Genomic DNA, 115,343 nt, shown 5'->3' with positions numbered 1-115,343 from the left:
ATTCCAGAAACTTGTGAAGAAAATGGGACTAGGGCAATCTATGTCACGCCGAGGAAACTGTTGGGATAACGCCCCTCAAGAATCCTTCTTCGGTCATTTTAAAGATGAAACCAATCTGAAAGCGTGTGAAACATTAGAAGAAGTAAAACGAGAAGTAAAAAGTTATATGATGTATTACAACCATTATCGAGGGCAATGGAACTTGAAAAAGCTGCCGCCTGCAAAATACAGACGGCAGCTTCAAAAGGTTGCCTAGCTTTTTTTCAAAATGTCCTTTACAAAGGGTACACTTTATTTTTTTAGACAGGCTCCTTCTTACTTAAGCAATCAACTCATATTATAGTAAACCTTGTTCACGTAGTTTACGTTTCATTTTAAAGGCTGTCATGAAGATGACACAAGTAGCCACAATGCCTGCTATTATACCTAATACACTGCTGATTGCTACTGAATACCCGATAGAACACATTGCTAAAACAGCAGCTAATGCGTAAATAGCCATTACGAATTTTGCACGATTCATAGCCGAGCCTCCTATATTAAAAATTTGTAAATTAAATATATTTTTTAGAATGAGGAAAATTCTAATAAGGACATTTCTATCCTTCTTGTGCTATAATATCACAGTTAAACATTCGAAAAAAGAATATGGAGTGGAATAATGACAAACTTACGTCAAGATCTTCGCAATATCGCAATTATCGCACACGTTGACCATGGTAAAACTACTTTAGTCGACCAATTACTAAAACAATCAGGTACATTCCGTTCAAACGAACGTGTTGAAGAACGTGCAATGGACTCTAACGATATTGAACGCGAACGTGGTATTACGATTTTAGCTAAAAATACAGCAGTAAACTATGAAGGAACTCGTATCAACATCCTTGATACGCCTGGACACGCTGACTTCGGTGGTGAGGTAGAACGTATTTTAAAAATGGTAGATGGCGTTGTACTAGTTGTCGATGCGTATGAGGGTTGTATGCCACAAACACGTTTTGTGTTGAAAAAAGCATTAGAACAACGTTTAACACCAATCGTTGTTGTTAATAAAGTGGACAAAGATTCAGCTCGTCCACTAGAAGTAGTAGATGAAGTACTTGAATTATTCATTGAACTAGGTGCAGATGAAGATCAATTAGACTTCCCTGTTGTCTATGCTTCAGGTGTAAATGGTACAGCTTCTTTAGACGCTGATCCATCTAAGCAAGAAGCGGATATGAAATGTCTATTTGAGAAAATTATCGAAGCTATTCCAGCACCAATTGATAACTCAGAAGAGCCATTACAATTCCAAGTAGCTTTACTTGACTATAATGACTTCGTTGGACGTATCGGTATTGGTCGCGTATTCCGCGGAACAATTTCTGTAGGTCAACAAGTATCTCTTATGAAGTTAGACGGAACAGTGAAAAACTTCCGTGTAACGAAAATCTTTGGTTTCTTCGGCTTAAAACGTGAAGAAGTTGAGACAGCAAAAGCTGGTGACTTAATCGCCGTTTCAGGTATGGAAGACATCAACGTTGGTGAAACAGTTTGCCCTGTTGAGCATCCAGACGCGCTAACGCCATTACGTATTGATGAGCCAACTTTACAAATGACTTTCTTAGTAAACAATTCTCCATTCGCAGGTCGTGAAGGGAAATGGGTTACTTCTCGTAAAGTAGAAGAGCGTTTACGTGCTCAATTACAAACAGACGTATCTTTACGTGTTGAAGATACTGATTCTCCAGATGCTTGGACAGTTTCAGGTCGTGGGGAGCTTCACTTATCTATCCTTATCGAAAACATGCGTCGTGAAGGCTTCGAATTACAAGTGTCAAAACCACAAGTAATCGTGCGTGAAATCGACGGCGTGAAATGTGAACCTTTCGAACGCGTTCAAATCGATGTGCCTGAAGAAAATGTTGGTTCAATTATCGAATCAATTGGTACACGTAAAGGTGAAATGCTTGATATGGTGAACAACGGCAGTGGTCAAGTTCGTTTAACGTTCTTAGTACCAGCTCGTGGATTAATCGGTTATACAACTGAATTCATGTCGATGACAAAAGGTTTCGGTATTATCAACCATACGTTCGATTGCTATCAACCATTAATACCAGGAAAAATCGGTGGCCGTCACCAAGGTGTACTAGTTTCAATGGAAACTGGTAAATCAACAACTTATGGTATGATGCAAATTGAAGACCGTGGTACACTGTTCTTGGAGCCAGGTACAGATATTTACGAAGGTATGATCGTTGGAGAAAATACTCGTGACGCTGATATCACTGTAAACATCACAAAAATGAAACAAAAAACAAACATCCGTTCAGCAAACAAAGACCAAACGAATGTTATTAAAAAGCCACGTATTTTATCACTAGAAGAAGCGCTTGAATACTTAGGTGATGACGAGTATTTAGAAATCACACCAGAATCTATTCGCCTTCGTAAACAAATTCTAGATAAAAACGAACGTGAGAAAGCAGCGAAAAAATTACGTAACGCAGAACAATAATTTTCCGCTGACATGAAAGGAAGAGGAGTCTTGGATATAAAGTCCGCTTTATTGGGTGAACTAAATGTTATTCAAGTTGCTGCATCAACAAATTCAGAGGAAACAACAAAGGTTTATGAGAGAATGGCAGGTATAACAAGATTTTTATATGAAAATTTACCGAGCTATGACATTGCAGGCTTCGTTGTATTTCTTCTTGTATTTGTACTTTCTGCAATTGTCTATAAATTAGGCTTTGCAAAGAAGTTAAAGCTATCTCAAACTATTGTCATTTATGTGTTCCTATTCCTAGGATGTATTATGTTGACATTTTTCGCGTTATTCCTACCTATGATTGAGGGTCTCATCGTAGCGGCGTTAATTTTGATTGTATATAAAACACGTATGTGGCGTGAAAAAAGAGAAGAGCAACAAGCTGCCAACCAATGAGAGTAGCTTGGCTCCTATACCGTGAAACTTGTATTGAGTTTTTAAGTAATAAAACAGCCTTAGCATTAATTTGCTAAGGCTGTTTTATTTGGTATAGTAAAAAAAATTATCGTTTTAAGCAATCTACATATAAACGATTGGCTACGAAACCCATTTTCAATCGATTGTTCTCTCAAATCTAAATTGATTGGCACCGAAATCTTCTAGTGTGAATAAGTTAATGTCGATAGGCTTATTTCATCAATTAAGGAGGAAATGGAATGCGTAGGCTTAAAAAAAGTTTACTATTTAGTGTTATTACTTTATTACTCCTTTCTTTAACAGCGTGTAATAAAACGGAGCTAGAAAAAGTCAAAGTTGGAGAAGTGACGCGCTCAATTTTCTATGCGCCGCAGTATGTAGCCCTTGAAAAAGGGTTCTTCAAGGATGAAGGGCTTTCCGTTGAGCTACAAACAATTGCGGGCGGGGATAAGACAATGACGGCGTTACTATCTGATGGAATTGATATCGCTTTAGTTGGATCGGAAACTTCTATATATGTAACGCTCCAAGGCTCTAATGACCCGATTCAAAATTTTGCGCAGTTAACACAAACAGATGGAACATTTTTAGTGGCACGCGAAAAGGTGGATAATTTTTCATGGGATCAGTTGAAAGGTTCCACATTTTTAGGGCAGCGTAAAGGTGGAATGCCACAAATGGCAGGTGAGTTCGTACTGAAAAAGCATGGCATTGACCCTGCCAATGATTTAAAACTTATTCAAAACATTGATTTTGCTAATATTTCTACAGCCTTTGCATCTGGAACGGGGGATTATGTACAGCTATTTGAGCCAACAGCAAGTATGTTTGAGAAAGAAGGTAAAGGCTATATTGTCGCTTCGTTTGGTACAGAATCTGGGCAATTGCCGTATACATCGTTTATGGCGAAAAGCAGCTATTTAAAGGACGAAGAGAAAACAGTTCAAGGCTTTACAAATGCATTGAAGCGAGCACAGGATTTTGTGCAAAAATCGAGTGCGGCAGAAATAGCGAAAATTATTCAGCCATACTTTGAAAATGTAGATATTGAATTAATCGAAACAGTGGTAGAGCGTTATAAATCACAGGGTTCCTATGCTACAGATCCTATTTTGGATAAGGGGGAATGGGATAACTTGCAAACGATTATGGGAGAAGCGGGTGAACTTCCTCAACGGGTGGATTATGAAAAGCTTGTAAATACAACCTTTGCTAAAAAGGCAGCTGAGTAAGATGGAATTTTTAAAAGTAGAAAATATTCACCATAGTTATTTTTCGAAAACGCAGGCAAAGGAAGTTTTACGTGATATTAATTTAGATATTCGAAAAGGTGAGTTTGTTTCTTTTATAGGACCGAGTGGATGTGGGAAAACAACGTTATTATCAATTATTGCGGGCTTATTTTCGTCTACAGAGGGCAAAGTATACATCGATGGTGAGGAAATTTCAACACACAATCAATCTCTCATTGGCTACATGCTTCAGCAAGATTATTTGTTTCCTTGGAAAACCATCGAAGAAAATGTCACGATCGGTTTGAAAATCATGGAGCGAAGCAATAAAACGCATAAAGTAACTGCAAATGCACTTTTGCAAGAAATTGGTTTACCGCATGTAGGGAACAATTATCCGAGAGAGTTATCGGGTGGCATGCGTCAACGAGTAGCACTTGCAAGAACGTTAGCGGTGGATCCTAAAATTTTATTGCTAGATGAACCGTTTTCAGCACTTGATTATCAGTCTAAATTAAAACTGGAGGATTTGGTTGTTGAAACGTTAAAGGCCTATCAAAAAACGGCAATTCTGGTGACACATGATATTGGTGAAGCCATTGCGATGAGTGAACGCGTATTTCTATTTTCTGCAAATCCAGGTACATTGCATAAAGTATTTGATATACCTTCAGAGTTGCAAGAGCTTTCACCTTTTGATGTTCGACAGCATCCAGCATATTCAGATATATTCCAAATTATTTGGAAGGAGCTGGAGAGTCTTGGATAATACAATGTTTAAACAGTATCAGCAAATGCTAAAAAAAGAAAAGCGCTATGTTCGTTTATATCAGCTTATCATCTTACTTGTATTTTTCGGTGGATGGGAGCTTCTTTCAAGATTTGGATGGATTGACCGTTTAATTTTTAGTTCGCCGACGCATGTATGGCGTACATTAGTAGAAAAAGTGAGTGATGGTACGTTAACACTTCACGTTGGCGTTACTTTAATGGAAACGATTATTGGTTTTATTGTCGGAACACTACTGGGTACATTAATAGCAACCGTATTGTGGTGGTCATCGATGCTATCAAAGGTACTTGATCCATATTTAGTTATTTTAAACGCTATGCCTAAAGTTGCTTTAGGCCCTATTTTAATAGTCGCCCTTGGTCCAGGTTATTTTTCGATTATTGCAATGGGTGCGTTGATTTCAATCATTATTACAACCATCGTAGTTTATACGGCTTTTAAAGGGGTTGATCCTAACTACAGCAAAGTGTTACAAACTTTTGGGGCGACCCGGTGGCAAATATTTAAAGAAGTTATTTTACCTGCTTCCTTCCCAACGATTATTTCTACTTTGAAAGTAAATGTAGGACTGTCTTGGGTAGGTGTTATAGTTGGTGAATTTTTAGTTGCCTCAAAAGGGCTTGGTTATTTAATTATTTATGGCTTCCAAGTGTTTAATTTTAATCTTGTGCTTATGTCACTTCTCATCATCGCCTTTTTTGCGACGATTATGTATCAGGTTGTCGAGTTGATTGAGAAGGCGATTATAAAAAATAATGGATAGATGGTTAAAGGAGGTGTCTCAATAATGAGTCACCTCCTTCATGTTGATAATATTCCGATAAAAACTGAAATTGTTCCGATAAAACGAGATATTATTCCGATAAAAGCTAAAATTGTTCCGATAAAATGAGATTTTGTTCCGATAAATCTTGGTGAGTAGCCTGAACGATAAAGGAGGTGTCTCAAATAATGAGTCACCTCCTTCGGCTGACCAGTTAAAACTCTTTATCCATCTGTGGTGAAGTACGATAAAAACGGAAATTTCCGGTTTCAATGCGTGCGACGGTATTATCTTCAATACGGTCATGACATGTTTCACACATATACGTATTAATTGGTCGATTGCGTAATTTTTTTGCTAACGGTAAATTATCATCTAAATTGTTAATTGTATCGCAAATAACGCACTTTACGCGCATTGCATTCCCTCCTACTTAGCACGAATAGCTAATACATTTTTGATAGGGTTGTCTACATTTGAACCGTCTCTAAATAGCACATGAACAGGACCATCTTCCATTAATGGCTTCCCATCTTGGCTATATTTTAAAATTAATGTATAAGCTTCTTCGATTGTAAATGGATATTCTTTGCTATCTTCACATTCAATGACGATTGTTGTTGCTTCAGGTTTAATATCAGCATTTTTCAAGAAGTGACTTAATTCGATTCCGAAAGTGCCTGTTTCCATCCCTTTGCGGTCGAATTTTCGTTCTGATTTCAATGTTGGTGGGAAAGTAGCTCCTTCCATAATCTCACGTGACCAGTGAGCACCTACCTCACGCATATATTTAATATCCGAATCTTCTTCAACTTCTTTTGTGTCGAAGTACGTTTTTAAATCTAATTTACGATCATCGAAAATCCAAACAGTGGGATCTAATGTTAATTGGAATGTAACTGCGCCCTTAATAGGAATTATTGTCTCCATTATAGAAATCCTCCTTAAATCTTGTATATCCATGAAATAGTATAACGCTAATGACTAGAGATAATAAAGAAATATAATTCGATTTCTCTATTTTCCAATGTAGACACTTGCATTTTTTACGACTAAAAGATAAACTTTATTAAGATAGAATCGAAGAAATATCAGATAATGGGGGCGTCCTCATGGATACTAAATCACAAACTTCCTTTCAAGAGAAGGCTTTGGAGCTTTTAGTTGCTGATGCAGATAAAATTGCTCGCCTCATTCGAGTACAAATGGATCATTTAACAATGCCACAATGCCCTCTATATGAAGAAGTATTAGATACACAAATGTTCGGCCTTTCACGTGAAATTGAATTTGCTGTGAAGCTTGGACTCATTGAACGCGAAAAAGGCAAAGAAATTCTCGATTCACTCGAGAAAGAACTTTCTGTACTACATGACGCGTATACAGACAAATAAAAAGAAAAAACTCAAACGCATTTGCGATTTGAGTTTTTTTTCTAGAATGAGGTTTTCCGATGAAACAATACTTAAAACGTTATGCACAAAATTTTGATTATCCGTTGTTTTTTACTGTTCTATTATTAAGCTTATTTGGTTTAGTAATGATTTATAGCTCCAGTATGATGGTGGCGATTGCACAAAAAGGAGAAGCTCCAGATTTCTATTATCACAAGCAAGTAATCAATTTAATTGTAGCTTTTCTTGGATTTTTAGTAGCTGCATTTTTCCCGTATAAACATTATGCGAATAAAAATGTTATGTTGTTACTTACGGCTGTGCTAGTTGTTCTATTTACTTGGGTAAAAGTTGCTGGTAACGGTGATACGGAAGGGATAGGTTCTAAAAGTTGGATACATGTCCCGGGTTTTGGTAATTTTCAACCTTCTGAATATGCGAAGCTATTTATAATTTTATATTTTGCAGCAGCTTTTTATCGGAAAGGACAAAAATATACGCTTGAGAAGCTACAACCAACTGAAATATTTTATCCTATATTCCTCTGGATTCTTGTTGTTGCTGGTGTAGCATTTGAAACCGACTTGGGAGCAAGTATTATTCTATGTGGAATTGCTGTTTGTGTTGTAGCAGCGAGTGGTATTCCATTTAAAACATTTTGGAAGTTTTTTGGAGTGTTGGGCGCGTTTGGAGGAGTCATCTTTGGTATACTAATGCTGTTTAAAGGAAATATGTTAACGACAAACCGTTTGGGACGTCTTAAATCCTTCGTTAACCCGTTTGAGTATGAGACTGGTAGTGGTCATCAAGTTGTCAATAGTTATTATGCCATTGGCGGAGGCGGTTTAGAAGGAAGAGGTCTCGGTCAATCGATTCAAAAATTGGGGTATTTGCCTGAACCACAAACCGATTTTATTATGGCAATTATTATGGAGGAACTAGGAATTTGGGGAGTTCTTATCGTTTTAGGTGGTTTAGGGTTTATTGTATATAAAGGATTTTCGATTGCGTTGCGCACGAAAGATCCGCTAGCACGTATGATTACGGCTGGTATTGCGAGCTGGATTGGCTGGCAAACGTTTATCAATCTCGGGGGTGTAACTGGGTTAATCCCGTTAACCGGTGTCACGCTACCTTTTATTAGCTATGGTGGGACATCTATAATTATTCTATCTTTAGCGATGGGAATATTAATCAATATTTCTATGTTTGAAAAGGTAGAAAGGAGAAAGACACAATCATAAAGGGGGATATCAATGGAATCAATCAACAAAATTCTCGTAGCCAATCGAGGAGAAATTGCAATTCGTATTTTCCGTGCATGTACAGAGTTGAATATCCAAACTGTAGCCATTTATTCGCGGGAGGACAGTGGGGCATTCCATCGTTTTAAAGCAGATGAAGCCTATTTAGTAGGAGCTGGCAAGAAACCAATTGATGCTTATTTAGATATTGAAGGCATTATTACGATCGCGAAAGATGCTAATGTTGATGCGATTCATCCAGGTTATGGCTTTTTATCAGAAAACGTAGAATTTGCACGTCGATGTGAAGAAGAGGGGATTGTTTTCATTGGACCGACTTCCCAGCATTTAGATATGTTTGGGGATAAGGTGAAGGCGCGTGAACAAGCAATTGCTGCAGGAATTCCTGTTATTCCAGGTACAGATGGTCCAGTAGCTAATTTAGCAGAGGTAGAATCTTTTGCTAGCGCATATGACTATCCAATTATGATTAAGGCAGCACTAGGCGGCGGTGGTCGTGGAATGCGCCTTGTTCATACAGCAGAGGAGTTAGCGTCCTCCTATGAACGTGCAAAATCAGAGGCGAAAGCAGCATTTGGCTCTGATGAGGTGTATGTAGAAAAGGCTATTATTAAGCCAAAGCATATTGAAGTCCAAATTATTGGCGATCAACAGGGCAATATCATTCATTTATATGAACGTGATTGCTCGATTCAACGTCGACATCAAAAGGTTGTTGAGATCGCACCATCTAATTCAATTTCGGAAGATTTAAGAAACCGAATTTGCGATGCTGCGGTTCAATTAATGAAAAATGTCTCATACATAAATGCAGGGACAGTAGAATTTTTAGTTGCAGGCGATGAGTTTTATTTCATCGAGGTCAACCCTCGTATTCAAGTAGAGCATACGATTACTGAAATGATTACGGGTGTCGATATTGTGCACGCCCAAATTAAAGTGGCAGCAGGGTACGGTCTGCATAGTGAGGAAATCCATATTCCACAACAGGCAGATATTCCAATGATCGGCTATGCGATTCAAGCGCGTGTCACAACGGAAGATCCAGCTAATGATTTTATGCCTGATACAGGGAAGCTTATGGTGTATCGTTCAAGCGGTGGTTTTGGCGTCCGATTAGATGCCGGCAATGGCTTCCAAGGAGCAGTAGTAACGCCGTACTATGATTCGCTACTAGTTAAAATTTCAACGACAGGGATGACATTTAAAGAAGCGGCAGCAAAAATGGACCGAAACTTAAAAGAGTTCCGTATTCGTGGGGTTAAAACGAATATTCCATTTTTAAATAATGTCGTAACGCACGAGAAATTTTTAACGGGTGCATTTGATACAAGCTTTATCGATTCAACACCTGAACTATTTAATTTCCCTGAGCGTAAGGACCGTGGGACAAAGCTCTTAAGCTATATTGGCAATGTAACGCTAAATGGCTTCCCTAGTGTAGAAAAGAAATCGAAGCCAATTTTTGTACAGCCGAGCATCCCAAAAGTCGATAAATTAATCGTTCCTCCGGCAGGGACAAAGCAAATTTTAGATGCCCAAGGAGCAGACGGGCTTGTGAAATGGATTTTGGAGCAAGAGGATGTGCTATTAACGGATACAACTTTCCGAGATGCACACCAATCACTTCTTGCAACACGTGTGCGTTCACAGGATATGTTCGAAGTTGCAGATGCAACAGCGCGCATGATGCATGATTTCTTCTCACTTGAAATGTGGGGTGGCGCAACGTTTGATGTGGCGTACCGTTTCTTAAAAGAAGATCCGTGGGAGCGACTTGCTAAGCTACGTGAACAAGTACCGAATGTACTATTCCAAATGTTATTGCGTGGTGCGAATGCAGTTGGCTACACAAATTACCCAGACAATTTAATTCGTGAGTTTATCGCTGAATCAGCGGCATCAGGCATTGATGTATTCCGCATTTTCGATAGCTTGAACTGGATTAAAGGAATGGAAGTAGCCATTGATGCAGCACGTCAATCAGGTAAAATTGCTGAAGCTGCGATTTGTTACACAGGAGATATTTTTGATGAATCAAGAGCGAAATATTCAGTTCAATACTACAAGGAAATGGCAAAAGAGTTAGAGGCAGCAGGTGCCCATATTTTAGCGATAAAAGATATGGCTGGATTATTGAAGCCAGAAGCAGCCTATCGTTTAATTTCAGAGTTGAAAGAGACAACAAGTCTGCCAATCCATCTGCATACGCATGATACAAGTGGCAATGGTATTTATTTATATGCCAAGGCGATCGAAGCGGGGGTAGATATCATTGATACGGCACTCGGTTCAATGGCAGGTTTAACATCACAGCCAAGTGCAAACTCCTTGTATTATGCAATGAAGGGCGGTAAGCGCGAGGTTCGTGCTGATATCGATGCGCTTGAAAAATTATCGTACTACTGGGAAGATGTGCGTAAATATTATAAGGATTTTGAAAGCGGCATGATTAGCCCGCATTCTGAAATTTATGTCCATGAAATGCCAGGTGGTCAGTACAGTAACTTGCAACAGCAAGCCAAAGCAGTAGGCCTTGGAGATCGATGGGAAGAAGTGAAGCGTATGTATTCCCGCGTAAACCTTCTTTTTGGCGATATTGTCAAAGTAACCCCATCTTCGAAAGTAGTCGGTGATATGGCGTTATTTATGGTGCAAAATGATTTAGATGAAAACTCTGTCCTGACAAGAGGGCAAACAATCGATTTCCCGGATTCTGTGATTGAATTCTTCCAAGGTTATTTAGGACAACCACATGGTGGCTTCCCAGAGGCACTTCAAAAGGTTGTGTTAAAGGATCGTGAAGCAATTACGGTACGTCCTGGCGAGCTATTAGAGCCTGTGAATTTTGAGCAATTAGAAGCGATACTAGAGGGAAAATTAAATCGTCCCGTGACAAAGCAGGATGTGCTAGCATTTGCTTTGTATCCTAAAGTGTTTGAAGAGTATGCAAAAACAGTGAACTCCTTCGGGAATATTTCGGTATTAGATACGCCAACATTCCTTTACGGGTTAAAACTAGGCGAAGAAATCGAAGTCGAGATTGAAAAAGGAAAAACACTAATCATTAAACTTGTTTCTATTGGAGAACCGCAGCACGATGGTACGCGTGTTATATACTTTGAGCTGAACGGTCAATCTCGTGAACTAGTGATTCAAGATATGACTGTCGAAGTAGATGGCAGTCTGGCATTAAAAGCAGACCCAAGCAATCCAAATCAAATTGGCGCAACGATGCCTGGAACGGTCTTAAAAGTAGTCGTATCGAAAGGAAGCCATGTAAAACGTGGGGATCACTTATTAATTACCGAAGCGATGAAAATGGAAACAACCGTCCAAGCGCCGAAAGACGGTATCGTGAAAGAAGTGCACGCTCATGCGGGCGATGCTATTTCAACAGGTGATTTGTTAATTGAAATTGAATAATTGATAATAAAGAAGGTTATTAGATGGCTTTTACAGCATACTAATAACCTTTTTATCTTTATTCAGCAAATGTTTGTTTTGTGTAGCGAAAGCAAAGCGTCAGCTACAAATGTTTTTGTAGAGATAATACGCCAAAATTTGCTATATTGTAATAATAAACTTATTGATTTTTTTACACATAAATGGTAGAAGTGATTGCCGAAATAAAAAAGATTCACTACTGAAAAATGTAGCGAATCTTTTTCTACTATTATTTGCTTTTTTCATTATAATTGCTACGTGCAACTAGCATTATCATGTAACAAAGTAGACCAAATAGAATTGAAATGAATAATGAATGAAGTAATGCGACTGTTAAATTCAATTTAGTTAGGACTACTAACATACCTGCGATCATTTGTAAAATTACTATAGTAAAGGCAATAATCCAGCCATAGTAAATAACGCGTTGATTTTTATATTCTTTTACAACGTGCCAAGTTATGTATGCAATCCAAATGAAAAAGGTAAGAACTGCTAGGCGATGCCCCATTTGCACCCATTCGTACATATTATTAAAAGGTGCGAATGGTGTTTCGTTATAGCAAAATGGCCAGTCAGGACATATTAAGCTAGAATCTGTATGGCGAACAAGCGCCCCTGTATAAACGACTAAATAAGAATAAATTGTGACAGCAATTGTATGCCAACGTAACTTTTTACCAATAAATACGTTATCGGCATCAAATTTCCGATCGACTTCAAATACAATCATAGAAAGAAGGAGCACAGCAGCAAAGGAAATAAGAGATATCCCAAAGTGGAGCGCTAATATGAAATCGCCTTGTCCCCACAACACTTGAGCTGCTCCAATAAGAGCTTGTGCGATTAAGAAAAACATCGCTAAGAAACCTAATAATTTTACTTCTCGAATATGACCGAGTTTACGCCATGTCCAAACTGTTAACGCAAGAATCGAAATAGATACAACGCCAGTTACAAGACGATGAGAAAATTCAATTAAGACTTCTGGTGTTATATCTTTTGGAATAAGAGAACCATTACAATCAGGCCAATTTCGACCACAGCCTAAGCCACTATCTGTTTTGGTAACAAGTGCTCCACCTAATAAAATAAGGAGCATTCCAACTGTAGCGGCAACAGCAAACCATTTCATATACTTGTTGTGTTGCATAAAATGAGTCACCTACTTTATCTATGAACATTACATGAAAGTAATGTTTCTGCTAATAGATGATATCGAAAATACAGGTAAAAAACAACTTGTAAAGAGTAGGGAGTATTAGATGTCGATTCCATTTCACAAATTGTTCATAATTTCGTGCTCTATCCTTCACAATTCATTTTGGAAAATGATTTACTATAGATATGTTGTTTTTATTATATTTCTAGACAAAGCTAATTTTTACAACTTCATCTAAATTTCACTTAATGTCTAGAAATCAATCGCAAATTTCGCTATAGTAATTGGTAGCGGAATATGCTTACAAAAATGAAAGGAGAGGTATCATGTCAAACGGTCGTGCACTGACGGCTACTAGAAATGGTGGACCAGCATCAACATCTGTTGTGAAAGATTTCTTAGCACTGATAAAAATTGGAATTGTTAACTCGAATCTTGTCACAACGTTTACAGGGATGTGGCTGGCATTTCAATTTACTAGTAGACACTTCTTGCAAGAGCTTGATGTCATATTGTTCACCATGCTGGGTGCAGCATTGATTATAGGTGGCTCGGGCGCAATGAATAACTTTATTGATCAGGATATTGACCCAATCATGAAAAGAACGAAGGCAAGACCGACAGTAACGGGTAGATTTAAGCCGAATTTTGTACTGACCATTGCCCTCTCATTTTTAATTGTAGGTGAAATTTTGTTATTTGCGGCATCGTTTGCGGCCGGCATGTGGGGACTTGTAGGAATATTTGCTTATGTTGTTCTGTACTCAATGTGGTCAAAGAGGAAGCATGTTAGTAACACGGTTGTAGGAAGTATTTCGGGGGCAATCCCACCAGTTATTGGGTTTGCAGCTGTTGAGCCTACATTAGGTGCTGGAGCTCTTGCCTTATTCCTGATTATGTTTGCATGGCAACCACCGCATTTTTATGCACTTGCTATGAAACGTACTGAGGAATATCGTGCAGCTAATATACCAATGCTACCAGTAGTAAAGGGATTTAAACGAACTAAGTACTCAATGTTATTCTGGATTCTTTTATTATTACCGTTACCTTTCCTTTTACCGGAGCTTGGGATTGGCTTCTTAATTCTTGCGACTGCATTGAACTTGGGCTGGTTGATTCTAGCTTTTAAAGGCTTTACGACAAAAGATGATATGAAATGGGCAAATAAAATGTTTATCTATTCTTTGAATCATATGACCATACTATTTGTATCCATCATAATTTTTGCGTTGTTTAGCTAAATGTAGGAATTCTTTCTTTTCTTAAAGAATTCATATAGACAGAACTGATGTCCTAGGTACACATGAAAATACAACAAAGAAAGAGGGGTTTAATTAAGCTATGATGAAAGGCCTTAAAAAGTGGCGTCTTTTTTCACTACTAGCAGTGATGATGGTTTTCCTTTCTGGTTGTGGTGAAGATTATATTTCTGCACTGAAACCGTCTGGCCAAGTAGGTAAAGAACAATTCAATCTATTAATGCTAGCTACTGGAATTATGACGTTAGTTGTAGTAGTAGTATCCGTTGTCTATTTACTTGCATTCTTAAAATTCCGCCGCGCAAAAGTTGGCGAAAATGTTATTCCTAAGCAAGTAGAAGGAAGTCACACACTTGAAGTGATTTGGACAGTTATACCAATTATTTTATTATTAATCTTAGCTGTACCAGTTGTTACGGCTACTTACAAATTTGCAGATGTTGCTGCGATGGACGAAGTAGATGAAAACGGTGACAAAACAGCACTTACAGTAAATGTAACTGCGAAATTATATTGGTGGGAGTTTGAATACCCTAACCAAGGTATTGTAACGGCACAAGAATTAGTAGTACCAACAGGTCAAAAAGTTTACTTTAACTTAAAAGCTGCCGATGTTAAGCACTCATTCTGGATTCCTGCTGTAGGCGGTAAAATGGATACGAACGTAGATAACTTGAACAAGTTCTATCTAGAATTCGATAAAGAATCAAAAGACCTTAAAGACGGCGTATTCTATGGTAAATGTGCTGAGTTATGTGGTCCTTCACATGCATTAATGGACTTCAAAGTTAAAGCATTAAGCCCAGATGCATTCGATACATGGGTAGCTTCAATGAAAGCAACAGATGGGAAAAAGGCTGACAAAGCTTCAACAGATCTAGGGGAAGCAACATTTGCTCAGAGCTGTATGGGTTGTCATGCTGTATCAGGTACAAGTGGTGCAGGCACACCAGGTCCTAACTTAACTACTTTTGGTGACCGTAACCGTGTTGCTGGTTTCTTAGAACACAATGAAGAAAACTTAAAAGATTGGATTCAAGATCCTGGCAAATTCAAACCAGGTAACTTAATGATGAATCCAGAAGGTACTGCGCCAATTTATGGCGACTTAACTGATGAAGAAATTCAAGCTCTTGCAACGTATATCATGGGCTTATCTGTAGAGAAATAATTTTAGTTTTATGTAACAAACTTGAGGGAGGTAAAAGTTGTGAGCTCATACACACAGAAAAAGGGCTTTGGAGCAACTGTCTGGGACTACATTACAACTGTTGACCATAAAAAGTTAGCAGTAATGTATTTATTAGCCGGTACACTGTTCTTTGCTATCGCTGGTTTTGAAGCGTTATTAATGCGTATTCAATTAATGAAACCAAATAACGACTTCGTATCAGCTGGTTTTTTCAATGAATTATTAACAATGCACGGAACAACAATGTTATTCCTAGCTGCGACTCCATTACTATTCGCATTTATGAACATGCTTGTACCATTACAAATTGGTGCACGTGACGTAGCATTCCCGTTCCTTAACTCTTTAGGGTTCTGGTTATTCTTCCTAGGTGCAGTATTCCTTCACCTATCATTCTTTATGGGTGGCGCTCCTGATGCGGGTTGGACGTCTTATGCATCATTATCTTTATATTCTCCTGGACATGGTATTGACTTCTATGTTCTTGGTTTACAAATATCAGGTGCAGGTACGTTAATTTCAGGTCTTAACTTTATCGTTACGATTATTACAATGCGTGCTCCAGGTATGACATTTATGCGTATGCCATTATTCACTTGGACTTCTCTAGTATCAAGTGCATTAATCCTATTCGCATTCCCTCCATTAACAATTGGTTTATTAATGATGTTATTTGACCGTATGTTCGGTGGTAACTTCTTTGACCATTTAATGGGTGGTAACACAATTATTTGGGAACACTTATTCTGGATCTTCGGACACCCAGAAGTTTATATCTTAGTTTTACCAGCGTTCGGTTTATTCTCTGAGATTATTCCAGCGTTCTCTCGTAAGCGTTTGTTCGGGTACTCTTCAATGGTATTCGCAACAATTTTAATCGGTTTCTTAGGGTTCATGGTTTGGGCTCACCACATGTTTACAGTTGGTCTTGGGCCAACAGCTAACGCAATCTTTGCTGTTGCAACAATGGCGATTGCGGTTCCAACAGGTATGAAAGTATTCAACTGGATCTTAACTATTTGGGGCGGATCTATTAAAGTTACAACACCAATGCTTTATGCACTTGGTTTCATCCCGTCATTCGTTGCGGGTGGTGTTACAGGGGTAATGCAAGCATCTGCACCTCTTGACTACCAATTACACGATTCTTACTTTATCGTTGCTCACTTCCACTACGTAATCGTTGGTGGTATCGTAACAGCGTTATTTGGTTCAGCGCACTTCTACTGGCCAATTTTCTTCAACCGTATGTTAAACGAAACACTTGGTAAAATTACTTTCTGGGTATTCTTTATCGGATTCCATTTAACGTTCTTCGTTCAACACTTCTTAGGTTTAATGGGTATGCCACGTCGCGTATTCACTTACATGGAAGGTCAAGGTTGGGATCAGTTCAACTATATCTCTACAATCGGTGCATTAATGATGGGTGTAGGGGTTATCTTAATGGTAATCAACTGCTTAATGTCAATCAAAGGCAAACCAGCAGGTCGCGATCCATGGGGCGATGGACGTACTTTAGAATGGTCAATTCCACAACCAATCCCATTCTATAACTTCCGTCAAACACCTCTTGTTCGTGGTTTAGATCCTTGGTGGATTGAAAAGCAAGAAGGTAATAAAGAAGTTACATTTGCTGAGCCAATCGGTGATATTCATATGCCAAACAACTCAGCTATCCCATTTGTTATTTCGATGGGTATGTTTATCGCAGCATTCGGTGCTCTTTACAATCCAGATGCAGATAAACCATGGTCAATTTATATTTTAATTGCTGGTCTTGCAATTACATTTGGTGCTATGATTTTCCGTTCTGTTAAGGACGATCACGGCTTCCACTTACACAAAGAAGAAATTCTTGAAATTGAAGAACATCTTTACGGCAAAGGAGGAAATAAATAATGGATTTCAATACTAAATTTACTCCTCATACTTGGCCAGATCATCCTGAACAAGCTACGATGGAAGGGAAAAATAAAGTTGTTGGTTTCTGGATTTTCCTTGCCTGTGAAGTTGTACTTTTCGCAAGTTTATTCGCTACTTACTTAGCGCTTAAGAACAAAGGGCCAGCTGGCATGGAGTTCACAACACAAAGTTTATTTGAATTACCTTTAGCTTTCGCTATGACGATGTTATTATTAACATCTTCACTAACGTCTGTTTATGCCATTTACCATATGCGTAACTTTAACTTTAAGGCAATGCAAACTTGGCTTGGTATAACATTACTTTTAGGTCTTGGATTCTTAGGTCTTGAAATTTATGAATTCAATCATTATGTAGGTCTTGGTTTTACATTTGACCAATCTGCATTCTCAACTGCGTTTTATTCATTAGTTGGTACACATGGTTTCCACGTAACATTAGGTCTTGTGTGGATTGCTACGTTAATGCTTCGTAATGCTAAGCGTGGTCTTAACTTATACAATGCACCTAAATTCTTCGTGGCTGCATTATACTGGCACTTTATCGACGTAGTTTGGGTATTCATCTTTACAGTAGTTTACTTGATGGGAGTGATCGGATAATATGTCATCACACGATACACCTATAGTTGCTAAGTCACAGGCACAATACGAGTATGATCGTCATCATAATGCCGTTCATATGCGTAAACAAGTAATCAACTTTGCGATTATGATCTTCTTTACGTTTATCGCATTCGCAGTAGTTGCAGCTGATTTTTCTAAATACTTAATATTACCGCTTATTTTATTGCTTGCTGGAGTTCAAGTTGTTCTTCAACTTTACTCTTTCATGCACTTAGAAGACAAAAAAACACACTTCGGTGGTGTAATTGGCTTCTTCATGTGGATGGGTATTTTAATCGCATTTACATTCTTCTTAGCATTTTTAACAATTATTTGGTGGTAATCACCAAAAAAGCACGTTCTCTACTTACTGTAGGAACGTGCTTTTCTTTTTGTCCCTTTTTAAAGTTCTATTGGTGAAGACTAATAATTAGCGGTGGATAGAGAAACCTACACTACTTGCGAATGAGCTTTTTGGCTATATTCGAGTAAAGGCTCTACGCCAAATTGTTCTGCCAATATAATGAAAAAGAGAAACAAATAAAATGTATTTTTGTGCGGGTATTTATACATTGATTAAAGTTTTCGCTTTATACAAGTTGATTGGAGTGGAGGCTGGGCGACTCCTCGGGGATCAGCGTCACAGATGAGACCCTGCAGCGAAGCGAAGCGGCTCATCGGACGCCCCCAGGAAGCTCTGCTCTGTGCGAAAGCGAAGCGACAGCAACAAAGCGCCCAGTCGGAACGGAAATCAACCCCACGCTATGGCTGATGAGCCACGAGAAATAAGATACTCTTCATGTGGTGATTTATAGTTTTTAACATTTTTTCAATAGATGCTCTAGCTTGTTCGAGTAATTAATTGTGGATAGTTATTTGTTCACCTTTCGTTCATTGCAGAATAAGTGTAAGCGTTCTATAATAGGGATACTGAAGTTAAAGGAGTGCGTTTTGTATGCCACTTAGTATATTTGGTTTCCAAGCTTTATGGAGCCCATACTTAATAGGGGTTCTTGTTTTTATAACAGTCATCTATTTTCTAGTCACAACAAAGTGGCGCAAGGATTTTAAAGTAAGTGAGCCTTTGAAAAAAGGAGAGGCTATTTATTTTGTACTGGCGATGGTAACGATATATATTATTAAAGGATCTCCAATAGATTTAATGGCGCATATTATGTTTACAATGCATATGGTGCAAATGGCTATTTTATTGTTACTTGTACCGATTTTCTTAATTAAGGGGATTCCTTGGTGGGTATGGAAAGTTGCGATTGAAGCACCAGTTGTTAGATCTTTATTTAAAGTACTTACATTTCCCGTCGCTGCAGTATTTGTGTTTATTGGTCTATTTTCTTTCTATCACTTACCTGCAGTGCTAGACTACATTAAATTAAACGAAACTCTACATGGTACATATACATTTGTATTATTTGTTTCTGCTGTCTTAATGTACTGGCCTTTGATTCAAAAGATGCCAAATCAATCACAAATGAAGCCTTTGCATAAATTAGCCTATATCATTGCTAATGCGGTATTAATTACACCTGCGTGTGCGTTAATTATTTTTGCACCAAACGCTATGTATGAAACATATACAAATGGTGAAGCATGGCTAAAAGCAATGGAACTTTGTGTGCCAGTTGCCACACTATCTAGTTTATCTCTTTCAGGACCAGAGCTCTTTACAAATATGACATCTGTTGCTGATCAGCAATTAGGCGGCGTTTTAATGAAGATTTTACAAGAGATTATTTTTGGTGTATTACTAGGGGCGATTTTCCTTAATTGGTATCGTGCAGAACAAAAGGATCCGGATAAAATTACTGCAGATGCTTTAAAAGAGCATCAAAAGAAATGGGAAAGCCAGCAGCAACATTAATTGTAAAAAAAGAATTTTTAACTTCTTTCAACAGGTGTCCAAATACCTGTCGCTACGCTTTCGGTATAAAAGAGGAACTCAGTCTAAGAGCGCCACGTCCTGTGGTAACGACTGAGTGACCAACATCGTGTTGGCCTAGAGCCTCCGGCGGATGTCACGGAATCGGAAAGGAGTTCTTAGGGGATATTAGCCTAAAAAACATCGCGTCCATGCGATAACGGCTAACTGACCTACATCGGTAAAAACGCCACCTCCTGTGGCATTACCGAAATGACCGACATCGTGTCGGCCCTTGTGCAGGCCTAAGCACAAAGCCGATTCGGGACGCAATTATGCCGAGGCAGAATTGATTTTAAAGTATAAGGGGTTTTGTCAATGGAATTACAAATTTTGCCTACTATAAGTACATCATTCATTGTTATTAGTGCTGTACTTGTAGCTATTGGTTGGGGCTTAATTATAAAAAGAAAAGTGGAGGCACATAAAAAAGTAATGCTTGCAGCAGGTGTCGCAGCACTTATCTTCTTTATTATTTATGCTTCACGTACAATCTTTATTGGTAACACAGCGTTTGGTGGCGGAGAAGATTTAAAACCATATTATACGTTCTTCTTAATTTTCCATATTACGCTTGCAACAACTGGAGCTGTATTTGGTATTGTTAGTATCATCTCTGGTTTGAAAACGAATCTTAAGCTTCACCGTCGTATTGGACCGATTACGAGTATTATTTGGTTCTTCGTAGCTATTACCGGAGTTCTTGTTTACTTGTTACTTTATGTTTTATTTGAGCCAGGTGAAACAACATCTGTCATTAAAGCAATTTTAGGCTTTTAACTTCTTTCAGCTGGTGTCATTGTGCAGAAGCATAATTGATCAAAAAGATCTCCCTCCTTTTATTTTTGAGAAGGAGGGAGATTTTTTATAGATGTTTGATTAAATAGGGACAGGACAACAACAAAGAGTAAAGGACCGATTAAAATACCAACAAATCCAAACACTTCAAAACCGATAAACATTGCAATAAAGGTTGTGAGTGAGGAGAGTCCAACTTTATTTCCAATTACTCTAGGTTCAATCATACGTCGAACTAAAAATAGTGCGATTGTTAATGCGACTAGCATAACAGCAAAAATATAATCACCTGTAAAGGCTTTGTATAGTGCCCAAGGAAGAAGCAAAATGAATGAGTCTAAAAAAGGAACGAAGTCTAAAATGACTAGCAAGAGTGATAAAACAAGTGGGAATGGAGTTTTAAGAAAATAAAAAGTCCCAAAAGATATAGCTAAAATACAAATACCAACAAAAAATTGTGCTTTCATAAAACCAAATAAAGCAAGTTTCACACGCTGTCCAATAAATAGTATTTTTTGTTGATAGTGAAACGAAATAGGTGCTAACATTTTACGGTTAATATTCGGTAGTTCTAAAAGAAACATATATAACACAATCCAATAAACAAAAATATCAAACAAACGAGAAGTAATATACGTAAGTAAAGATGACCAAACATTCACATTTGTTAAAGAAAGAGCATATTTCTCAATTGAAGAAAGAGCTTGTGCTATCATAAGTTGAATTTGTATAACAAGATCTAAGGGCAAACGATGCGTGTAGTTGGAGAGCTTGGATTGCATTTGAATCCATATTGCTGAGAGTTGATTGAGGTACTCTGGAATATCAATGATAAATATTGAAAATTGTTTCCAGCTTATAAATATGATGAGAATACATAATAATAATGTCACAATTGAAAAGATCATAAAAAAAATGGATGCGACTATTTTTCGTTTTTTTCGGAACCGTTTACTAATTCGTATGATGACAGGTTCCAATAATAATGCAGTTACGTAGGCAAGCAGTATCGGTAATGACAGGGATATAAACCAAAGAATTGCAATTCCAATCGCTATAACGATTATCGGATGGCGAAAAAAAGGACTTTTTAAAAATTGTAACATTTATCTCACCTACATCATGTAAAAGATATAGTTAGTATGAGAAGAAATAAAATTTTTACTCAAAATAAAAAAGACTGGACCACCAGTCTTTTCAGTTTAGCTATTGCACTGCATGCTATTGCCGTTACTGTTACCTGATAAAAAAATAAAAATGATTTCGATGTTTAATCGACATATATGCACCGTGAAATAACTATCTAAAATTAAGCGCGAATTTCAAAATCTTGTAAGTCTAATTTAACCTTTTTTAAGATTTCTTCACATTTTTTTACAAGATGAGCTGGATAAACTTCATCATCACCATACTCAACACCGTGTGGATAGTAGTACTTACCAAGTGCTGGTTTCATTAATGTTAGGATTGCATCGTGTGCACCAACATCACCTGATTTAGCATATGAGAATACACGCAGGTAATAACGTCCCTCACGAGTATCGAAACGCTTATCAAATGTCATACGTTCGTAGTCCCAGCCGCCATCACATTCTAAACCGTTTTTTTTCATGACGCTTACAATAAGTTCTTGATCAGCTGTTAAATTTTCAAGGTTAGTATTTTCAAAATACATCTCTAATCCTCCTTTAGGTTCTCGTACAAAGTATACGCTCATTTTTATAATAGAGCATATTCGACATTGTTGCAATGACAACATTGTGTCAACCCAACTACAATTGATATAATAGTTTTAGAATAATCGTGATAAGAAGGAGTCATATATGAAAGCTTTATTTCGCATTTTTATGGCATGTGCTGCAATTGCGTTGATTGGCTTTATGTTTTTTAATACACCACGTGAAAATGAGCCGCTAAAAGGCCCGAATGCCAATTCAAATATCATTCCCAAAACCGAGTTAACGCAACCTGAAATGGGGGCAATGCCACGTCCGAAAAGCGGGATGTCGACATTAATCGGTAAAGAAATAAAGGTAGTTTCAGATAAATATGGTGAACCAGTGCGAAAGGAACCATCGTCCTTTGGCTATGATTGGTGGATCTACAATGCAAGTCCTTCCAAATTTTTTATGGTAGGCGTTGAAAATAATGTGGTGACACAAGTTTATCTAGCTGGTGAAGATTTAGATGCTTCTCCTTTTAAGGTTGGTCAGAAGCGTGATGATATATACCGAATGACTATCATTGATTACGAAGTAACGGCGAATGTTGGTAAAAATATTTTCTCTTTCTCGATGAGTGAAGAAGATATGCAGACACGGTTGCTTGTAAAATTCGAAGGGCTGTTTGCACAACTCTATCTCGATAGAGAAACGAGTGAGCTACAAGGCATACGCTTTACTAATAGTAAAACGCTTGTTCTTCATCAACCTTATGAAATGACTTATCAAGGCGAGTTAGTTATACCAACACCACCTTCTTCCTTTTTACAGAAGGAAATTAATGAAGCAAGTGCTGCGCAACTTGACGATTTAATCAATGTAGCAAGAGTTCAACATGATTTATCTCCATTAACTATTGATGAATCAATAGAAAAAGTTGCAAATATGCATAGTGAAGATATGAAGGTTCAAAATTTCGTTGGTCATGAATCACCAACAAATGGAGATTTGAAAAAGAGATTAGAAACACAGGAAATCGAATATAGTGAGGCGAATGAAAATCTTGCGACTGATTATTTTGATGCTATCGAAGCAATGCATGGTTGGCTAAATTCATCTGAGCATCGAAAAATCATATTAAATGATTTATATACTACAGTGGGATCTGGAGTCTTTTTAAACTATTATACGCAAATATTGTTAGAATCTTCTTCACAGGAGCTGGATAGTGAGAATAAAGACTCTGAGGAACCAGTAGAAAATATTGATGAATCATCACCTTAAAGAGAAACTTAATCTAAGGAGTTCTTCATCACCTCACTGATTATTAGTTTTCAATAATCAAGCGTTTACGAGACAGTGAATCTCGTTCCGCTTTCGGTACATCTAAAATGCTGGAATATATAGAAATCAAAGACTGAAGATATACTTGGTAAAATCAAGTGTATCTTCAGTCTTTTCAGTTAGACGAAAAAGAAATGCACAATGACCAACTACAATTTTCGTCACACCATTATATACGCCGTCATATGCTAGAGAACCGAAAGGGGGAATGAAGCTTGCAATTAGCTGAGCTATTAAAAGACTGGCCGTGTAGTGTAACTGGAGGATCTATTCGTACAAATATTACAGGCGTTGAGGATTATGCTCAGGCAGTAAAACCTGGGGATATTTTCATTGTACGTAAAGGTAAGAAAACATCGGGAAGTCGTTTTGTAAAAGAAGCATTAGCTCGTGGAGCTGCCGCTATAGTATCAGAGGAAAGTATTTCAATACCTATTACTGATCAAAGTATTCCTTTTGTTTGGGTTCCGAATACATCCTTATTTTTATCGTATGCGAGTGCAAAGCTTTCAGCCTTTCCAGCGGAAGCATTAACAGTCATAGCGGTTACGGGTACAAATGGTAAAACAACAGTGAGTCATTTTGTGAGCCAATTGCTAAGAGCTCTACATAAAAACGTCGCGGTTATTGGAACTGTAGGATTTTTCATCAATGAACAGAAACAGCAAACAGTGCATGAGCAATTAACTACATTACAGGCAAAAGAGTTGCATCCTATTTTAAAGCAATGTGTACGAAATGGTGTTACACATGTTGTTTTAGAAGCTTCGTCAATGGGGTTACAGCAACATAGGCTGGATCATTGTGATATCGATTGTGGTGTTTTTTTAAATTTAACGGAGGACCATTTAGAAGATCATGGAGGACTTGAAGCTTATAAGCGTGCGAAAAAAAGGTTGGCAGATTTGTCAAAAAAGCTTGTGCTAAATGGGGATGATAATTTTTGCCGTTCCGTTGGTATTTATGATAAGAAAAAATCCTGCTCATTCGGCTTTGATAATCATAATGATTTACATATCCAAATTGTTAGTGAATCAATTGGAAAAACGGTGCTTTGTTTACAAACGTCCTCGAGTGAACATATCGTAGAAATTCCTTTTAACGGAAAATATCATGTGCAAAATGCTGTAGCTGCGTTAATGACTTTATGGCGACTAGGTTTTTCAATTGAAGATCTAGCGGAGCATATGTGGTTGTTAAGGCTACCAGAAGGAAGGCTTGAGAAAATAGACAATCCATTTGGGGTTGACGTGTATGTAGATTATGCTCATACGGCCGAGGCATTACAGGCTGTTTTGCAAACTTTGGATTGTTCTAAAAACCTTTACCTTGTATTTAGCTGTGGGGGGAATCGAGATAAGGCGAAACGTTTTGCGATGGGAGCGGTAGCTAGTAAGCATGCGGATGTCATCTTTTTAACAACGGATAATCCACGTGATGAGGATCCTATTTTAATTAATGAAAGTATTATTGCTGGTTTTACTGAGCAGCAATATTATGAAATCTATTTAGATCGAAAAGTTGCTATTCATCAAGCGCTAGCAAAGGCAGAAAAAGGCGATATTGTACTTGTTGCCGGAAAAGGGCATGAACAAACCCAACAAATAAAAAATCAAAAATTCCCTTTTTCCGATCAACAATGTATTCGAGATTACTTTTTAAATCTTATGTCTAAGGACGGCGTTGAATAACAAAGAAAGATCCAGTCGCAATAGCAAGTCTTCGTCCAGTCTCATCCTCGATATCACATTCCATCACAAGTGTCTGGCGCCCTTTATGGACGAAACGCCCACGAGCGATTAGTTCCTTGTTCGTTGTTGTAGCAATATAAGAGATATTCATATTTGTTGTGACAACATTAAAGCTTTCTGGCACTGAACGCGAAGCAAGTCCGCCCATTGCTGCATCTGCAATTGTTGCAATAATCCCACCGTGTGGTACCTTAATAGTATTATGGATAACAGGTGTAATGGGAATGCGAACTTCACTAACTTCGGGTTCAAATTTGCCTACCATATGTAAGGCAGCATTAATATAACGTCGATGAATACCTTGTTGTTTATCGCGAAGTCCAGACAATAAATGTAGTAAGACTTCCTCATCTTCAGCTGTGCTATGTTGTAAAATCTCTGCAAGTAATTGTTCTATTTGTTCTTTAGATGATGGTACCAATTTAAAAACTCCTTCATTTAAAAGTATCAATAATGTAAAATTACCATAAAATCTGTTATGATGGAAAAGAGATTGGGGGAATTAAAAATGATGATGACCTCTGACTGGGCAATCATTTTGGATGAGGCCGATGAGCTTTGTGAGATGATTCTTTCCTCTGAGCCTGCGAAAGCGCTGCAACAAGCTTATGATGATGTGTATAGCGACGTCCAAATAGTGGAAGCTATTTACGCTTTCAATCGCATGAAAGAGCAGTACGAAGATGTACAACGTTTCGGAAAATATCATCCGGACTATCATACAATTATGAAATCGATTCGTCAGCAAAAGCGCGCACTCGATTTAAATGAAAAGGTTTCGGCATTGAAACTTGCTGAGAACGATTTTCAAGATTTGCTTGACCAAATAAGCTTACTTATAGGGAAAACTGTTTCTGAAGCGGTAAAAGTTCCTGTAAGTAATCCGTTCTTTGCATCAGGTTCTTCATGTGGTGGAGGATGTGGCTCAGGTGGTTCTTGCTCATGCTCTGCTTAACACAAGGTAATGCTTTTTAATAGACTATATACAAAACTCGATTGAGTTTGTATATAGTTTTTTTTATTACTATATTATGTTGTAGCGACAGCAACATACATCAGGATGAAATTGCTGAATAAAAATAAAAATTGTATAGTAATTGAATAGGCTATATAGAAATTAAAGGAGGATAAATAGATGAAGACTTATCGAATTGCCGTTATACCAGGAGATGGGATTGGTAAAGAGGTAGTACCCGCGGCGATAGAAGTGCTTAATAAAGCTGCTCAACTAGATGGCAGCTTTCAATTTGAATGGACAACATTTCCATGGGGCTGTGATTATTATTTAGAGACAGGTAAAATGATGCCTGATAATGGTATTGAAATTTTAAAAGGTTATGATCAAATCTTTTTAGGTGCTGTAGGTATGCCCGAATTAGTACCAGATCACATTTCGTTATGGGGACTACTGATTAAAATACGCCGTGAGATGAAACAATCTATTAATGTGCGTCCAGCAAAGCTACTTCAAGGTTTGCCTTCACCTTTACGTAACCCAAATGGCTTTGATTTTGTAGTTGTACGTGAAAACTCAGAAGGAGAGTATGCTGAGAGTGGTGGCAGAATACATAGTGGACAAGATGAAGTTGCTATCCAAAATGCTATTTTCACGAGGAAGGGAACAGAGCGGGCAATGCGATATGCATTTGAAATGGCGAAAAATCGACGTCAGCATGTTACAAGTGCCACAAAATCTAACGGAATTACGTATAGTATGCCTTTTTGGGATGAGGTGTTTGCTCAGGTTGGTAAAGATTATGAGGATATAGGACAAGTATCTAATCATATTGATGCTTTAGCTGCTTTTTTGGTGATGAAGCCAGAAAACTTTGATGTAATAGTTGCATCAAATTTATTTGGGGATATTTTAACTGACTTAGGTGGTGCAATTATGGGCAGCATCGGTATTGCGCCAGCTGCGAATTTAAATATAGAACGACAATATCCATCCATGTTTGAACCAGTTCATGGCTCTGCTCCTGATATTGCGGGACAAGGAATCGCAAATCCACTTGGACAAATTTGGACAGGGAAAATGATGCTTGATTTCTTAGGCTATCATGAGGTTGGTACCAAAGTGCTGAATGCGATGGAAGCAACATTAGCGCAAGGTATTAAAACAGGTGATTTAGGAGGAAAAGCAACATTACGTGATGTAACGGATGCGGTATTGCATCATTTACAATAAAGAAAAATATAAAAATTTATCATCAAAAGTTGTGCAAATCATTTGTTAAAATGTATGCATATAAGTTGATCTTCGTTACGACTGGGTGACTCCTTGGAGATCAGCGTTATGGTAATGATAGAATTTTAAACAGTGGGGTTTTCATCAGCTCGACTGTTTATTGGTTTTTGCTAAAACTTACTAAAAAATCTAAGGGGTGAAGGGTCACATGATCAAGTTTTTTCAGTATAACTGGCAAGTAAGAGACGAATGGTTCGAGTGGTGTAATCAGCTAAGTATAGAGGAATTGTTGCAGAAAAGAATTGGTGGAGTAGGTAGTATTCTATATACACTATTTCATATTATTGAAGTTGAATATAGCTGGATTCGTGGCATTATGGGAGAAAAAGACAGAATGTTCGATTTTGATGAATATAGAACGCTTGAAAAAGTAAAAAATCTTTCAATTGAATTACAAGACGAAATTATCGAATTTTTGAAGCATAACGAGAATTTAAATGATGAAATCGTAAAGGTCTCTTGGGATATAAATACTTATACAAAAAATGATATTTTACACCATACTATTACACATGAAATTCATCATATAGGGCAGCTTTCTGTATGGGCGAGAGAATTAAATCTATCCCCGGTACCTGCAAATTTTATAAGAAGAAAATATTAAAATAAAAGGTAAGGGCTATAAAAAGCAGCCCTTACCCATCAATGCGTTAACCTAATGGAAGTTAAGTTCCGTTCCGTTAATCTTGTTTTTGCAGTATTCCTACTGCAATATCAGGTCGATCTGTAACAATACCTTTTGCACCATTGTGAATTAATTTATTCATTGTTGGGACGTCATTGATTGTCCAATAATGAACAGGGATATTTAAATTGCTTAAAAACTGGATAAACTTCGGAGAATCTAAGTTAATTACTCCTGATTTAGGTGGTATTTGGAATACATCTACCTTTGGATGATATAAATGTCCGAACTGGCTTGAGAAAGAAGCGAATGCTTTACGAACATCTGACTCGCCTGCACCTAGTGCTACTTGATTTTGAGCATATAAATTAAAGCGATCAATCTGTTCGCCGTAGAAGCTTGTGACAACTACTCGATTCTCAGCACCAAGCTCTTCAATTAAACGCCATAGTTTAGACGGCATTAAACTTCCTTCATACGTATCTGGCGCATCTTTAATATCAATATTGACTAACATGTTTGGATAAGATTGTAGAAGTTCGCGTAAAGTTACAACGTCTATTTTTTCATCTCGATAAGGAAATTCTCCATCCAAATCTTCAAATTGATAACCGTGGTTTAATGCATTTATTTCTGCTATAGTCATATCTGCAACAAGTCCATAGCCATCTGTCGTACGATCAACAGTATCATCGTGGAAAACGATAATTTCCTCATCTTTAGTTAAGCGAATATCTATTTCAAAGCCCTGAACACCTAACTCCATGGCTTTTTCAAAAGCAGGCATTGTATGCTCAGGTGCTAAATGAGCACCGCCACGATGTGCAAGAATAATTGGGTGATCAAATTGTAATGCTTGTTTACCTTCTCGTTGTTGAGGTTTAGAAATAGCTTTACTACCTGCCCAAGCCGCTGCACTTGCTGCTGCGATTGCAAGCGCAATCTTTGTTTTCTTACCCATATTCGTCCTCCTTAACAATTAAAATAATATAAATAGTACTGACAATTTCACTTTTAAATTTTCAGTGAGCAAACAAAAAATTATAACTTAAACTAGTGCTCTATTAACTTGCATAAGTGAATGTAAAAATCTTAGTCAACGTTGTATGCTTTTCCATTATAACGGAAAATCAAGCGTTCTGTCAGCTAAACTCTGTTGCTATCATTTTCCGGTCTATGGTATTCTTTTATGTAAGAAATGAGGGGAATACTATGAACGAACGCCAAGGACTAATCGTTTACGTCCATCAATTAAAACATGCGAAGTCTCTTCGAAAATATGGTCATGTTCTTTATATTTCTCGGAGGCAAAAATATGTAGTTCTTTATTGCGAGCGAGAGGAAATTGAATCAATGACAACAAAACTACAACGCCTTCCATTTGTGAAAGACGTTGTAAAGTCTTATCGTCCATTTGTTAAAACTGAATTTGAAAATGCGAAACCAGATAAAGCGAAAGAATATGACTATAAAGCAGGTCTATAATACTATGTTAAAGATGGTATATAGTGATGAAGTCTCATTATTCCGATTAAGTATTGATAAAATAGTTTTGATTCCGAAAATATAGAAGAGTGCTTTATTTCTACAACAACCGCTTTTCTATCTAGTCGTTTAATACTTTCTTCAAACATTTTTTGTCGCTGTGAAGGCTGCTCTTCATTATAAGGGATGCCTTCTCGACAAATATAAATCGGCATGAATTTACTTTCACCGACTGGTTTTAAAGCGATTGCTAAAGAGGCAAACTTTTTTTCTTCTTTAGTGGATGTTAGTATAAAAGCTTGGTGGAAGCGATCTTGATTGGTTTTCACTATTTCAAGTAGCTCATAAACATCACCATAGCCTTCACCTAATTCTATAAATTGTTGTGGCATAAAAATTGCACATCCTTTCCAATACACATAGTATCATGCTGCGGGAGGTCAAGCACATGAAATTTGCAATGAGTTTTTTTTCCATTCTAGTACTAATCATTTCCGGAACATTATTTTTTCAGTACCATGCCTATTCATCTGATTTAGAAGCAGGCAATGGCGAATTCCGTTATTCACAGGAGATAGAAATTGTCTATCGAGAAAATAGCTTGGATATTCGTCAACATTTTAAAAACTTACCAAACCAAAAAGTGAAAATAAAGTGGCCGGAAAATGCAGTGAACCCTAGTTGCTTTATCGATAACGAAAAAAGCTGTGAGCGTTTATCAGAAGAAGTCTCTTATTTTAAAAAAGGAGAGACTAAATCACAATCTGTTTCATACATAATTCCGATTGAGGGTGGCTTAAAAGATAAAATGCTCATCCAAAATGCTTTCGCCACATTAACGAATGGTGAAGCATCTTATTCCGTAGTACATATTTCAACCGATAGTAAAATTGTTGGTCAGTGGATCACGGGATTGCCTTTAGTAGGGCAGCAAAAACTATCACTTGTTAACTATACAATGTTTAGTGGAGATGGTACAGTTCGCGATATTTATTGGCAAAAGGGTAATTTAAAAGCGCAAGAGCAAACTCCTGTGTTATCTATTTATGCACGAGGAGCTATTTCGAAGGATTTATTGAAGTCATTGGAAAACATCAAATTTTTGAATGATCAACACATTGCTATTATTCAAGAAAAGAATCCGGTGAAAGAACATGATGACCGACTTTTATTTATGCCTGAGCTAACTGAACAAGCAGTTGCACAGGAAGTTATACTGTCACAAATAAAGTCACAATATAAGTTTAAAGATTCGCCAACATGGTTGCCGGAAGTTGTGGCATCCTATTTAGTGAAGGATACGATTGGTTCCGATAAAGCAAAGAAAATTGTGAAGACGTTAAAAGAATATATGACAGCAGATCAAGAGTCAGCATGGCAAGAATCTTTGGATAAGCTTGGGGAAGAGCCGATTTCCCCTGCATTAATGGACGATCTTTTATCAAAGGTATTAAATGCAAAAACGTCTTATTTTAAGTTGAATGCGGCCCAAGTAAACGGGACATATCCACTTTTATTTGAGGATGATCGAAATGTTTATGTGAATGATGTTTTGAGAAAAGATGTTCATGTGATCCTTTCTGAAGGACAAGTATTGTATACTGCTGATGCATTGTTGCCGTATCTAGGATATACGGTTGGTGAAGGGAAAAATGGATATTATATCAATAGTGATAATCGCACCTTCCGATTCCCGAAAGAGCCTGGGTTTTATGTATTTAATCAACGTAGATATTCTACAATTTCAGAACCAATTATAAAAATTGCCAATCATTATTATGTTGAAGAAGCTTGGCTACAACGATTATTTTTAGTAGAATTACAAAAAAGTGATGGTCGTATCAATATTAAGATGTTAACACAAGAGGAAGAATAAATTTTTGCAGCGGAGGTTCGTCTTTCGCTGCAAAAATACTTTTAACTTCTTTAAAGTGAGTGCTAAACACCCGCTGAAATAGAGGGACTCAGTCTAAGAACGCCATGTCATGTGGCGATTTGACTGTGCAAAAGCGAAGCGACAACACAATAAATAATAACAATTACGCCAAGGTGAAATTGTTATATGGAATAAGAAAGTACGGTGATTTGCCTATGAGAGTTGTAGCAGGAGAACGTAAAGGGATGCCGTTAAAGGCGATTGTAGGGAACACGACGAGACCTACAACTGATAAAGTTAAGGAATCCATCTTTAATATTATTGGTCCATTCTTTGATGGAGGTATAGCGCTTGATTTATTTGCAGGGAGCGGTGGCTTAGGGATTGAATCTTTAAGTAGAGGAGTTGAGCACGCCGTTTTTATTGAAAAGGATGCAAAGGCGTTCCAAGTACTTCAGGAAAACATAAAGAAATGTCGTTACGAGGATTGTTCTGAGCTATTTCGTATAGATGCGAAGCGTGCTGTGAAAGCGCTATTAAAACGTGATATTTCGTTTAAATTAGCATTTTTAGACCCTCCATATCACCACAAAGAATATTATGACTTAGTGCAGATTCTTGTCGACAATGATAAAATTCAACATGATGGCGTAATTTTATGTGAGCATGCAAAAGAAGTAGAATTACCACAGAGGTTTGGGGACTTTGAATTAAAAAGACAAGAAGCATATGGCGGAACGATTATATCCGTTTATCTTCATTCGTAGGGTATCCTAATACCCACTGAATAGAGGAACTCAGGCTAAGAACTTCACATCCTGTGAAAAAAGCAAGAGTGGCCACGTATGCAGCCATGATGAAATGGATCGTTATGCAAAGAAAGAGGGGAATAGATTGTCAGAGAAAATTGCTGTAGTTCCTGGGAGTTTTGATCCGGTGACATATGGTCACTTAGATATTATTAAACGAGCGGCAGATGTATTTGACACAGTTTATGTTGCTGTATTAAATAATTCATCCAAGCAGCCATTATTTTCTGTAGAAGAGCGTATGGCATTAATGGCTGAAGTGACTAAAACATTGCCTAATGTACGTATTGAAAGTTCATCTGGACTATTAATAGACTATGCCAAGGAAAAAAAAGCAAAAGCGATTGTCCGTGGTTTACGTGCTGTTTCGGATTTTGAATACGAAATGCAAATTACTTCGATGAACCGTTTTCTTGATAAAAACATTGAAACATTTTTCATCATGACAAAAAATCAATATTCATTCTTAAGCTCAAGCATTGTCAAAGAGGTTGCGAAATACGGTAGTGATGTTAGCGAGCTTGTTCCTGCTTGTGTCGTAGAAGCTTTGAAAGAAAAGTATAGTTTAAATAAATAAAAGAAACTAAGAGGATGTCTTATTTTTAAGACATCCTTATTTTAGTTTGAGGAGCAATTTGTTTCCTGCGTATAATGCTGAACCATGTAGATGATTATTTATTTTAAGAAAAAAAGAGCATAAATAGTAGGTACAATGATTATGCTAAGTAGGCGGAATTTTATATAGGGTCGAACAGACAGCTTGGCTGATTTTGCAATGACGAAAATTTGTAAGTGAATGCTTATACTTTGCATGGTCAACAACATAACAACTAGTAATGGCAAATACGAAAGATTTGGAAAAGCTGAGACGGTCATTTTAAGACCATTTGTAACTTCAAGAATTGCGGCTATGGAAAGTTCAGCTGCGTAGGGAAGATTAGGTAGCAGTGAATCTAAGCCTTGTTGGACAATCGTCTGGATGGTAGTGAAAAAAATTATTGTCGTTCCAACTAATAGTATTGTCGGAGCTGTTTCTTTTATGCTTTCAGAGAATGGTGCTGTATTCAAAGATGTATTGTGTATTGAGATGTTAGGAGGGTCTGTTTTACGAAATAAAAAGTAACCAGTTAGTAAGCAGCAAATATTAAAACTATGTAGTAAACATAAAAACAACCATCCGAACGTATTACTGTGTAATAAATCAAGGCTTACGAAGCCTAGCACGAAAAGAGGGCTTGGTGCATGACATACGGCTAATAAAAAATTTGCTTCTTTAGCGTGTAATTGCCCGCTGTTTTTTAAGTAAACAATGGTTGTTGCTCCAGACGGATACCCTCCGAGTGCGCTAATAATATAGGCTTGTACGTATAAAGAAGCTCTTTTTGTTTTCGTGCGCATAGGAGCCGTTAAACGGAGAAGCCATTGCGTTAAAATAAGATAAGGTAATAAATACGGGAATAGAGCATCCATAAAAAGGTTTAAACCTAAATCAGTACCTGTATGAGCTGTTTGTGGGAATAACAAGAGTAATAGAATAAGAACTATGCAAATCGCTATTTGAATTGTCGCGTACATGTTATCATCTCGTTTCAACTTTTTGTCATTCACATAGGCAAATGCTAAAATCAATATATGTAAAAAAGGCAAAAAAATGAACGTAAGGTTTTGCAAGCGTCCTAGGAGGTTTTTTCTTATGAAGAAAAAAATTAGTATTTATGCAATGGTATTAGTCGTGATTTGTTTTTTAATGTTATACCGATTAGACGCTTATATTATGAAGCCTGGAAGTGCTTATGATGTCAGTGAATTTGTTAACGTTGAAAATAGCCACACGAATGATAAAGGTTCCTTGAGCTTAATGACGGTGGCCATGCAGCAAGCTACGCCTTTTTCATATCTTTGGGCAAAAACTCAAAAATACCAAAAATTAATGGATATTACCCAAGTTCGAAATCCGTTAGAGGATGAAGAGGAATATAATGTTCGACAGCTTAAATTAATGACTGATTCTCAATTTAATGCAAAATATGTAGCTTTTCAGAGAGCTGGCCTTCAAACGAAAATTCTTTTTAACGGTGTTTTTGTATTAAATGTTCTTGAGGGCGGTGCTTCGGAAAATTTTTTAAAAGCTGGTGATGAGATTATTGAAGTTGATGGACAAAAAATTAGAAATCAACAAATGCTTGTAGATCTTTTAAAGCCGAAGCAGCTTGGCGAGAAAGTGACAATTGAATTTATACGTAATAAAAAAGAACAAGAGGTAACGATAACATTAAAGGAAATCCCTAGATCAGAAGAAACAAGGGCTGGTTTAGGTATTACTTATGCTGAAAGTAAATCTATTGAAACAAATCCAAATGTGTCAATGAAAACTGAGGATATTGGAGGTCCGTCTGCTGGACTAATGTTTACTTTAGAAATTTTAGACCAACTTCTCGAAGAAGATTTAACGAAGGGCTATGCTATCGCTGGGACAGGAGAGATGCTGGTTGACGGCACTGTTGGAAGAATTGGTGGAATAGACTATAAAGTCATTGCTGCTGATCGTGATGGTATGGAAATCTTTTTCGCGCCAGATGATGAAATTACTCCAGAAATGAAAGCTAAATATCCTGAGCTAGAATCAAATTATGCAACAGCAGTAAAGGTAGCGAAAGAAATTAAAACAAAAATGAAAATAGTTCCGGTTAAAACTGTGGATGATGCAATCGAATATTTAAAACAGATACAGCCGAAATAAGAAACAAAAAAGATGCTTGAAGAATTTCTGGCATCTTTTTATTGTGTTGAAAATCTTTGTATTATTGGGATTTACATAAAAGAAAACCGCTGCTCGCAGATAAAATATATTTTATGGCTCTTGGACCATTTTGTTTTTCTACAACATAAAAGGATGCTAGAAAAATTTCTGGCATCCTTTTATTGAGATCTTCTATTACTTAAAAACGAATGGGTGGTGTTTGATAATCTTTAGGCAAACTTTGCCCTTTTGATCTTTGCTCTATACTTAAATTGTATACCTCTGCTGCATGAATATCTACAGCAAGCATAGCATCATCCATAGCTGCAACACGACTGATTAAAGGTAAAGGTATGTCTTTTTTGTGCATACCCAAATACGCTTGTCCCTGCTTACTCATACCAAGTAAACGTATACTAGAAGGCGCATCAAAGCTTTGCAATTGTTCCTTTGTAAATCCAGTATAAATGTGCGTGAGCATACGTTGAAGTCGTGTCCAAGTATAGCGTTTAGATTTAATTTTCTCCATAAAGCTACCGAAAGAATGACTCGTTTTCGCTGCTTTAATAAGTGCATTCTCAATGCCTTCTGTTACCTCAGCATAGCGCGTCAGTTCACTAGGTGTGTGCCGAATAAGTGTAAACTGTAATAATGGCCAAAAAGTTTCCCAATTTGCAAATTTACCATATTTTCCATGCCAATCCGCTAAATGAACGAATGATGCTTTAGGTAGAAACTCTTGCACATTTTGTAGAGCACTTGTTGTTGCTAGTGCTTTGCGTATTCCTGTGGCGCTAGCAATGGATGCACCTTCTTGAATAGCGTCATGATAACCTGCAACGATGCGAGGGATCGTTAAAGGTTTAATGTTACTACCTAAAGTTTTGGCAGCTTCAATGTAGTGAAAACCAAGTATGTTGTTCGGTTGACCTAAATCAATGTATGCAGCAGGGAACTTTTGAGAAAGCTGTTCATAGGCGTAATGTAGACTTTTAGGATAGCTTGCACCCGTTTTAAGGCTTTCTTTAATAAGAGCGTTATATTCAGTGCGGTGATTATTAATGAGCTGAAACGTATTCATAAAGGGTTGTATGGAGCCATCTTCGCTTCCGAAAGCAAAAGAATCGCAACCAATTCCAGAAAGTAAGGAAATGGCTCCTTTTGCGAAATCAGTTGCAGGTGCCGTACTATATACGTAAGGTAGTTCAATGACAATATCGACACCACCTGCGAGAGCCATTTTTGTGCGTGTCCATTTATCGACCATGGCTGGTTCACCACGTTGCAAAAAATCCCCGCTCATGACAGCGATGACAATATCTGCTTGTGCTACTTTCTTCGCCTGTTCCAAATGATAGGCATGTCCATTGTGAAAAGGATTGTATTCAACAACTATTCCGACTGCTTGCAAATGTAAGCCCCCTTTATCTATATCATTTGCTTCTCGTTCTAAGGAGCATTTTTGCTTATATAGAACGGTTTGGAGCAAATACACATTTAATAATATATAATTATAGGTGGGTTTTATTGTGGTGACAAGAAATTATCTTGACATCTATTTTTACACATTATATAATCAACAGTGTTGTCTCGAGGTGATTAAACGAATGAAATGGTCAATTCATCAATTATCTAAATACCGCCAAAACGGGATGCCAATCGATGCCTATGTCCGGTTGGACGAGGTGATGGAGCGAAACCAGGATATTCGAGCAATTTCGCCCGTTCATGTAAAAGGGCTATGTACTTTCGGTGCATCGCAAATGACATGTCAGCTAACAGTGACAGCGACGTTAACACTTCCATGTGCACGCATGTGGGAAGATGTTGAGTTTCCTATCGAAGTTGAAACAGTTGAAATTTTTAGCTGGATTGACGAAGAAAAACGTGGGGAAGATGGCGGAGATATTCACTACATAGTTGGTGAAGTAATCGACATGAAGCCGGTTCTTGAGGAGTTAGTGCTTCTCGAAGTACCTATGCAAGTGTTCAAGGATAATACCGAAGGGCAAGTGCATGGTGGTAAAAACTGGACTTACGCAACAGATGAAGACGTTCAGCTACACAAAAAAGCTGACGAACAAAAAGTGGATCCAAGACTGGCTGATTTAGCTAAGTATTTTGATCAAACAGACGAATAGACGATCTGTAAGGAGGTGCCATCAATGGCTGTACCATTTAGAAGAACTTCTAAAACTGCAAAAAGAAAGCGTCGTACGCATTTCAAACTATCTGTACCTGGTATGGTAGCTTGCCCAAACTGTGGTGAAGCAAAATTATCACACCGTGTTTGCAAAGCTTGCGGACAATACAAAGGTAAAGAAGTAGTAAGCAAATAATTCAGTGTTTGCTCACGTCAAAGGCTAGTAAAGAGACCATGGCTCTTTACTAGCCTTTTTGTTGACTAGAAAAGACGGAATCTTTCGGCAATAACGGAAAGATATATAGTACTATAATAATTGTATGATACAATTTATCCATCGGGACAAAGGGGGAAATAGTATGGCTTATATAATTGATAACAAAGATGGTATTATGACGTTTACGATTGATCGGGAAGAAAAAAGGAATGCGGTTAATGATGAGGTTATGGACGGGCTTCAAGAAGTTATTACATATATTCGACATCATGATGATGTCCGTTTTTTAGTCGTGACGGGCGCGGGAGATAAGTCATTTTGCTCAGGGGGCGATTTATCTGAATTTCATTCGCTTGAAACGGAGGATGAGGCGTTCGGGATGTTGAGTAAGATGGGCAAAATATTATACGACCTTGCGACTTTGCCTGTGCCGACGATTGCGTTAATTAATGGAACAGCGGTTGGTGGAGGCTGTGAGATTGCAACAGCTTGCGATTTTCGTCTAGTGGCAAGTTATGCGAAATGTGGTTTTATACAGGGGACATTAGCAATTACGAGCGGCTGGGGAGGCGGTACATACTTATTCGAACGTGGGTTACGCCATGATCGTGCAATGAAGATGCTAGTCGATGCGAAGCCTTATCCAGCAGAATTGCTATATGAAATTGGCTGGGCAATGCGTGTTTTCGAAGGTTCAAAAGAAGAGGCGTTGAATGATTTTATCGAACACATGCGTAAAATTCATCCTTCTGTTCATAAGGCTTATAAAGAAATTGAGCTTCGAAAGTGGCGTGAGCGTAATATGTATGAACGTGTTATGGAGGAAGTTCGTACGTGTGCGAAATTGTGGGAAAGTGAAGCTCACCACGAGGCAGTTGCTAATTTCCTAGCAAAGAAAAACAATAAATAATGTATAACGGCAGTGATTATAACAAAACATAATCACTGTCTTTTTTATTTCGATGATTCTATTTTGCTCGCCCATGCATATAGTAGTAAAAAATGCGAGGGTGATAGATTATGGAATTGAAAAAAAGAAAAGATCAATGGACAAAGGAAGACGATGAAAGATTAGCAGAAATCGTGTTGCATAATGTGCAAAATGGCAAAACACAGCTAGAGGCTTTTGAAATGGCTGCTAATGAACTAGGTCGTACAAAACAGGCATGTGGTTTCCGTTGGAATAAAACATTACGTAGTCAATATAGTCAGTCACTACTAGCTGTACGAAATCAGCCGCAACAATCTATGCGAAGTCATTTGAAATTGGCATTAACAAGTTTCGATGAATTAACAGAGGCCTATCAAAGTCTCGAAATAAGACACCGTGAATTACAAAATGAGCATGAAAAACTAGTGAAATGGTTACAGCAAGGATATTCTTTAATGAAAGATTAAAGTAAGGAAGCAGATGAAGGTTACAAGTGCGGTAGAATAAGTTACTTAGAAAGAATATAAGTTAGATTAAAACATAATGCTGCGCTAAGTGAATTTATAGGCAGTAATTTATCTGTACCGAATGCAAAGCGCCAGGTGCGAAACACACACCTTGAAATGTAACGAAAGTAAAGAAGTTAGGTGTGAGAGTAACTGCCCGTAAAAGTCAGATTGTTAAGACTAATGATCAGTGGAAAAACCCGCTGATTAAAGTTTCACTTTATATATTGTCGTAAACACTTAGCCAATCTTGTATAATAAAAGAACCTGCATAGGAGGTGCCTTAGGAATCATTCTAAGGCACCTCCTTCTGTAGAGTGGGCGAAATGGACTGTGTAATGATGGACGGTAGCGGCTGTCCAAACATTCGCTTAAATAGAGGAACTCAGTCTAAAAACGCCACGTCCTGTGGCAACGACTGAGTGACCAACATCTTGTTGGCCCGAAGCCTCGGCCGATGTCACGGAATCGAAATGGAGTTCTTCGGGGATGTTAGTGTCGAATCCGTGCGATAACGGCTGACTGACCTGCATCGGTAAAAGCGTCACGTCCTGTAGCGTTACCGAAATGACTAACATCGTGTCGGCTCTCGAGTAGGCCTAGCGCAAAGCCGATTCCGGACGTAATTATGCCGAGAGAGGGCGTTCTCTTATGTTTGATCGTCCGTTGTAAATGTGGGAGGTGTGATATATTGTGGGTGTAACGATTATTGGTGCCGGGGCTGTAGGTCAGTTAACGGCAAGTTTTATAGCTGAGTCTGGTATATCTGTAACGTTGGTTGCGAGGAGGCAGGAACAGGTAGATGAACTTCATGAAAAGTATTTAACACGCATGAATGTTGATGGAACGAAAACTGTACAAAAAGTTGCTTCAACTACGAAATTAGCGGAACTACCACGACAAGATTTAATTGTAATTGCTGTTAAATACGGTCAATTACAAGAGCTTTACAAACAATTATCTGCATTACCGAGTACGGTACCGTTGTTGTTTATGCAAAATGGTTTGGCGCACTATGACGAGGCACTACGTTTGCCACAAAAGAATATTGCTTTTTGTTCTGTATCTTTCGGTGCTCAATTGATCAATCAGACAACTGTGCAACATAGAGGTGTAGGTACTTGTAAAATTGCGATAGAGCGAGGAGATAGTGATGCTTTTACCGATTTGTTACAACTAAAAAATTCCTTATATCCAGTTAAACTAGTTGCTAATGCGGAACAAATGTTATTTGAGAAAGCTGTATTCAACTGCTTAATTAATCCATTGACGGCTATACTGCAACTGAAGAATGGAGAGTTAGTTACGAATAAGCAAGCGTTTCTATTAATGCAAACTCTCTACCGAGAATTTACGGAAGCTTTTGAAGGCATAGAACAAACTATACCTTTTTTCAAGGTGATAGACTTATGTGAACAAACAGCAAGTAATACATCCTCTATGCTAGCGGATCGGGTGCAAGGGAGGAAAAGCGAAATTGACACGATTGCAGGAGTAATACTAGAAAAAGCTCTAGCGAATGGTCACGATTTGCCAACTTTACGTACTTTATATCACCAAGTACTTGCGATAGAGGAGAGCGGTGAAAGACGTTGAAAGATTTTTTACATATTATGATAAGTGTCATTATTATTTGTCCAATCCTCCTTTTTATGATTGTCTATTTATTTGGTCGAAAGGTTAAAATTCGAGGCACTCATGCTTTTGGAGTAGCATCGGACGCGACAACATTGTGTTTGTATTTTTCAGTACCACTAGCAATTAGGGTGCTGTGGAATGTCGATGTTAGCGCACTTTTAGTTACATTGACGGTAGTGATGGCAATAATTTTTACATATATTGATTGGCGAACAAAAAAGGAAATTGAAGTAAAACCGCTACTTAGGAAAATTTGGCGCTTTCAATTTTTAGTCCTAAGTACGGCGTATATTATTATTTGTTTAGTAGGTGTTATTCGATCTGTTATAGAATATTTACAGGCAGTCTAAGCATTTTCTTTTCATGTTGAAGCCATAAGCGTTAAAATAATAGCATTATAAATTGTTTTTTTTAGTAATAACTCTAGATGTGCAAAAATATGAAGTGAAATTCCAAAGTACTTAAGTGTTTGAGGTTTGTTGAAAATTGTACCTTAACTTTTTTCTGGGAGTTTATTTTATTTTGCTTATTAAAGAGTAAGAAGATGATTTAGGTAGAGGAGTTTGTGTTAAATGAAACTGGAGTCAATCCAAGTACCCATAAAAAATCGTTTGCTAGCAGATTATTGGTCACCGAATACTGCCATCCGTGAGTTTTTTGAATACGAATATAACGATAAATCTTTTGAGAAACGCGCACAATATCTTGATCAGCATGCGTATGATCAAAAAGAATTAACAGCCATCATACGTCAATTTATGGAGCCTCTTGGTATTTCGGAGAAAGCGAATGAACATTTGCTACAACTAGAGCAAGGAGCTGTTACGGTTGTTGGTGGGCAACAAGCAGGTATCTTAACAGGCCCTCTTTACTCGGTGCATAAGGCGATTTCGGTTATTGCATTAGCGAAAGAGCAAAGTGTAAAGCTACAGCGACCGGTTGTTCCAGTTTTTTGGATAGCTGGAGAAGATCATGATTTAGAGGAAATTAACCATACGTATACAGTGCAGGGTGTAGATATTAAAAAACGTGCATACGGTGAACGCTCAAGACGTAAAACAATGGCTTCTGAAACAAGAATAAACAAAGAATCCATGACGCAATTAATAAATACTATTGTGAAGGATATGGGTGAAACAGAATTCACTGAAATGCTTATTAAACAATTAGTAGATACACTAAATAAGAGTGACACGTTTACGGACTTCTTTGCGCAACTTATGAACCATTTGTTTAAAGATGAAGGTTTATTGATGATAGATGCAGCGGACTTTAAATTCCGTCAATATGAGAGTGGGAATTTTACCCGTATCATTCATAAAAATGAAGAAATTGCAAGAGTGGTAACGGAGAAGGAAGCGGAGCTTGAACGTGCAGGTTATGGCCAGCCTATTTTGGCAACAAACGAAGCAGCCAATTTATTTTATGTAGAAGATGAAGAGCGTCATCTTTTAGAAAGGAAAAATCAGCATTTTGTCAATCTAGCTGCAAATATCAAACTATCTCGTGAAGAAGTTTTAAAAATTGCTGAAGAACATCCTGAGCAGTTAAGTAATAATGTTGTGACGCGTCCGTTAATGCAGGAAATGACATTGCCTGTGCTAGCATTTGTTGGTGGACCAGGGGAGCTTGCCTACTGGGCGACATTGAAGGATGCATTTTCGGTATTAGGCTTACAAATGCCGATTTTTGCTCCGCGTCTTCATATTACACTTGTTACACGTCACGTAGAACAACTTTTACGTGAATATCGTTTAACTGTTGCTGAAGTTTGGGATGGCAAAGTGTTGCAGCTTAAAGAGCAGTATGTTGCTGACGTACAGGACACTGAAGCGAAGCGCCAAATTCAAACGATGCAACGAGACCTTTTAGAAAAATATGATGCACTTCAACTTTATTTAGAAGAACAACAGCTATTAATAGATAAAATACTTGAGAAAAATAAAGAGAATCACCTAAAGCAATTTGAGTATTTACAGCAAAAGGTTGAACAAACTGTTCTTAACAAACACGAAACGACGATCCGAAAATTTATGACGTTACAAAATGAGCTGTATCCAAATGAGGGGTTCCAGGAAAGAACTTATAGTCCATATCAATATTTTAATGAGTTTGGACCTATGTTAATTACTGAAATGCTGAAACAAAATTATAGCGTTGGTAATCACCACTATATAATTTATTTATAATCCAATATTTGTATCTATATACCTAATTAATAATTTGATACAATGTGAATTTGATGGGTAATGTCGATATAAATAGTAAATAGAGAGCTATCCTACTAAGGATAGCTCTTTTTTTGAGTCATTTAGCACAGTTCCAATAATTTGTTAAAGGCCTAATCGTACATTAATTGTTAAAATGTCAAGTTTTTTTTAAAAAAAGTGGAGGAAAGTGGGGGGATGTGGTACATTATTTAATAAAGTGGGGTGAATAGCATGTTCATGGGAGAATATCAACACTCTGTTGATGCAAAAGGACGATTAATCGTGCCCGCAAAATTTCGTGAAGCCTTAGGTGAAACGTTTGTTGTAACACGCGGACTTGATAATTGTTTATTTGGCTATCCTATGGATGAATGGCGAAAACTCGAAGAAAAATTAAAGGGCTTACCGATGACCAAAAAAGATACACGTGCATTTGCAAGGTTTTTCTTTTCTGGAGCAACGGAAGTAGAAATAGACAAGCAGGGGCGCATTAACATTCCTTCAACTCTGATGCAGCATGCACATCTTGTGAAAGAATGTGTCGTGTTAGGAGTTTCGAATCGGATTGAAGTATGGGCGAAAGATGCTTGGGAGACTTACTTTAGTGAGTCGGAGCAATCCTTTAATGAAATTGCAGAAAATATGATTGGCTTTGATTTTTAACTTTTTTAGACACTTAAGTGTCAGCTAGATGAAGTTAAGGCCTGAAGGGAGCGAGTGGTATGTTCGATCATACAACCGTGTTATTAAGAGAAACAGTTGATGGGTTGAACATCGATCCTGATGGTGTGTATGTGGACTGTACGTTAGGTGGGGCAGGACACAGTGAGTATTTAGTACAACAATTATCTGAAAAAGGTCGTTTAATTTGTTTTGATCAAGATATGACAGCTATTAACAATGCGAAAATTCGATTGGCACCGTTTATTGAACGTGTGACATTTGTACATTCGAATTTCCGCTATTTAAAAGAAGAGCTATTGGCGATTGGTATTGAGCAAGTTGATGGTGTTTTATATGATTTAGGCGTATCTTCGCCACAGCTTGATACACCAGAACGAGGCTTTAGTTATCACCATGATGCACCTTTAGATATGCGCATGGATCAAACGGCATCCCTTACAGCATTTTATGTCGTAAATGAATGGGCATATGAAGATTTAGTACGTATATTTTTCCGTTATGGGGAAGAGAAATTTTCAAAACAAGTTGCTCGTAAAATCGAAGAGGCACGTAAGGTAGCACCGATTGAAACAACTGCCCAACTTGTAGAACTTATTAAAGAGGGTATTCCAGCAGCGGCTCGCCGTAAAGGTGGACATCCAGCGAAGCGCATATTCCAGGCAATACGAATTGCTGTTAACGATGAGCTAGGCGCAGCAGAGGATTCATTAGTCGATGCGATTGATATGATAAACGTAGGTGGACGCATTAGTGTCATTACGTTCCATTCATTGGAGGACCGCCTATGCAAGACTATTTTTAAGGAAGCGTCATCATTACCGGAATTACCACCGAATTTACCAGTAATTCCTGATGACATGAAGCCAACTTTAAAGCTTATCACGAGAAAGCCGATCGTTCCTTCTGATGAAGAACTAGCTGTAAACAATCGCGCTCGCTCAGCAAAGCTTAGAGTGGTAGAGAAAATTAACGACAAAGGGAGTGAGTAAATGGCAGCAGTTCGTGTAAGGCAGCACCAGCAACAGCAACAGCAAGTGCAACAACCAATAACACCCCCTAGCCCACAACCCACTATCAAACGTCGTAAAAAATCGAACCAGAAGTTTGAAAAAACAATGCTAATTGCTTTAGTTAGCATTATCGTTGTAATGTCAGTACTAGTGTTAAATAAGCAAGCAGCCATTCAGACAACCAGCATGGACATTCAAAAAATCGAAACTGAAGCAGAAGAGATTACTAAACAGAATGTTGACTTGACAGTTCGTGTAAGTGAACTGTCTACATTCGAAAACATATGGAACAAAGCTAAAGAACTCGGTTTAACTCAAAATGAGAAAAATGTAAAGGTAGTGCCGGGAGAATGAAAAAAAAGAGATTTCGATTCCAATGGGGAGCCTTTCTATTAATTATTTTTTATGGAGGGCTCTTTTTTCTATTGTTCACGAGAATGGTGACGTTACAAGCGACAGGTGAAGTGGAAGGTCAAGAGCTTGCGGCAAAGGCAGCTGCAAAATATAGCAAAGAAAGTGTAATAACAGCAAATCGAGGGAAAATTTTTGATGCAAATGGACAAGTTATTGCGGAGGATACACTTAGTTATCGACTAATCGCAATTGTCAATAAAGAGGCCACGACGAATTCAAAAAAACCTCGACATGTAATAGATCCAGAAAAAACAGCGAAAATATTAGCAGAATATATCCCTATGGACGAAAAAAAAATCTATCAACAACTTACTAGAGTAAAAGATGATGGCGAAAAGCCTTATCAAGTTGAATTTGGCGGTGCGGGACGTGGATTAAGTCATGAAAAGATGAGTAAAATCAAAGAAGAGAATTTACCAGGGATTTTATTTGTAAACGATTTAAAACGTTATTATCCAAATGGTATCTTTGCCTCACACTTAATTGGTTTCGCACTAAAAGAGGAAAATAAGGATGGTACGCTTACAACAAAAGGGAAAATGGGTCTTGAGCTTACTTACAATAAAGAACTAACTGGAAAAGACGGTAAGGTAGAATATGAGACAGATGCTTTCAGTTATTTATTACCGAATAGTGAAAAAATGGTGACACCTGCCAAAAATGGTGACGACATTTATTTAACGCTTGATAAAACAATTCAAAGCTTTTTAGAGGAAAAGATGACAGAGGTTGCAAAGGAATATAACCCTGAATCGATGACAGCTATTATCGCTGATCCAAAAACCGGAAAAATCTTAGCGATGTCACAGCGGCCAACGTTTAATCCTGATACACGGGAAGGCGATAATATGAAGTGGCTGAACGAGGCTATTGAAGAGACTATAGAACCAGGTTCGACGATGAAAACATTCACGCTCGCTTCTGCGATTGATACAGGGGTTTGGGAGCCAAATAAATGGTATCCGTCAGGTCAATACAGAGTCCATGATCGTGTAATTAAAGATTATAATAGAGTTGGTTGGGGGTATATTACTTATTTACAAGGTTTCCAACGTTCATCCAATACTGCGATGGCACACTTATTAAAGCTTATTGGTGAGGATGTATTTTTTGACTATTTAGATCGATTTGGTTTTGGTAAAAAAACAGGTATTGATTTACCGAATGAAGCATCAGGAAAACTTTTATCGAATTATCCAGTGGAACGAGTGACAACAACATTCGGTCAAGGTTCTACGGTAACGCCGATTCAATTAATTCAAGCATTGACAGCGATTGCGAATGACGGGAAAATGATGCAACCGTATGTGATCGATCGTATTGTTGACCCTTCAACAGGAAAAACGATTAAAAAGCATGAGCCGATTGTAAAGGGAAAACCAGTTTCAGCAGACACAGCGAAACAAGTAAAAGAAACCCTTGCATCTACGTTAACAGCTAAGGATGGTTCGGCGAGTGACTTTATTCTTGATGAATATGAAGTTGCAGGGAAAACAGGTACTGCCCAAATTCCTTTAGGAAATGGTAGGTATTCATGGGGATCAAATGAATTTCTATACTCTTTCTTAGGGATGGCTCCTGTAGATGACCCTCAGCTCATTATGTATGTCTCCATAAAAAGGCCAAAGTTGAATGGTGAAGCTGGTTCTATACCAGTTGCAAAAGTATTTAACCCTGTTATGTTAAATAGTTTGAAGTATTTAAATGTTAACCCGGAAGATGTAAAGCAAGTTGACGATACAAAAATACAAGATTACACAGGTCAAAGTGCTGAAGCTATACAAGTAGAGCTTCAGAATGATGGTCTGAAGCCAATTATTGTTGGTGGTGGCGGTAAAATTATTGACCAATATCCTAAAGGTCCACAAAAACTTGTGAAAGGTAATTTTGTGTTTTTAAAGACAGAGGGCGATGTAGTACTTCCAGACTTCACTAACTGGTCGTTGCGAAATGTACTTGCTTTTAAGGCATTGGCAGAGTTAGAACTTGAAGTCGTTGGGGAGGGCTTTGTAGCTAGTCAGAGCGTCTCGGCAGGTACTGTAGTCTCAGATCGTTCACCAATTGTCGTGAAGCTGAAAACGCCAGCTGAAAGCTTTATCAAAGATGTAGAAGCCCCAACTGAGGGTGAAACTGAATAAAGACTGAATAGAAGCCCACTTTATTTCATACGTTGTAAAAAACAAGGTGTGATGTCGAATGAAGTGGATTTCTATCCATTCCAAAAAGCGTTTGCGTGTTTTATATGTATTGTTTATGTTTGTAGCCGCTGCGATTATTATTAGGCTGTTCTTCTTGCAAGTATTAGATCAAAAAGAACTGACAAAGAAAGCCGAAGAGAATTGGGACCGAGAAATTCCTTTTGCCAATGAGCGAGGGCATATTACCGACCGTAAGGGGAAAAATATTGTCACAAATAAGCTTGCACCAACTTTATATTTCATGCCTTCTCAAAGTAAGGATATTGAAGGTGCAGCGGCCAAAATTGCACAAGTTTTAGGTGTAGATGAACAAAAGCTTTTGGAAAAAATGAAGAAGAAAGTGTACTTAGTAAAGCTGGCACCAGAAGGAAAAAATATTCCTTATGAAAAAGCAGTGGAGTTACAAGGTATGCAGATTGAGGGATTATATAGTGGTGTCGATTATTCAAGGGATTATCCATATGGTACCCTACTATCTCGTTTTTTAGGTTTCACAGGCTATGATGCACAAGGTTTAGCGGGAATTGAATATGAATACGATAAGCTTTTACAGGCTAATTCTTCGGCTATACGAATCTTTACAGACGCGAAAGGGAATAATTTACCGAATGTAAAGAGTGCCTGGAAGGCTGGTGAAGATGGCGCAACGGTCGAGCTAACGATAGATGTAGATGTACAACAGGTCGTTGAACGTGAATTATCACAGGCGATGAAGCGTTATGATGCTGACCAAGCAATGGCCATTGCCATGAATCCAAACAATGGAGAAATTTTAGCATTAGCCTCATACCCTACTTTCAATCCAGCAGAATATCAAACGGTAGAGCAAACAATCTACAATAGAAATTTACCGGTTTGGATGACATATGAGCCCGGGTCAACGTTCAAAATTATAACCCTTAGTGCTGCTTTAGAAGAAAACGTAGTGGATTTAGAGAAGGATACTTTTTATGATCCAGGCTATTCAATGGTTGCAGGAGCAAGATTGCGTTGTTGGAAGCGTGAAGGTCATGGATCTGAAACCTTCCTTGAAGTGGTAGAAAATTCTTGTAACCCTGGCTTTATTGAATTAGGTCAGCGAATAGGTAATGAAAAACTACTACAGTATGTTAAAGATTTTGGTTTTGGTACAAAAACAGGTTCTAACATTGCTGGTGAGGCTTCAGGGATTTTATTTTCCAAGGATGCTTTTGGACCTGTTGAGCAGGCCACAACTTCATTTGGCCAAGGGGTTGCCGTTACACCCATTCAACAAGTGCAAGCAGTAGCCGCAGCAATAAATGGGGGCAAGCTGTATACGCCATATGTTGTGAAGAAGGTTTTTAACCCTAATACCGGGGACGTTATAAAAGAGACTAAACCAGAAGTTAAAAAACAAGTTATTCGTGAGGAGACGTCTGCAAAGGTTCGAGGTGCATTAGAATCTGTTGTTGCAAAGGGCTCAGGACGTCAAGCTTACCGAGATGGATTACGAATCGGTGGTAAAACAGGTACGGCACAAAAAGTAGAGAATGGCCGTTATAAAGACGGTGAATATATCGTATCGTTTATTGGCTTCGCACCTGCGGATAATCCGCAAATTGTCGTTTATGTAGCAGTAGATAACCCGAAAAAGGGAACGCAGTTTGGCGGGGTGATAGCAGCTCCAATCGTTGGTCAAATTATTGAAGATATTGCACCTTTTGTTGGCATTGAAAAATCGAAGGAACAGCTTGAAAAGGATTATCGATGGGGTGACCCAATCACTGTGAAGGTACCAAGTTTTATTGGTCAAACGAAGGACGATATTGCCAAGCAACATTATCCATTCCGCATTGTATGGCATGGGGAAGGGACTAAAATTGGCAATCAGCTGCCTGAAGTGGATAGTGTTATCAAACAAGATGGCACCATTCATCTTTATTTAGAAAACTAATTAACTTTACCTTTAAAAAATGGGAAAGAACCACTATTATTATGAAGGGTAGTAATAAATACATGAAAGTTTGTGCTTTTTTCTTCAAGAAGAAAGTGAAACAAGATTTAAAGGAGATTTTTCAATGAAACTCGCAACAACGCTTACCATTTTAGCTCTTGCTTTTATAGTAACAGTTATCCTGGCACCAATTAGTATTCCACTTCTTCGCCGATTAAAGTTCGGTCAAAGTATTCGTGAGGAGGGGCCAAAATCCCATATGAAGAAAGCTGGTACTCCAACAATGGGGGGCATTATTTACTTAATTGCCATTATCCTCACTACTGTTGGAGTAGGAAGCTATTTAGATTTATTTACAACATATACCGTCGTACTGCTACTAGTATTAGTAGGGTTTGGGTTAATCGGCTTGTTAGATGATAGCTTAAAGGTTGTTTTTAAACGTAATTTAGGATTAACATCACTTCAAAAGCTTATTGGTCAAATTGCCATTGCAGTCTTGGCTTATTTCTTACTACATGGATCGTTTGATACATCAATTGCAATACCATTTACAGATTGGACGATTGATCTTGGTATTTTCTATGTAGCCTTTTTAATTTTCTGGTTAGTAGGCTTCTCAAATGCTGTGAATTTAACAGATGGTTTAGATGGGCTTGTAGCAGGTACTGCATCCATTGCCTTTGCAGCATTTGGTGTTATTGCTCTATTCCAAGAACAAGCTGATATCGCCTTATTTACATTCGCAGTAACAGGTGCATTATTAGGGTTTTTACTTTTTAATGCGAATCCTGCAAAAGTATTTATGGGAGATACAGGTTCTCTAGCATTAGGTGGAGCTTTAGCTATGATCTCTGTATTAGTAAAAGCAGAACTCTTACTGTTATTAATTGGATTGGTGTTTGTTATTGAAACATTATCCGTTATTTTACAAGTAGGCAGCTTCAAACTTCGTAAAAAACGTATTTTTAAAATGAGTCCTATTCATCATCATTTTGAATTATCAGGTTGGTCAGAATGGAAGGTAGTACTTGTCTTTTGGTCAACGGCTTTAGCAGTAGCATTGATTGGAGTTTTATCGGAGGCGTTCTTATGAGAAATTTTACAGATTTACAACATAAAAAAGTCCTTGTTTTAGGTCTAGCTAAAAGTGGTGTGGCTGCAGCTGAGATTTTACATGAGCTTGGCGCCTTTGTGACGGTTAATGATTCAAAACCATTTGACGAAAGCCCAGATGCGCAAGGTCTATTGCAAAAGGGGATTACAGTTATTTGTGGGCGTCATCCAGAAGATTTACTAGATGAAGGCTTTGAAATAGTTGTGAAAAATCCAGGGATTCCTTATAGCAATAAAATAGTAGCAGATGCAATAAGCCGTGAAATCCCTGTTTGGACAGAAATTGAGCTTGCTTATTTAATTAGTGAAGCGCCATTTGTCGGTATTACAGGATCAAACGGTAAAACAACTACGACAACGTTAATTTTCGACATGCTGAATAACGGAAGTTTAAAACCGTTAATTGCAGGGAATATAGGAACAGTTGCATGTGGTGTTGCAAGAGAAGCACAAAAGGATAATGTAATTGTTACAGAGTTATCATCCTTCCAATTAATGGGGACTAAAACGTTTAAGCCGAAGATTGCTATATTAACAAATCTTTATGATGCACATCTTGATTATCACGGGACATTTGATGACTATGCTGAGGCAAAATTTGGTGTTACACGTAATCAAGATGAAAGCGATTATTTTATTTATAATGCTGATCAGCCGGTTGTTGTTGACTATGCAACAAGATCAAAAGCTCAAAAGGTACCATTTAGTTCTAAGGGCCGCACGGATGAAGGGATTAGTGCGGATGACACAACAATATATTGGCAAGGTGAGCCGTATTTAGATCGAGCGAATATCGCTTTGCCTGGTAAGCATAACTTAGAAAACATTTTAGCAGCTGTCGCAGCTTGTATTTTAGTCGGCTGTGACAAAGCTAAAATGGAAGAAGTGCTAGCGAAGTTTGGGGGCGTTCGTCACCGTACTCAATTTGTGCGTGAATGGAAAGGACGCAAAATTTACAACGACTCCAAAGCAACAAATTGCTTAGCTACAAAAAGTGCTTTAGATGCATTCCAAGCACCTGTTATTTTACTTGCAGGTGGATTAGATCGAGGACATTCGTTTGAAGAATTACGTCCATGTATGAGCCATGTAAAAGGTGTTGTTGCCTTTGGAGAAACAGGACTACGTTTTGTAGAATTTGCAAAATCATGTGGTGTACAGCAAACTGTCATTGCCCAAAATGTTGAGGATGCAGTACACTATGCTGCGCCGATGTCAGCAGAAGGCGATGTTATTTTGCTATCTCCAGCTTGCGCAAGCTGGGATCAATATGACAGCTTTGAAATAAGAGGCGATGTTTTTATTGATGCTGTAATGAAGCTGTAACGAGCCTGTAACTATTTTAGAATATACTTGACTTGGAAGGATGGCATTACTGAGAGGAAAAGAAAGCTATTTATTGCTCGTCACAACATTGATGCTTTCAATAATCGGCATTATTTTCGTCTATTCTGCAGGTACCTATTGGAGTGCCGTTCATTATAGTGGAAAAATGCCGTTTTATATGAAGCAAAGTCTATACTTTGCCGTAGCTATTGTAGTGTTTTTAATCACTGTTCGATTAAATATTTTGAAAGAGCAGTCCTTTTGGAAAATGGCCTATATATTTTCGTTAGTTTTACTAGTCCTTGTACTTATACCGGGAATTGGACTTGTACGAAATGGCTCTCAAAGCTGGATTGGCGTAGGTCCCCTAACAATTCAGCCAGCTGAATTAGCGAAAATTACCGTCATTGTATACATGAGCCATATTTTAGCACAGCATAAAACGGGTACGTCGATTGTTAATTGGCGGCATGGATTGATCTTATTATTGCCCGTTGTACTAATTATGCTACAGCCCGATTTTGGTTCAGTTTTTATTCTCGTTGTTTCTGTGTTTTTATTGTTTTTTGTGGCAGGGTATCCTTTAAAGCTTTATGCAATGTTTATGATTGCTGGAATTGCTGGATTAGTAGGCTTGATTGTCACAGCGCCATACCGACTAAGGCGAATTGAGGCATTTATTGATCCGTGGTTAGATCCTTTAGGAAGTGGATTTCAGGCTGTGCAGTCGTTAATGGCTATAGGTCCGGCTGGGATTTTCGGGCATGGCTTTGGACAAAGTAGGCAAAAATTTTTATATTTACCCGAACCACAAAATGACTTTATTTACGCAATAATCCTTGAAGAGGTCGGATTGTTTGGTGGACTTGTTATTTTAGCACTTTTCGTACTGACGATTTATGCAGGCTATAAATTTGCAGTGCAGGCTAAAACAAGAACATCTTATTACGCGATCATCGGACTTGTAACAATGTTAGCCGTACAAGCATTTCTAAATATAGCAGTAGTGATTGGTTTAGTGCCTGTAACAGGTGTCACATTACCTTTTATCAGCTATGGAGGAACATCTTTAGTAACAATGTGGCTAATAATAGGTATTATTTATCAATTAGCGAAATAAATATAAAGGAGGAGTACTTTTTGGAGAAAGTAATTGACATAGAAGATCGCATACCTACGCTAAAAAAGCGGCGAAAAAAGCGTACAAATCGGAAATTTATAGTGCTAATATTACTTTTCTTTATTGTGTTAGCAGTACTCCTTTATTTTCAATCTCCTTACAGTAAAATCAACAAAATTACAGTCAATGGCGCTCGATTAGTAGAAGAACAATATTATTTGAAGTCAAGTACTCTTGCAACTGGGAAGTCAATGTGGGGATTTAAAGAAGAAGAGGTAGAGAAATTATTACTAAAGGATAAATGGGTGAAAGAAGCACATGTTAAACGTAATTGGCCTCAAGGCGTGGCAATAGAAATTAAAGAATGGAAAAAGGTTGCGTACTTAGCTGGTGACGGTACTTATTATCCATTACTTGAAAATGGCAAGCGCTTTGATCAAGCTGGAGATGAAATCCCGATTGATGCACCTGTATTTATCGGCATATCTGGCGAAAAGACAATTAAGAAACTTGTAAAGCAGTTAGCACAATTAAATCCAGAAGTATTAACTCTCATTTCTCAAGTCAATACTAATAGCAATAACTCAAACCCTAATGCAGTCAAGCTCTATATGAACGATGGCTATGAAGTTCGAGCTGTTATTCAAACATTAGCAGAAAAGCTAAATCATTACCCTTCACTTGTGGCACAAATTTCAAATTTGGAGAAGGGAGTTATCGATTTAGAGGTAGGCTCGTATTATCGTCCTTTCAATAATGAGTACAACCAAGCAGCTATTGATATAGATACCGATGCGGCCGACCAGGAAGTGGAAAAAGATGAACAAGAAAAAGAATAGCAAAGAAAATTTCTTTTCAAGAAAACAATTTCAGTTGCTTATTGTTTGTGTAACTATGGGGTTTATCATTGGCTATTCCTACAACCAGGCAAAAGATAATCGAGATGCAGGTTCGACCAATCCAAAGCTTTTGGAGCAAGAGGATTCATATCGTGAGGAGTTAATTGCACAGCAAGAGCGCAATAAAGAATTATCAGAAGAAGCGAATGCTTTGCAGGAAAAAATTCGTAAGTATGAAAAATCATTCGTCGCTGGCAAAAAGGATTATACAAAACTTGTTGAAGAAGCAGAAGATTTACGTTTGTTGTTAGGCGATTTAAATTCAGAAGGAAAAGGGATACGTATAACTCTTCAAGATGGTGATTACGATCCAAAATCTGCTAATCCTAATGATTATATCGTGCATGAAAGCCATATTTTTAAATTGCTCAATGAGCTTAAAATTTCTGGCGCTCAAGCAATTGCTATTAATGGTCAACGTGTTTTGGCGAATTCTTATATACGCTGTAATGGACCAGTCATTACGATTGATGGCAAGCAACATCCAGCTCCATTCGTCATCGAGGCTGTAGGAGATTCAGCAACATTCAAAGCTTCCTTAAACTTAAAAGGTGGCGTTGTGGATCAATTATTAAATGACAATATTGTTGTATCATTTGAAGAAGAGCAAAAGCTAACGATGCCAAAAGCAAAAGTAGAAAGTTAAACGATTTTTCTAATTTAAGATCTAAGGCGTAAATCTGTAAGGGGTTACGATACGTCTAGGAGGGGCTATTTTGAAAAAAAATATGTATACCCGAATAACGATCGTGCTATTTATTATCGGTTTGATGATAGCGGTACAATACAATACCATAAAGCAACCAGCTGAGCGAGATACACGAGATATTTGGGCCATAAGAGAGGAATTAGCAGAAGAAAAGCAAAGGCATTCCACATTATTAGCAGAAATTCGTTCACTTAATGAAGTAGTGGGTCGCTATGAGCAATCTGAGAAAGCAAATTTACAGTCGGCATTATATCAAACGCTGAATCGTTTAAAGCAACAGGCCGGGTTAACGGAAGTGACAGGGCCCGGAGTTGCACTTCGTGTAGAACCAGCGCCCGAATTAGTAGAAATGGGGTATGAAATCAAAGAAATTTCGCCTGATTTACTAACCCAATTACTAAATGCTCTGTTTAAAAACAATGCAGCGAGTGTCTCGATAGATGGAAATCGAGTTGTCCAGACAACAGCCATTCGAGACATAAATGGAAAGACGACAGTGAACAGTGTACCACTGTCAGCACCACCCTTTGAAATTTATGTTGGGACAAGCTCATTTAAGGAAGCACAAAAAATGTACAATTCATTACAGGCTTCCACATTTATTGATTCCTTTTATATGGACAACTTTAACTTAATAATAGAGGAACCAACAGAGCATTTAATAATCCCAGCATTTGATCAGCCATTGACAAATGATTATTTAACAGAGGTGAAAAAAGGAGAATAATATATGTGGCTACCATTTCTAGGTTTGATATTTGGACTTGCCCTTGGCTTGTTAACAAATATGCAAATACCCTCTATTTATGAAAATTATCTGTCAATAGCTGTTTTAGCAGCCTTAGATACATTATTTGGCGGTATTCGTGCTCAATTACAGCAAGTATATGATGATAAAGTATTTGTATCTGGATTCTTTTTTAATATAATTCTGGCAGCGGGATTAGCCTTTTTAGGTGTGTATTTAGGAATAGATTTGTATTTAGCGGCCATTTTCGCTTTTGGAGTACGTTTGTTCCAGAATATAGCAATAATTAGGCGTATTTTACTAGCTAAGATAGATGAGAAACGTCACAAAAGGAACAAAAATTCCATAGAATGAGAGAAAAGTTGAGCTAAATGCTCGATTTGCTTAGACATTATGCCGAATTTACAATAGAATGAGAATAAGAGCATTTTTTCGAGGAGGTGCAGCGAATTGAATCAGCAAGATTTATATATTTCTCTTGATATAGGATCATCCTCTATCAAGGTATTAATAGGTGAAATGAGCGACGGTCAGTTACATGTAATTGGGGTCGGAAATGTAAAATCGAATGGAGTTCGAAAAGGTGCGATTGTTGATATTGATGCAACAGTTCAATCAATTCGAAAAGCAATAGATCAAGCTGAACGAATGACAGGATATCAAATTAATGAAGTCGTTTTAGGTGTTCCAGCTAACCAGACGATGTTACAGCTGGTTAAAGGTGTAGTCGCTGTAAATAGTGAAAATAGAGAAATTACAGATGATGATTTAGATAGAGTAGTAGAATCTGCACAAGTCATGTCAATACCTCCTGAACGTGAATTAGTGAATATTATTCCAAGACAGTTTATTGTGGATAATTTAGATGAGATTAAAGATCCACGAGGCATGATTGGCATCCGTTTAGAAATGGATGCCACAATGATTACTACTTCAAAAACACTTTTACACAATGTTCTACGTTGTGTAGAACGTGCAGGTCTAAGCATTCGAGAAATATATTTGCAACCATTAGCAGCAGGTTTTTTTGCATTATCGGAGGATGAAAAAAACCAAGGAACCGCGTTTGTTGATCTAGGAGGCGGTTCAACTACTATCACAGTATTTGAAGAGGGATTATTAACACATACAGGTGTCATTCCAATTGGTGGCGATCATATTACAAAAGATATTTCAATCGTCTTAAAAACACCAACAGAACAGGCAGAGCAAATTAAACATCAATTTGGACATGCCTATTATGATGATGCATCTGATGAAGAACTTTTCGAAGTACCGGTTGTAGGGACAGATTCAACAGATCAGTACAGCCAGCGCTATATTTCAGAAATAATTGGCGCTCGTTTGGAAGAATTATTTGAATTAGTCATTGACGAGTTAGCCCGTCTAGGTGTTAGAGATTTACCAGGTGGTGTTGTTTTGACTGGAGGCGTTGCAAAGCTTGACGGTATTGCTCAACTGGCGCGTCAGATTCTGCAAACTCGTGTTAGAATATATACACCTGACTATATTGGCGTTAGAGAGCCTTCATTTACGACGGCAGTTGGACTTATTCGTTACGCCTATTTAGAAGATGATTTTTATGGAAAAAGTGCTAATACGCAACCTATTGAATATGCAGTTGTAGGATCTCCTGCAGCCACACCTAAAAAGCAAGAATATGCTACACCTTCAGAACCAAAAGGAAGCGTAATCGGAAGAGCAAAAAAATTATTTGATAAGTTTTTTGATTAACTTCTTTCAGCAGAAGTCACCACCTCTATAGGTGGTGAGATGAATGCGGATTTAAGCTACTTTTCAGCAGATGTCCAAACACCTGCTGAAAGAAGTTAATGCCTCCGGCGGATGTCACGGAATCGGAAAGGAGTTCTTAGGGGATGTTAGCCTAAGATCATCGCATCCATGCGATAACGGCTAACTGACCTGCATCGTGCAGGCCTAAGCACAAAGCCGATTCCGGACGCAATTATACCGAGGCATAATTGATCTTGAATGCGTAATGAATGATACAGAGTCGAGTTACCGTGGGAGGAAAAAGAAATGTTAGAATTTGATACAAGTGTTGATCAACTTGCAGTAATAAAAGTCATTGGTGTTGGTGGCGGCGGTAACAACGCTGTCAATCGAATGATAGAACATGGTGTACAAGGTGTTGACTTTATCGCAGTAAACACAGATGCACAGGCCTTAAATTTATCGAAGGCAGAAATTAAGCTACAAATTGGTACAAAACTTACACGTGGATTAGGTGCAGGTGCTAATCCTGAAGTAGGGAAAAAAGCTGCAGAAGAGAGCCGTGAACAATTAGAGGAAGTTCTTCGTGGTGCAGATATGGTATTCGTTACAGCTGGAATGGGCGGAGGAACTGGTACTGGTGCCGCGCCAGTAATCGCACAAATTTCTCGCGATCTAGGAGCCCTTACAGTTGGTGTTGTAACTCGTCCATTTACGTTTGAAGGTCGCAAACGACAAACACAAGCTATCGGTGGTATCGGTGGCATGAAAGAGTCTGTTGATACTTTAATCGTTATTCCGAACGACAAGTTATTACAAATTGTCGATAAATCTACACCAATGCTAGAAGCATTCCGTGAAGCAGATAATGTTTTACGACAAGGTGTACAAGGTATTTCAGATTTAATTGCAACGCCAGGTCTTATTAACTTAGACTTTGCAGACGTAAAAACAATTATGTCTAACAAAGGTTCAGCGTTAATGGGTATTGGTATTGCTACAGGTGAAAACCGTGCTGCAGAAGCGGCTAAAAAAGCAATTTCAAGTCCATTACTTGAATCATCAATTGATGGCGCTAAAGGTGTCCTTATGAACATTACTGGTGGCTCAAATCTTAGCCTATTTGAAGTACAAGAGGCTGCAGATATTGTAGCATCAGCATCAGATGAAGAAGTAAATATGATTTTCGGTTCTGTTATTAACGAAAATCTAAAAGATGAAATTATTGTGACAGTAATTGCAACTGGCTTCTCAGAGGAAGCTTTACAGCAACAGCGTAATGCTCCACGACCGACGTTAAATGCAAATAGACAAGCTACGCAACAACAGCAAGCTCCGATCCGTGAGCAACGTCAAGAAGTGCATGTGCAGCAAGAACTACCACGTCAAAATCAACAAAATTATGTACAGGATGACACGCTTGAAGTACCGGCATTTTTACGCAATCGTAAAAATCGCGGATAAGTCAGCATCCAAACTTTAAAAAGCTCGTATTTTACATTATGTGAAATACGAGCTTTTTTGTGTTGTTGAAAACTATTATGTTATGAATGTTGTTGCCTCTTTATCTGTTCCAGGCTACTCGTTTTCCTCAGTGGCGAGCATCGAGCTGTTTCTTTCATTGTGTTGTCGCTGTCACTCCGTTAAGAGTACACTTTCACACAAAAACAAAGCGCCCAGTTGGAACGGAAATCAACCTCTCGTTTTGCAAAAAAAGCCATATACTTCATTTAATATGACAGCATAATTTCATTGATATTTCCAGTGACTTAAAAATTAATTATGTTCAAATGTGTAAGGAAAAGATGTATTTTGTCAAAACATTTTTATGAAATGATGCGATTGTTTGACAATATTTGTGGGTGTAACATGCTAACTTTGTAAGTAGGAGGCGGCTGTTATGTATGGAGAATGGCTGGTGCTCATTAATACACTTTTTAATCTAGCGATACTTACGTTTACAGCGAGAGTAACAGGGGTTTTTGTAAAGAACACGAGATTATTAATGAGTTCTATATGTAGTAGTTTTGTAGCTGTAATAGGTGGTCAAATGCTGTTAATGACAATACTGAGCTTTATCTTACTAATCGGCATAGCTTTTCGCTTTAAGATTCGAAGCTTTCAGAAGCAAGGACCGATTGTGTTAACAGCAACAATCATTATTGGTGGATTATTAACAGCGTTACAACCGTATTTAAAAAATCTTTCTGCTGTCCATTTTATAATTATTTGCCTACTATTAGCAGTTGGTAACCTTGCTGCTTTTTATAAGCAATGGGGATTTGTAAAGCTTGAGCGGTTAAGTGGTCAGTTTGTGTTTGATACGAATTTAAAAATTTTTGATATCACGATACCACTTTCTGCATTTGTAGATACAGGGAATCAAGCAATTGAGCCACTATCAGGAAAACCTGTTCACTTTGTCTCTTATGCAGCATTACGCTCACATTTACCTGCAGCATTTTGCAAATCATTGATAGAATGGCAAGAAACTGATCCGTATAATGTATCCATGTTTTCAGAAGATTATCAGCGTTATATTCGATTTATTCATGTCAATACAGTGCAACAGCAGTCGGTTGTACTAGGTTTCCGCTTTGATGAGTGGCATATAAAAGGGGAGCATTCACAAGTGAAAACGAATGAATATATCGTATTAACAAAAAAGGCTAAAAATTTTCCGCACAGCACAGCAGCAATTTTACATTTTTCAGCGCTTTCAAATAACTCATAGAGGGGGAGAACTATTGCTTCTTAGGCTACTTGCTAGCTTGAAAAAATTTTGGAGTAAGTTTCGGAGTCGTGAAACGTACTATATAGGGGGAAATGATTCATTGCCAGTGCCATTAAGTCGAGAAGAAGAAGTTACAGTCATTGCATCCTTTATGAATGGTGATTTAAGAGCTAGAGATACACTAATTGAACGTAATTTGCGTCTTGTTGTTTATATTGCTAGACGTTTTGATAATACGGGAACACCGATTGAGGATTTAATAAGTATTGGCTCGATCGGTTTAATTAAGGCGATTGAAACGTTCAATACTGATAAAAATATTAAGCTTGCCACGTACGCATCACGTTGTATTGAAAATGAAATTTTGATGCATTTACGTAAAACAAGTCGCATGAAGGGTGAAGTTTCATTAGATGAACCATTAAACTCAGATGCTGATGGAAATGAATTGTTATTGTCTGATATTTTAGGAACGGAAGAGCATATTATTTTAGACAATGTAGAGAAGAAAATTGAGCGTCAACATATGTTTCATGCGATTAATTTACTAGGCGCGCGTGAAAGATATATTATGGAATGTCGTTTCGGCCTCAATGGAAAAATTGAAATGACTCAAAAAGAAGTTGCTGATCATTTAGGTATTTCACAATCATATATTTCCCGATTAGAGAAGAAAATTATTCAAGATCTACGTGAAAATTTGAATCAACCAATTTCTTAGAGAGGGAAATTTACCCTACCTAAAATTGGTCGTAGCTTTTGTGCATATTCTCGTTTCTCTCGGACAAACTGATGTAACGGTTTAGTCAGAGAATAACATCCGGAGGAATCGAATATATGCGAACTAAAGTAGATCTTTGCGGCTTAGATACATCGACTTTGCCAATTTTAAAGCACGAGGAAATGAAGGAACTATTTATTCGTTTACAAGCTGGAGAAACTGAGATTAGGGAAGAGCTTGTAATGTGCAATTTAAGGTTAGTGCTCAGTATTGTCGGTAGATTTGCCTATAGGGGTGAACAGGCAGATGATTTATTTCAAGTAGGCTGTATTGGCCTCATGAAAGCCATTGATCATTTTGATTTGAAGCATAATGTACGATTTTCAACATATGCTGTGCCAATGATCATAGGTGAAATTCGTCGCCATCTGCGTGATCATCATGCATTGCGTGTTTCTCGCTCTCTAAGAGATATTGCATATAAGGCAATGCAGGCAAAAGAGCAATGGATAACCGATAATTTACGAGAACCAACGATTGAAGAAATTGCTGATATGATTGACATGAAAAAGGAAGATGTTTTATTTGCTTTAGATGCCATTCAAGATCCAGTTTCCTTACAGGAGCCTATTTATTCAGACGGCGGAGACGCTGTTTATATGATGGATCAATTACGTGATGATGATGTATCAGAAGATCAATGGGTAGCCTACGTGTCGGTAAAGGAAAGTTTACAAAAGTTAGATGATCGTCAACAAATGATTGTTGCAAAGCGTTTTTATTACGGTGAGACACAAACTGAAATTGCAAAAGAATTGGGGATCTCTCAAGCGCAAATTTCACGTCTAGAAAAAAATGCAATTGAAACAATGCAGAAAGATTATAAGTAAAAACACAATGCGCACCCGAGTTCTCGGTGCGCATTTTAATTTATATCAATGGTATAAATTAAGTAGGGCCCCTCGGCAAGACGAGGGGTTGATTTCCGTTCCGACTGGGCGCTTTGTTGCTGCCGCTTCGCTTTCGCACAGAGCAGAGCTTCCTGGGGGCGTCCGATGAGCCGCTTGGGCCAACATGATGTTGGTCACGAAGGCGTTATCACAGGAGGATGTGATGCTCTTAGCCTTCGTTCCTCTATTACTAATCCCCAAGGAGTCGCCCAGTCTCCACTCCAATCAACCCAATACATATAGCGGGCATCCTCTGACACGATGCTCAAATTTAAGTGATAAAACGAAACATTTGCATAAGAGTTTTGACTGTGCAAAAGTGTAGGGACTGTAATAACAGATGTACAATATTGTCACTGATAAAAGTCTATTCTGTTCGATTAAGGTGCGTTTTCATAGCGTCCACTTTTGAAATTCTCCGCTATCGCTGATTGGAGTGGAAGGCTACTCGACTCCAGTGGGAAAGCGAGACAGCGAGACCTGAGGCCAACACGATGTTGGTCACGAAGGCATTGTCACAGGACGTGACGCACTTAGCCTTCGTTCCTTTAGCGAAGGAAGCGGCTCGACGCTCGCCCACAGGAAAGCGAGTAGCCTGGAACGGAAATCGCCCCTTCGTTTTGCCAAAGAGAGATTACTTGATCATTTCATTTTCATTTAACCAACAATAAACACATAAATATAAAGAGAAAACATAGTTTGTTGAGATAAAAACGATGTTGAGAGTAATTGATTTAGGAGGGATAAAATGCGTTTCTCGATGTTACAGCAAAAAGAAGTAATTGAAGCAGGGAACGGACGCTTTTTAGGATTTGTGGTAGATGCAGAGGTATCCAAAGAAACAGGCTATGTAACGGCTTTTATGATTGCAGAGCCCCGAAAATATTTAGGGCTTTTTCGCGGGGAAGAATCGGTAAGGAAAGTGTATATGAAAGATGTACTTGTAGTTGGAAAGGATGTCATTTTAGTGAAAGCAATATCCTAAAAGACAAAATTATTATGTATATTAAAAATCAAAGCATTTTAAAGCGTTGCCAGGGTAAAATGTACTTTCACATAGGTCAGGCTATTCATTGATAATTCAAGCATTGCTTGTTACAATATAAGAAACTATTGTTGTAAAGTTGGGAAAAACATTGACAAAAATCTTAACAAATTTGAAGAAAATTAATGATCTTATACAAGCAGCAAAAAAACGAGCAAATCGTGAAGCAGAGAAAGTTCAAATTATTGCAGTGACAAAAGAAGTTTCTGTAGAAAGAACACAAGAAGCAATTGATGCAGGCCTTATTCATTTAGGAGAGAACCGTCCAGAAGGCTTAAATCGTAAAACTGAAGCGATTCAAGCTGATGTACATTGGCATTATATCGGTTCTTTACAAACACGTAAGGTCAAACAGGTCATTAACAGTATCGATTATTTACATTCACTAGATCGTTTAAGTTTAGCGCAAGAAATTGAAAAAAGAGCAGACAAACCTGTTAAATGCTTTGTACAAGTTAATGTATCGGGCGAAGAGTCAAAACATGGTTTATCGATTGAAGAAGTCCTACCTTTTATTGAATCATTAAAAAGTTTTACGAAAGTTCAAGTTGTTGGTTTAATGACGATGGCACCGAATACTGATGAGGATACAATTATTCACTCTGTTTTTAAGCAATTAAAACAATGTCAACAGCAAATAGCCGAGCAAGGATTCGCACATGCGCCTTGTACCGAGTTATCAATGGGCATGTCTAATGACTTTGAAATTGCGGTAGAAGAAGGGGCTACATTTGTACGAGTTGGAACGGCTCTTGTTGGAAATGAAAGAGGGGAACAGGATGAGCATGAAAAATAAAATTAAAAATTTCTTTTATCTTGAGGAAGAAATAGAAGAAGAAATTACTCAAGCTCCTATTCAACAGCAGCAACCCGTACAACAACAGCAACAAATCCAATCGGTAAAGCCTAAAAAAGGTATGAAGGAGCGTAAGGCACCGGTTCAGGAAATTTTTCCGCAGAGTACAACGCCTACAAACAATATTGTTAGTTTGCAGGCAGCAATGAATTCTAAAGGTGCAAAAGTTGTATTAGTTGAACCTAGAGTTTATGCCGAAGCGCAGGACATTGCAGAACATTTAAAAAATAGGCGTGCAACGATCGTCAATTTACAACGAATTGAGCGAGATCAAGGTGTACGAATTATTGATTTTTTAAGTGGCACAGTGTATGCACTCGGCGGTGATATTCAAAGAATCGGTAAAGATATTTTCCTATGCACACCTGAAAATGTAGAAGTATCTGGCGAAATTTCGAATTTTATTTTAGACGATAATTAATAGCGAGGATTGTAGTTTATATGACATTTTTATTAATCATGAAGTATGTGTCTATAGCATTTTATGTATATTCACTAATGCTAGTCGCATATGTGTTAATGTCCTGGGTACCTGCTGTTCAAAATACATCAGTTGGACGTATTCTTACAAAATTATGTGAACCTTATCTTGGGATTTTTAGAAAATTTATTCCGCCAATCGGCATGATTGATATCTCACCTATCGTAGCAATATTTCTCCTTAACTATATTCAAAAAGGGCTGTTTATTGTTATATTTAAAATTTATGAAATGTTTATTTAAAAAAAATCCTCACGAACGGTGGGGATTTTTTATTTATGGGGAATACTACATTTAACAAAAAAGGTTGTCATTATTCCTTAAGTAGGAGTATAGATTAGTGTTCTGGCATTACTAAAGCAAATCCAACTGAATTTAAGGAACAATACTAAAATTAAAAAGTGTTGTTAATATAATTACATATATTTTTACTTATCACTAAAAGTTGAGGTGGCATTAGTTTAAACGTAATGTTGATTTGAGTGATGGGGGCCGCTACATCTATTATTAATTATAACAATTTTTTGTGGATATTTTGCAGAATATACCCATTTTACTGATTGTAGCGTAGGGCTACTCGACTCCCGCGGGAAAGCGAGACAGACGAGACCCTGCACGGAGCGGATGTTTTCTGTGCGAAAGCGAAGCGGCTCGACTCTCGCCCGCAGCGGAAATCAGAGCCCCCTAATTAATTTGTCTGTTCAAAAAAGGATAACCAATATTTTCTGATATAAAACCAAAAAATACCGATAAAATTGTGCTAGTAAATGAGAGATAATAAAGGTGGAGTAAACATGGAGCATTTAATACAGCATTTTAGAAAAGATGAACAGCCTTTTATTGAACAGGTTGTGAGCTGGCAGCATGAGGTAGAGGATCGATACGCTCCAAAGCTTACTGATTTTTTAGATCCTCGTCAACGTTTTATTGTTACATCGATTATTGGACAATATGACACATTGAAAACAACTAATGCTGGGCTCTTTGATAATGCAGAAAGACAACGCATGCTGATTTATCCTACCTATTATGAACCTGTGGAAGAAGATTTTCAGCTTACCGTATTTACGATTCAATACCCTGTGAAATTTGTCCAACTACGACATCCAGATGTTCTTGGCGCTTTATTATCTTTAGGACTGAATCGTGGCAAATTCGGTGATATTCGTGTGAATGAACAGCTAGTACAATTTGTAGTAGCGAATGAGATAGCGGAATATGTACGCTTACATTTAACAGGCATCGGCAAAGTAAAGGTACATGTAGAATCGATTAAAGAGACAGAGACGCTGCTACAAAACGAGGAAGAGTGGTTAGAAGAATCTCATACTGTTTCCTCTATGCGTTTAGATGTTATTATTTCAACGGTTTTAAAAACTTCTCGCCAAAAGGCACAAGCATTAATTACAGGTAAAAAGGTACGTGTCAATTGGACTGAACGGGATACAGTTGCCTTTGAATTACAAGAAGGAGACATTTTATCTGTACGTGGAAGTGGTCGAATAAAAATTATGATGACGGAAGGACGTACAAAAAAAGATAAAATTCGATTACAAATCGGTCGATTGGCCCAAAAAAGCTGAAAATCAAGTAAATTTCATTAATTTTTACTGCTAAGTTGTTGGAACAATTGTATAATAGAAAGTATGAATGTACATGTAAAGGAGAGAAGGATCGTATGCCGTTATCACCTATTGATATACATAATAAGGAGTTTACTAAATCCTTCAGAGGTTACGCTGAAGATGAAGTAAATGAATTTTTAGATCAAATTATTAAAGACTATGAGATTTTGTTACGGGAAAAGAAGGAAGTAGACAGACAACTGGAGATTTCCTTAGAACAAGCGAGACATTTTAATTCTTTAGAGGAAACGTTACAAAAGTCAATTGTTGTTGCGCAAGAGGCAGCTGACGAAGTACGAAGAAATTCTCAAAAAGAAGCTAAACTGATTGTAAAAGAAGCAGAAAAAAATGCTGATCGAATTATCAATGAGGCTTTAACGAAGGCTCGTAAAGTGACAATTGAAATTGATGAGCTGAAAAAGCAATCAAAAGTATTCCGTAATCGTTTTAAAATGCTTGTAGAGGCACAGCTTGATTTACTAAATGCAGATGACTGGGATCATTTGCTACAATATGATATTGACCTTACTGAAATTCAAGTATCTGTCGAAGAAGCACAAGAAGCCGATCAAGTTTAACTTTTTTCAGCATTCATCTTCCACCTCTATAAGTTGTGTGTTGAATGCGAGTTAAGTTGCTTTTTCAGTGGGTGTCCAAACACCTGCTGAAATAGAGGAAATCAGTCTAAGAACGTGGCATTACCGAAATGACCGACATCGTGTCGGCCCTCACGCAGGCTTAAGCACAAAGCCGAATCCGGACACAATTATGCCGAGGCATAGTTGATTCTATCTATATTGTAGACATTGTGAAGCAATAAGTGAAACTTGACGTGATTGTATGATTTTCATATACTATGGTAATAGTAATTATTTTGAACACATATGCAAACAGGCAAAGACGAAGACAGTATTTGTTAGGCGTAGTTAAGCGATTTGGGGATAGTGTGAGCCCAAACAAGCAAATAACAATGAACATCACTTCGGAGCTAAATAACTGAATGTAGTAAGTTATTTCGTAGTGCACGACGTTAATGTGCTTTAAGTGGTAGTACAATTTTGTGCTACAATTAGGGTGGTACCGCGAGTATAAGCTTCTCGTCCCTTTCAGGGATTGAGAGGCTTTTTTATGTTCAAATGACGGTTGGCTTCATCTCTATTAGTATGAAATGGCTAAATCCTATGTTTGAACTTATACATCCATTGTTAAAACGTGTTGATTTTGCCGATAACTAGAACTTGAGGGCATTTCCCGAAATGGTTCTATGTAGCGCCCAGCCGGAACGGAAATCAACCACACGTTATAATGATAAGCCTAATAACTGTCGTAAGTGTATGAGCGCCTATGAGCATTTGTTTGTTGTTTGTAAACATAAAGGAGGAATTGAAAAATGGTTGAGTACAAAGATACTTTATTAATGCCAAAAACAGATTTCCCAATGCGTGGAAACTTACCGGCAAATGAACCGAAGATGCAAGAAAAATGGGACGAAATGGACATTAATAAATTGCAGATGGAGCGTACAGAAGGATGTCCTGAATATGTGTTACACGATGGACCTCCATATGCAAATGGTGATATCCATATCGGTCACGCTTTAAATAAAGTGCTGAAAGATATGATTACGCGTCATCGCTCTATGAATGGTTACCATGTAAACTATATTCCAGGTTGGGATACTCATGGTTTACCAATTGAGCAAGCACTTACGAACAAAGGTGTAAAGCGTAAAGAAATGTCTGTTGCTGAATTCCGTAAATTATGTGAAGAGTATGCTTACGAGCAAATTGACAACCAACGTACACAATTCCGCCGTTTAGGTGTTCGTGGTGATTGGGAAAATCCATATATTACATTAAAGCCTGAATTTGAAGCACGTCAAATCGAAGTATTCGGTAAGATGGCTGAAAAGGGCTATATTTATAAAGGTTTAAAACCAGTTTACTGGTCTCCATCATCTGAATCTGCACTGGCAGAAGCAGAGATTGAATATCAAGATGTTAAATCGCCTTCTATTTATGTAAGCTTTGCGCTTAAAGATGCTAAAGGTGTAGTTCCAGCAGATGCTAAAATGATCATTTGGACAACAACACCTTGGACAATTCCAGCGAACTTAGGGATTTCTGTAAACCCTGAATTTATTTATGTTGTTGTGGCAGTTGCAGATAAAAAATTCATCATTGCAAAAGAATTATTAGAAAAAGTTGCTAACGAACTTGAATGGGAAGCATATGAAGTTGTGCAAGAAGTTAAAGGTGAAGCGTTAGACCGAGTTGTTGCACAGCATCCATTCTATGACCGTGAATCTCTTGTAATGGTTGGAGAGCACGTAACTGCTGAAGCGGGTACTGGCTGTGTTCATACAGCACCAGGACACGGTGAAGATGACTATCAAATTAGTAAACAATATGGTCTACCAATTCTTAGCCCAGTTGATAATAGCGGCTGCTATACAGATGAAGCACCTGGTTTTGAAGGTGTATTCTATAATGATGCAAACAAATTAATCACTGAAAAATTAAAAGAAGTAGGTGCTTTAGAAAAGCTTAACTTCTTTACACACTCATATCCACATGACTGGCGTACGAAAAAACCAGTTATTTACCGTGCAACACCACAATGGTTTGCGTCGGTTGATGCATTCCGTGATGAGTTACTAGGAGCTGTAAAATCAACAGCATTTACACCTGCTTGGGGTGAAACTCGTCTTTATAATATGATTCGTGACCGTGGAGACTGGGTAATTTCACGTCAGCGTGCATGGGGCGTGCCAATTCCAATTTTCTATGCTGAAAATGGAGAACCCATTATTACACCAGAAACAATTGCTCATATCTCAGCTTTATTCCGTGAACATGGGTCAAATATTTGGTTCCAAAAAACAGCTAAAGAACTATTACCTGAAGGCTTCACACACTCTAGTAGCCCGAACGGTGAATTTACAAAAGAAAACGATATTATGGACGTTTGGTTTGACTCAGGTTCTTCTCACCAAGGTGTGCTAGTAGAACGTGGTATGAAGTATCCTGCTGATCTATATTTAGAAGGTTCTGACCAACACCGTGGATGGTTTAACTCATCATTAATTACTTCTGTGGCTATTAATGGCTATGCACCATATAAGGGACTATTAACACATGGTTTCGTTCTAGATGGTGAAGGTCGTAAGATGAGTAAGTCTTTAGGGAATGTCATTATCCCGAAAAAAGTGATGGACCAATACGGAGCAGATATTCTTCGTTTATGGGTTGCATCAGTAGATTATACAGCAGACGTTCGTATCTCAATGGATATGTTGAAGCAAGTTTCTGAGGTTTATCGTAAAATCCGTAACACATTCCGTTTCTTACACGGAAATTTAGCTGATTTTGATGCGACGAAAGATCGTGTAGCATATGCAGACCTTCGTGAAATGGATCAATACGTTTATATGCGCTTACAAGATGTTTTAAAAACTGTTCGTGCTGCATATGATCGCTATGATTTCGCGGCTGTGTATCATGCAGTGAATAACTTTGTTGCTGTAGAATTATCTTCTTTCTATTTAGATATTGCAAAAGATGTTGTGTACATCGAAGGTCATGACAACAAAGACCGCCGTGCAATGCAAACGGTTATTTATGATACATTAATGACGTTAGTGAAAGTAATGTCACCTATTATCCCTCACACAAGTGACGAAATGTGGTCTTACTTACATGCTCAAGGTGTTGTAGAAGCGGTATCTGTACAATTAACAGACTTCCCAGAGGTAGATGAACATGAAAACTTCGAAAGTCTACGCGAAAAATGGGTAAAAATTATTGATGTCCGTGATGATGTTTTAAAAGCATTAGAGGAAGCTCGTAATGCAAAAACAATCGGTAAATCACTTGAAGCGAAAGTGACAGTTTATGCGAAAGAAGATGTGGCAGCATTATTAAATGATGCAAGCATTAATTTTGCACAGCTTTCAATCGTTTCTGCCTTTGAAGTAGCATCAATAGAAGCTGCACCAGCAGATGCATTAGCTTTAGAACATGCTTCGATCGTTGTAGAAAAAGCAACAGGTGAAAAATGTGAGCGTTGCTGGTCTATTTCTGAAACAGTCGGTTCAAATGAAGCACATTCAACAGTGTGCGCGCGTTGTGCAGAAGTTGTAGAAACGTATTACGCTTAATTTAAGAATCTGCATTCTATGTAATTAATAACGCAAGTCTCCTTGATGATGGGGGGGCTTGCGTTTTTTATTTTGTCACCTGAGGTCTAGCAGATTCTTTTTTGTCATGGAGTGATTTCTTAAAAATTTGAATGCACTATTTAAATAATATTTCTTGTGTATTGCGGTAGTCAGTTGGAGATATACCGACATATTTCTTAAACGTAAGGCTGAAATAATTAGGTGTGTTGAAGCCACAGATGAAGGAGATCTTTTCAATGGTGTAATCGTATTTTCGCAAATAGGGTAGTGACTTGATGATACGTGTAAAAGCTACATAATCAACAAAATTGCGGCCAATCTCCTTTTTAAACAATCTGCTAAAATGAGTAGCACTAAAATTGCTGTATTTGGCAACGTTACTGATCGCAAGTTGTTCATCATAGTGCTCCTCGATATATTGGATAGCTTTTTGGAGCTGTTCTTGCTTTGTTAAATCCTCATAAAACCGTACATGAATACTATGAACAGGAGGTTTCCTTCGAGCCTTTCGAGCTTGGCTATAGGATTCCTTTACTTGCATGGCGTCCTGAAAAACGCCACCAATCCCCATAAAAAGATGGATGCAATAATCTTTTTTTAACGTTTCAATAACCTTAAGTAAACAAGCTACCCCCTCCGACCAATGCTTAAATGATGTGTATTCATTAGGAATGCGCATAAGCAACAGTAAATAACGTTCAAAATGTAAAAAAGATATAGGTACTTTATTAGCAAAGTTTTGGTGAAACACATTGGTGATCACACTGCTTGCATCATGAGGGTAAGGTCGATCTTCATTCACATCTATATAACCCTGGATTAAAAACACGATATTTGGGATACAATGCCTCGATAAAAAAGAAGAAGACTGGATTATTTCCTGCTCACTTTCAACCTCTCCACGTATAAGTCGTTTTAAAAAAGCTTCTCGGAATGGCGAAGTATGATCTTGGGAAATTTGCTGTGATAACTCAAGCATTGTAAGAGTACTTGCTTGTTTTGCTTGATAGGACGTATAAAGCTTTTTAACAATGCGTAGAAATTTTGCTTTCTGTAACGGTTTTATGAGAAGTGCAGTCAAGTTTAGTTCAATGGCTATACCAGTTGAGTAGGTAAGGTGTTCTGCAACAATAGGGACAATTATACTATTAGGATAATTTCTTTTTAACCGGTTTATCTTTACCCAGTCAAATAAACGGTTAATTTCATAGACAATGATAGCGGAAATCTCTGTTTTGGGTTCTTCGCAATTAATAAAAGTATTGGGGAGGAACTCATCTAGCCAGTAGCTCATTTGTTGTTGTTCATTTGAATTTTCAATGTACCAAACAATATTTAAAATGCTAACATCACCCTTCTATTATAAATGGGGAATAATAAAAATATTTTAACTTAAAATAGCATTTTTTTGTACTAATACAGCAGTATTTTGTAACTATTTTATAGATTAAATAGAATAAAATAATTGTAGTAAATAATAATTTGAAATTTCAGACAATTGTTTACTGAAACAGGAAGGGAGAGCTGAAATATGGCAGAAGTAGGGAGTCATGATTATGAATATGTGGAAGCTGGAACTATCGATGTTAAGGATCTTCCACCACTAGATGCAACTACTAACAAAATTATGAAAGATGAGTTTACTACAGGTTTTAGCTTAACGGTATTTTATTTCATTTTAATTTTTAGTATTCCGGTTATGAACTGGTTTGCTCCAGAGCTTGCTTTCAAGAAAATTTTGGGCGGTATGACAGTAACATGGTTCGTGACAACCGTCGTGATGATGGTAATGGCTTTTATTATTGCGTATGTGCATACAACATTGTACGAGAAGCGCCTTAAGAAATACGAAACACTGAATAAGTAGTTTTAGCTAAGGGGGATATGTAGAATGATGAAAGCTCTATTAGAACCGAAGATGTTAATGACTATTGCTTTAATGGGGACAATTGTATACATTACGTATTTAACGAAAAGAAATGCAACAGCATCCGATTTCTTTGTTGGGGGGAGAAGTTTTGGATGGTTTACAAATGGTTCGGCAATTGGGGGAGACTATTTAAGTGCTGCTACATTTCTCGGGATAGCCGGTTTGACTTTCCAATTAGGGTATGACGGTGCTTACTATGCATTTTGCTTCTCCATCGGATTGACGTTGCTAGCTATTTTTGTGGCAGGCCCGTTAAGAAGATTTGGGGCATTTACCGTTGCCGATTTTTTAGCTTATCGTTTTCATAGTAGACGAGCTCGGCTAGTAGCGGTAGCTGTTGTTTTAGCGATTTCTGGTTTTTATGCAGCGCCACAATTATTAGGGGCGGCACAAATTTTAAGTATGTTTTTTGGGACTTCATATGAATTCGGCATTATCTTTACATGTATTGTAATGGTTTTCTATGTAGGAATAGGCGGTATGAAAGGAACAACAATCAACCAAGCTTTAGAGCTTTGGATTCGCCTTGGAGCGTTTGCTGTTATGTTGATTGCGGCAATGTATAGTGGTTTGCATTACGATAAGATTTTAGCTGCTATTAATTCATTCAGCGGTCCTATTACAGGAACATCACCATATGCCTTAGATGGAAATAATGTTAATTTTGATGGTGCTGCTTGGACGGGAACAGGTTTCTATTTCCCAACATTTTGGCAAACTATCAGTATGACAATTGGTTTAGCGCTAGGTACAATTGGTCTGCCACATATTCTACTAAGATTCTATACGAATCCAAGTGCGAAGGCGGCTCGTAAATCAGCATTGATGGCGATTGGGATTGCCAGTACGTTTTTCTTATTAGCAGTATATTTAGGAGTTGTAGGTCGTTCTATTTTTATCTCGGGTACAGCAAGTGAGGAAGTCATGCGTGATCTAGTGCTTGGTGGGAACAATATGGTGATTCCTACAACAGCACTTGCACTAGGAGGTAAATGGCTGCTTGGACTAGTCATAGCAGGTGCGTTCGCGGCCATATTCTCAAATTTATCAGGGTTATTTATTACTAGCTCAGGTGCATTAGCCCATGATTTATATGCAAGCGTTATGAAAAAGGATATTACAGAAAAACAACGAGTAGTTGCAGGGAAAGTAGCCATCGTTTTATTAGGTATTTTATATGGAGCATTGGGTTTACTAGTTAAGGATGCATCCATTGGTCATTTAGTGGCACTTGCCTTTACTGTTGCGGCGAGTACATTTACACCAATATTTATTTTAGGTATTTGGTGGAGAGGAATGACAGAAAAAGGAGCAATTGCGGGTTTACTCATTGGTCTTGGTGTATCGATGTGGATGATTTTTCTTCCAGGAACATTACCAAGCTTCTTACAATTTAAAATCCCAGGCATCATCACAGTGCCTGTAGGATTCTTATCCGTTATTATTGTGTCATTATTAGATCGAAAAGTACCGGCTGATGTCAATGATTTCATGAAGCGTGTGCATTCAAAAGAGTCTGAAACGGCTTAAAACGGTATAATTTGAATGAAAATTGATAAGCTATTGCCATTACTTATGAAGTGATGGCGATAGCTTTTTTATTGAAGTGAAGTTGACGGCAGAAAAAAGAGCGGGCGACGGATAGAACTGTCAGAGGGACGGAAGGAGAACAGGTCGACGGAAAGAACAGCAAAAGCGACGGAAAGAAGAGTCGAAGCGACGGATAAAACAGTCGAAGCGACGGAAAGAAAACAGGTCGCCGGATAGAACTACCAGAGCGACGGAAAGAAGAGTCGAAGCGACGGATAGAACAGCCGAAGTGACGGATAAAACTGCCGAAGCGACAGATAGAACTACCAGAGCGACGGAAAGAACAGTCGAAACTACGGAAAGCACACCCAAATCCAAGCAAAAATCAACCCTGCAATATGGTGATGACCTATATTTTCATGCTATATTAGTTATTCTGAGATGGGCTGTTATGGTAGAATAGGTTAGATGTTGAGCGAACGGAGGAGTGTCTGTGTATAAATATTATGGATTAGCCGCATTCGTGATTCTTTTAGATCAATGGACAAAGTGGCTGATTGTGAAAAATATGGAGTTTGGTGAACGAATTTCAGTATGGGATCCATGGTTTGGGATATTGTCTCATCGAAATAGAGGAGCAGCATGGGGAATGTTAGAAGGCCAAATGTGGTTATTTAGCATTGTCACGATAGGTGTTATTTGTGCCATTCTATACTTTTATCATAAAGAGGCTAAAGGTAAACCGATTTTTCAAGTTGGCCTAATGTTTTTATTAGGCGGAGCTATAGGAAATTTTATTGACCGTATATTTAGAGGTGAAGTGGTCGATTTTGTAAGTGTATTAATTCCAGTAATTAATTATGATTTCCCGATCTTTAATATTGCGGATGCAGCTTTAACAATGGCGGTAGTAATATTAATGATTGGCATTATAATGGAAGATAAAAAAGGAAAGAAACAGGTGAAAAAATGACGCAAGTATCATATACAATGGAAGAACAACAAAAGGGAGAGCGCATTGATAAGGCGCTTTCGAGTGTGCAATCAGAGTGGTCGCGTACACAAATTGGTAATTGGATTACTGATGGTATTATTAAAGTAAATGGAGAGACTGTAAAGGCGAAGTATAAGGTAAAAGTAGGGGATGTTGTAGAAATCGATGTACCTGAAGCGGAGCCATTAGATGTCATTGCTGAAAACTTAGATCTTGATATTGTTTATGAAGATGCGGATGTCCTTGTTGTGAATAAACCAAAGGGCATGGTTGTCCATCCAGCGCCTGGACATATGACGGGTACACTCGTTAATGGTTTAATGTACCATTGTAAGGATTTATCGGGTATCAATGGCATTATGCGTCCGGGAATTGTGCATCGTATTGATAAAGATACATCAGGATTATTGATGGTGGCTAAAAATGATGCAGCTCATGAATCGTTAGTGAATCAGCTAGTTAAAAAAACAGTGACACGTAAATATACTGCGCTCGTTCACGGGCATATTGCACATGATAAAGGAACAATTGATGCACCTATTGGTCGAGATCAAAAAGATCGTCAAAAACAAGCAGTTGTCGACAAAGGTAAGCATGCAGTAACCCACTTCCAAGTTATCGAACGCTTTGGCGACTATTCATTACTAGAATGTCGTTTAGAAACAGGACGCACGCACCAAATTCGTGTCCATATGAATTATATTGGATTCCCACTTGTTGGTGACCCAAAATATGGACCGAAAAAGACGATCGACTTTGGTGGACAAGTATTACACGCGGGTGTATTAGGCTTCGATCATCCTACATCAGGTGAATATTTGCAGTTCGAAGCGCAACTTCCTGCTGATTATGAACAATTATTACTAGATTTAAGAAATAAGCATTGACGTATAGGTAAAGAAGGTCTATACTAACAAAAGTGAATGAACAACTTAATTAAATATTCACCTTTAATGGCAGTCCAGAGAGGCTGAGAAGGTACATGTGAAAGTGTTGCGAAAAATTTGTGCTGCAAATTTTTTAAACACGCTATTTAAACACGTATATAACCCTCTCAGGCTATTCGCCTCGAGAGGTTTTTTTATGGACACATGACCCAATAATAGATAGAAGAGAGGAGGAAACTTACATGGCACAAAATGAGTTATTAGATGGCCCATCTATGGCAAGAGCGTTAACGCGCATAGCACACGAAATTATTGAACGCAATAAAGGGATCGACGAATGTATTTTAGTTGGTATTAAAACGCGAGGTGCCTATCTTGCAAGACGCCTAGCAGAACGAATTGAAAAAATTGAAGGCAAACCAATCCGTACGGGGGAGCTTGACATCACTCTCTATCGAGATGATTTAACGACAAAGCATGATAATGAACAGGCACATGTTGAGCAAGTCGATATCGATTATGAGGTCGTCAATCAAAAAATTATTTTAGTCGATGATGTACTCTATACGGGACGAACAGTACGCGCAGCGCTAGATGCAGTGATGGATCTAGGGAGACCAGGTCAAATTCAACTCGCAGTACTGATCGACAGAGGGCATAGAGAGCTACCAATAAGAGCTGATTATGTTGGTAAAAATGTTCCGACATCTGGAGCTGAACGTATAGTCGTAAATTTACAAGAAGTAGACGGAGAAGATTGCGTCATTATTTATAAAGAAGACTAACTTAAAGTGAGGAAACATTATGTCAAATGCAGTATTAGATGTTAAAGATAAACCGACCCCAATCCAACTAGTGACATTAAGTTTCCAGCACATGTTCGCCATGTTTGGGTCAACGATCTTAGTTCCTCAGTTGGTTGGTCTTAGTCCAGCGATTGCCCTATTAACGAGTGGGATTGCTACACTGTTCTTCTTATTAATTACGAAATTTCAAGTACCTGCTTATTTAGGATCATCATTTGCCTTTATTGCGCCGATTTTACTAGCGGCAGGTGGCTTAAATAAAGATGGTTCCAGTGTAAATCCTGGTCATGCAATGATTGGTGCTATGGCAGTAGGGATTACATATGGCATCGTATCCCTTATCATCTGGAAAAGCGGCTATAAATGGATTATGAAAATTTTACCACCAATTGTGGTGGGCCCTGTCATTATGGTAATTGGTCTTGGACTATCAGGGACAGCGGTTAATATGGCGATGAATGTAGATGGTAAATATAACTTTTTACACTTCTCAGCAGCGCTAGTGACTTTATTTACAGCCATTATTTTCACGATTGCCTTTAAAGGCATTTTAAGCACAATGCCAATCTTAATTGGCTTAATCGTAGGATATGTTTACTCAATGATGATCGACATAGTTGATTACTCACCAATTGCGAAAGCTGATTTCTTTGCACTACCTGACTTCTTAATCCCAGGTGTGCACTATGAGTTTGAAATCACAACAACGCTGCTCCTAACAATGGTACCAATCGTTATCGTAACGATTTCCGAGCATATTGGTCACCAGTTAGTATTAGGTAAAGTGGTCAATCGAGATTATATTAAAGAGCCAGGCTTACATCGTTCGTTATTAGGGGACGGTCTTGGTACATTTATTAGTGCACTAATCGGTGGTCCGCCGAAAACAACTTACGGTGAAAATATCGGTGTCCTTGCGATCACTCGAGTTTACAGTGTGTATGTCATTGCAGGTGCAGCAGTCGTAGCCATTTTACTGTCATTCTTCGGGAAAGCAATGGCAGTTATTGCAACAATTCCAACAGCTGTACTTGGTGGGGTTTCCATCTTACTCTTCGGTATAATTGCAGCAAGTGGATTACGAATGTTAGTGGATAACCATATCGACTTTGGTAATAGTCGTAACTTGGTCATCGCCTCAGTTATTTTGGTCATCGGTATCGGTGGTGCGAAGTTCGTTGTTTCAGAATCACTAAGTATCGAAGGTATGGCATTAGCAGCGATTATCGGTGTTCTTTTAAATGCCATCCTACCAGGTAAAAAAGAAGCGGATATACCAATACCGTACAATCAAAATAAAAATTCATAAAAGTACCTTTTAATGAATTGTCCAGAGAGGCAAGAAAAGGGAAGTTGTAGACAGTCTAAAAGTAGGAATGGATCCTGCTGTAGTTTGTCGCGCCTCCTTATGCCTCGTTGATGACATCAACGGGGCTTTAATTTTAGAAAACGTTTCATAACGTTCATGAAACACACCCTACGGAGGTTACAATGAATAACTTATTATCGATGGAACATTTAACAATTGAAGAAATTAACCACATTCTAGATCGTGCGCAAGCTTTTGAGAATGGTGAGGCATCATCGTTATCTCGCCCATACAACGTTGCAAATTTATTTTTTGAACCAAGTACGCGCACGAAAACAAGCTTTGAAATGGCAGAGCGCAAAGTTGGCTGTACCGTTATCCCGTTTGACGGTAGCTTTTCGAGCGTCGCTAAAGGAGAGACATTGTACGATACGGTAAAGACGTTAGAAATGATTGGTATAGACGCAGTAGTCATTCGCGCAAAGGAAGATGCGTATTACAATGAACTACTTGAAGGCATCGATGTGTCAATTATTAACGGAGGTGACGGCACTGGTCAGCATCCGTCTCAATCACTATTAGATCTTTATACAATCAAAAAAGAGTTTGGTTCTTTTGAAGGGTTAAATGTGACAATCGCTGGAGATATATGCCATAGCCGTGTAGCGAAATCGAATGCGTTAGCGTTACAACGACTAGGGGCAAATGTTCATTTCCTTTGTCCGGAAGAGTGGCAAGGAAGTTTCGAAGCGCATCATTCTTGGGATGATTTAATCGAAATAAGCGATGTGATTATGTTACTTCGTGTGCAGCATGAACGTCATAAAGTAAATAAAAGCTTCTCAAAAGAGGGCTATCATGAAGAGTACGGTTTAACAGTTGAACGTGAGAAACAAATGAAAGAAAAGGCAATTATCATGCATCCAGCACCGGTCAATCGTGATGTAGAAATTGCTTCAGAGCTAGTAGAATGCGAGCGTTCTAGAATTTTCGAGCAAGTTCGAAATGGTGTTTATACACGAATGGCTATTGTAGAAACAATTTTAAAGGGGAGAGAGTAACATGACAAAAGTTCTTCAAAATGTACAAATGGTAAATGAACAAGGCGAGCTACAAACAGTAAATATCGCGATGGTAGACGGCAAAATTACTGAAATAGGTCAAAATGTAACTGTAGCAGGCGCAGAAGTAATCGAAGGAAATGGTTTAGTTGTTGCACCAGGCTTTGTGGATGTTCACACACATTTACGTGAGCCGGGCTTTGAACATAAAGAAACAATTGCTACAGGTTCAGCATCAGCAGCAAAAGGCGGCTTCACAACAATTTGCGCGATGCCAAATACAAAACCAGTGCCAGATTCAGTAGAAAATATGCAGCTAATTAACGGTCTTATTAAAGAGAGTGCAGCTATTCGAGTACTTCCATACGGCTCATTAACAAGGGACATCTCAGGTGAGGTTCGTACAAATATTGAAGAATTAAAAGCACATGGAGCTGTCGCATTTTCAGATGATGGTGTTGGGATCCAGCTTGCATCAACAATGTATGAGCAAATGAAGGATGCAGCACAGCACGATGTGGTTGTTGTCGCACACTGTGAAGATAACTCATTAATTTACGACGGCGTAATGCATGAAGGAAAACGTAATAAAGAGCTTGGTTTACCAGGAATTCCATCGATTTGTGAATCCGTTCAAATTGCCCGAGATGTTCTACTGGCAGAAGCAGCTGGAGCACGCTACCACGTATGTCACGTATCAACGAAGGAATCTGTACGTGCAGTACGAGATGCGAAAGCAGCAGGAATTCGTGTCACAGCAGAAGTTTGCCCACACCATTTATTACTTGAAGAAATGGATATTCCATCGGATGATGCAAACTGGAAAATGAATCCTCCGTTACGTGGAATAGATGATAAAGACTCACTTCACGCAGCGCTGTTAGACGGCACGATCGATTGTATCGCTACAGACCATGCTCCACATACAGTAGAAGAAAAATGCTGTGGTATGGTTGGTGCACCATTTGGCATTGTAGGCTTCGAAACAGCATTCCCACTGCTTTACACGCAGTTTGTAGAAACCGGGAAATGGACGTTAAAACAGTTGATTGACTGGATGTCTGTAAAGGCAGCTCAAATTTTTGATCTACCATATGGCACATTAGAAGTTGGAGCTTCAGCAGATATGATTTTAATAGATTTAAATAAAGAGCAAACAATTGATGCAGAAGGCTTTGTATCAAAAGGACGCAATACACCATTCAATGGTTGGACTGCAAAAGGATGGCCAGTCCTTACAATTTTTGAAGGCAATATCGTATACCAGGAGGCAGAGTAATGAAAAAACGTTTACTTATTTTAGAAGATGGCACAGTATTTACAGGTACAGCGTTCGGTAGTGAGCGCGCTTCACAAGGTGAGGTTGTATTCACAACAGGGATGACAGGTTATCAGGAAACAATTTCAGATCCTTCATTCTACGGACAAATTGTAACGTTAACTTACCCTTTAATCGGTAATTACGGTATTAACCGTGATGATTTTGAATCAATCTCACCAGCTATTCGTGGATTTGTAGTCCGTGAATTAGCAAAAACACCTTCAAACTTCCGCTGTGACTTAACAGTAGATGAGTACTTAACATCCAAGGATATCCCAGGGATTGAAGGAATCGATACACGAAAATTAACACGCATTATTCGCAGTAAAGGTTCAGTAAAAGCTATTTTAACAGCAGCTGATGAAGAAGTGAATGTAGATGAAGTCGTGGCAAAATTACAGGCAACACCAGCGATTACAAACCATGTACATGAAGTATCACCGAAAGCAGCATACCCATCACCAGGTCGTGGCAAACGCGTAGTATTAATAGACTTTGGTATGAAACATGGTATTCTTCGTGAGTTAAATAAACGTGATTGTGATGTGCTAGTTGTCCCTTACAATACTTCAGCAGCAGAAATTTTAGCGTGGCATCCAGATGGTATCATGCTTTCGAATGGCCCAGGTAACCCTGAAGATGTGCAAGAGGGTATTGAGACAGTACGCAATTTAATTGGAAAAGTGCCAATGTTCGGTATTTGCTTAGGCCACCAAATCTTCTCGCTAGCATGTGGTGCACGAAGCTTTAAATTACCATTCGGTCACCGTGGTGGTAACCACCCAGTAAAAGATTTACGCACTGGCCGTACTGATTTAACATCTCAAAATCATGGCTATGCAATCGACATCGATTCATTAAAAGATACAGATTTAGAATTAACACATATCGCATTAAATGATGGTACTTGTGAAGGTGTACGTCACAAGAAATATCCAGTCTTCACAGTGCAATATCACCCAGAAGCATCACCAGGTCCAGAGGATTCAAATCACCTATTTGATGAATTTATCGAAATGATGGAAGTAGAAGCAGGGAAGGGGAAACAACATGCCTAAACGTACAGATATTGAAACTATTTTAGTAATCGGATCAGGCCCGATCGTAATCGGACAAGCAGCAGAATTTGACTACGCAGGAACACAAGCTTGTCTTTCATTAAAAGAAGAAGGCTATCGCGTTATCTTAATAAACTCAAACCCTGCGACAATTATGACAGATACAGAAATTGCAGACAAAGTATATATTGAGCCAATTACACTTGAGTTTGTATCACGAATTTTACGTAAAGAGCGTCCAGATGCCATCCTACCAACACTTGGTGGTCAAACTGGTTTAAATATGGCCATTGAATTAGATAAATCAGGAATTTTAGATGAGCTTAATATTGAAATTCTTGGTACAAAATTAGAAGCTATCCATAAAGCGGAAGACCGCGATCTTTTCCGTAATTTAATGTATGAGCTAGGTGCTCCAGTACCTGAATCAGATATTATCCATAACTTAGACGAAGCTAAAAACTTTGTAGCGAAAATTGGTTACCCAGTAATTGTTCGTCCTGCCTTCACACTTGGTGGTACAGGCGGCGGTATTTGCTACAACGACCAAGATCTAGAGGAAATCGTTACATCTGGTCTAAAATATTCCCCAGTAACACAATGTTTACTAGAAAAATCGATTGCTGGTTATAAAGAAATCGAATATGAAGTAATGCGTGATGCTGCTGACAACGCCATCGTTGTATGTAACATGGAAAACGTTGACCCAGTTGGGATTCATACAGGTGACTCAATTGTAGTAGCACCTACACAAACACTTTCAGATCGTGAAAACCAAATGCTACGTAATATCTCTTTAGATATTATCCGTGCACTGAAAATCGAAGGTGGCTGTAACGTACAGTTAGCACTTGATCCATATAGCTTCAATTACTATGTGATCGAAGTAAACCCTCGTGTATCGCGTTCATCAGCATTAGCGTCAAAAGCAACAGGTTACCCAATTGCTAAGCTAGCAGCAAAAATCGCAGTTGGTTTAACATTAGATGAAATCAAAAACCCTGTAACAGGTTCTACGTATGCTTGCTTCGAGCCAGCTCTAGACTACATCGTTGCGAAAATTCCACGCTGGCCATTCGATAAATTCGAATCAGCAAAGCGTAATCTTGGTACACAAATGAAGGCGACTGGTGAAGTAATGGCACTTGGTCGTACATTTGAAGAAGCTATGCTAAAAGCAGTCCGCTCTCTTGAAACAGGCCAAGTTCACTTAGAGCTGAAACACGCAGAAGAAAATACGGATTCTTGGATTGAAAAACGTATCCGCAAAGCAGGTGATGAGCGTCTATTCTTCATCGGTGAAGCACTTCGTCGCGGTGTAACAATTGAGCAAATCCATGAATGGTCTGCCATTGACCTATTCTTCTTAAATAAATTTAAAAACATCGTAGATATGGAGCAAACACTTGCTGACAATAAAAACGATAAAGATGTGTTACGTACAGCAAAACGTTTAGGCTTTGCAGATAAGAAAATTGCTGAGCTTTGGGAAACAATACCAGAAGAGGTTTATGCATACCGTAAAGAAAATGGCATTATTCCGGTATACAAAATGGTTGATACTTGTGCAGCGGAGTTTGAATCTGAAACACCATACTTCTATGGCACATATGAAGATGAAAATGAATCGATTAAATCCGACAAGCCGTCAGTTGTGGTACTTGGCTCTGGTCCAATCCGCATTGGTCAAGGGGTGGAGTTCGACTACGCAACAGTACACTCAGTATGGGCAATTCAAGAAGCAGGCTACGAAGCAATTATTATTAACTCGAATCCAGAGACAGTATCAACTGACTTCTCAGTTTCAGATAAATTATACTTTGAGCCATTAACAATCGAAGATGTTATGCATATTATCGACCTTGAGCAACCAATCGGTGTAGTTGTACAATTCGGTGGTCAAACAGCTATTAATCTAGCTGATAAATTAGTTGCCAATGGCGTGAAAATTCTAGGTACAACACTTGAAGATATCGACCGTGCAGAAAACCGAGACAAATTCGAGCAAGCATTACACGACTTGAACATTCCACAGCCACTAGGTCAAACAGCTGTATCTACGGAAGAAGCACTTGCGATTAGTGAACGTCTAGGCTTCCCAGTACTAGTTCGTCCTTCATACGTGCTAGGTGGTCGTGCGATGGAAATTGTCTACAACCAAGAGGAATTAAAACATTATATGGAGAACGCGGTAGAAGCATCTCCAGATCATCCAGTATTAGTAGACCGCTACTTAACGGGTCAAGAAATCGAAGTAGATGCCATTTGTGACGGTGAAAATGTATTAATTCCAGGTATTATGGAGCATATCGAGCGTGCAGGGGTTCACTCTGGTGACTCGATCTCTGTATACCCTCCACAAAAATTAACACAAGCGCAAAAAGATACACTAGTGGATTATACAACTCGCCTTGCAAAAGGTCTTGGCATCATAGGCTTAATGAACATTCAATATGTAATTTCACAGGGCGAAGTATTTGTCATCGAGGTGAACCCTCGCTCATCTCGTACAGTACCGTTCTTAAGTAAAATTACAAACATTCCAATGGCGAATATTGCAACGAAAGCGATTCTTGGGAAATCAATCGTAGAACAAGGCTATCCAACAGGCTTAGCGGCAGAGCAAAATGGTGTCTTCGTAAAAGTACCAGTATTCTCATTCGCTAAATTACGCCGTGTTGACATTACACTAGGGCCTGAAATGAAATCAACAGGTGAAGTAATGGGTAAAGATGCAACATTAGAAAAAGCACTTTACAAAGGCTTAGTTGCAGCAGGTATGGAAATTCGCACAGAAGGAACAGTATTGTTCACTGTATCCGATAAAGATAAAGAAGAAGCAATTGCACTTGCAAAACGCTTCTCAACAGTAGGCTATCGTATTGTCGCAACTGAAGGTACAGCTCAAGCGTTTGAAGATGCAGGCGTACGCACAGATGTAGTTGGCAAAATCGGTGCAAAAGGTGAAACGTTAATCGATTTAATTCAAAACGGTGAGGCACAGCTTGTTGTCAACACTTTAACAAAAGGCAAGCAGCCGGCACGTGATGGCTTCCGAATTCGCCGCGAGTCTGTAGAAAACGGCGTACCTTGCTTAACTTCATTAGATACAGCGGAAGCGATGGTTCGAGTTATAGAATCAATGACATTCACAGCAGAACAAATGCCAAAAGCGGAGGTAGTACATTAATATGATTCGTCAAGAGAAAATGACGGTCGTCTTTCAAAAGCAAATCGCGACAAACATTTTCGAATTGACACTTCGTGGAGAACTGGTTCAGGATATGACACCTGGCCAGTTTGTCCATGTAAAGGTGTCAGATTCAATGGAGCCGCTTTTACGTCGACCAATTAGTATTGCAAACATAGATAAAGACAACAACGAATTTACAATGATTTATCGCGCGGAAGGTCGCGGAACTAAAGTGTTAGCGACAAATCGTGAAGGGCATCTTGTCAATGTCCTTGGTCCGATCGGTAATGGGTTCCCGGTAGAAGCAGTAAAAGAGGGAGGCACAGCCCTACTAGTTGGTGGAGGAATCGGAGTACCTCCATTACACGAGCTTTCCAAGCAATTGAACGCACGTGGTGTAAAAACAATTCATGTCCTTGGCTTTCAAACGGAAGATGTATGCTTCTACGAGGAAGAATTCAGTGCCCTTGGAGAAACGCATTATGTAACGGTTGACGGCTCTAAAGGAACAAAGGGCTTTGTGACAAATGTTTTAGAGTCTCGAGTACCGGAGTTCGATGTCTTTTATTCTTGCGGTCCTCTACCGATGTTAAAAGCACTTGAAGGCTTCTATCCAGAAAAAGAAGGTTATTTATCATTTGAAGAGCGTATGGGCTGCGGTATCGGTGCTTGTTTTGCATGCGTATGTAAAACAACAGATCAAGTAGCAAAAGACTATGTCAAAGTATGCTCTGACGGTCCAGTTTTCCCGAAAGGTACGGTGGCATTATGAGTCGTTTAAACATTCAATTACCAGGTTTAGATTTAAAAAATCCAATAATGCCAGCTTCCGGTTGCTTTGGCTTTGGACGTGAATATGCGCAGCTTTATGATTTATCAAAGCTTGGCGCTATTATGATTAAAGCTACGACTGTGGAAACACGTCCCGGCAATCCAACTCCTCGCGTAGCAGAAACAGCAGCAGGGATGTTGAATGCAATTGGTTTGCAAAATCCCGGCATCGAAAAAGTAATGAATGAAGAATTAAAGTTTCTAGAAGCGTATGATGTGCCAATTATTGCAAATGTTGCGGGTACGGAGACAGCTGACTACGTAGAAGTAGCGCAACGCATTTCTACTGCACCTAATGTGAATGCATTAGAGCTTAACATTTCTTGTCCGAACGTTAAATGTGGTGGTATTCAATTTGGTACAGACCCTGCAACTGCACGTGAGCTAGTGGCAGCTGTCAAAGCTGTTTCAGAAGTGCCTGTATACGTGAAATTGTCTCCTAACGTAACGAATATCGCAGAAATTGCACAAGCTGTTGAAGCGGGTGGTGCAGATGGCATTACAATGATTAATACACTAATCGGTATGCGTCTAGACGAGCGTACAGGTAAGCCAGTGATTGCCAATGGTACAGGCGGCTTATCAGGACCTGCCGTAAAGCCAGTGGCGATTCGCATGGTCTATGAGGTGTATAAGGCTGTCAATATTCCGATAATTGGGATGGGTGGCGTGACAGAGGCGCAGGATGTTATAGACTTTATGTCGGCCGGCGCATCTGCAGTTGCTGTTGGGACAGCAAACTTTGTGGATCACTTCGTTTGTCCAACTATAATTGATGAACTACCAGCAAAGCTCGATCAATTAGGAGTAGAGCATATTTCAGAAATTATCGGAAGGAGCCATCGTTCATGAATACTAAACCAATACTTGCTCTAGATTTCCCTGGAGAAACAGAAGTAGTCAACTTTCTAAAGCATTTTAATGAGCCTCTTTTCGTGAAAATTGGTATGGAATTATATATGCAGGAAGGGCCAGATATTGTCCGAAAAGTAAAAGATCTAGGTCATGATATTTTCCTTGATTTAAAGCTACACGATATTCCTAATACAGTGGGCTCTGCTATGAAAGGTCTAGCAAAATTAGGCGTAGATTTAGTCAACGTTCATGCGGCAGGCGGACGTCCGATGATGGAGGCAGCACTTGAAGGGCTTGAAGCGGGTACTCCTGTAGGACGTGAACGTGCGGCATTAATTGCTGTAACACAGTTGACTTCTACAACAGAAGAGCAAATGCAAGCAGAGCAAAAAATTGCTTTATCTCTACAGGAATCTGTATTACATTACGCAAGCTTAACCAAACAAGCTGGTTTAAATGGTGTTGTCTGCTCTGTACATGAGGCAAAAGCGATTGCTGAAGTGTGCGGTGAAGATTTCTTACGTGTGACACCTGGTATCCGATTAGCAGGTGGCGATGCACACGACCAAAAGCGCATTGCAACACCAGACGGCGCAAAACGTGACGGTTCTTCGTTGATCGTCGTTGGACGTGCCGTTACAGGTGCACAAGATCCAGTAGCAGCATATAAAATCGTAAGTGAATTATGGGAGGCATAACTATGACATTACAAAATGAAATCGCACACGCTATGTTAAAAGTAGGCGCAGTCGAATTAAATCCAACAGAACTATTCACATGGGCATCAGGCATTAAATCCCCAATCTACTGTGATACACGCCTAACAATTTCTGACCCTGTAATTCGTAAGCAATTAGCAAACGGTCTAGCATCTCTTATTAAAGAAAACTTTGGACCAACAGAAATCGTAGCAGGTACAGCAACAGCAGGCATTCCACACGCCGCTTGGGTAAGTGATATTTTAGATTTACCGATGGTTTATGTACGCTCTAAAGCAAAAGAGCATGGCCGTGGTAACCAAATCGAAGGAAAATACGTAGCAGGTCAAAAAGTCGTAGTAGTAGAAGATATCGTTTCTACAGGCGGCTCATCGATCACAGCAGTAGAAGCCTTACGCGCAGCAGGCTGTGAAGTACTAGGTGTTGTATGTGTCTACACATACAATCTTCCACGTGCTGAGCAAGCATTTGAAAAGGCAGGCATTCACTATGTATCGCTAACAAATTTCGATTATTTAATTGAAGCAGCAAATGAATCAGGTGCTATTCAAGAAGGTGACATTCCATTCTTAAAAGACTGGCATGGAAAGTTAAAAGCAGGCGAGCTTTAATTCTTTGTGCAAGTACAAAGCTGATTCGGGACGCAATTATGCCGAGACATAATTGATTATAAAAAGGGGTGGTATGAAAAAATTCATACCACCCTTTCATTTGTTGAAAAACTATTGCGTTATAAAAAAGACTGGCTACAGATTCAATATTTTTCCGAGTTTGTTTACAGTCTGAAGGGTCAAGGGAATCTTTCTTAATGCTGTGCTTGAGATAGGTGGTTTCTTAAAATAAAATAGAATGACACGCAATAAGATACACGATATGTGAAGTGGTTGATTGGAGTGGAGGCTGGACGCCCCCAAGAAGCTTTGCTCTGTGCGAAAGCGTAGTGCTAACGTAGCGGCAGCAACAAAGCGCCCAGCCGGAACGGAAATCAACCCCTCGTTTTGACCAAGAACTACACTTTATTTAATCATTTACAGTAGCGGAGAAATGAGTCGCATAAGAGATTCAAGCATGCGTTTTTGAATACCTCGCTTTTGAAATGACTCCCATGTAATTTCCATAGATTCTTTAAAATCTTGTTCAAAATCATTTTTAATATCTAGAACCGTGTTAGATTCATATAAGACTGCAATGAGTTCATAATTTAACTCAAAACTACGAATATCCATATTTGCTGTACCAATTGTTGCAACTTCATCATCAACAAGTACAATCTTAGCATGCATAAAAGCATCTTTAACGCGGTAAATGGAGACACCTGCTTTTAAAAGTGGTGTAAAGTATGATTGGGATGCTTGATCACTAATGATGCTATCGCCTTTTCCAGGATATAAAATACGGACATCTACTCCGGAAAGTGCACTCAAACGTAATAATGTTAGTGTTTCCTGATCAGGAATGAAGTATGGAGTGGCAATCCAAATGGACTTTTTTGCAGAGCCCATAATTTTCAATAAAGCATTCCGAATACTTGTATCTTCTGAGCTAGGTCCACTTGCAACGATTTGTACGGCACCTTCTGCCTGATGAGTTCCTTGACTTGGAAAGTATGTGCTATCCATAAATTGATTCCAAGACTCAGTATTTAAACTACTAGTGGCATAGAGAAAATCTTCTAGAAAAATGGCCTGCAGTTTATATAATGCTTTTCCTTCGATTTTTAAATGGCTATCACGCCAAATGGGAAATTTTTTCGAACGACCAAGATATTCATCCCCGACATTGAGTCCACCTGTAAACCCAATTGTCCCATCTACAATAACAATTTTACGGTGGTTACGATAATTGACGGTTTCTAATAGCCAAGGTGAAAGAATAGAATCAAACTCGACTACTTCAATTCCTGCTTCTTTCATTGGTTGTAAGAAACTCCTACGTAATTTACTACTTCCAAGTCCATCGTAAAGAAAGCGTACGATCACGCCAGATTTTGCTTTTCTTATTAAGGCATCTCGGATTGTTTTACCGATTTCATCTGATCGATAAATATAGTATTGAATATGAATATGATGTGTAGCATTTTCAATTGCTTGTAGGATTTCAGTAAATGTTTCATCTCCGTTCGTTAAGAGTTTTGTTGCTGTATCATTAGCAAGAGGACCGCCGCCAAATTTTTGGATAACTTGTGCTAAATTGGTGGATCGTTCATTTAAAGGGCAAGAAGGATCTAAATTAAAACTTCTTCCTGCTAAAAGTTCACGGAATAACTTTCTTTTTTCTTCTGAACGAGATAAATGTTTCTTTCTTCTCCAGCGACTTCTTCCGAATAGTAAGTACAGAAGTAAACCGATAACAGGGAGGATGGTTAATACTAAAAACCAAGCCAATGTACTTTGCGGGGAACGATTTTCAATAAAAATAATGAAGGCAATCCCAATAAGTGTGATAGGCCATAGTATGCCGATTAAGGTATATAAGGAAATGATGGACTTATTTAAGAATATGAGCATAATTGCTGCTATTGTAAATACAAATAACAATTGGACAACGCGATTTTTCATATGTATACATCTCACCTATTCTTTCTTACATATAATCAAGAGAAAGTTGTACTTTATTAGCTTTATGATAAAATGTTTTCTTTTTATTTACAATATAGACATTTCTACGCAACGATGTTGGTAGTAATGTGAAAATCAACCTCGTAAATTGCAAACGTTTCCTCATTGATTTGTTCAGTATCTATACTATTACCAGTAAAATACTCTTATATAAATTAATCTATTATAATAGTCTTTTATTTAAAGTTTTTAGAATATATTACCTTTATTACTACATATACTATTTAATAAGCTAATTATTTTTAGATAAGGATATAATCAAGATGTACGTAAATGGTTAGGTAAAAAGAAATACAAAAAAAAGCTTTTTTAATATATTGAAATGGTTGTTTGATTTTTAACACTTTAAACGAGAAAACTATTTGTAAAAAACAAATAGTTAGAAATTACATATACTTATTTATATAAAAATTATAATTATTACCTGTTATGTTAAATCTAATCTATGGATTTACTGATATTTTAGTAATAAAGTAAACAGGATTAATCTGAAAATATTATATTTAAATAACAAAAATAGAAGGGGGTAGGTATAAGGTTAAAAAAAGGGCAAACAATTAAGTAAAGAAAAAGTTAAGTTTATAAAATTATTTTGTAAAGATGTATGGAGTTGATTTGTTTGTATCTTTGTAATATTTAGAAAAATACACTTGATTTAATGTATTATTTCCAGATAAAATAATATCACAGTTAATTTTCAGACAATTCAATTATGGTATTGTGTGTTTGAAAAAGTAAAAAATGGTAAATTTGTTAACTAAACATTATTGGAGGTGTAAATGAGTCTTTCAATAAAATATAATTCTGAAATAAATTTCATAGCGAAGCAAAAACATTTTTCAGAATATTGAATATAGGAGGGGGAGATTGTTTGAATACAGCAAATGACCTATTAACAATTAGAAATCTCACTACAGGTTTCCGTATTAAAGAAACTTACCACGCTGCTGTAGATGATGTCTCACTTTCGCTTAAAAGGAATGAAGTATTAGCAATCGTTGGGGAATCGGGTTGTGGTAAAAGTACATTAGCAACTACTGTTGTAGGCTTGTACAATCCTGTTAATACAAAAGTTAAGGGTGAGATCCTTTATAACAATCAAAATTTAACGAATCTGAATGACGAACAATTTAATAGTTTACGTGGTAATGATATTGGTTTTATTTTTCAAGATCCCCTTTCAGCCCTTAATCCTTTAATGCGGATTGGAGAACAAATTGCAGAGGGGTTAATGTACCATACAAAACTCTCAAAGCAACAGCGTGAGGAGAGAGTATTAGAATTATTGAATCAAGTAGGCATTGCTAAACCAGAGCGTGTAGCAAAGCAATTCCCTCATCAATTATCCGGGGGAATGAGGCAGCGTGTCATGATTGCCATCGCATTGTCGTGTAAACCATCTATTTTAATTGCCGATGAACCAACAACAGCATTAGATGTAACGATCCAAGCTCAAATACTTGATTTACTAAAAGCATTACAGTCAGAAACCGAAACAGGTATTATCTTAATTACGCATGATTTAGGCGTCGTGGCAGAAATGGCTGATCGAGTTGCAGTAATGTATGCAGGTGAAGTAGTAGAAGAAGCACCTGTTCAAGAATTATTTACGAACGCTAAACATCCTTATACTCGTTCGTTATTGAATTCTATTCCACAAACACATAGTGAAAATGAAAGACTTGAAGTGATTCAAGGTATGGTGCCATCGCTGGTCAATTTACCACGGGAAGGTTGCCGATTTTCAGCACGAATACCATGGATTGATGCATCTGCACACGAAAGCAAACCACAATTACATGAAATTGCACCAGGGCATTTTGTTAGATGTACCTGCTGGAAACACTTTCAATTAGAGGGTGGAGAAGGAGGCGGGACTGTATGAGCTTTATGCAGATTAGTGATTTAAATGTTCATTACCCAATTCGAGGGGGCTTTTTTAATACAGTAGTCGATAAGGTCTATGCGGTTGATGGCGTCACTATGGAATTTGAAAAAGGGAAAACATACGGTTTAGTAGGAGAATCAGGTTCTGGAAAATCGACAACAGGTAAGGCCATTATAGGTCTAGAAAGAATCACGTCGGGTCAAATTTTTTATGAAGGTGAGAATGTTACAAACAAGCGCAGAAACCGTAATTCAGCTTATAACAAAGATATTCAAATGATTTTCCAAGATTCTCATTCGAGTATGAATCCTCGAAAGCGTGTATTAGAAATTTTAGCAGAGCCTATTCGAAATTTTATGAGGCTTAGTGATCAAGAGGAACGTAAGCGCATTAAAGAGCTACTAGCGATAGTAGGAATGTCTGAAGATGTATTGTTAAAGTACCCACATGAATTTTCAGGTGGTCAAAAGCAACGTCTTGGAATCGCTCGTGCGGTTGCTTGTAATCCGAAAATGATTATTGCTGATGAACCAGTATCTGCACTAGATTTATCTGTACAAGCTCAAGTACTGAATTTTATGAAAGACATTCAGAGTGAATTTGGACTTAGTTATTTATTTATTTCGCATGACCTAGGTGTCGTGAAGCATATGTGTGATCACATAGCTATCATGTACAAAGGACGCTTTGTGGAAACAGGCACTCGAAAGGATATATACACGAGTCCACAACATATTTATACAAAGCGCCTGTTATCAGCTATTCCTAATATTGAGCCCGAAACACGTTTAGAGCGTAAAATAATACGTCAAAATGTCGAGGCCAATTATCAACAGGAACAGCATAAATATTATGATGAGCATGGCAAAGTATACCCATTAAAATCTATTTCGGATACGCATAAAGTGGCGATGTCTGACATTGAACGGGGGGGTATATAAGATGTGGAAAACAATTGTTAGACGTGCGTTATTGATGATTCCTCAGATGTTTGTATTAAGTCTTTTTATCTTCATATTGGCAAAACAAATGCCAGGAGATCCATTTACGGGGCTTATTACACCAGAGACAGACCCTTCAAGGCTTGAGGAGCTTCGTCAACAAGCAGGTTTCTATGACCCTTGGTATGTTCAATATTACCACTGGATCGCAAACGCTTTTCAAGGTGATTTCGGAAAAAGCTATACATATAAAATTGCAGTTTCCACACTTATTGGTGAGCGCGGATTAAATACATTCTGGCTTTCATTACTAAGTGCAATTTTTGTATATTTGATTGCGATTCCATTAGGGGTGTTGGCAGGTCGCTACCAAGAATCATTTTTAGATAAATCTATCACCCTATATAGTTTTATAAGTTATGCAATACCAACATTCGTATTATCGCTCATTTTCGTATTTATTTTCGGATATAGACTCATGTGGTTCCCGACTAGCGGAACTGTGGATGTGGGACTTGAACCGGGTACAATGGCTTATTATTGGAGTAAAATCTATCATATACTTTTACCTGCTATTACGTATGCTATTTTGGGTACAACAGCCATTATTCAATATTTACGCTCAGAAATAATAGATGCAAAAACACAGGATTATGTGAAAACGGCTCGAAGCAAAGGTATCCCAATGCGAAAAGTCTACACTAGACATATTTTCCGTAATTCCTTACTACCAATCGCAGCCTTTTTAGGGTTTACAATTACAGGTTTATTAGGTGGCTCTATTTTCATTGAAACAATTTTTGGTTTCCCAGGAATGGGTCAGTTGTTTATCAATTCAATCATGAGTCGAGATTATAGTGTTATTACGGCACTAGTTATGCTTTATGGCTTCTTAACATTATTAGGTAGTCTATTGTCTGATATTATTATGAGCATTGTTGATCCACGTATCCGCATAGACTAACGACTAAAATAATGTTTAAGGAGAGGTGAATTCAAATGGAACAACACAATAATGAAACAGTCAAGTTTGATAACTCTCCACCGACGGGGATACAAGTCGTTTTACGAGAGTTTAAAAAAGATAAATTAGCAATGATATCCTTTTTCGGGATAACTTTTCTAATCATTGCATTTTTAGTCGCTGCCATGTTTTTAAATCAAGAAGAAATTTTAAAGATTAAACTGTTAGAGCGCTACACTGAACCTGGTGTAAATGGTTATACACTAGGAACAGATGAAGCAGGTCGTGATATGCTAGGGCAGCTAGTAATAGGTGCAAAAAATTCTATTTTAATAGCATTTGCAATTACGATCATTACTAGTGTCGCAGGAATAGGTCTGGGTATTATCATGGGGTATTACGGTGGATTTATTGATAATTTGTTTATGCGAATCACTGAATTCTTTATGACATTACCTAATCTGATGGTCATCATTGTTTTTGTTACCATAATTCCGAAATATGGTGTTTTTGAATTGATTTTAATCATAAGTTTATTTCAATGGATGAGTACCGCACGTTTAGTCCGAAGTAAAGCACTATCGGAGGGGCGAAGAGATTATGTAAATGCTTCTAAAACAATGGGGACAAGTGATTTCGCTATTATGTTTAAAGGTATTTTACCAAATTTAAGTTCTATTTTAATCGTTGAATTAACGTTGAACTTTGCTGGTAACGTCGGGATCGAAACAGGATTGTCCTTCTTAGGGTTTGGTTTGCCGCCATCGACTCCGAGTTTGGGTACTCTTGTAAACTATGCGAGAAATCCAATCGTTTTATCAGAAAAATGGTGGGTATGGTTGCCCGCATCAATATTAATTCTAATCTTGATGCTTGGTATAAATTACGTCGGTCAAGCACTTCGTCGTGCAGCTGACGCAAAACAAAGAATTGGATAAAGGGGAGGATATACTATGAAAAAAAATTGGTTATTACTATCTGTTATCTTTACAGTGATGTTTGTTTTAGCAGCCTGCAATAACGATGGTAAAGAGGCAACTAAAACGGATAATGGCAAAGACAAACCGACACAAACAGAACCTAATAAAGAAGATACAGCTTCATTTCCAATGGAAGTAACAAATGAAGGTGACCCTATTAAAGGTGGTACGTTAAAAGTGGCGCTTGTAACGGACACTCCTTTTAAAGGAGTTTTCATTCCAGAGTTATCTGATGATGCTTACGATAGTTCAATCTTGGATTATGCAAAAAATGAAATTTTTGAATTGGATGGGGATTTCCGAGTAAAAGATACAGGTATTGCAAAATTAGAAGTTGATAAGGACAATAAGAAGGCGAAGATTACTATTCAAGGCGACGTAAAGTGGTCTGATGGTAAACCTTTGACAGCTGAAGACTTAATTTTCCCATACGAAATTATTGGTCATCCTGATTACGATGGAGTACGTTATAATGACGACTTCAAAAATATTATTGGTGCAGAAGAATATCATGATGGAAAAGCAAAGTCAATTTCGGGTATTAAAAAAATCGACGAAAAATCAATTGAAATTACGTTCAAGAAAGTATCACCAGCTATTTATTCAGTTGGGGATGGGTTATGGGGTTATGCAGCACCGAAGCATCAGCTAGAGTCAATTCCTGTTAAAGATGCCCTAATTGCTTCAGATGCAGTTCGTAAAAATCCTGTAACTCTTGGCGCATTTAAAATTGATAAAATTGTAAATGGAGAGTCCGTTCAGCTTGTAGCGAATGAACATTACTTTAAAGGTAAGCCAAAGTTAGATAAAGTGGTGATCGAAGTCGTTCCTTCAAGTTCAATTGGTGAAGCTATGAAAACTGGTAAATATGATATTGCAGATCATTACCCAACAAATCAATTTGACAATATAAAGGACCTATCAAATATTGCGATTGTAAGCCGTCCAGAGTTGTCATACTCTTATCTCGGGTTTAAAGTAGGGAAATTAGATAAAGCAAGTGGTAAGAATATTTTTGATGCGAAGTCAAAAATGAATGATGTAAACTTACGTCAAGCGGTTGGCTACGCTATGGATATTGAATCTGTTACAGAAAAATTCTATCAAGGTCTACGTGTACGAGCAAACTCATTAATTCCACCAGTGTTTGCATCTTACTATGATGACACGTTAGAAGGCTATCACTATGATCCTGAAAAGGCTAAAGAATTACTAGATAAAGCAGGGTATAAAGATACAGATGGTGACGGAATCCGAGAAGGTAAAGATGGGAAAAAATTCACGATTCGTTTAGCAGCAATGTCTGGTTCAGACACAGATGAAGCGATTGCTGAATACTATCGTCAAAACTGGAAAGAAGTAGGGTTAAATGTAGAATTAACTACTGGTCGTTTAATTGAATTCAACAGCTTCTATGATAAAGTACAGGCTGATGATCCAGAAATCGATATGTTTATGGCTGCATGGAAAACAGGTACGAACCCATCTCCGGCAGGTTTATATAGTGAGGGGGCAGAGTTTAACATGAGTCGTTACGTTTCTGCTGATTTAACAAAAATGTTAGAAGACATTGATTCTGAGAAATCAATGGATCCGGAACACCGTGCAAAAGCATTCCGTACATGGCAAGAATATATGAGCGAAACAGCAACGACAATGCCAATGTACTTCCGTACGCAGATGGTTCCAATCAACAAACGCGTGAAAAATTACAATATTGATTACGCAAATTCAACAGAACTTCAAACTATTGAATTAACAGCAGATGCTCCATTAAAATAAGCATATTACTGAAAAAACAGTCTTTCTTTGTATCTGAGAAAGACTGTTTTTCATAACTGAATAGTTATCATTTTAGTAAAATAATTTAAAAAACACCCGTTGGAAAATTCCAATGGATGAAATTAAAAGTGAACACATAACATATACGTATCTATAAGTTACAAGTTTCGAATTACAAAGATGGAAGAAGTGAATTTATGGACGTATAACACATGGCTTTGGACCATGGCATGGACCTGGGAATGCAGAAGCAGATACTGTACTAACACTAATTAAAAATACCGTAAGACATAAAGTAGAAATGAAAAGTTTAATACTCTTTTTCATGTTCAATCTCTCCTTTGTGTTTGGTAACTACATTATAGTATATTAATAGTAATTTTGGACTGTTTTTTGCTAAAATATATGTAAATTGGAATATTTCTGAATTATAAGTGTGGTAGATGGCTGAAAAGAACAATGAATTTCATAATAGATTTAGAAGGTATATGTCCAAGCTTTATAGTAAGCTAAAGGATTTATAACATACTAGTATTGATAGGATATTGAAGCAACAAAAAAACTCCCATCACAGTGTGCTAACTGTTGATAGGAGTTAAGGTTATTATCGACTAGCAACCCAAGTTTTCACAAGATCGGCAGTACCATAAACGTAATGCTGCTCGCCTACTTCATGGTAAGATGCGCTATTGTCAACTTCCGTATGCTTGTACGGAATACGTTGACGGCGTTTTTCTGACATTGGGTCAGGAAGTGGAATTGCTGATAATAATGATTTTGTATACGGATGAACAGGGTGAGTGTAAATATCATCTGCTTTACCGATTTCCATAATTTTACCGCGGTACATAACAGCGATACGGTCGCTGATATACTTAACCATCGATAAGTCATGGGCAATGAAAAGATATGTTAGACCACGTTCTTTTTGTAGTTGCTTTAATAAGTTAACAACTTGCGCTTGAATAGATACGTCAAGTGCTGATATCGGTTCATCGGCGATAATAAACTTTGGATCTAAGCTGAGCGCACGAGCAATTCCAATACGTTGACGTTGGCCGCCAGAGAATTCGTGTGCATAACGGTTTGCGTGCTCTTTGTTTAAGCCAACAGCCTCTAACAGCTGATTAACTTTTTCACGACGCTCTTTTTTATCTTTGTAAAGACCGTGAATCGTAAAGCCTTCACTAATAATTTCTCCAGCTGTCATACGCGGATTTAATGAAGCGTATGGATCTTGGAAAATCATTTGCATTTCACGATTAAATTTCTTTAAATCATTTTTAGATTTTTTCCCTTGGACGTTCTCACCATCGAAAATAATTTCACCATCTGTAATGTCGTACAGGCGTATAATGGAACGACCAGTTGTCGATTTACCACAGCCGGATTCTCCAACAAGACCAAGTGTCTCACCTTCATATACATCGAAGCTAATACCATCGACAGCTTTAATAGGGTTACCTGCTGAACCGAAATGCTGCTTTAAATTTTTAATTTCAAGAATTTTTTTTGTGCTCGATTTAGTCATTTGATTGTGCCTCCTTTGCTAAATATCCTTCAATACGTTTAGCAACCGCATCAGGAAGCGGGATTTTTGGTGCGTCAGGATGCATCAACCAAGTTTTTGCAAAGTGCGTTTCACTTACTTGGAACATCGGTGGTTCTTGCTCATAGTCAATAGCCATTGCAAATTCGTTACGAGCGGCAAACGCATCGCCCTTTGGAGGGTTAGTAAGATCTGGTGGTGAACCAGGAATCGTGCGTAGTAGCTCATCATTATCGTTATCTAAGTCTGGCATTGAACCAAGCAGACCCCATGTATACGGATGCTTAGGATTATAGAAAATATCATTAACAGTACCATATTCGACGATTTGACCTGCATACATAACTGCAACTCGGTCGGCAATGTTTGCAACTACACCTAAATCGTGAGTAATGAAAATGATAGATGTTTTCGAATTTTTTTGGATTTCTTTCATTAGCTCTAAAATTTGCGCTTGAATTGTAACGTCTAATGCTGTTGTTGGTTCATCGGCAATTAGAAGCTTTGGATCAGCTGCAAGTGCGATGGCAATTACAACACGTTGGCGCATACCGCCTGAAAATTCATGCGGATATTGGGTATAACGTTTTTCAGGGAAGGGGATACCTACCTGCGTTAAAAGTTCGATTGCACGTTTTTTAGCATCAGCTCTTGATACTTTTTTATGTTGTAAAATAACTTCAGTTATTTGACGTCCGACCTTCATCGTCGGGTTTAAGCTTGTCATTGGATCTTGGAAAATCATTGCAATTTCATTTCCGCGTACTTTTGACATTTCTTTATCACTTAAAGGAACTAAATCACGACCGTTAAATAAAATTTGTCCTGACTCATAAATACCAGGTGGCTGTGGAATTAGTTTCATCAATGCGTTACTCGTAACACTCTTACCAGAACCGGATTCACCAACGATTGCTAGTGTTTCACCTTCTTTTAAGTCAAAGTTTACACCACGAACAGCATGAACAAGTCCTGCGTACGTTTTAAAGTTTATTTTTAAATCTTTTACTTCTAAAATTGGTTTACTCATTTTCGGCCACCTCCTTATTTACGTAGTTTTGGATCTAATGCATCACGTAAGCCATCACCAACTGCGTTAAACGCAAAGATTGTTAGTGAAATGAATAATGCAGGGAATATTAAACGCCAAGGAGCGTTTGCAATTGCACCATTACCTTCAGAAGCCATTGTTCCCCAAGAGGCTTGTGGAGCAGGGACCCCAAGTCCTAGATAACTAAGGAAAGATTCTGTGAAAATAGCAGATGGCACTGTTAATGTCATTGTTACTAAAATCGCTCCAAGTGCATTTGGCACTAAGTGTTTTAAAATTAAATGTCCTGTACGTGCACCTAAAGTACGTGCAGCCAAAACATATTCTTGATTTTTAATTGATAATACTTCACCACGTACAATACGGGCCATATTAATCCAACCTGTAATGGATAATGCGATAATCATTGGTATAATACCTGGTTTTAATACTACTAAAAGTACGATTACAACTAAAAGGTAAGGAACAGCTGTTAAAACATCGGCAATACGCATCATTATATTGTCAACACGACCGCCTGCTAAGCCAGAAATACTTCCCCATAAAACGCCAATGATCAAATCAATAATGGCCGCAGCAAAACCGATGAATAAAGAAATACGAGCGCCAGCCCATACTCGAACGAAAATGTCTCGGCCTAAATCATCTGTACCAAACCAAAATTCTGCCGATGGTGGAGTATTATAAGAACCTAATTGCTCACTATAGTGGTATTGTGAAAACATTGGCACAAAGGTAGCCATTAAAATAATACCTAATAAAGCGATTAAACCGAAAATCGCCATTTTATTATGGGAAAAACGAATAAATACTTCCTTCCAAAAGGAGACAGATTTATCAGCTAATTTTTCAGTTGCTTCATGGTTGCCACCAACGATTTTAAATTTATCTTTTTCGATTTGTTGCTGTGTCATTACTTTTTCGCTCCTTTCAGTCTAATTCGCGGATCAATTACGCTATATAAAATATCTACGATGAATACCGCAAATAAAAGAATGATTGCGAAGAACACCGTTGTTCCCATAACTACTGTATAGTCACGATTCGTAATACTTTGAACAAAGTGTTTACCTAAACCAGGAACCGCAAAAATTTGCTCTACAATGAAGCTTCCTGTAACAACACCAGCTGTTAATGGACCTAAATAAGTAACGACTGGTAAAAGGGCGTTACGTAAAGTATGGCGGAAGACGACTGTCCATTTGCCTAAACCTTTCGCACGAGCCATTTTCACATAATCACTATTGTTTTGTTCAAGCATACTTGAACGTGTCAGTTTAGCTATAAAGCCCATATGGGTAAATGCAATAGCTAAGGCTGGTAATATACTATAACTAAAGCCTTTCCATCCACTAATCGGGAATAACTGAAGTTTATATGCAATGAAATACTGCATGAGTCCAGCTAATATAAAGGATGGAACGGAAATTCCGAGCACCGCAATGGTCGTTGCCAAATAATCTGGCCACCTATTATGATAAAGCGCAGCAATAACACCGATTAATACACCAAACCCAATCGCTAGCAGCATTGCTTCAATTCCTAACGTTAAAGAAACAGGGAAGCCTTCTGCAATCATATCATTAGTAGAACGCGCTTTATATTTCATAGATTCACCGAAATTAAAAGTGGCCGCATCGATTAAATAATCTTTGTACTGAATATACCAAGGGTTATTTAATCCATACGTTTCGTTTAACTTTTCCTCTATTTGAGGAGGGAAATTACGTTCAGATGCAAATGGGTTACCAGGAGCAAGACGCAATAGGAAAAACGTTGCCGTTACGATGACGAAAAGCGCGAGAAGTATATACATCAGCCTTTTCAAAATATAATTAATCACATAAAACTCCTCCTTCTATTTGTCAATTGTCTGACAAATAAGTGCCTTCGTATTTTAAAAAGAGCTGACTCGCGCCGTAGTGGCTACGAGGCAGCTCTCCGCTTAGAGCTTAAAAAGAAATTTGTAATAAATTATTTAATCTTTACGTCTTTAATGTGTATGTCACCAGTTGGATTTGGATTTAAGTTTTCTACTTTTTTATTAACTACAGATAAGTGAGTGTAATAGTAAATAGGTGCAACTGGGAATTCTGTCATACCAATTGCTTCTGCTTGTTTTAAATAATCAAGACGTTTAGCTTCGTCTACTTCAGCAATTGATTTTTTCAATAAATCTTTGTATTGAGCATTTTCCCAGCCTGTTTGGTTGTTACCGTTTTTAGCAGTATCGAACATTTCAAGGAATGTATATGCGTCGATATAGTCAGCTACCCAACCCATACGACCAATCTGATAGTCACCAGTTTTTAATTTTTCTAAATAAACTTGCCATTCTGAGTTATCTAATTGAGATGAAATACCAAGTTTTTTACTCCACTCTTCTTGAACATATTGAGCGATTGCTGCATGCCCTTCAGAAGTGTTAAATGAAATGTTAACTTTAATATCTTTAGGGTCTTTGATACCAAGTTCTTTCATCCCAGCTTCAAGAGCAGCTTTTGCTCCATCAACATCATTATCTTTATAGAAACCACGGTCTTTTTCAAATCCAGGAACTAACATTGGAACCATACCTAGAGCCGGTTTTTGCTCACCTTTAGTTACGTTGTCAATTAATGTTTGACGATCGATTGCTAGAGTAAGAGCTTTACGGATATTGGCATTAGACATGATTTTATCTTTTGTATTGAATTTATACCAATAAATACTTGCTTCGTCCTTGATTTTTAAAGAACCATCTTTTTTGAATTCATCAATTGCATTAAGGTCTACTGTTGAGAATGGTTTACCGATATAGTCAAGAGAGCCAGATTTAAAGTTAGTAGCAACAACTGATTCTTTTTCAATCATAGCAATGTTTACAGTATCGACATCAACATTAGATGCATCCCAATAATCTTCATTTTTTGTAAGAACGATAGAATCACTATGTTTCCAATCGCTTAATTTATATGGACCATTTGTTACGTAACCGTCACCAGCTTCTGCGTACCATTCTTTGTTGGCTTCAGTCGCTTTTGGGTTAATTGGTAAATAAGTTTTGAATCCTGTTAATTCTAGGAAATAAGGAGTTGGGTTTTCTAAAGTTACGACTAAAGTTTTGTCATCTTCAGCTTTGATACCGACAGCGTCAGCAGAACCGGCTCCTTCGTTGTATGCTTGAGCCCCTTTAATTGGGAAGAAAATAGAAGCATACTGTGAAAGGTTTTCTGGATTTAATGCCCATTTCCAAGCATATTCGAAATCACCTGCTACAACTGCATCGCCATTTGACCATTTTGCATCACGTAATTTGAAAGTATAAGTCTTCTTATCATCACTTATCTCCCATTTCTCAGCCATAGCTGGAGTAGGAGTACCTTCTTGGTCTACAACAACTAGACCTTCAAAAATGTTAGTTAAGATTGAACTAGATTCAGTATCTGAAGCAAGTCCTGGGTGTAGAGAAGGTGGTTCTGAAGAGATTGCTAGATTAAGCTCTTTAGCTTTTGATCCAGAATCTTTGTTACCGTCTGAAGATGAAGAATTATCAGACTTTTCACCACCGAAGCCACATGCAGCTAATACCAGTGAGAATACTGCAAGGACAGTTAATAATAAAAACTTTTTGTTTTTAACCATGTGAATCCCCCTTATACAATTTTAAGCCTTTTGTGAAGCTCTTATTTAATATACCAAAAAATCATTGTGTACAAAATAAAAAAGATTCAAATTTATATAGTATTATCTGACATTTAAGAAGATAATAAATTTTTTCTATTCATCACATTAAAGGATAAAAGCGCTTTCATGACAATAATTTGATATTAATTCGTTCGAAATATCAAAAAAAGAACAAAAATACAGAAATGACTTACTATATCGAAAATTCATATTGTTTAGATAATATTATTGTTATAGTAAAAATGAGTCAAAAGTCATATATCGATAATATGGGTGGTTGGTGTCGCTTTGTAGAAAATTATCGCAAAATCGAGTAATTTCGATTCTTGAGGAGGTGTTTTTTTGCAAATTATAATCTCGAAGGATGAATATTTTTATCTATTAATGATATATAAGAAACTTGTTTTGTATTTTTTTAAGAATATCCAATATAAGAGAGAACAAAGAAGAGGTAGAGTATATGTATGACAAAATGTGCGACTCTTAAAGAATAAATGTACGTTAGTTAATGAAAATATGTTTTTTTGAAATAATTTATACATTACTGGAATATTCAATATTGTATAAAAAAACGTTGCATGGAATCAATTTTATGTGTGTAGGGTTGAGTTTATACTAAATGAAAAAAATACATAATTATCATTACTTTTATGCTGTTGTTTTATGGAGAAGTCCATTTGTCTTGCTTAGGAGGAAAGCTTCTTCATATAGTTACTAAAAATTACGTAAGTGGAAAATTAATTTGTCTATATATGTGGTTAATTCTACCATATTTTAATTGCTAAATGGAGGTTTTCCTAAAAATAAACAGCAAAGTAATTTGAATCAATAGTTATAGATGGCGGATTTCTTAAGTAAGTAGTGGGTAACCAAAGTGTTAAACGATATTAGTCACTATCAGTGTCATCTCGTTGCACTCGCGTTTTTGAGCAGAAATGCGGACTGGGACAAAAACAAGCAGAGAAAAAAGAATTCTCTGCTTGCATGATTAAAGCTTAAATTGGTTAATTTGGGTTTGTAAGTCTGAGGATTTTTCACTTAAATCTGTAGCAACGTGATTTATTTGTTGCATAGTTGCTGCTTGTTCTTCACTAGCTTCGGCTATGATCTGTGTATTAGCAGCACTTGAAGAAGCACCATGAGCAATTTCTGAAACAGAGGCAGCTACTTGCTCAGCGCTTGCAGAGATTTCTTCAGAAGTAGCCGAAATGTCTTCTATTTGATTTGTCATCATATTAATCGCTTTTACGATTGCTTCAAAAGAGTTGCCAGCATCCCCAATGATTTTTACACCATCTGTAACAGATTGTAGCCCATCTTCGACAGCTTTTTCTACATTTTGGGTATCTTCTTGGATTTCTTGTGTTAAAGTAACAATTTGATTGGCTGATTGCTTTGATTCTTCTGCTAGCTTACGAACTTCGTCAGCTACGACAGCGAAGCCTTTTCCATGTTCACCTGCACGTGCAGCTTCGATTGCAGCATTTAACGCTAATAAATTCGTTTGATCTGTGATGGCTGTAATGACTGTAGTAATATTGCCTATTTCTTCTGATTGCTTACTTAATTTTTGAACGAGATTGTTAATCATTTGGGTAGAATCATAAATTACGTTCATCTGTTGTTGAGCCTCATCAACTGTACTAGTACCGTTATTCGCTAATTCAGTTGTTGTCACTGCGCTTTGGTGGAGTTGTTGAGTAGCCTCTGCTATTCGCTGTACACCTACGGCTGTTTCATCCATAGCATGTGCACTCTCATTGGCAGCAATTGTAGCAGTAGATGCCGTATTTGCCGTCCTGTTAATTCGTACAGTAATTTCATCAGCAGAAGCAGAAATCTCTTCGATAGAGGCGGATAGTTCTTCCGCAGAAGCTGATAAATGTTCCGCATTACCTTGAATATGTGTTAATAAACCTCGTAGGCTACTTTTCATAACGTTAAAAGCTGTAGATAGTTGTCCAATTTCATCTTTAGATTGATGGGAAATATCTTGATGATATAATTCACCATTCGCAATATTATTGGCAGCGAGAACCAAGGATTTTAAAGGTCGTGAAATTGTACGCTGTACGTAAAACATTAAGGATATTCCAAGTATTACACCAATGATGATAGCAACGATTGAGATTATTTGTGAATTTGATACTGCTTCTGTAGATTCTTTCGTGATAATATCAAGTTGATTTTTTTGATAACTTAAAATTTTCTCTGATACTGCTAACAAATCTGTATTTGCTTGTTGGACATCGCCATTAACTTTTTGTATCGCTTCTTCTAATTTTCCGCCATCATGAAGTGCTAGTGCTTCTTCAGCTGCTTTGTCAAAAGCTTCATTATATGTATTTAAATCTTTTGCATAAGTATCCATTTCGGATGAATCAGATTTTTCCATGATCTCAAGTACATGCGAATCTAGCATTTTAGCATACTTTGTAAAGTTATCTTTATTAGCTGCTGTGTCTTCGATGAGTATTGCCCGTATGTAAAGGCCTTGCATTGCTCGCGCAGTTTGAATATTATGAGCTAATTCTACTAGAGCTACACGATTTTCTAGTGCATTTTCTACCTTCTTATCAATATTTGAGAATTGAATAAACATAATGACCAATGAAATAATTAAGGTCAGAATGATGGTTAAAAAACCAAAGCTTAATTTTTTGCCTACAGACATAAAGATACGTCCTTTCTGAAATGCTATTTACTTTTTTTACTTAAATTTAGCAATTTAGAAAGGAAGAAGTCAATAACGCTTGAAATAAACAGTTCGGAATAATCATAAGTTTTTTTAGCGTTACTATAATCAATAGATGTATAGTACAGATTACGTGGTTATCACCATAAAAAAGGAACACGATACAACTCGTATCGTATTCCAACGCTTTAAGACTGTTTTTTTAATTGTAAAATGACAGTTTCATCTGGATCGATGTATAAAGTTTTTTGTTCAAAGTAAATAACAAAACCAGGTTTAGCACCATTTGGTTTTTTTACTTGACGTATTTCTGTGTAATCTACTGGAACAGAAGAAGAGTCTCTTGCTTTTGAAAAATAGGCAGCAAGCGTTGCAGCTTCTCGTAATGTTGTTTCGTCAGGTTCACTTGTATGGATGACAACATGTGAACCAGGAATATCCTTCGTATGCAACCAGGTATCTGTACGTTTAGCCATTTTAAATGTAAGCATGTCATTTTGTTTGTTATTTTTCCCAACGGAAATCGCTACACCTGTAGAAGAGACATAACGTTCAGGCTCTGGTTTCGTTTGTTTTTTCTTTTTTCTTGCATGACGTAATTTCAAATAACCTTGTTCTGCTAATTCTTCGCGAATTTCTTCTATATCTCCAGGAGCAGCTTGTTGTACTTGCTGAGCAAGCATTTCAAAATAAGCTATTTCTTCCTTCGTTTTTTCCAACTGTTCTTGCACCATAATAAGGGCATTCTTTGCTTTTGTATATTTTGTGTAATAGCTTTGAGCATTTTCAATAGGTGTTTTACGTTCACTTACTGGAATGGTGATTTTCTCATCTCCAGTTTCACTATAATAGTTAGTGACAGTTACTTCCTTTACACCTTTTTCAAACGCGTAAATATTCGCCATCAGTAACTCCCCATATAATTGGAACTGATCTAGCTTAGATGCGCGTTCGTAGTCTTTATTTAACTTTTTAGTTTTTAATATAAGTTTGTCAATTTCATTTTGCAGCCATCGTTCCAAATCACCAGCCTGCTGTTTGACACGATCACGCTCAGCTCGAGCAAAGAATACGCGGTCAAGAAGCTCATGGACATTTGGATAAATCGTTACATCTCCTTGTAAATGCGTTAGAGCGATTGGGGAGAAGTAAGTTTTATTATTAGCGATTACATACATTGGCTTTGCCCCACCATTAGTAAAGGAGGCTATAAAATTTTTAAAGCAATTTAAACGATCATCTGTGTCTGTAAATCTGAATAATAATTCCTCAGCATGTATAGGTGAGAAACCAGTAAATTGCGAAACAATTTCCTTAGCCGTTTTTGGTTCTGAGAAAAATAGTGTAATTTGTTCGTCGGTTACTGCTAAAGGGTGCCATTTATTTTGTGCGGGTGGTGCGATATAAGGCTGACCAGGTAATACTGTACGGAAGCTATTTACGGATGGTGGTAAATGCTTTAAGCTATCGACTATTTTTCCCTGCTCTTTATCTATTAATAATAGGTTACTGTGACGGCCCATAATTTCAGCATGTAACTCCCTTACAATCGGGTCGCCAATTTCATTTTTACTTTCGATTTCTACTATTATAATACGATCAAAATCGTGCTGTTTAATAGAAGAAATAAAACCACCCTCTATATGCTTTCTCAACAGCATACAAAACATTGGGGGTTCTGCTGGATTTTCAATCGAATGCTCAGTAAGGTGAACACGTGCATATGAAGAATGAATCGAAAAAAGTAATTTATGATTGCTTCCGTTCGCACGAATATGTAGAACAACCTCCTGAGCGTTTGGTTGATGTATTTTAGTAATCCGACCCGTTACTAATTGTTGTAGGTCGGCTGTCATTGAATAAGTAAATAAGCCATCAAATGCCATATGAATTCCTCTTTCCAACGATATAAGCATCCTTGGTACTTTCGTATTTTATATTTTAACAGGTGTATTGATTAACCATTTCTATTGCAAATTACATAGAAGGTGCAGATTTCCGTTACGGCTAGGCGCTTTGTTGTTGCTGCCGCTACGCTTTCGCACAGATAAACCATTTGCTGTCGCTACGCTTTCGCACAGATAAACCATTTGCTGTCGCTACGTTTTCGCACAGAGCAAAGCTTCCCGGGGTAGTGGTCCAACACGATGTAGTCACGAAGGCGTTATCACAGGACGTGATGTTTTTTAGCCCTCGTTCCTCTATTGTTGGACGCACAGCCTCCACTCCAATCAACTTATATGCATGCACACGTAAAATTATGCCGAGGCATAATTGATCAAATGTCATCTCTATCTTTTGGTGATGAGTTTTTTCTTATGTTTATCATAGCATTTTTTAGGTGAATATTAAAATATAGCTTCAATTGTGGTAGAATTAGCTTTTGCTCTATCTTCATTCAGCAGAAAACTCTCGCCTCTGAAGGCGGTGAGATGAATGCGGATGTGGTCCCTTTTCAGTGGATGTCCAAACATCTTGTAGCTGCCACTGCGCTTTCGCTACAAAAAACATCTGCTGAATGAAGATAGAGCCTCCGGCGGATGTCATGGATTTTGAAAGGAATGAATAAAGGATGTTAGCCTAAAATCTTCACATCCTGCGAAAACGGCTAACTGACCTGCATCTGTAAAAACGCCACATCCTGTGGCCTTACTGAAATGACCGACATCGTGTCGGCCCTCGTGCAGGCCTAGGCGCAATTCAAAATCCGGACGCATTGTTTATCTGTGCGAAAGCGAAGCGACAGCAACAATTACGCCAGGGCGAAATTGATCTATTTTTTTACGTCATAAATGACAGAGCTTATGTTATAATAATCCCAGTATGCAAAGAAGGGTGTGACGAACCTTGGTGCGTAGTATGACTGGTTTTGGCAGAGGTGTCACAACAACAAAAGACTTTCAATTAACAGTAGAAATGCGCTCGGTCAACCATCGATTTTTAGAAATTAATGCGAAATTCCCGAAAGAATGGCTTGAAGCAGAAATTTTTGCAAAGAAATTAATTTCGAAAGCTTTGTCACGTGGGAAAATTGATGTGATGGTTTATGTTAAGGACTTAGATAACGTCGAGCAATCTATTGAAATTAATTGGTCATTAATTGAAGCGTATCGTAAGGCAAAAGAGCAATTAGCAAATAAAGTACCACTAGAAGAAAAATGGACGATGCAAGAGCTACTATCGCTTGAACAAGCGCTTGTACAGGAAAAGCCACAGCTTACACCTGAGGATTTACTTAGTGCTGTTGAAAAGGCTATTATGCAAGCACTGGAACAGCTCATTCAAATGCGTGAGCGTGAAGGGCAAGAATTGCATGGTGTTGTTGTACAATATAAAGAACAGTTAAAAGAACAAGTGAATCAGATTCGTTCTTGTGCTTCCCTAGCTGTAGAAAAATATCGTACCCGATTATTGGAACGAGTTACTGAAGTGGCGAATGGAGCTTTGTTAGAAGATCGCCTACTTGCCGAAGTAGCGATATTTGCAGAACGTGTGGATATCACTGAAGAATTGGACCGATTAGATAGTCACTTTAATCAACTAGAAGAAACATTACAAGAAACGATTTCGGTTGGCCGTAAATTAGACTTTTTAATGCAGGAAATACACCGCGAGATCAATACGATTGGTTCAAAAAATCAATCAACAGAGGCGGCCATCGCGGTAGTTCAGGCGAAAACAATTTTAGAAAAGATGCGCGAGCAAGTTCAAAATATCGAATAGCTTGCATGTATCTGTTATAAATTAAGGGAGATATAGAGAATAAATGATAAAAGAACGTGGATTATTAATTGTTCTGTCTGGCCCATCTGGTGTAGGTAAAGGGACAGTGCGAAAAGAATTATTTTCTCAGCCGAATACGAATTATGAGTATTCCATCTCGATGACAACACGAAATCCTCGCGAAGGTGAAGTAGATGGTGTAGACTATTTTTTCAAGACGCGTGAAGAATTTGAAACGTTGATTGAACAGGGTGGCTTATTGGAGCATGCTGAATTTGTAGGGAATTATTACGGAACACCGTTAGCCTACGTAAATGAAACACTGGATGCAGGGCGTGATGTGTTTTTAGAAATCGAAGTGCAAGGTGCTGCACAAATCCGCCAAAAGGCTCCAGATGCATTATTTATTTTCTTAGCCCCACCAAGCTTAACGGAATTAAAGGACCGTTTAGTTGGTCGAGGGACGGAAACAGCAGAGGTTATTGCAAAACGTATAGCAACTGCAAGTGAAGAGCTTGAAATGATGAGCCTTTATGATTACGTAGTTGAAAATGATGAAGTGACAAATGCTTGTGATCGTATAAATGCGATTATTAAAGCCGAGCATTGTCGTAGAGAACGTGTAGAAAAAAGATATTTGTCAATGTTGAGAGGAGAATAAATCTATGTTATACCCATCAGTAGATACATTAAAAAAAGAAATCGATTCAAAATACTCGTTAGTAAGTTTAGCATCTAAACGTGCTCGTCAAATGCAAGAGGAACAAGACACTGAGCGTTTACACAAGTATGTTTCTCATAAGTACGTAGGAAAAGCACTTGAAGAAGTAGCGGCAGGTGTACTTACGAAGGTATCACAGGATGAGTCAACTGTGTACGAAGACGAAATCTAACATTGATGTAAATAAGTTTTTGCGAAAATGTTAACGTCTGCAGTGGATTTTTGATTATACAGAATGCCGAGAGCTCCCGAGGAATTTTCCTTTGGGAGCTTATCATTTGAAAGGACGATTGTGCATGAATAAAAATATTTTACTTTGTGTTTCAGGTGGTATAGCGGTTTATAAGGCTGTCGCTCTAGTTAGTAAGCTATCTCAGGCTGGGGCACATGTAAAGGTCATCATGACAGCATCAGCAAGACAATTCGTGAATCCATTGAGCTTTCAAGTTATGTCAAAAAATGATGTTTTTTTCGATACTTTTGATGAAAAGGATTCGAGTGTTATTGCCCATATTGATTTGGCAGATTGGGCAGATTTAATTTTAGTTGCACCAGCTACCGCAAATGTTATTGGGAAGCTGGCGAATGGAATTGCGGACGATATGGTAACGACGACCTTGCTTGCAGCAACTGCTCCTGTATGGCTTGCACCAGCGATGAATGTACATATGTATGACCATCCAGCCGTAAAGCGAAATTTGGCTCAGTTACAATCTGATGGCTATCAATTTATTGAACCTTCAGAAGGATTTTTGGCATGTGGCTATGTTGGTAAAGGCCGTTTAGAAGAACCTGAAAAAATAACAGCAATCGTTCAAGAATTTTTTTCAGAGAAGGTAAAGTCATTAGCTAGTAAAACAGTAGTGGTCACAGCTGGAGCGTTTTATGTACCATTAGATGAGCGTCATGTCATTAGCACGCAGTCGAATAGTAGAATTGGACAGGCGATAGCTAAAGAGGCACAAACACTTGGAGCAAATGTAATCCTGCTAGATGAGAAAGCAACAAGCGTGTATGAGCTTGTTGAACAGCTTGAGGATTATAAAAAACAATATCCATCCGCATTTTTTATCCATGCAGCAAATACGCCTACAACTGAAGAGGCACCGATATTATCCGTAGAAGGAATGACCGCAATAACTTTTGGACAAAAGGTTATTGGTGAACCAATAGTAACAATTATGTCAGACAAGTGGATTGATTTTAGTGACACGGCAGAAGTAAATGGCCAAATGTGGGATGCGACAGATGCCAAGCAATTTGCCCAAGCATTTTGGACATATATATTACAGGGTGAGATGCAATGAGTTTTTTGATTGCAGAGGTTATAGTGGATGTTTCGACTTACCATGTAGATCGTCCATTTGACTATGAAGTTCCTACAGAATGGGCACATGTTATAGAAATGGGCTGTCGTGTAAAAGTACCGTTTGGGCCAAGAAATGTTCTCGGCTTTGTCGTCGGATTAAAAAATGAAACAGATGTACCATCTAACAAAATAAAGTCTATTGCACAAATTTTAGATATTGAGCCTGTATTAACCGAAGAAATGCTGTTAATGGCTAAATGGCTGAAAAACGAAACGATTTGCTATGAAATTGATGCCTTACAGGTTATGCTTCCGTCAGCGCTTCGAGCGAAGTATGAAAAAATCATCACACTACAAACGGAAAAAGATGTTTTACCTGATGAGGTTAATGCTATTTTTGGCAAGCGACAACAGGTTAATTTCAAAGAATTCGAACGTGCTGAATTACTTCCTTTATTAAAGCAGCTTATAACTGATAAAATCGTAAAAATTGAAAATGTTGTGAAACAACAAGGGAATGTAAAAGAAATACGTATGGTCAAAATTACAGATCATCAGCAAGATATCGACAAGGCTATGGAAGGTGCAGCGAGAGCAGCCAAACAGCGCCAACTGATTGAATGGATGGGCAAACACCTTGGGGAGGTTCTTTTGCCGCAGAAAATCTATGAGGAAACAGGTGCATCTTCCACGGTATTACAGTCAGTTATCGAAAAAGGAGCTGCTCACTTTATACAAGAAGAGGTGTATCGAGATCCCTTTACGAAGGAGGTTTCTCGTACTCAATCTTTACAATTGACGGAAGAGCAGCACATAGCATTAAAGGCTATTACTGGAACGATGGAAGAACAGACAGCAAAAACTTTTTTACTACACGGCGTTACCGGGAGTGGTAAAACGGAGATCTATTTGCAAGCAATTCAAAAGGTGTTAGATGAAGGTAAGGAAGCCATTATGCTAGTACCTGAAATATCATTAACACCACAAATGACAGAGCGTTTTCGTAGTCGTTTTGGTGAGATGGTTGCTGTCATGCATAGTGGCTTATCTGTCGGTGAAAAGTATGATGAATGGCGTAAAATTCAACAAGGTAAGGTAAGCGTTGTTGTTGGAGCTCGTTCGGCAATTTTCGCACCTTTTACAAATTTAGGTCTTATTATTTTAGATGAAGAGCATGAATCAACATATAAGCAAGAAGATTCACCACGTTATCACGCTAGAGATGTGGCAATATGGCGAAGTGAATTTTACAAATGTCCTGTTATATTAGGCAGTGCAACGCCTGCGCTGGAATCATTTGCGAGAGCAAAGAAGGGCGTGTATGGTTTGCTATCATTAAAACAACGTGCTTTGCATCAAGCATTACCGACAGTTTTTATTGCGGATATGCGAGAGGAGCTTCAAAAAGGAAATCGTTCCATGTTTTCCGAGCAGCTTGTTGATGCAATACGTGTAAGACTAGAGAAAAATGAACAGATGGTCATGTTTTTAAATCGTCGTGGCTATTCTTCCTTTGTGCTTTGTCGTGATTGTGGAACGGTTGTACAATGCCCAAACTGTGACATCTCGTTAACATATCATCGGACAACAGAGAAATTAAAATGTCATTATTGCGGTTATGACGAGCGTGTTCCTCAAATATGTCCACAATGCCAGAGTGAGCATATACGTTATTTTGGTACGGGAACACAAAAAGTCGAGGAAGAAATTTATAAGCTGTTTCCTGAGGCGAGGGTTCTCCGAATGGATGTTGATACAACAAAGCAAAAAGGTGCTCATGAAGAAATTTTGCAGGCATTTGGGGAAGGACAGGCAGATATTTTGCTAGGTACGCAAATGATTGCTAAAGGTCTTGATTTTCCTAATATTACGCTTGTTGGTGTACTTAGTGCTGATACATCTCTGCATCTACCCGATTACCGTGCAGCGGAGCGTACATTCCAGCTATTAACGCAGGTTAGTGGTAGAGCGGGACGTCATGATAAGCATGGTGAGGTTATTATTCAATCGTATACACCAGAGCATTATGCAATTGAGTTGGCAAAAATTCAAGATTACGAACCATTTTACGAACGTGAAATGTTTTTACGCCGTCGCTCTAGCTATCCACCGTATTATTATGTAGCACTTGTTCAAATATCTCATGAAGATGTCATGATGGCTGCAGAGTATGCTGGACGTGCGGCAGATTGGCTAAAGGGAAATTTATCAGAACGAGTTGCCATTATAGGTCCAACAGCTGCTAGTATCAGCCGTCTCCAAAATAGATATCGCTATCAATGTTTGATAAAATATAAAATTGAACCAAATCTCATTCCAGTATTACAGCGGCTTCTTGCCATGTATCGCGCGGAATGGATTAAACAGGGTATTTTAATGACGGTAGATTTAGATCCGTCAACTATATAAAATGATTCATCACCAGATTAGACATGACATTTTGTTGAAACGTATGTCATGCGGATAGGTTGATTGTAATGTGGGTTGGGCGACTCCTTGGGGATCAGCATCACAGATGATGGCCTGCAGCGAAGCGGCTCATCGAACGCCCTCAGGAAGCTCTGCTCTGTGCGAAAGCGAAGCGTCAGCAACAAAGCGCCCAGCCGGAACGGAAATCAACCCCTCATTATGATGTAGCGTTACAATTAGACAAGGTATATGCCTTAAATATAGAAAAGAGGAACATAACATGGCAATTAAAAAAGTTGTAGAACATCCAGCAAAGGTATTATCAACACCATGCGCGGAAGTAACAGAAATCAATGAAGAAATTATTACATTACTAGATGATTTATATGACACAATGGTTGAATACGATGGCGTTGGTATTGCAGCGCCTCAAATAAATGTAGGATTACGTGTTGCAATTGTCGAGTTAGGCGAAGAACGAGATGTTTTAGAAATGATTAATCCAACTGTTATTAAAACGGATGGAGCTGAAGTAGATATTGAAGGGTGCTTAAGCTTCCCAGGATTATACGGTGAGGTTGAACGTCCTGATTATGTGAAGATTGAAGCATGTGACCGTGAAGGGCGTGTATATGAGCTAGAAGCGGGAGGTTTTGATGCACGTGCAATTTTGCATGAAATCGACCATTTAGATGGCGTGCTATTTGATTCGAAAATCAAACGCATTTTAACTGAAGAAGAGCTTGAAGCAATGTACGCTGAAGAGGAGGAATAATATGACTTCGATAATTTTTATGGGAACACCTGATTTCTCCGTGCCAATTTTGCGTATGCTACATCATGAAGGTTATGATATTAAAGCTGTAGTTACACAACCAGATCGTCCAGTTGGGCGTAAGCGTGTGCTAACACCACAACCTGTTAAGGTAGCAGCGATGGAGTTAGGTTTACCTGTTATTCAGCCTGAAAAACTACGTGGTTCTGAAGAATTACAGCAAATTATTGATTTACAGCCTGACCTAGTCGTAACAGCTGCTTTTGGACAAATTTTGCCAAAAGAATTGCTAGATGCACCACCGCTTGGATGTATTAATGTCCATGCGTCACTTTTACCGAAGTATCGTGGTGGGGCACCTATTCACCAAGCGGTTATTGATGGTGAAAAAGAAACAGGTGTAACGATTATGTATATGGCGCAAAAGCTAGATGCTGGTGATATCATTTCCCAAAAGGCTATCCTAATTGAAAAGGATGATTATACGGGTAGACTATTTGATAAGCTGAGTGCTGTGGGCAGCGATTTATTAAAAGAGACACTTCCTTCTATTATAAATGGAACAAATAATCGTTCCGTGCAAGATGAAGCACAAGTAACCTTTGCAAGCAATATTTCACGTGAACAAGAACGTATCGATTGGACAAAGGATGCTACTACTTTATACAATCAAGTGCGTGGTCTTCATCCGTGGCCAGTTGCCTATACAACATTTGAAGATGGCAACTTTAAAATTTGGTGGGCGCAGGTTGGTAACTCAAAGCATGATACTGTTCCTGGGACAGTCGTTGCGATTTCAAAGGATCATTTTGAAGTTGCTTCAGGAAATGGTACAACACTTGCCCTGTATGATGTACAACCAGCTGGTAAAAAACGCATGACAGCAGAGGATTATTTACGTGGTACAGGTTCTAAATTACAGATTGGGGACCAATTTAAATGAGTAAAAAAAGTGTAGTAATTTGGGATGGAAATGTGCGTGACGCCGCACTTTCTATTCTGTTAGCAGTAGATAAAAATCAAGCCTATAGTAATTTGCTTTTAAATGAAACGATTAAGCGACATAAAATTGAAGCGAAGGATCGTGCTCTTTTAACAGAAATTACGTATGGCACTCTCCAATATAAAATGACACTTGATTACTATTTAGAGCCATTTATTCGTGGTTCAGTAGATCATTGGGTGCGCTGGCTTTTACGTTTATCTTTATATCAAATGCATTATTTAACACGTATACCACCTCATGCTGCGGTGAATGAGGCTGTAGAAATTGCTAAGCGTCGAGGTCACCAAGGGATAGCTTCAATGGTCAATGGTATTTTACGATCTATTTTACGTCAAGGTGTAGCTTCTACTGATGACATTAAAGATCCGATTGAGCGCCTTGCTATTGAAACGAGTCATCCGGAGTGGTTAGTACAACGTTTTGTCGATAACTATGGTATTGAAGTAGCGGCTCAAATGTTACATGAAAATAATATACCTCCAGTGCAAACTGTACGTGTAAATACGACGAAAGCAAGCGTCGATCAAGCGATTGCCAGTATAGAAGCGGAAGGTTTAACAGCGAAAAGAAGCGATCTAATGCCTGAATGCTTACATGTAACAAATGGTCAGCCAGCTAGAACAAAGGCTTTCCAAGAAGGGCTTATTACTATTCAGGATGAAAGCTCCATGATTCCAGCAAATGTGTTAAATCCATCTCCTGGCATGCGCGTTTTAGATATGTGTGCAGCACCAGGTGGAAAAACTACACATATAGCTGAGATTATGAAGAATGAAGGTTCGATTTTAGCGACCGACCTTCACCCTCATAAATTAGATTTAATCGACCATAATACGGATCGTCTAGGGATTGATATAGTAGAGACTGCTCCTATTGACGGACGTAAGGCACCGGATTTTCTACAACTAGAATCATACGACGCTATTTTAGTCGATGCCCCTTGTAGTGGTTTAGGTGTTATGCGCCGCAAGCCAGATATTAAATATACAAAACGTGAAGAAGATTTAGAAAACCTTCAAAAAATACAATTAGCGCTATTAGATGCTGCAACAAAAGTATTGAAAATAGATGGCAAGCTTGTGTACAGTACATGTACAGTAGATAAAAGAGAGAATGAAGGTACTGTAGAGGCCTTTTTATCAACGCATCCAGAAATGGAAGCTATACAACTAGAATCTTTACCAACAAAATTAGCGGAAAAGCAAGCAAATGGCATGCTTCAAGTCTTTCCACAAGACTTCGGCAGTGACGGTTTCTTCGTTGCCGCCTTTCGTAAAAAAGGAGAATCCAACTAATGGTGGATCAAGAGAAATTTAATGAGCGTATAAACGACTTAGTTGACGAAGCGGAAGACAAGCCTGTTCGACACGCAAAAAAAGAAAAAACAAATTTA

General features: G+C 38.0%; 105 protein-coding genes, 1 pseudogene and 1 other annotated feature (2 of these 107 only partly in view). Of the genes and pseudogenes, 85 read left to right on the top strand and 21 right to left on the bottom strand.

Annotated features, from left to right (window positions below):
- Nucleotides 1-256: pseudogene (locus ACFTQ7_RS01335) on the top strand (IS3 family transposase); it begins 1,077 nt to the left of the window's first position.
- A gap of 81 nt (nucleotides 257-337) precedes the next feature.
- Here the strand turns inward: ACFTQ7_RS01335 and ACFTQ7_RS01330 are convergent.
- A complete protein-coding gene (locus ACFTQ7_RS01330) occupies nucleotides 338-523 on the bottom strand; it encodes a DUF5325 family protein (protein ID WP_079559722.1) in 186 nt (61 codons plus the stop codon).
- A 138-nt stretch (nucleotides 524-661) separates the two neighbouring features.
- Here ACFTQ7_RS01330 and typA point away from each other — a divergent pair, with 138 nt between their 5' ends.
- The 5 genes from typA to ACFTQ7_RS01305 all read left to right on the top strand — a co-directional run bounded on the left by typA (nucleotide 662) and on the right by ACFTQ7_RS01305 (nucleotide 5,744).
- Nucleotides 662-2,506 carry a translational GTPase TypA gene (gene typA, locus ACFTQ7_RS01325; protein ID WP_349658964.1) on the top strand — a complete coding sequence of 615 codons (1,845 nt, stop codon included), beginning with the start codon at nucleotides 662-664 and terminating at the stop codon, nucleotides 2,504-2,506.
- A gap of 30 nt (nucleotides 2,507-2,536) precedes the next feature.
- Nucleotides 2,537-2,935, top strand: a complete 399-nt coding sequence (locus ACFTQ7_RS01320) for a YlaH-like family protein (protein ID WP_386826906.1) — start codon at nucleotides 2,537-2,539, stop codon at nucleotides 2,933-2,935.
- A 260-nt stretch (nucleotides 2,936-3,195) separates the two neighbouring features.
- A complete protein-coding gene (locus tag ACFTQ7_RS01315; protein ID WP_386826905.1) occupies nucleotides 3,196-4,188 on the top strand; it encodes an ABC transporter substrate-binding protein in 993 nt (330 codons plus the stop codon).
- A 1-nt stretch (nucleotide 4,189) separates the two neighbouring features.
- Entirely contained in the window at nucleotides 4,190-4,957 is a 768-nt protein-coding gene (locus tag ACFTQ7_RS01310; RefSeq protein WP_349658961.1) for an ABC transporter ATP-binding protein, read from the top strand.
- On the top strand, nucleotides 4,950-5,744 hold the full coding sequence (locus ACFTQ7_RS01305; RefSeq protein WP_386826904.1) for an ABC transporter permease: 795 nt from the start codon (nucleotides 4,950-4,952) through the stop codon (nucleotides 5,742-5,744). The genes ACFTQ7_RS01310 and ACFTQ7_RS01305 overlap by 8 nt, the downstream gene beginning before the upstream one ends.
- Nucleotides 5,745-5,958: 214 nt before the next feature.
- Here the strand turns inward: ACFTQ7_RS01305 and ACFTQ7_RS01300 are convergent, their stop codons facing one another.
- Complete coding sequence (locus ACFTQ7_RS01300) at nucleotides 5,959-6,162, bottom strand: YlaI family protein (protein ID WP_349658959.1); 204 nt, start codon at nucleotides 6,160-6,162, stop codon at nucleotides 5,959-5,961.
- 11 nt (nucleotides 6,163-6,173) lie between these two features.
- Nucleotides 6,174-6,674, bottom strand: coding sequence for a molybdopterin-binding protein (locus ACFTQ7_RS01295; RefSeq protein WP_386826903.1), 501 nt, complete (start codon nucleotides 6,672-6,674; stop codon nucleotides 6,174-6,176).
- A gap of 182 nt (nucleotides 6,675-6,856) precedes the next feature.
- Here ACFTQ7_RS01295 and ACFTQ7_RS01290 point away from each other — a divergent pair, with 182 nt between their 5' ends.
- Genes ACFTQ7_RS01290 through pyc form a run of 3 tightly spaced genes read left to right on the top strand, consistent with a single transcriptional unit; the run spans nucleotide 6,857 to nucleotide 11,829 of the window.
- Complete coding sequence (locus ACFTQ7_RS01290) at nucleotides 6,857-7,138, top strand: Fpa/YlaN family protein (protein ID WP_079559730.1); 282 nt, start codon at nucleotides 6,857-6,859, stop codon at nucleotides 7,136-7,138.
- A gap of 59 nt (nucleotides 7,139-7,197) precedes the next feature.
- Entirely contained in the window at nucleotides 7,198-8,382 is a 1,185-nt protein-coding gene (locus tag ACFTQ7_RS01285; protein WP_386826902.1) for an FtsW/RodA/SpoVE family cell cycle protein, read from the top strand.
- Nucleotides 8,383-8,394: 12 nt separating this feature from the next.
- Nucleotides 8,395-11,829: a pyruvate carboxylase gene (pyc, locus tag ACFTQ7_RS01280; protein WP_386826901.1), complete on the top strand. Its 3,435-nt coding sequence runs from the start codon at nucleotides 8,395-8,397 to the stop codon at nucleotides 11,827-11,829.
- 250 nt (nucleotides 11,830-12,079) lie between these two features.
- On the opposite strand, the gene ACFTQ7_RS01275 is transcribed toward pyc, so the two are convergent.
- The gene (locus ACFTQ7_RS01275; protein WP_386826900.1) at nucleotides 12,080-13,003 is read right to left on the bottom strand and encodes a COX15/CtaA family protein; all 924 of its coding nucleotides are present in this window, start codon (nucleotides 13,001-13,003) and stop codon (nucleotides 12,080-12,082) included.
- Between the two features lie 335 nt (nucleotides 13,004-13,338).
- On the opposite strand from ACFTQ7_RS01275, the gene cyoE reads away from it, so the two are divergent.
- From cyoE to ACFTQ7_RS01240, 7 genes are all read left to right on the top strand, one after another.
- The gene (gene cyoE / locus ACFTQ7_RS01270) at nucleotides 13,339-14,256 is read left to right on the top strand and encodes a heme o synthase (RefSeq protein ID WP_079559734.1); all 918 of its coding nucleotides are present in this window, start codon (nucleotides 13,339-13,341) and stop codon (nucleotides 14,254-14,256) included.
- A gap of 100 nt (nucleotides 14,257-14,356) precedes the next feature.
- Nucleotides 14,357-15,445, top strand: a complete 1,089-nt coding sequence (gene coxB, locus ACFTQ7_RS01265; RefSeq protein ID WP_386826899.1) for a cytochrome c oxidase subunit II — start codon at nucleotides 14,357-14,359, stop codon at nucleotides 15,443-15,445.
- A gap of 39 nt (nucleotides 15,446-15,484) precedes the next feature.
- Nucleotides 15,485-17,368, top strand: a complete 1,884-nt coding sequence (gene ctaD / locus ACFTQ7_RS01260; RefSeq protein WP_197141718.1) for a cytochrome c oxidase subunit I — start codon at nucleotides 15,485-15,487, stop codon at nucleotides 17,366-17,368.
- Nucleotides 17,368-17,994, top strand: a complete 627-nt coding sequence (locus tag ACFTQ7_RS01255; RefSeq protein ID WP_197141720.1) for a cytochrome c oxidase subunit 3 — start codon at nucleotides 17,368-17,370, stop codon at nucleotides 17,992-17,994. Before ctaD ends, ACFTQ7_RS01255 begins: the two co-directional genes overlap by 1 nt.
- A 1-nt stretch (nucleotide 17,995) precedes the next feature.
- Nucleotides 17,996-18,340: a cytochrome C oxidase subunit IV family protein gene (locus tag ACFTQ7_RS01250; RefSeq protein WP_197141722.1), complete on the top strand. Its 345-nt coding sequence runs from the start codon at nucleotides 17,996-17,998 to the stop codon at nucleotides 18,338-18,340.
- Nucleotides 18,341-18,952: 612 nt separating this feature from the next.
- A complete protein-coding gene (gene ctaG, locus ACFTQ7_RS01245; RefSeq protein WP_386826898.1) occupies nucleotides 18,953-19,876 on the top strand; it encodes a cytochrome c oxidase assembly factor CtaG in 924 nt (307 codons plus the stop codon).
- 375 nt (nucleotides 19,877-20,251) lie between these two features.
- Complete coding sequence (locus tag ACFTQ7_RS01240; RefSeq protein WP_349658951.1) at nucleotides 20,252-20,713, top strand: DUF420 domain-containing protein; 462 nt, start codon at nucleotides 20,252-20,254, stop codon at nucleotides 20,711-20,713.
- 59 nt (nucleotides 20,714-20,772) lie between these two features.
- Here ACFTQ7_RS01240 and ytvI read toward each other — a convergent pair whose 3' ends face one another.
- The gene (gene ytvI, locus ACFTQ7_RS01235; RefSeq protein WP_349658950.1) at nucleotides 20,773-21,837 is read right to left on the bottom strand and encodes a sporulation integral membrane protein YtvI; all 1,065 of its coding nucleotides are present in this window, start codon (nucleotides 21,835-21,837) and stop codon (nucleotides 20,773-20,775) included.
- Between the two features lie 203 nt (nucleotides 21,838-22,040).
- The gene (locus ACFTQ7_RS01230; protein ID WP_349658949.1) at nucleotides 22,041-22,406 is read right to left on the bottom strand and encodes a YugN family protein; all 366 of its coding nucleotides are present in this window, start codon (nucleotides 22,404-22,406) and stop codon (nucleotides 22,041-22,043) included.
- A 148-nt stretch (nucleotides 22,407-22,554) separates the two neighbouring features.
- Here ACFTQ7_RS01230 and ACFTQ7_RS01225 point away from each other — a divergent pair, with 148 nt between their 5' ends.
- Both ACFTQ7_RS01225 and ACFTQ7_RS01220 read left to right on the top strand, forming a co-directional pair.
- Entirely contained in the window at nucleotides 22,555-23,676 is a 1,122-nt protein-coding gene (locus ACFTQ7_RS01225) for a CAP domain-containing protein (protein ID WP_386826897.1), read from the top strand.
- A 275-nt stretch (nucleotides 23,677-23,951) separates the two neighbouring features.
- Nucleotides 23,952-25,427 carry a UDP-N-acetylmuramoyl-L-alanyl-D-glutamate--2,6-diaminopimelate ligase gene (locus ACFTQ7_RS01220; RefSeq protein WP_386826896.1) on the top strand — a complete coding sequence of 492 codons (1,476 nt, stop codon included), beginning with the start codon at nucleotides 23,952-23,954 and terminating at the stop codon, nucleotides 25,425-25,427.
- Here the strand turns inward: ACFTQ7_RS01220 and ACFTQ7_RS01215 are convergent.
- A complete protein-coding gene (locus tag ACFTQ7_RS01215) occupies nucleotides 25,408-25,908 on the bottom strand; it encodes a PaaI family thioesterase (RefSeq protein WP_386826895.1) in 501 nt (166 codons plus the stop codon). The two genes, ACFTQ7_RS01220 and ACFTQ7_RS01215, sit on opposite strands and share 20 nt — an antisense overlap.
- 87 nt (nucleotides 25,909-25,995) lie before the next feature.
- Here ACFTQ7_RS01215 and ACFTQ7_RS01210 point away from each other — a divergent pair, with 87 nt between their 5' ends.
- The 3 genes from ACFTQ7_RS01210 to ACFTQ7_RS01200 all read left to right on the top strand — a co-directional run bounded on the left by ACFTQ7_RS01210 (nucleotide 25,996) and on the right by ACFTQ7_RS01200 (nucleotide 28,339).
- Complete coding sequence (locus ACFTQ7_RS01210; protein WP_349658945.1) at nucleotides 25,996-26,442, top strand: YlbF/YmcA family competence regulator; 447 nt, start codon at nucleotides 25,996-25,998, stop codon at nucleotides 26,440-26,442.
- A 180-nt stretch (nucleotides 26,443-26,622) separates the two neighbouring features.
- On the top strand, nucleotides 26,623-27,675 hold the full coding sequence (locus ACFTQ7_RS01205; protein ID WP_386826894.1) for a tartrate dehydrogenase: 1,053 nt from the start codon (nucleotides 26,623-26,625) through the stop codon (nucleotides 27,673-27,675).
- Nucleotides 27,676-27,883: 208 nt separating this feature from the next.
- The gene (locus ACFTQ7_RS01200) at nucleotides 27,884-28,339 is read left to right on the top strand and encodes a DinB family protein (protein WP_386826893.1); all 456 of its coding nucleotides are present in this window, start codon (nucleotides 27,884-27,886) and stop codon (nucleotides 28,337-28,339) included.
- Nucleotides 28,340-28,415: 76 nt separating this feature from the next.
- Here the strand turns inward: ACFTQ7_RS01200 and ACFTQ7_RS01195 are convergent, their stop codons facing one another.
- On the bottom strand, nucleotides 28,416-29,321 hold the full coding sequence (locus ACFTQ7_RS01195; RefSeq protein ID WP_386826892.1) for a glycerophosphodiester phosphodiesterase family protein: 906 nt from the start codon (nucleotides 29,319-29,321) through the stop codon (nucleotides 28,416-28,418).
- Nucleotides 29,322-29,572: 251 nt separating this feature from the next.
- Here ACFTQ7_RS01195 and ACFTQ7_RS01190 point away from each other — a divergent pair, with 251 nt between their 5' ends.
- Complete coding sequence (locus ACFTQ7_RS01190; protein WP_197141746.1) at nucleotides 29,573-29,845, top strand: YlbG family protein; 273 nt, start codon at nucleotides 29,573-29,575, stop codon at nucleotides 29,843-29,845.
- A gap of 2 nt (nucleotides 29,846-29,847) precedes the next feature.
- Here the strand turns inward: ACFTQ7_RS01190 and ACFTQ7_RS01185 are convergent, their stop codons facing one another.
- Complete coding sequence (locus ACFTQ7_RS01185; RefSeq protein ID WP_386826891.1) at nucleotides 29,848-30,237, bottom strand: DUF7147 family protein; 390 nt, start codon at nucleotides 30,235-30,237, stop codon at nucleotides 29,848-29,850.
- A 56-nt stretch (nucleotides 30,238-30,293) separates the two neighbouring features.
- On the opposite strand from ACFTQ7_RS01185, the gene ACFTQ7_RS01180 reads away from it, so the two are divergent.
- From ACFTQ7_RS01180 to coaD, 3 genes are all read left to right on the top strand, one after another.
- Nucleotides 30,294-31,721 (top strand): RNA polymerase II, encoded by a 1,428-nt coding sequence (locus ACFTQ7_RS01180; protein WP_386826890.1) that lies wholly within the window; start codon nucleotides 30,294-30,296, stop codon nucleotides 31,719-31,721.
- Between the two features lie 215 nt (nucleotides 31,722-31,936).
- Nucleotides 31,937-32,488, top strand: coding sequence for a 16S rRNA (guanine(966)-N(2))-methyltransferase RsmD (gene rsmD, locus ACFTQ7_RS01175; RefSeq protein WP_386826889.1), 552 nt, complete (start codon nucleotides 31,937-31,939; stop codon nucleotides 32,486-32,488).
- Between the two features lie 127 nt (nucleotides 32,489-32,615).
- Nucleotides 32,616-33,107 carry a pantetheine-phosphate adenylyltransferase gene (coaD, locus tag ACFTQ7_RS01170; protein ID WP_386826888.1) on the top strand — a complete coding sequence of 164 codons (492 nt, stop codon included), beginning with the start codon at nucleotides 32,616-32,618 and terminating at the stop codon, nucleotides 33,105-33,107.
- Nucleotides 33,108-33,205: 98 nt separating this feature from the next.
- On the opposite strand, the gene ACFTQ7_RS01165 is transcribed toward coaD, so the two are convergent.
- A complete protein-coding gene (locus ACFTQ7_RS01165; RefSeq protein ID WP_386826887.1) occupies nucleotides 33,206-34,105 on the bottom strand; it encodes a hypothetical protein in 900 nt (299 codons plus the stop codon).
- 118 nt (nucleotides 34,106-34,223) lie between these two features.
- Here ACFTQ7_RS01165 and ACFTQ7_RS01160 point away from each other — a divergent pair, with 118 nt between their 5' ends.
- Complete coding sequence (locus tag ACFTQ7_RS01160) at nucleotides 34,224-35,270, top strand: SepM family pheromone-processing serine protease (protein ID WP_386826886.1); 1,047 nt, start codon at nucleotides 34,224-34,226, stop codon at nucleotides 35,268-35,270.
- Between the two features lie 199 nt (nucleotides 35,271-35,469).
- Here ACFTQ7_RS01160 and ACFTQ7_RS01155 read toward each other — a convergent pair whose 3' ends face one another.
- Nucleotides 35,470-36,681 (bottom strand): nucleotidyltransferase, encoded by a 1,212-nt coding sequence (locus ACFTQ7_RS01155; protein ID WP_386826885.1) that lies wholly within the window; start codon nucleotides 36,679-36,681, stop codon nucleotides 35,470-35,472.
- A 196-nt stretch (nucleotides 36,682-36,877) separates the two neighbouring features.
- Between ACFTQ7_RS01155 and ACFTQ7_RS01150 the strand changes: the two genes are divergently transcribed.
- From ACFTQ7_RS01150 to ileS, 31 genes are all read left to right on the top strand, one after another.
- Nucleotides 36,878-37,411: a YceD family protein gene (locus tag ACFTQ7_RS01150; protein WP_386826884.1), complete on the top strand. Its 534-nt coding sequence runs from the start codon at nucleotides 36,878-36,880 to the stop codon at nucleotides 37,409-37,411.
- 24 nt (nucleotides 37,412-37,435) lie between these two features.
- Complete coding sequence (gene rpmF / locus ACFTQ7_RS01145; RefSeq protein WP_010858320.1) at nucleotides 37,436-37,609, top strand: 50S ribosomal protein L32; 174 nt, start codon at nucleotides 37,436-37,438, stop codon at nucleotides 37,607-37,609.
- 163 nt (nucleotides 37,610-37,772) lie between these two features.
- Entirely contained in the window at nucleotides 37,773-38,540 is a 768-nt protein-coding gene (locus ACFTQ7_RS01140; RefSeq protein WP_386826883.1) for an enoyl-CoA hydratase/isomerase family protein, read from the top strand.
- Nucleotides 38,541-38,650: 110 nt separating this feature from the next.
- Nucleotides 38,651-39,028 (top strand): transcriptional regulator, encoded by a 378-nt coding sequence (locus ACFTQ7_RS01135; RefSeq protein ID WP_386826882.1) that lies wholly within the window; start codon nucleotides 38,651-38,653, stop codon nucleotides 39,026-39,028.
- Nucleotides 39,029-39,760: 732 nt separating this feature from the next.
- Nucleotides 39,761-40,663 carry a ketopantoate reductase family protein gene (locus ACFTQ7_RS01130; protein WP_386826881.1) on the top strand — a complete coding sequence of 301 codons (903 nt, stop codon included), beginning with the start codon at nucleotides 39,761-39,763 and terminating at the stop codon, nucleotides 40,661-40,663.
- Nucleotides 40,660-41,055 (top strand): DUF3397 domain-containing protein, encoded by a 396-nt coding sequence (locus tag ACFTQ7_RS01125; protein ID WP_386826880.1) that lies wholly within the window; start codon nucleotides 40,660-40,662, stop codon nucleotides 41,053-41,055. The genes ACFTQ7_RS01130 and ACFTQ7_RS01125 overlap by 4 nt, the downstream gene beginning before the upstream one ends.
- A 222-nt stretch (nucleotides 41,056-41,277) precedes the next feature.
- The gene (gene bshC, locus ACFTQ7_RS01120; RefSeq protein WP_386826879.1) at nucleotides 41,278-42,894 is read left to right on the top strand and encodes a bacillithiol biosynthesis cysteine-adding enzyme BshC; all 1,617 of its coding nucleotides are present in this window, start codon (nucleotides 41,278-41,280) and stop codon (nucleotides 42,892-42,894) included.
- A 252-nt stretch (nucleotides 42,895-43,146) separates the two neighbouring features.
- A complete protein-coding gene (gene mraZ, locus ACFTQ7_RS01115) occupies nucleotides 43,147-43,578 on the top strand; it encodes a division/cell wall cluster transcriptional repressor MraZ (protein WP_079559763.1) in 432 nt (143 codons plus the stop codon).
- Between the two features lie 59 nt (nucleotides 43,579-43,637).
- The gene (gene rsmH / locus ACFTQ7_RS01110) at nucleotides 43,638-44,588 is read left to right on the top strand and encodes a 16S rRNA (cytosine(1402)-N(4))-methyltransferase RsmH (protein WP_386826878.1); all 951 of its coding nucleotides are present in this window, start codon (nucleotides 43,638-43,640) and stop codon (nucleotides 44,586-44,588) included.
- Entirely contained in the window at nucleotides 44,589-44,963 is a 375-nt protein-coding gene (ftsL2, locus tag ACFTQ7_RS01105) for a cell division protein FtsL (RefSeq protein ID WP_386826877.1), read from the top strand.
- A complete protein-coding gene (locus tag ACFTQ7_RS01100) occupies nucleotides 44,960-47,161 on the top strand; it encodes a penicillin-binding transpeptidase domain-containing protein (RefSeq protein ID WP_386826876.1) in 2,202 nt (733 codons plus the stop codon). The genes ftsL2 and ACFTQ7_RS01100 overlap by 4 nt, the downstream gene beginning before the upstream one ends.
- A 58-nt stretch (nucleotides 47,162-47,219) precedes the next feature.
- The gene (locus ACFTQ7_RS01095; RefSeq protein ID WP_386826875.1) at nucleotides 47,220-49,136 is read left to right on the top strand and encodes a stage V sporulation protein D; all 1,917 of its coding nucleotides are present in this window, start codon (nucleotides 47,220-47,222) and stop codon (nucleotides 49,134-49,136) included.
- A 124-nt stretch (nucleotides 49,137-49,260) separates the two neighbouring features.
- A complete protein-coding gene (gene mraY / locus ACFTQ7_RS01090) occupies nucleotides 49,261-50,232 on the top strand; it encodes a phospho-N-acetylmuramoyl-pentapeptide-transferase (protein ID WP_197141765.1) in 972 nt (323 codons plus the stop codon).
- Nucleotides 50,229-51,578, top strand: a complete 1,350-nt coding sequence (gene murD / locus ACFTQ7_RS01085; protein WP_386826874.1) for a UDP-N-acetylmuramoyl-L-alanine--D-glutamate ligase — start codon at nucleotides 50,229-50,231, stop codon at nucleotides 51,576-51,578. The genes mraY and murD overlap by 4 nt, the downstream gene beginning before the upstream one ends.
- A gap of 40 nt (nucleotides 51,579-51,618) precedes the next feature.
- On the top strand, nucleotides 51,619-52,698 hold the full coding sequence (locus tag ACFTQ7_RS01080; protein WP_386826873.1) for an FtsW/RodA/SpoVE family cell cycle protein: 1,080 nt from the start codon (nucleotides 51,619-51,621) through the stop codon (nucleotides 52,696-52,698).
- Between the two features lie 20 nt (nucleotides 52,699-52,718).
- A complete protein-coding gene (locus tag ACFTQ7_RS01075) occupies nucleotides 52,719-53,537 on the top strand; it encodes a cell division protein FtsQ/DivIB (protein ID WP_349658923.1) in 819 nt (272 codons plus the stop codon).
- The gene (locus ACFTQ7_RS01070; RefSeq protein WP_386826872.1) at nucleotides 53,518-54,243 is read left to right on the top strand and encodes a DUF881 domain-containing protein; all 726 of its coding nucleotides are present in this window, start codon (nucleotides 53,518-53,520) and stop codon (nucleotides 54,241-54,243) included. The genes ACFTQ7_RS01075 and ACFTQ7_RS01070 overlap by 20 nt, the downstream gene beginning before the upstream one ends.
- A gap of 70 nt (nucleotides 54,244-54,313) precedes the next feature.
- Nucleotides 54,314-55,033: a DUF881 domain-containing protein gene (locus ACFTQ7_RS01065; RefSeq protein ID WP_386826871.1), complete on the top strand. Its 720-nt coding sequence runs from the start codon at nucleotides 54,314-54,316 to the stop codon at nucleotides 55,031-55,033.
- A gap of 3 nt (nucleotides 55,034-55,036) precedes the next feature.
- Nucleotides 55,037-55,408: a small basic family protein gene (locus ACFTQ7_RS01060; RefSeq protein ID WP_386826870.1), complete on the top strand. Its 372-nt coding sequence runs from the start codon at nucleotides 55,037-55,039 to the stop codon at nucleotides 55,406-55,408.
- A 96-nt stretch (nucleotides 55,409-55,504) separates the two neighbouring features.
- On the top strand, nucleotides 55,505-56,788 hold the full coding sequence (gene ftsA, locus ACFTQ7_RS01055; protein ID WP_386826869.1) for a cell division protein FtsA: 1,284 nt from the start codon (nucleotides 55,505-55,507) through the stop codon (nucleotides 56,786-56,788).
- A 306-nt stretch (nucleotides 56,789-57,094) separates the two neighbouring features.
- Nucleotides 57,095-58,252: a cell division protein FtsZ gene (gene ftsZ / locus ACFTQ7_RS01050; RefSeq protein WP_386826868.1), complete on the top strand. Its 1,158-nt coding sequence runs from the start codon at nucleotides 57,095-57,097 to the stop codon at nucleotides 58,250-58,252.
- Between the two features lie 436 nt (nucleotides 58,253-58,688).
- A complete protein-coding gene (locus ACFTQ7_RS01045) occupies nucleotides 58,689-59,522 on the top strand; it encodes a sigma-E processing peptidase SpoIIGA (protein ID WP_386826867.1) in 834 nt (277 codons plus the stop codon).
- 13 nt (nucleotides 59,523-59,535) lie between these two features.
- Nucleotides 59,536-60,243: an RNA polymerase sporulation sigma factor SigE gene (sigE, locus tag ACFTQ7_RS01040; protein ID WP_049668349.1), complete on the top strand. Its 708-nt coding sequence runs from the start codon at nucleotides 59,536-59,538 to the stop codon at nucleotides 60,241-60,243.
- Nucleotides 60,244-60,359: 116 nt separating this feature from the next.
- On the top strand, nucleotides 60,360-61,133 hold the full coding sequence (sigG, locus tag ACFTQ7_RS01035) for an RNA polymerase sporulation sigma factor SigG (protein ID WP_349658917.1): 774 nt from the start codon (nucleotides 60,360-60,362) through the stop codon (nucleotides 61,131-61,133).
- A gap of 808 nt (nucleotides 61,134-61,941) precedes the next feature.
- Nucleotides 61,942-62,178: a PRC-barrel domain-containing protein gene (locus tag ACFTQ7_RS01030; protein ID WP_079559778.1), complete on the top strand. Its 237-nt coding sequence runs from the start codon at nucleotides 61,942-61,944 to the stop codon at nucleotides 62,176-62,178.
- 151 nt (nucleotides 62,179-62,329) lie between these two features.
- Nucleotides 62,330-63,034, top strand: coding sequence for a YggS family pyridoxal phosphate-dependent enzyme (locus ACFTQ7_RS01025; protein ID WP_349658916.1), 705 nt, complete (start codon nucleotides 62,330-62,332; stop codon nucleotides 63,032-63,034).
- Nucleotides 63,018-63,515, top strand: coding sequence for a cell division protein SepF (locus ACFTQ7_RS01020; protein ID WP_386826866.1), 498 nt, complete (start codon nucleotides 63,018-63,020; stop codon nucleotides 63,513-63,515). Before ACFTQ7_RS01025 ends, ACFTQ7_RS01020 begins: the two co-directional genes overlap by 17 nt.
- Before the next feature lie 20 nt (nucleotides 63,516-63,535).
- A complete protein-coding gene (locus ACFTQ7_RS01015) occupies nucleotides 63,536-63,817 on the top strand; it encodes a YggT family protein (protein WP_386826865.1) in 282 nt (93 codons plus the stop codon).
- Nucleotides 63,818-64,368: 551 nt separating this feature from the next.
- Nucleotides 64,369-65,157 carry a YlmH family RNA-binding protein gene (locus ACFTQ7_RS01010; protein ID WP_386826864.1) on the top strand — a complete coding sequence of 263 codons (789 nt, stop codon included), beginning with the start codon at nucleotides 64,369-64,371 and terminating at the stop codon, nucleotides 65,155-65,157.
- Between the two features lie 95 nt (nucleotides 65,158-65,252).
- A complete protein-coding gene (locus ACFTQ7_RS01005) occupies nucleotides 65,253-65,777 on the top strand; it encodes a DivIVA domain-containing protein (RefSeq protein WP_100544018.1) in 525 nt (174 codons plus the stop codon).
- Nucleotides 65,778-66,087: 310 nt separating this feature from the next.
- Nucleotides 66,088-66,307 (top strand) — a binding site (T-box leader).
- A gap of 282 nt (nucleotides 66,308-66,589) precedes the next feature.
- Nucleotides 66,590-69,358, top strand: coding sequence for an isoleucine--tRNA ligase (ileS, locus tag ACFTQ7_RS01000; protein WP_386826863.1), 2,769 nt, complete (start codon nucleotides 66,590-66,592; stop codon nucleotides 69,356-69,358).
- A 136-nt stretch (nucleotides 69,359-69,494) separates the two neighbouring features.
- On the opposite strand, the gene ACFTQ7_RS00995 is transcribed toward ileS, so the two are convergent.
- Complete coding sequence (locus tag ACFTQ7_RS00995) at nucleotides 69,495-70,673, bottom strand: helix-turn-helix transcriptional regulator (RefSeq protein WP_386826862.1); 1,179 nt, start codon at nucleotides 70,671-70,673, stop codon at nucleotides 69,495-69,497.
- A gap of 237 nt (nucleotides 70,674-70,910) precedes the next feature.
- Here ACFTQ7_RS00995 and ACFTQ7_RS00990 point away from each other — a divergent pair, with 237 nt between their 5' ends.
- The 14 genes from ACFTQ7_RS00990 (at nucleotide 70,911) to pyrE (ending at nucleotide 86,484) form a co-directional block, all read left to right on the top strand.
- Nucleotides 70,911-71,246 carry a hypothetical protein gene (locus ACFTQ7_RS00990; protein ID WP_349658911.1) on the top strand — a complete coding sequence of 112 codons (336 nt, stop codon included), beginning with the start codon at nucleotides 70,911-70,913 and terminating at the stop codon, nucleotides 71,244-71,246.
- A 24-nt stretch (nucleotides 71,247-71,270) separates the two neighbouring features.
- The gene (locus ACFTQ7_RS00985) at nucleotides 71,271-72,839 is read left to right on the top strand and encodes a sodium/solute symporter (protein ID WP_386826861.1); all 1,569 of its coding nucleotides are present in this window, start codon (nucleotides 71,271-71,273) and stop codon (nucleotides 72,837-72,839) included.
- A gap of 493 nt (nucleotides 72,840-73,332) precedes the next feature.
- Complete coding sequence (lspA, locus tag ACFTQ7_RS00980) at nucleotides 73,333-73,812, top strand: signal peptidase II (protein ID WP_349658907.1); 480 nt, start codon at nucleotides 73,333-73,335, stop codon at nucleotides 73,810-73,812.
- Nucleotides 73,809-74,720, top strand: a complete 912-nt coding sequence (locus tag ACFTQ7_RS00975) for an RluA family pseudouridine synthase (protein WP_386826860.1) — start codon at nucleotides 73,809-73,811, stop codon at nucleotides 74,718-74,720. The genes lspA and ACFTQ7_RS00975 overlap by 4 nt, the downstream gene beginning before the upstream one ends.
- A gap of 242 nt (nucleotides 74,721-74,962) precedes the next feature.
- Nucleotides 74,963-75,505 (top strand): bifunctional pyr operon transcriptional regulator/uracil phosphoribosyltransferase PyrR, encoded by a 543-nt coding sequence (pyrR, locus tag ACFTQ7_RS00970; protein WP_349658905.1) that lies wholly within the window; start codon nucleotides 74,963-74,965, stop codon nucleotides 75,503-75,505.
- Nucleotides 75,506-75,524: 19 nt separating this feature from the next.
- On the top strand, nucleotides 75,525-76,835 hold the full coding sequence (locus ACFTQ7_RS00965) for a solute carrier family 23 protein (RefSeq protein WP_386826859.1): 1,311 nt from the start codon (nucleotides 75,525-75,527) through the stop codon (nucleotides 76,833-76,835).
- Nucleotides 76,836-77,017: 182 nt separating this feature from the next.
- Entirely contained in the window at nucleotides 77,018-77,896 is an 879-nt protein-coding gene (locus tag ACFTQ7_RS00960) for an aspartate carbamoyltransferase catalytic subunit (protein ID WP_386826858.1), read from the top strand.
- A gap of 1 nt (nucleotide 77,897) precedes the next feature.
- Nucleotides 77,898-79,175 (top strand): dihydroorotase, encoded by a 1,278-nt coding sequence (locus ACFTQ7_RS00955; protein WP_386826857.1) that lies wholly within the window; start codon nucleotides 77,898-77,900, stop codon nucleotides 79,173-79,175.
- Nucleotides 79,175-80,275 (top strand): carbamoyl phosphate synthase small subunit, encoded by a 1,101-nt coding sequence (locus ACFTQ7_RS00950; protein WP_386826856.1) that lies wholly within the window; start codon nucleotides 79,175-79,177, stop codon nucleotides 80,273-80,275. Before ACFTQ7_RS00955 ends, ACFTQ7_RS00950 begins: the two co-directional genes overlap by 1 nt.
- Entirely contained in the window at nucleotides 80,268-83,465 is a 3,198-nt protein-coding gene (gene carB / locus ACFTQ7_RS00945; protein ID WP_386826855.1) for a carbamoyl-phosphate synthase large subunit, read from the top strand. The genes ACFTQ7_RS00950 and carB overlap by 8 nt, the downstream gene beginning before the upstream one ends.
- Before the next feature lies 1 nt (nucleotide 83,466).
- Nucleotides 83,467-84,240 carry a dihydroorotate dehydrogenase electron transfer subunit gene (locus ACFTQ7_RS00940; RefSeq protein ID WP_386826854.1) on the top strand — a complete coding sequence of 258 codons (774 nt, stop codon included), beginning with the start codon at nucleotides 83,467-83,469 and terminating at the stop codon, nucleotides 84,238-84,240.
- Nucleotides 84,237-85,151 carry a dihydroorotate dehydrogenase gene (locus tag ACFTQ7_RS00935; RefSeq protein ID WP_386826853.1) on the top strand — a complete coding sequence of 305 codons (915 nt, stop codon included), beginning with the start codon at nucleotides 84,237-84,239 and terminating at the stop codon, nucleotides 85,149-85,151. The genes ACFTQ7_RS00940 and ACFTQ7_RS00935 overlap by 4 nt, the downstream gene beginning before the upstream one ends.
- Nucleotides 85,148-85,852 (top strand): orotidine-5'-phosphate decarboxylase, encoded by a 705-nt coding sequence (gene pyrF / locus ACFTQ7_RS00930; protein WP_386826852.1) that lies wholly within the window; start codon nucleotides 85,148-85,150, stop codon nucleotides 85,850-85,852. Before ACFTQ7_RS00935 ends, pyrF begins: the two co-directional genes overlap by 4 nt.
- Before the next feature lie 2 nt (nucleotides 85,853-85,854).
- Nucleotides 85,855-86,484, top strand: coding sequence for an orotate phosphoribosyltransferase (pyrE, locus tag ACFTQ7_RS00925; RefSeq protein ID WP_386826851.1), 630 nt, complete (start codon nucleotides 85,855-85,857; stop codon nucleotides 86,482-86,484).
- Nucleotides 86,485-86,901: 417 nt separating this feature from the next.
- On the opposite strand, the gene ACFTQ7_RS00920 is transcribed toward pyrE, so the two are convergent.
- The gene (locus ACFTQ7_RS00920) at nucleotides 86,902-88,431 is read right to left on the bottom strand and encodes a cardiolipin synthase (RefSeq protein ID WP_386826850.1); all 1,530 of its coding nucleotides are present in this window, start codon (nucleotides 88,429-88,431) and stop codon (nucleotides 86,902-86,904) included.
- 931 nt (nucleotides 88,432-89,362) lie between these two features.
- On the opposite strand from ACFTQ7_RS00920, the gene ACFTQ7_RS00915 reads away from it, so the two are divergent.
- The 5 genes from ACFTQ7_RS00915 to ACFTQ7_RS00895 are packed head-to-tail and all read left to right on the top strand — an operon-like array spanning nucleotide 89,363 to nucleotide 95,046.
- Nucleotides 89,363-90,376 (top strand): ABC transporter ATP-binding protein, encoded by a 1,014-nt coding sequence (locus ACFTQ7_RS00915; protein ID WP_386826849.1) that lies wholly within the window; start codon nucleotides 89,363-89,365, stop codon nucleotides 90,374-90,376.
- The gene (locus ACFTQ7_RS00910) at nucleotides 90,373-91,320 is read left to right on the top strand and encodes an ATP-binding cassette domain-containing protein (RefSeq protein WP_386826848.1); all 948 of its coding nucleotides are present in this window, start codon (nucleotides 90,373-90,375) and stop codon (nucleotides 91,318-91,320) included. The genes ACFTQ7_RS00915 and ACFTQ7_RS00910 overlap by 4 nt, the downstream gene beginning before the upstream one ends.
- A 1-nt stretch (nucleotide 91,321) precedes the next feature.
- Entirely contained in the window at nucleotides 91,322-92,284 is a 963-nt protein-coding gene (opp4B, locus tag ACFTQ7_RS00905; protein ID WP_349658890.1) for an oligopeptide ABC transporter permease, read from the top strand.
- A 35-nt stretch (nucleotides 92,285-92,319) separates the two neighbouring features.
- Nucleotides 92,320-93,222 carry an ABC transporter permease gene (locus ACFTQ7_RS00900; RefSeq protein ID WP_386826847.1) on the top strand — a complete coding sequence of 301 codons (903 nt, stop codon included), beginning with the start codon at nucleotides 92,320-92,322 and terminating at the stop codon, nucleotides 93,220-93,222.
- A 15-nt stretch (nucleotides 93,223-93,237) separates the two neighbouring features.
- The gene (locus ACFTQ7_RS00895; protein WP_386826846.1) at nucleotides 93,238-95,046 is read left to right on the top strand and encodes an oligopeptide ABC transporter substrate-binding protein; all 1,809 of its coding nucleotides are present in this window, start codon (nucleotides 93,238-93,240) and stop codon (nucleotides 95,044-95,046) included.
- Between the two features lie 195 nt (nucleotides 95,047-95,241).
- Here the strand turns inward: ACFTQ7_RS00895 and ACFTQ7_RS00890 are convergent, their stop codons facing one another.
- From ACFTQ7_RS00890 to ACFTQ7_RS00855, 8 genes are all read right to left on the bottom strand, one after another.
- Nucleotides 95,242-95,373 carry a hypothetical protein gene (locus ACFTQ7_RS00890; protein ID WP_386826845.1) on the bottom strand — a complete coding sequence of 44 codons (132 nt, stop codon included), beginning with the start codon at nucleotides 95,371-95,373 and terminating at the stop codon, nucleotides 95,242-95,244.
- A gap of 277 nt (nucleotides 95,374-95,650) precedes the next feature.
- A complete protein-coding gene (locus tag ACFTQ7_RS00885) occupies nucleotides 95,651-96,577 on the bottom strand; it encodes an ABC transporter ATP-binding protein (RefSeq protein WP_386826844.1) in 927 nt (308 codons plus the stop codon).
- Nucleotides 96,570-97,625, bottom strand: a complete 1,056-nt coding sequence (locus tag ACFTQ7_RS00880) for an ABC transporter ATP-binding protein (RefSeq protein ID WP_386826843.1) — start codon at nucleotides 97,623-97,625, stop codon at nucleotides 96,570-96,572. The genes ACFTQ7_RS00885 and ACFTQ7_RS00880 overlap by 8 nt, the downstream gene beginning before the upstream one ends.
- Nucleotides 97,626-97,639: 14 nt before the next feature.
- Nucleotides 97,640-98,560, bottom strand: coding sequence for an ABC transporter permease (locus ACFTQ7_RS00875; protein WP_386826842.1), 921 nt, complete (start codon nucleotides 98,558-98,560; stop codon nucleotides 97,640-97,642).
- On the bottom strand, nucleotides 98,560-99,489 hold the full coding sequence (locus ACFTQ7_RS00870; RefSeq protein ID WP_386826841.1) for an ABC transporter permease: 930 nt from the start codon (nucleotides 99,487-99,489) through the stop codon (nucleotides 98,560-98,562). The genes ACFTQ7_RS00875 and ACFTQ7_RS00870 overlap by 1 nt, the downstream gene beginning before the upstream one ends.
- Nucleotides 99,490-99,620: 131 nt before the next feature.
- Complete coding sequence (locus tag ACFTQ7_RS00865; RefSeq protein WP_386826840.1) at nucleotides 99,621-101,270, bottom strand: peptide ABC transporter substrate-binding protein; 1,650 nt, start codon at nucleotides 101,268-101,270, stop codon at nucleotides 99,621-99,623.
- A gap of 1,030 nt (nucleotides 101,271-102,300) precedes the next feature.
- Nucleotides 102,301-103,986: a methyl-accepting chemotaxis protein gene (locus tag ACFTQ7_RS00860; RefSeq protein ID WP_386826839.1), complete on the bottom strand. Its 1,686-nt coding sequence runs from the start codon at nucleotides 103,984-103,986 to the stop codon at nucleotides 102,301-102,303.
- A 209-nt stretch (nucleotides 103,987-104,195) separates the two neighbouring features.
- On the bottom strand, nucleotides 104,196-105,893 hold the full coding sequence (locus ACFTQ7_RS00855; protein WP_386827018.1) for an Rqc2 family fibronectin-binding protein: 1,698 nt from the start codon (nucleotides 105,891-105,893) through the stop codon (nucleotides 104,196-104,198).
- A gap of 961 nt (nucleotides 105,894-106,854) precedes the next feature.
- Here ACFTQ7_RS00855 and ACFTQ7_RS00850 point away from each other — a divergent pair.
- From ACFTQ7_RS00850 to rlmN, 9 genes are all read left to right on the top strand, one after another.
- Nucleotides 106,855-107,730, top strand: coding sequence for a YicC/YloC family endoribonuclease (locus ACFTQ7_RS00850; protein WP_386826838.1), 876 nt, complete (start codon nucleotides 106,855-106,857; stop codon nucleotides 107,728-107,730).
- Between the two features lie 43 nt (nucleotides 107,731-107,773).
- Nucleotides 107,774-108,391 carry a guanylate kinase gene (gmk, locus tag ACFTQ7_RS00845; RefSeq protein ID WP_349658878.1) on the top strand — a complete coding sequence of 206 codons (618 nt, stop codon included), beginning with the start codon at nucleotides 107,774-107,776 and terminating at the stop codon, nucleotides 108,389-108,391.
- A 4-nt stretch (nucleotides 108,392-108,395) separates the two neighbouring features.
- Nucleotides 108,396-108,623, top strand: a complete 228-nt coding sequence (rpoZ, locus tag ACFTQ7_RS00840; protein ID WP_053483349.1) for a DNA-directed RNA polymerase subunit omega — start codon at nucleotides 108,396-108,398, stop codon at nucleotides 108,621-108,623.
- Between the two features lie 124 nt (nucleotides 108,624-108,747).
- Entirely contained in the window at nucleotides 108,748-109,758 is a 1,011-nt protein-coding gene (coaBC, locus tag ACFTQ7_RS00835) for a bifunctional phosphopantothenoylcysteine decarboxylase/phosphopantothenate--cysteine ligase CoaBC (protein ID WP_386826837.1), read from the top strand.
- Nucleotides 109,755-112,169, top strand: a complete 2,415-nt coding sequence (gene priA, locus ACFTQ7_RS00830; protein WP_386826836.1) for a primosomal protein N' — start codon at nucleotides 109,755-109,757, stop codon at nucleotides 112,167-112,169. The genes coaBC and priA overlap by 4 nt, the downstream gene beginning before the upstream one ends.
- A 280-nt stretch (nucleotides 112,170-112,449) precedes the next feature.
- The gene (def, locus tag ACFTQ7_RS00825; protein WP_386826835.1) at nucleotides 112,450-112,944 is read left to right on the top strand and encodes a peptide deformylase; all 495 of its coding nucleotides are present in this window, start codon (nucleotides 112,450-112,452) and stop codon (nucleotides 112,942-112,944) included.
- A 1-nt stretch (nucleotide 112,945) separates the two neighbouring features.
- Nucleotides 112,946-113,887 (top strand): methionyl-tRNA formyltransferase, encoded by a 942-nt coding sequence (fmt, locus tag ACFTQ7_RS00820; RefSeq protein WP_386826834.1) that lies wholly within the window; start codon nucleotides 112,946-112,948, stop codon nucleotides 113,885-113,887.
- Nucleotides 113,884-115,245, top strand: coding sequence for a 16S rRNA (cytosine(967)-C(5))-methyltransferase RsmB (gene rsmB, locus ACFTQ7_RS00815; protein WP_386826833.1), 1,362 nt, complete (start codon nucleotides 113,884-113,886; stop codon nucleotides 115,243-115,245). The genes fmt and rsmB overlap by 4 nt, the downstream gene beginning before the upstream one ends.
- Nucleotides 115,245-115,343 carry the start of a dual-specificity RNA methyltransferase RlmN gene (gene rlmN / locus ACFTQ7_RS00810; RefSeq protein WP_386826832.1) on the top strand. It continues 1,044 nt past the right edge of the window, so only the first 99 of its 1,143 coding nucleotides appear in the window; its start codon is at nucleotides 115,245-115,247; the stop codon falls past the right edge of the window. The genes rsmB and rlmN overlap by 1 nt, the downstream gene beginning before the upstream one ends.

This window comes from Lysinibacillus sp. NPDC056959 (assembly GCF_042674095.1).
Taxonomy (GTDB): domain Bacteria; phylum Bacillota; class Bacilli; order Bacillales_A; family Planococcaceae; genus Lysinibacillus; species Lysinibacillus zambalensis.
The sequence above is the reverse complement of the archived record's forward strand: the minus strand, read 5'-3'. Positions and strand labels throughout refer to the sequence as shown.

Coding starts and splice junctions, on each gene's coding strand:
- ACFTQ7_RS01330 (WP_079559722.1), bottom strand. CDS start 523: ATGAATCGTGCAAAATTCGTAATGGCTATTTACGCATTAGCTGCTGTT.
- typA (WP_349658964.1), top strand. CDS start 662: ATGACAAACTTACGTCAAGATCTTCGCAATATCGCAATTATCGCACAC.
- ACFTQ7_RS01315 (WP_386826905.1), top strand. CDS start 3,196: ATGCGTAGGCTTAAAAAAAGTTTACTATTTAGTGTTATTACTTTATTA.
- ACFTQ7_RS01310 (WP_349658961.1), top strand. CDS start 4,190: ATGGAATTTTTAAAAGTAGAAAATATTCACCATAGTTATTTTTCGAAA.
- ACFTQ7_RS01300 (WP_349658959.1), bottom strand. CDS start 6,162: ATGCGCGTAAAGTGCGTTATTTGCGATACAATTAACAATTTAGATGAT.
- ACFTQ7_RS01295 (WP_386826903.1), bottom strand. CDS start 6,674: ATGGAGACAATAATTCCTATTAAGGGCGCAGTTACATTCCAATTAACA.
- ACFTQ7_RS01290 (WP_079559730.1), top strand. CDS start 6,857: ATGGATACTAAATCACAAACTTCCTTTCAAGAGAAGGCTTTGGAGCTT.
- ACFTQ7_RS01285 (WP_386826902.1), top strand. CDS start 7,198: ATGAAACAATACTTAAAACGTTATGCACAAAATTTTGATTATCCGTTG.
- pyc (WP_386826901.1), top strand. CDS start 8,395: ATGGAATCAATCAACAAAATTCTCGTAGCCAATCGAGGAGAAATTGCA.
- ACFTQ7_RS01275 (WP_386826900.1), bottom strand. CDS start 13,003: ATGCAACACAACAAGTATATGAAATGGTTTGCTGTTGCCGCTACAGTT.
- cyoE (WP_079559734.1), top strand. CDS start 13,339: ATGTCAAACGGTCGTGCACTGACGGCTACTAGAAATGGTGGACCAGCA.
- coxB (WP_386826899.1), top strand. CDS start 14,357: ATGATGAAAGGCCTTAAAAAGTGGCGTCTTTTTTCACTACTAGCAGTG.
- ACFTQ7_RS01255 (WP_197141720.1), top strand. CDS start 17,368: ATGGATTTCAATACTAAATTTACTCCTCATACTTGGCCAGATCATCCT.
- ACFTQ7_RS01250 (WP_197141722.1), top strand. CDS start 17,996: ATGTCATCACACGATACACCTATAGTTGCTAAGTCACAGGCACAATAC.
- ctaG (WP_386826898.1), top strand. CDS start 18,953: ATGCCACTTAGTATATTTGGTTTCCAAGCTTTATGGAGCCCATACTTA.
- ACFTQ7_RS01240 (WP_349658951.1), top strand. CDS start 20,252: ATGGAATTACAAATTTTGCCTACTATAAGTACATCATTCATTGTTATT.
- ytvI (WP_349658950.1), bottom strand. CDS start 21,837: ATGTTACAATTTTTAAAAAGTCCTTTTTTTCGCCATCCGATAATCGTT.
- ACFTQ7_RS01230 (WP_349658949.1), bottom strand. CDS start 22,406: ATGTATTTTGAAAATACTAACCTTGAAAATTTAACAGCTGATCAAGAA.
- ACFTQ7_RS01225 (WP_386826897.1), top strand. CDS start 22,555: ATGAAAGCTTTATTTCGCATTTTTATGGCATGTGCTGCAATTGCGTTG.
- ACFTQ7_RS01210 (WP_349658945.1), top strand. CDS start 25,996: ATGATGATGACCTCTGACTGGGCAATCATTTTGGATGAGGCCGATGAG.
- ACFTQ7_RS01205 (WP_386826894.1), top strand. CDS start 26,623: ATGAAGACTTATCGAATTGCCGTTATACCAGGAGATGGGATTGGTAAA.
- ACFTQ7_RS01200 (WP_386826893.1), top strand. CDS start 27,884: ATGATCAAGTTTTTTCAGTATAACTGGCAAGTAAGAGACGAATGGTTC.
- ACFTQ7_RS01195 (WP_386826892.1), bottom strand. CDS start 29,321: ATGGGTAAGAAAACAAAGATTGCGCTTGCAATCGCAGCAGCAAGTGCA.
- ACFTQ7_RS01190 (WP_197141746.1), top strand. CDS start 29,573: ATGAACGAACGCCAAGGACTAATCGTTTACGTCCATCAATTAAAACAT.
- ACFTQ7_RS01185 (WP_386826891.1), bottom strand. CDS start 30,237: ATGCCACAACAATTTATAGAATTAGGTGAAGGCTATGGTGATGTTTAT.
- ACFTQ7_RS01180 (WP_386826890.1), top strand. CDS start 30,294: ATGAAATTTGCAATGAGTTTTTTTTCCATTCTAGTACTAATCATTTCC.
- rsmD (WP_386826889.1), top strand. CDS start 31,937: ATGAGAGTTGTAGCAGGAGAACGTAAAGGGATGCCGTTAAAGGCGATT.
- ACFTQ7_RS01165 (WP_386826887.1), bottom strand. CDS start 34,105: ATGTACGCGACAATTCAAATAGCGATTTGCATAGTTCTTATTCTATTA.
- ACFTQ7_RS01160 (WP_386826886.1), top strand. CDS start 34,224: ATGAAGAAAAAAATTAGTATTTATGCAATGGTATTAGTCGTGATTTGT.
- ACFTQ7_RS01150 (WP_386826884.1), top strand. CDS start 36,878: ATGAAATGGTCAATTCATCAATTATCTAAATACCGCCAAAACGGGATG.
- rpmF (WP_010858320.1), top strand. CDS start 37,436: ATGGCTGTACCATTTAGAAGAACTTCTAAAACTGCAAAAAGAAAGCGT.
- ACFTQ7_RS01140 (WP_386826883.1), top strand. CDS start 37,773: ATGGCTTATATAATTGATAACAAAGATGGTATTATGACGTTTACGATT.
- ACFTQ7_RS01135 (WP_386826882.1), top strand. CDS start 38,651: ATGGAATTGAAAAAAAGAAAAGATCAATGGACAAAGGAAGACGATGAA.
- bshC (WP_386826879.1), top strand. CDS start 41,278: ATGAAACTGGAGTCAATCCAAGTACCCATAAAAAATCGTTTGCTAGCA.
- mraZ (WP_079559763.1), top strand. CDS start 43,147: ATGTTCATGGGAGAATATCAACACTCTGTTGATGCAAAAGGACGATTA.
- rsmH (WP_386826878.1), top strand. CDS start 43,638: ATGTTCGATCATACAACCGTGTTATTAAGAGAAACAGTTGATGGGTTG.
- ftsL2 (WP_386826877.1), top strand. CDS start 44,589: ATGGCAGCAGTTCGTGTAAGGCAGCACCAGCAACAGCAACAGCAAGTG.
- ACFTQ7_RS01100 (WP_386826876.1), top strand. CDS start 44,960: ATGAAAAAAAAGAGATTTCGATTCCAATGGGGAGCCTTTCTATTAATT.
- ACFTQ7_RS01095 (WP_386826875.1), top strand. CDS start 47,220: ATGAAGTGGATTTCTATCCATTCCAAAAAGCGTTTGCGTGTTTTATAT.
- mraY (WP_197141765.1), top strand. CDS start 49,261: ATGAAACTCGCAACAACGCTTACCATTTTAGCTCTTGCTTTTATAGTA.
- murD (WP_386826874.1), top strand. CDS start 50,229: ATGAGAAATTTTACAGATTTACAACATAAAAAAGTCCTTGTTTTAGGT.
- ACFTQ7_RS01080 (WP_386826873.1), top strand. CDS start 51,619: ATGGCATTACTGAGAGGAAAAGAAAGCTATTTATTGCTCGTCACAACA.
- ACFTQ7_RS01070 (WP_386826872.1), top strand. CDS start 53,518: ATGAACAAGAAAAAGAATAGCAAAGAAAATTTCTTTTCAAGAAAACAA.
- ACFTQ7_RS01060 (WP_386826870.1), top strand. CDS start 55,037: ATGTGGCTACCATTTCTAGGTTTGATATTTGGACTTGCCCTTGGCTTG.
- ftsZ (WP_386826868.1), top strand. CDS start 57,095: ATGTTAGAATTTGATACAAGTGTTGATCAACTTGCAGTAATAAAAGTC.
- ACFTQ7_RS01045 (WP_386826867.1), top strand. CDS start 58,689: ATGTATGGAGAATGGCTGGTGCTCATTAATACACTTTTTAATCTAGCG.
- sigG (WP_349658917.1), top strand. CDS start 60,360: ATGCGAACTAAAGTAGATCTTTGCGGCTTAGATACATCGACTTTGCCA.
- ACFTQ7_RS01030 (WP_079559778.1), top strand. CDS start 61,942: ATGCGTTTCTCGATGTTACAGCAAAAAGAAGTAATTGAAGCAGGGAAC.
- ACFTQ7_RS01020 (WP_386826866.1), top strand. CDS start 63,018: ATGAGCATGAAAAATAAAATTAAAAATTTCTTTTATCTTGAGGAAGAA.
- ACFTQ7_RS01015 (WP_386826865.1), top strand. CDS start 63,536: ATGACATTTTTATTAATCATGAAGTATGTGTCTATAGCATTTTATGTA.
- ACFTQ7_RS01010 (WP_386826864.1), top strand. CDS start 64,369: ATGGAGCATTTAATACAGCATTTTAGAAAAGATGAACAGCCTTTTATT.
- ACFTQ7_RS01005 (WP_100544018.1), top strand. CDS start 65,253: ATGCCGTTATCACCTATTGATATACATAATAAGGAGTTTACTAAATCC.
- ileS (WP_386826863.1), top strand. CDS start 66,590: ATGGTTGAGTACAAAGATACTTTATTAATGCCAAAAACAGATTTCCCA.
- ACFTQ7_RS00995 (WP_386826862.1), bottom strand. CDS start 70,673: ATGAGCTACTGGCTAGATGAGTTCCTCCCCAATACTTTTATTAATTGC.
- ACFTQ7_RS00990 (WP_349658911.1), top strand. CDS start 70,911: ATGGCAGAAGTAGGGAGTCATGATTATGAATATGTGGAAGCTGGAACT.
- ACFTQ7_RS00985 (WP_386826861.1), top strand. CDS start 71,271: ATGATGAAAGCTCTATTAGAACCGAAGATGTTAATGACTATTGCTTTA.
- ACFTQ7_RS00975 (WP_386826860.1), top strand. CDS start 73,809: ATGACGCAAGTATCATATACAATGGAAGAACAACAAAAGGGAGAGCGC.
- pyrR (WP_349658905.1), top strand. CDS start 74,963: ATGGCACAAAATGAGTTATTAGATGGCCCATCTATGGCAAGAGCGTTA.
- ACFTQ7_RS00965 (WP_386826859.1), top strand. CDS start 75,525: ATGTCAAATGCAGTATTAGATGTTAAAGATAAACCGACCCCAATCCAA.
- ACFTQ7_RS00960 (WP_386826858.1), top strand. CDS start 77,018: ATGAATAACTTATTATCGATGGAACATTTAACAATTGAAGAAATTAAC.
- ACFTQ7_RS00955 (WP_386826857.1), top strand. CDS start 77,898: ATGACAAAAGTTCTTCAAAATGTACAAATGGTAAATGAACAAGGCGAG.
- ACFTQ7_RS00950 (WP_386826856.1), top strand. CDS start 79,175: ATGAAAAAACGTTTACTTATTTTAGAAGATGGCACAGTATTTACAGGT.
- carB (WP_386826855.1), top strand. CDS start 80,268: ATGCCTAAACGTACAGATATTGAAACTATTTTAGTAATCGGATCAGGC.
- ACFTQ7_RS00940 (WP_386826854.1), top strand. CDS start 83,467: ATGATTCGTCAAGAGAAAATGACGGTCGTCTTTCAAAAGCAAATCGCG.
- ACFTQ7_RS00935 (WP_386826853.1), top strand. CDS start 84,237: ATGAGTCGTTTAAACATTCAATTACCAGGTTTAGATTTAAAAAATCCA.
- pyrF (WP_386826852.1), top strand. CDS start 85,148: ATGAATACTAAACCAATACTTGCTCTAGATTTCCCTGGAGAAACAGAA.
- pyrE (WP_386826851.1), top strand. CDS start 85,855: ATGACATTACAAAATGAAATCGCACACGCTATGTTAAAAGTAGGCGCA.
- ACFTQ7_RS00920 (WP_386826850.1), bottom strand. CDS start 88,431: ATGAAAAATCGCGTTGTCCAATTGTTATTTGTATTTACAATAGCAGCA.
- ACFTQ7_RS00910 (WP_386826848.1), top strand. CDS start 90,373: ATGAGCTTTATGCAGATTAGTGATTTAAATGTTCATTACCCAATTCGA.
- opp4B (WP_349658890.1), top strand. CDS start 91,322: ATGTGGAAAACAATTGTTAGACGTGCGTTATTGATGATTCCTCAGATG.
- ACFTQ7_RS00900 (WP_386826847.1), top strand. CDS start 92,320: ATGGAACAACACAATAATGAAACAGTCAAGTTTGATAACTCTCCACCG.
- ACFTQ7_RS00895 (WP_386826846.1), top strand. CDS start 93,238: ATGAAAAAAAATTGGTTATTACTATCTGTTATCTTTACAGTGATGTTT.
- ACFTQ7_RS00890 (WP_386826845.1), bottom strand. CDS start 95,373: ATGAAAAAGAGTATTAAACTTTTCATTTCTACTTTATGTCTTACGGTA.
- ACFTQ7_RS00885 (WP_386826844.1), bottom strand. CDS start 96,577: ATGACTAAATCGAGCACAAAAAAAATTCTTGAAATTAAAAATTTAAAG.
- ACFTQ7_RS00880 (WP_386826843.1), bottom strand. CDS start 97,625: ATGAGTAAACCAATTTTAGAAGTAAAAGATTTAAAAATAAACTTTAAA.
- ACFTQ7_RS00875 (WP_386826842.1), bottom strand. CDS start 98,560: ATGACACAGCAACAAATCGAAAAAGATAAATTTAAAATCGTTGGTGGC.
- ACFTQ7_RS00865 (WP_386826840.1), bottom strand. CDS start 101,270: ATGGTTAAAAACAAAAAGTTTTTATTATTAACTGTCCTTGCAGTATTC.
- ACFTQ7_RS00860 (WP_386826839.1), bottom strand. CDS start 103,986: ATGTCTGTAGGCAAAAAATTAAGCTTTGGTTTTTTAACCATCATTCTG.
- ACFTQ7_RS00855 (WP_386827018.1), bottom strand. CDS start 105,893: ATGGCATTTGATGGCTTATTTACTTATTCAATGACAGCCGACCTACAA.
- gmk (WP_349658878.1), top strand. CDS start 107,774: ATGATAAAAGAACGTGGATTATTAATTGTTCTGTCTGGCCCATCTGGT.
- rpoZ (WP_053483349.1), top strand. CDS start 108,396: ATGTTATACCCATCAGTAGATACATTAAAAAAAGAAATCGATTCAAAA.
- coaBC (WP_386826837.1), top strand. CDS start 108,748: ATGAATAAAAATATTTTACTTTGTGTTTCAGGTGGTATAGCGGTTTAT.
- priA (WP_386826836.1), top strand. CDS start 109,755: ATGAGTTTTTTGATTGCAGAGGTTATAGTGGATGTTTCGACTTACCAT.
- def (WP_386826835.1), top strand. CDS start 112,450: ATGGCAATTAAAAAAGTTGTAGAACATCCAGCAAAGGTATTATCAACA.
- fmt (WP_386826834.1), top strand. CDS start 112,946: ATGACTTCGATAATTTTTATGGGAACACCTGATTTCTCCGTGCCAATT.
- rsmB (WP_386826833.1), top strand. CDS start 113,884: ATGAGTAAAAAAAGTGTAGTAATTTGGGATGGAAATGTGCGTGACGCC.